Here is a 108,891-nt window from a genome sequence, read left to right as displayed (position 1 = left end):
GTAAAGTCCTGCGGGACCCCGGGACCGGGTGGTCCAGGCGGTGCCCTCGCACCCCTACACTGCTCGGAACGCATCGGTTTACCGAACCGATACGTTGTGGAGTCCCGTCGGTGACCGGATCTCGGTGCGGTCGCCTGCCACGGGGCTCCCGACCCTGGAGTCGGCTGCCCGGGCCCGCCGGTCCGGGAGCACAGCCCGCACCCGCTCGTGGAGGTGACGTATCGGCCGGAACGGCGGCTGTATGATGCCGCCTCAAGCAGGTTGACGGACTCCCCCGGGTGGCGGTCGGCCCGCTCAGCGCCCGCGGAACCGTATCCCCGGCCGCCGGCAGGTCCGTGCCCCACGGGCTCGCGGACCACCACGCCAAGCCCCGGTCCGTCTCCAGGGGATGACAAGGTCTCTCGCAAGAATGGTGCTGAAACCGCCGTGATGCAGCCGTGATCCACTTTGACAACGTCAGCAAGGTCTACAAGAGCCAGGGCAACCGGCCGGCCCTCCAGCACGTGAACGTCGCCATCGAGAAGGGCGAGTTCCTGTTCCTGGTGGGCCCCTCGGGCTCCGGCAAGTCGACCTTCCTGCGCCTCATCCTCAAGGAAGAGCGTCCTTCCCAGGGTCACGTGCACGTGGCGGGCAAGGACCTGAGCCGCATCAGCAACTGGAAGGTGCCGCACCTGCGCCGCCGCATCGGCTGCGTGTTCCAGGACTTCCGGCTGCTGCCCAACAAGAACGTCTTCGAGAACGTGGCGTTCGCGCTGGAAGTGATCGGCAAGCCCCGCCGCTTCATCCACAAGGTCGTGCCCGAGGTCATCGACCTGGTCGGCCTGGAGGGCAAGGGCAACCGGATGCCCGACGAGCTGTCCGGCGGTGAGCAGCAGCGCGTCGCGATCGCGCGCGCCTTCGTCAACCGCCCCATGATCCTGCTGGCCGACGAGCCGACCGGGAACATCGACCCGGCGACCTCGATCGGCATCATGAAGGTGCTGGACCGCATCAACCGGACCGGCACCACCGTCGTCATGGCCACCCACGACGCCGCGATCGTCGACGCGTTCCGCAAGCGCGTCGTCGAGCTGGAGGACGGCCGCGTCGTCCGCGACCAGTCGCGCGGTGTGTACGGCCAGGCGTACTGACCCGCTCACGGCCCGCGCCGCGGGCCGTCACCTGAACGGGCGTCCCCGGGCGTCCACCTCGGACGTTCCGGTCGTTCCCGCCGCAGGCTGCTGAACCGGCGGGACCGGCCGGCACGTACGACATTCCGTTGTAAACCAGTCCGATGACATAGCCTGCACCGGACTCAGGCTCCCTCGGGGCACAGGCGATCAAGGACAGCGAGGCATGCGCGTACAGTTCGTTCTCCAGGAGATCTGGATCGGTCTCCGCCGGAACCTCACGATGACGATCTCCCTCATCATCACCGTCGCCATCGCCATGGCGCTGCTCGGCACCGGCCTGCTCGTCCAGGGCCAGGCCAAGGCCTCCAAGAACTACTGGACCGACAAGATCGAGGTCTCGGTCTTCCTGTGCACCAAGTCCAGCTCCAACCCGGTCTGCAACAAGCAGGACGCCAAGCCGGAGGAGAAGGCGGCGCTCAAGGCCCAGCTGGACAAGATGCCGCAGGTCGCCCATGTCGAGTACGAGAACAAGGAGCAGGCGTACGCGCGCTTCAAGCAGCGCTTCGCCAACTCCCCGGGCTTCGTCAACAGCACCCGGCCCGGCGACATCCCCGACTCCTACCGGATCCGGCTGAAGAACCCGCAGGAGTACAAGGAGGTCGTGGGGGGGCTGCTCGGCAAGACCGGCGTGGACCAGGTGGTCAACGAGCAGGAGATCCTGAAGAAGTTCTTCGGGATCCTCGGCGCCCTGCAGAACGCGGCGCTGCTGATCGCGGTGTTCCAGCTGATCGCGGCGGTGCTGCTGGTCGGCAACACGGTGCGGCTGTCGGCGTTCAACCGGCGCCGTGAGACCGGCATCATGCGGCTGGTCGGCGCGTCCAACACCTACATCCAGATGCCGTTCATCCTGGAGGGCGCCGTCGCCGGCCTGATCGGCGGCCTGCTGGCCTCGGTGCTGCTGATCTTCAGCAAGGTGCTGCTGATCGACCGGCTGGCCGGCAACCTGCAGTTCGCCAGCAAGCTCGGCTGGGGCATGGTGTTCGCGGTGATGGTGCTGTCGATCTGCTTCGGCGTGCTGGTCTGCGCCATCTCCTCCTTCCTCACCCTGCGGCGCTACCTGCGCATCTGACGGGGAACGCCCCGGTGCCACGGGCCTGAAACCGGCCGGCCGTCCTGCAGCCTGGACGCCGGCCGGTTCGGCGTTCCCGCTTCGATCCCCGCGTGCCGCGGCCGCGCGATGATCGTAGGATCGCCTACCTAGGGGGAAGGCATCGGCGCGGGAACCGTTCCGACCGTCCGCCACGCTGCCGGAGAAGGACCGAGGCTGATCACGTTGTCACGTGAGACAGGGCGCAAGCTGATCGCTCAGCACAAGCGCGCCCGATACGACTATGAAATCAAGGAGACCTGGGAAGCGGGCATGGTGCTGATGGGCACCGAGGTCAAGGCGCTGCGCGCCGGCCGCGCCTCGCTGGCCGACGGCTACGCCCACGTCATGGACGGCGAGGTGTGGCTGGAGCATGTGCACATCCCCGAGTACGTGCAGGGCACCTGGACCAACCACGCGCCGCGGCGGCGCCGCAAGCTCCTGCTGAACAAGCGCGAGATCAACAAGATCATCGCCGGCACGTCCGAGCCGGGCTGGACCCTGGTGCCGCTGTCGCTGTACTTCAAGGACGGGAAGGCCAAGGTCGAGATCGGCCTGGCCCGTGGTAAGAAGTCCTACGACAAGCGCCAGGCGATCGCCAAGCGCGAGGCGGACCGGGAGATGCAGAAAGCGGCGGCGGCCCGGTTCAGGAGACGGTGAAGGGTGCCGATGAACAGCCGATCCCGAGGGCGTGACAGCGCCCGCACGCCGTTTCGCCGGGTGATCTCGGTGGCCGCCGTCGGGACCCTCGTCGCGAGCCTGACCAGCGGCTGCTTCGCCGAGCCCTCGGTGATGCCGACCGTGCGCGACTTCCTCATCGCCTGGCAGGTCGGCAACTACAAGGCCGCCGCCAAGCTCACCACCGGCGCCGACCGGGCGGCCGTGGAGAACACCCTCGGCCAGGTGCGCGGGCAGCTGGACGCCGCGTCGCTGAAGCTCGCCCTCGGCACGCCGACGCAGAACGACTCCGACGCCAACGTGCCCGCCGCGATCGTCAAGAACGGCGACCAGGCCGACGCGCGCTTCTCCGTCAAGATCGACCTCGGTGAGAACGGCGAGCCCTGGTCCTACACCAGCCTGATGCACCTCAAGCGGGTCGGCGACGACTGGAAGGTCGTCTGGAGCCCCTCGATCATCAACCCCAGCCTGAAGCCCGGCCAGCGCCTCGCGGTGCTGACCGAGGTCCCCGAGCGGGCCCCCATCCTGGACTCCACCGCCCGCTCCCTGCAGCTGAAGGTCAAGGTCGGCGTCGCCGGGGTCTACCCCGAGAAGCTGCGCGACCCCCAGCGCGTCATGGACCAGCTCGCCAAGGCCGTCGCGCAGGACGGCGGGCGCAAGCTCGACGTCGAGCGCCTCATCGGCCGGATCCGCTCGGCGCCGCCGCAGCGCTTCCTGCCGCTGCTCACCCTGCAGCGGCAGGCCGACGCCGCGCTGCTGGCCCGGCTGGCGCGCATCGACGGGCTGTTCCTGCAGTTCGGCGAGGCCCCGATCGCCGCGAAGCTGGCCCCCGAGCTGATCGGCAACCTCGGCCCCGCCACCGACGACACCCTCCAGCAGGTCGGCGCCCCCTACCAGCCCGGCGACACCATCGGCGTGAACGGCCTGCAGCTGGTGCTGCAGCGGCGCCTGGCCGGCACCCCGACGGTGCAGGTCGTCGCGCAGGACCCCTCCGGCCGCGACACCAAGGAGCTGCGCTCCTGGCCCGGCAGCCCGCCCCAGGAGGTCCGCACCACGCTGAACGGCAAGTACCAGCCGCGCGCCGACCGCGCCCTCGCCGGCCTGAAGTCCCCGGCGTCGCTGATCGCGCTCAACCCCTCCACCGGCGACGTGCTGGCCAACGCCAACCACCTGACCAACGGCGCGAACCTGGCCATGCAGGGCCACTACCCGCCCGGCCTCACCTTCGGCCTGGTCTCCGCGCAGACGCTGCTGCTGGCCGGCGCGGCCCGCAACACCAGGATCGACTGCCCCGGGACGGCCACCGTCGGCGACCGCACCTTCACCAACCGGGCCGCCGGCGCCACCACGCTGGAGTACCTCTTCGCCCGCAACTGCACCACCACCCTCGCCGAGCTGAGCAAACAGGTCGACACCAAGACGCTGATGGCGGCCGTCGACCGGTTCGGCATCGGCAAGAACTGGGGCATGACCGCCCCGGTGTTCACCGGCAGCGTCCCGGCGCCGGCCAACGAGGGGGACAAGGCCGCCACCTTCGTCGGGCAGGGCCGGGTGCGGGTCAGCCCGCTGAACATGGCGCTCGTCGCCGCGGCCGTCCAGAACGGCAGCTGGAAACCCCCCTACGTGCTGACGGTCCCGCGCAGCACCGAGACCCCGCTGCCGGTCTTCATGGACCAGGTCGCGACCTCCGAGATGCAGAAGCTGGCCCGCCGCTCGATCGCCAGCGGCGCCACCGCCGCCAACATCGGCCAGGGCGCCAACGCCGTCAACGGCGTGGTCGCCTCGGTCGACTACGACGAGGGCGGCGTGACCAAGACCGTCACCTGGTTCGTCGGCTACCGCGCCGACATCGCGTTCGCCATCGCCGTCGAGGGCAAGGCCAATCTGGCCAAGCTCGCCGCCCGGTTCCTGACCGGCACCGCCCCCGCCCGCTGAGCCTTGACGGGCTCTTTGCCCAAGATCGGCAACCTGGACGGGGTCCGGCGGCGTCTTCCCGGGTGACTGGGACACCGCTTCGGGGGGTTGCGGCCCCAGTCGACCGTGATGAGACCAGAGCCTCGTCTCGGGGGAGGCTCTGCCGTCCGGACCGGCCCTGACCCTGCCGGTCGGCCCCGGTGGCCCGCGTCGAGCACGCGGCCCACCGGGGCGTCACTTTTTCCGCCCCCCGGGAATCCCCGTTGGCATCCCGCGCGTTATCCATGTAGCGTCATGCTGCGGACGCCCCGGCGTCCGGCTTGACAACTCAACATGGGGGTGACCGGCTTCGACTTCGGTAGGTCGAGCCAGGGGAAGCGGGTCGAGGGTGGTCGTCATGACCTCGTAAATCCTGTGACGGCGAACAAAAACTGCCAACAAGAAGCAGTCCGAGTTCGCTCTCGCCGCCTGAGGCGAGTAGCGACTCTGTCAGCCCGGGTGAGTCTCCGCCCCGGGGTCTGGCATCGTAAGGAGACTCCACCTGCAGATTCGGTCGCGGGACCTGTAGGAACACCCAACAGCGACTGAGCCCGTCGGCGACACGCCTGCGTGAGCGCCGGGGCCGAGAAAACGACTAGCAGGATGCACCCGGAGAAGCCCTGACTCATCACCGAAGGACGCGGGTTCGATTCCCGCCACCTCCACTCGTCGCGGGGAGCGGTGTGCTCACGGAAAGCGTGAGCCGCCGCTCCCTCGTCGTTTCACCCAGGGGGGCGACCCCCTGGAACCTCCGGCGTGGGGGCTCCGCCCCCACGCCCCCGTCTTGTGCTGTGGTGCGTGCTCACGCAGCGGTGGGGCTCCTGGCCGCACGGACCTGGTCCGTGCGGCTTTTTCGTGCCCAGGGCGGTTGGCGTTGTGATCTGCTCGAGGCGAGGATGAACAGATGGAGAGACCGGCAAGATCACGTATCTTCCTGATGGGTTCTCCGGCAACGGGCGAGGAGGCACCGGGTCCGTCCATCGCCTCGCGCCTGTCCCTGCCGAAGGTCTCGCTGCGCGACACCCTTCGCGTCAATGTGCATGGCGATACCGAGTTCGGTCGGCAGGCCAAGGCCTGCATGGACCGCGGTGTCTTCTTCCCCGATGAGCTGATCATCGCGATGATGCACGAGCGGCTCTCTCAGGACGGCGCCCGTGACGGGTTCCTGTTGGACGGGTTCCCGTGGACGGTGCCCCAGGCCCAAGCGCTGAAGGAGTTTCTCGCTGCGGAGTTCGACGCCGGGCTGGACTTGGTCCTGCAGCCGGTGGTGGACCATGAGGAGATCGTCCGGCGGCTGTCGGGCCGGCGCATCTGCGACAAGTGCGGGTGCGTCTGGCACGTCGGCTTCGACGACATACAGGACGGCGCCTGCGGCAACTGCGGCGGTGACCTGATCCAGCGCGACGACGACAGGGAAGAGGTCGTCCGGCAGCGCCTCCAGGCACACCAGGAGCGATCCGCTGCGCTGGTGCGATTCTACGCAGAGGATGGCATCGTGCTCGGCTTCGACGCGATGGGGCCGGTCGAGGAGGTCACCGAACGGGCGCTCCATGCGATCCATGCAGGTCAGCTGCCTGATACGAGCTCAGCAAATGCCTGATGGGCCGCGCCGACCGCGTCTACCGTTGTGAGGAGCAGGGCTGACCGGCGACCGGCGACCGGGCTGCCTTAGAACTCGGCCCACACCACCTTGGCGGTTTCGGCCGGGTAGTGGTTCCAGCGTCGGGCGTACGCCTCCACCAGGAGCAGGCCCCGCCCGCCGGTGGCGCTCGGGTCGGCCGCCTGCCGGACGGGCGGGTTGGGGTCCTGGTCGTAGACCTCGATGTAGGCGTGGGGCGGCGTCCAGCGGATGCGCATGCGCACCGTGGGCCCCTTGGCCTTGATGGCGTTGGTGACGATCTCGCTGGCCACGAGCCGAGCGTCTTCGATCAACGCCTCGTCGAGCGACCAGTGGCGGAACCACTCCACCACGAGGCGGCGGGCCAGCTGCACGGCCGTGGGGTCGGAGATCAGGGAGAACTCGACGCTGTGGCAGGACTGCGGGGGAGAGAACACAGACATGGCGGTCTTCTTCTGACGTTTTCGTCTGACCACGGACGGCGCGGAGTCTGTGGCACGCTGTGACAAGCCCAAGCATGAACCTTAGAGGGGTGAAGATGCAAGGCCTTGCATCTTCATGGTCTTGCATACTTGCCTGAGGAGGTTCTCCGCCGTGCCTGCTCGTACTCCACCGACGGTGAGACTGCGCCGCCTGGCTTCCCGTCTGTTCAAGCTTCGGGAGGCCCAAGGGCTGAGCCGCGAAGATGTCGCCGAGCGGACCGGTATCAATCCGGCGACGCTCTACCGCATCGAGAAGGCCCGGGGCAGGCCCCAGGCTCGGACGCTGCAAGCCCTGCTCGCCCTGTACGAGGTGGAGCCCGCCGAGCGCGTTCAGCTCCTTCAGCTTCTCAAGGACGCCGGTCGGCGGGGCTGGCTCCAGGCGTACGAGAACGAGCTCCCGGAGGAGTACAGCGCCTACATCGAGTTCGAGGATCAAGCGCGGGAGGTCTGGAACTACGAGTCCCTCTACATCCCTGGCCTCCTGCAGACCGAGGAGTACGCCCGGGCCGTCATCCCTGGCGGCATGCCTGCTCTTTCCCCGGACGAGGTGGAGCAGCGGGTGGCCGTGCGCATGGAGCGTCAAGGGGTCTTGCGCCGTCCCTCGCCCTTGCATTTGTGGGCCATCTGCGACGAAGCCGCGCTGCACCGGGTCGTCGGTGGGGTCCAGGTGACGCGGGAGCAGCTCCTTCATCTTGTGGAGATGGCGAAGCTGCCCAACGTCACGCTTCAGGTCATCCCGTTCGACGCGGGTGCGCACCCTGGGATGCCCGGATCGTTCGTCGTGATGAACTTCCCGGCCGATCCCAGCGTGGTGTACATCGACAGCATGGCGGGAGACCTCTTCCTCGAAGAAGAGGCCGAAGTGCGCCGGTACAGTGGCATATACGAGCACCTTCGCGCCGTCGCGCTGAGTCCTGCCGTGTCAGTGGACCTGGTCCGGTGTCGGGCAGAGGCATGTGAATGAGGGGAGGGACGGGTGGACCTGTCCCGGCTGGAGTGGCGCAAGAGCAGTCGTTCCAGCAGCAACGGCCAGTGCGTCGAGTGCGCTGAAGCAACCCACTTCGTGGCTGTTCGTGACTCCAAGGACCCCGATGAGGCCGTCCTTGTCGTAGGCCGTGCCGCTTGGCGCGCTTTCCTCGGCCAGATCAAGGCCGGAAGTCACGCCTTCTGAGGCTTTCCTGATCGTTGACCGCTGACCGGGCGGCCTGGGTCCGGGGTTGGGTCTGGAGGCCCTGGGGCGGGGGCGGGGTGTGGATGATCATGTCCGGGAACTATGCCAGTGATTCCTGGAAGGTTTCCGGATGTGGTCCGATCGCGGTGAAGGCGCAGTCTCGTATGTCGCGGTGATCCTGCTGCTGGGCGGGGTGATGGGGGCCGTCCTCACCGGTGGGGTGGGGGAGAAGGTCGCGGCCGCGTGCGAGTCGGCGATCTGCCGTGTCGCCGGCGGCGACTGCCGGACCATGGGCCTCGGGGAGCACGGGAAGGGCGGCGCGCGGCAGGGCGTCGCGGACCATGATGGCGGCAAGGCGCAGGTCCGGCCGCTCGTCTCCGTGCCGCAGCAGGATCTGCCGCCGATCTCCCGGCCGGCCTGCCCCGATCCGAAGGTGCCCTGGGTCGACACGCTGCACGCCCACAACGACTACCAGAACGGCGATCCGCTCGATGACGCGCTCGAGGAGGGCGCGACGAGCGTGGAGGCCGACGTGTGGCTGGAGGACGGCAAGCTGATCCTCAAGCACGACAAAGACGATCTGAACCTGCCCAACGCCACGCTGCTGCAGGAGTACCTGCGGCCGCTCACCGAGCGGGCCGCCAAGAACGGTGGCCAGATCTACCCCGGGCGCGGCGAGAAGTTCGAGCTCTTCATCGAGGTCAAAGGTGGTGGTGGCGACGCGTACGAGCAGATCGTCAAGGACATCGCCGGGCCACCGCCGCTGACGGGTGACGTGCGGGTCGTCCTGCCGGTCCCGCCGAACTACGACCCGGCCACCAACAAGGTCGGGAACACTTCGCTGCCCGCCAATGTCTCCTTCTCGGTCGGGCTGGGGGACAAGTGCGTCATCCCGACGTGGCTCGATCCGAAGGACCCCGCCAACGACCCGCGCAGCCCCGAGTACAGGCCGGACGAGCAGCATTACGACCAGCGGCTCGCCTCGAAGGTGACCGTGCTGAACGGCGAGTTCGCCAAGTGCGTGGACGTCGACAAGAAGCGCAAGCTCAACATCAGCCCGCAGGAGCACCGGGTGTTCAACGAGCTGGTCGGGCGGGCGCACTCCCAGGGCCGCAAGGTCCGCATCTGGGGCGCGCCCGACGGCAACTGGCGGTACGCCGGCAGCCGCGGGCGCGGAAAGTTCTATCCCTGCCCCACACTGCCCGGTCACCAGAAGTGCGAGGGCGCCCTCCAGCGGAACTGGTGGCAGGCCGTCGACGAGGCCGGGGCCGACTACTACGTCACCGACCACCTGGGCACCGGCGCCAAGTGGATCCGCAAGAACTGCGGCCGGTTCGTCAAGCGCTGAGAGCGGCGGCGAAGAGGGTGCGGAGGGCCTGGACGATGTCCTCCATCGGGTCGGCGTACTCCTCCAGGGACCAGCGGACGGCGGCGCCGATGACGGCGCCGAGGATGGCGGTGGCCAGCAGGTCGCGGCGGACGCCGGGCGGGTCCCAACCGGCCAGCAGGGCCGCGATCGTGTCGCCCCAGGCCAGGCTCGTGCGCTGGTAGGCGGCGTCCACGGCCGGGCTGACGCCGAGGATCTCCACGAACAGCAGGCGGGCCAGGCGGTGGTCGGCCTGCAGGGCGCTGAAGAGCTCGGTGAGGGCCGTTCGGATGATGTCGTGCGGGTCGGGGCCTGCGGAGGCCACGGCTGTTTCTACGGTCTTGCGTAGCTTTTCGTCGGTGTGGGCGTAGACGGCCAGCAGCAGGTCCTCGCTGCTGGAGAAGGACTCGTAGAAGTAGCGTTTGGTGAGCTCGGCCCGCGCGCACACGGATTCGACCGTGGCGGTGCGGTAGCCGGTCGTGCCGAAGATCTCCATGCCGGCCTCGATGAGCCGGTGGCGTCTCTCCTGGCGGCGGGCTTCGGCGCTCACCCCGCGGTAGGTGCGCTGGACGGTTTCCACCTGCCGATATTGACACGGGGGCGGGGCGCGCCCAAACTGACACCGCTTGGTTCTGAAACAGTTTGGTTCCTGAAAGGGGCGCGCCGTGCGCGAGTTGGCTGGGAAGATCGTGGCGATCACGGGCGCGGCGTCGGGCATCGGTGCCGCGACCGCCGTGGAGCTGGCCGAGCGGGGCTGCGACCTGGCCCTGTCCGACATCAACGACGAGGGCCTCCAGCAGACCGCGCGGCGCGCCGAGAAGCACGGCGTGAAGGTCAGCACCCACGTGGTCGACACCGGGGACCGGGACGCCGTCTACGCGTTCGCCGACGCCGTCGTGGCCGAGCACGGGGCCGTCCACATGATCATCAACAACGCCGGGGTGGCCCTCACCGCGGACGTGGAGATCATGAGCGACGAGAACCTGGAGTGGCTCTTCGACATCAACTTCTGGGGTGTGGTGCACGGGACCCGGGCGTTCCTGCCGCACCTCAAGCGGGCCGGCGGGGGGCACATCGTCAATGTGTCCAGTGTCTTCGGGTTCATCGGGGTGCCCAGCCAGTCGGCCTACTGCGCGGCCAAGTTCGCCGTGCGGGGGTTCACCGAGTCGCTCGGGCAGGAGCTCGACATCGCCGGCGGGAAGATCAAGGTGACGTCGGTGCACCCCGGCGGCATCCGCACCAACATCGCCAAGGCGGCCCGGTTCGAGGGCACCGTGGCGTCCAAGGGCGGCTCGCAGCGCGGTGCGGCGTCGCTCTTCAGCAAGGTGGCGCGGACGACGCCGGAGAAGGCCGCGAAGATCATCGTGGCGGGCATCGTGGCCGACAAGCGCAAGGTCCGGATCGGGGGGGACGCCGTCGCGATCGACCTCATGCAGCGGGTCGCCCCGCTCGGCTACCAGCGCGGCATGGTGCGCCTGGCCAAGCTCGGCCGGCTGCTGTCGCGCGGCTGAGTCAGGCGCGGGCGTAGCGGGACGGCGGGGTGCCCACCGTGGCGGTGAAGTCGCGGCTGAGGTGGGCCTGGTCGGCGTAGCCGAGATCGGCGGCGAGCGCCGGCCAGTCGACCGGCGTGCCCGCGTCGGCACGGGCCGCGGCCTCGTGCAGGCGGGCCCGGCGCAGCACCCACTTTGGGCTCACCCCGACGTACTCGCTGAACAGGCGCTGCAGCGTGCGCACCGAGACGCCGGCGTCGGCCGCCGCCTCGTCCACCCGGGTGAGGGAGGGCGTCGCGGTGATCCGCTCGATGACCTCCGCCACGTCCTCGGCCAGCGGGTCCGGGCGCGGTGGGAGCAGGGGCGCCAGGAAGGCGTCGGCCAGGGCGGCCATCGCGGGGCCGTCCGGTGTGGTGAGTATCCGGCCGTTCAGTTCTTCGATCTCCGGGCCGAAGAGGTCGGTGGCCGGGACGCGGCGGTCGGTGAGGGTGGAGACCGGGCCCCGGGACAGCGGGTGGAATCCGCCCGGGCGGAACTTCACGCCCAGGACCTGGCCCGTGCCCTCCAGGCGGCGGACGAACAGGCCCCGGTCCACCCCGTAGACCAGCGGGGCTGGGCGCTCGAAGACCAGGTGGACGCTCGGATGCGCCAGCACCTTGGTCTCGTAGGGCTCCTGCAGCTTCCAGCGGACGTGCCAGTGGAACTCGACGAACGGGGCCGTTCCGGGGGCGGGCTCGTACCGGTCCAGGTCGACGATGGTGGCGTGCTCACCTGGGTAGAGGACTCCGCGCGCGAAATCGGTCATAGCGCCAGGGTAGTGGCGTGTTTCTTCAAGAGCCCGGGTGTCGTTCGATCGTAAGTTCGAGTCATGAGAGAACACGACCACATGACCGAGTTCGCCGCCGAGTGCGCCCGCATCGCGCGGGGCGTCCCGGCCGGCCCGCTGGAGGGGCCGAGCCCCTGCGGCGACTTCGACGCCCGGACCCTCGTCAACCACTGGGTCCTGTTCACCTCGCACGGCCTGGAGCGGCGGGCCAGGAGGGAGACGCTGCCCGAGGAGATGATGGAGCACGATTTCACCGCTGAACCCGACTGGGCCGAGCGCTACGCCGAGCAGCTCGACCGGGCCGTCAAGGCGTGGGGCGACCCGGCGGCCTGGGAGGGCGAGATCGACCTCGGGTCCATGTCCGTCCCGGCGTCCGGCATCGCCGGCATGGTCGTCCTGGAGATGGGCCTGCACGGGTGGGACGTCGCCACGATGACCGGCCAGGAGTTCACCGTCTCGGACGAGGCCGCGCGGTACCTGCTCGGGCTGGTCGAGGAGAACGCCGAGATGTACCGCCAGTTCGACGGGTTCGCCGAGCCGGCGCAGGTGGACGAGGGCGCGGACGCGTTCCGGCGGGCGGTCGCGCTCTCCGGCCGCGACCCGAGATGATCATGTTGGGCCTTCCGGTGTGACGCGGATCTCCGCCAGGCTGTCGGCATGGACGACGACGTCAGGATCGCGGTGGTGACCGGAGCGACTTCGGGGATCGGGAAGGAGATCGCCCGGGCGCTCGCCCGGGAGGGTTTCCGGGTCGGCATCGTCGGCCGCAACGAGGTCCGCGCCGCGGCCGCCGCCGCCGACCTGGCCGCGAGCGCGCCGGGCGCGCGGATCGACTCCTTCCTGGCCGACCTGTCGATCCGCGCCGAGGTCCGGCGCCTGGCCGGGCGGCTGTGCGAGCGCTACCCGCGGCTGGACGTCCTGGTCAACAACGCGGGCGTGCACACGCTGCGGGCCAAGGTCAGCGTCGACGGCTTCGACCGGATGGTCGCCACCAACCACCTCGGCCCGTTCCTGCTGACCAACCTGCTGCTGGACCGGCTGCGCGGGTCGGCGCCCGCGCGGGTGGTCATGGTGGCGTCCGAGGCGCACCGGCAGGCCGGCCTGAAGGACGTCGCGAACCTCGCCGAGCCCGGCGCCTACGGCCCGGCCGGCTCGTTCCGCGTGTACGCGCGGACCAAGCTGCTGAACATCCTGTTCACCCAGGAGCTCGCCGAGCGGCTGCGGGGGACGGGCGTCACGGTCAACGCGGTGTGCCCGGGCATGGTCGCGACGGGCCTGGCCCGGGAGATCCCCGGCTCGCGGCGGTTCGGCCCGGTGCTGGCCCGCACGCCCGTCCTGCGCACCCCCGAGCAGGGCGCGCGGATGGCGGTGCGGCTGGCCGTCGACCCGGCGTTCGCCGAGCGGTCCGGCGGCTTCTACAGCTCCACGCCGGGCGCCGGGCTGCTGCCGGCGTCCCGGGCGACCGGGGACGCGGAGCTGCGCCGGGCGGTATGGGAGCGTTCGGCCCAGCTGACCGGTCTTCCGGCCCGATAGTTTTGGGACGTGAGCGATCCGTATCAGCCGTACCCCCCGCGTCCGCCGCAGCCGGGCCCGTATCAGCAGCAGCCTCCGTTCCAGCAGCGGCCGGGCTCCTTCCAGCAGCCGCCGCCTCCCCCTGAGAAGCGGTCGGCGGTCAAGGACCTGTTCTCCGGGGTCGGCTACCTGCTGCGCGGGCTCGGCTGGATCGCGCGTCACCCCGCGCAGTGGCTGTTCGGGCTGATCCCGGCCGTCATCGTGCTGATCGGGTACGCGCTGGCGCTCGGCGCGCTGGCGTGGAACCTGGACGGCCTGGCCGGCTGGGTGACGCCGTTCGCCGACGGCTGGTCCGACGGCGCGCGCCAGACCGTCCGGGTGGTCGCCGGGATCGCGATCTTCGGCGCGTCCGCGTTCGTCGCGGTGCTGACCTTCACCGCGCTGACGCTGCTGGTCGGCGACCCGTTCTACGAGAGCATCGCGGTGAAGGTGGAGGAGTCGCAGGGCGGCGCCCCGCCCGAGCCCGACGTCCCGCTGCTGGTCCAGATCGGGCGGGCGGTCAAGGACGCGCTGCTGCTCGGCGTCATCGCGGTCGCGTTCGCGCTGGTGTTCTTCGCCTGCGGTTTCCTGCCGGTGGTGGGACAGACGGTGGTGCCGGTGATCGCGGCGTGCGTGTCGGGCTACTTCCTGGCGGGGGAATTGACGGCGGTGGCGCTGGAACGGCGCGGTCTGCTGCGCAAGGACCGGTTCGCGCTGATGAAACGGCACCGCGCGCTGGTGGTGGGTTTCGGTGCCGCGACATTTGTGGTCTTCCTCATTCCGCTCGGGGCGGTGCTGGCGATGCCGGGGGCCGTGGCGGGCGCCACCTTGCTGGCCCGGGAGCGGCTGGCGGTCAATCCGCTGGTCACGGGGGATGACCAGGCTCTTCACGGCTATCACCGATGAGATAGAAAGATGTGTCCTGAGCGTGATTAGCGGACCGGCGTTAATGGCGATCTTGGCGTAACGTGTCCCGCATGTCCGATCAGGGGGAGCGCGGAGCGCGCTGGACCGAGATGAGCGAGCCCGTCGAAAACGGCGACGCGCCCGCCGGCCCGCCGGCGCCGGCGCCGGCGCACGACGTGTGGGGCAAGGTCGAGGCGCCCGCACAGCACATCGAGCCGAAGACGGTGCCCGAGGCGCAGCCGATCGTCCGGCCCGAACCCGCCCCGGCGGCCGAGCCGCCGCGGGTGGAGTTCGAGGCCGCGCCCGTGCCCGAGCCCGAGCCGCGGGTGCGGACCGGGCCGCTGCCTGCCGTCGAGGACGAGGCCTGGTCCGCGCCCGCCGACGAGTCCGACGTGAAGGTCGCGCCGGTGCCCGCCGGGCAGCAGCCGGAGGCACCCGCCTGGGAGGGGTCGCTGTTCGAGGGCGGCGCCCGCGAGCCCGAGGCCGACCCCCGCTACGTGGCGCCGACCAGCGACCACGGCCCCGGCAAGTCGGGCAAGCCGAGCAGCGGCAACTGGCAGATGCCCGACTGGATGGCCGACGAGGGCGCCGCCGACGCCAAGCTCGGCACGCAGGACCCGCTGGACGACGGCGACGGCAGGAACCGCGTCGTGCTGTTCGGCGGCGTCGGCCTGCTGGTGGTGGCGGTGGCCGCGGCCGGCGGCGTCTACCTGCTGAAGGGCCGGGGCGACTCGGGCGCGTCCGAGGGCAAGGCGCACCGCCCGGCGAGCGCGGTCAAGCCGCCGCCGCCCCCGCAGGTGGAGCCGCCGGCGGACAAGCCGCTGCGGCGCTTCCCCGGCAAGCCGGCCAAGGTGCTCGGCATGGTCAAGGACGCGCACAGCGGGCTGGCCTACCCGCGCCTGGCGGCGCCGTGGGTGACGCCGACCAAGAAGAACAAGCTCGGCATCTCGGGCTGGTCCGGCCAGCAGATCCTGGTGACCGAGAAGAAGGCCGGGCAGATGTGGTACGGCCAGCTGCTCACCGGCACGCTCATCCCGACGCTGCAGGGCGCCTACAAGGGGCCGGACAGCGTCAAGAACGTCGCCGCGCTGGCCGCCAAGGGCCTGGAGGAGCGGTACTACGGGTTCGCCCACAAGACGGCCCCGCTGGCCTCGCAGGAGCTGACGGTCGACGGCCACAAGGGCTGGCTGGTCGCCTCCTACCTGACCTACAAGCGCCCGCCGTTCAAGGCGACCGGCGAGATCGTCGCCACCGCCGTGATCGACACCGGGAAGCAGGCCCCGGCGGTGGTCTTCGCCTCGATGCCGAACACCCACCGGGCCAAGTGGCCGGACGTCAACGAGTTCATCGGCAAGATGAAGGTCGCGTCCTAGGCGACAGAATCCGGTTCTAATAAGCTGTGACTTACCCCTGGGAGAGGTGTGAGTCATGGCGATCGGGTTGACCGAGGAGCACCGGGAGCTGGCGGCGTCGGTGCGCGGCCTGGCCGCGCGGCACGGCGACGCGGCGGAGCTGCGGGCGGCGATCGCCGGCCTGCACCTGCCCGAGGAGCACGGCGGGCAGGGCCACGGGCTGCTGGAGCAGGCCGTGGCGCTGGAGGAGCTGGGGCGCGCGCTCGTCCCCGGCGGCTACGCCCCGACCGTGCTGGCGTCCGCGGCGATCGCGGCGGGCGGATCGGACAAGCTGCGCGCCGCGCTGCTGCCCGCCCTCGCCGGCGGGACGCGCACGGCGGCCGTCGGGCTCGGCGGTGAGCCCGTGCTCGGCGCGCCCCTGGCCGACCTGTTCGTGCTGCCGGCGGGGGACGGCCGCTGGGGCGTCCTGGACGCGGCGGACGTCGAGATCGGGGAGCTGGAGCCGCTCGACCTGACCCGCCCCGTCGGCTCGGTCACCGTCCACGGCCCGATCCCCGAGGACCGCCTCCTGGACGCCGACGTGCGGGCCCTCGCGGTCGTCCTGCTCGGCGCCGAGGCGTGCGGCGTCGCGGGCCGCGCGCTGGACGACGCCGTCGCCTACGCCAAGCTGCGCGAGCAGTTCGGGCGCCCGATCGGCCAGTTCCAGGGCGTCAAGCACAAGTGCGCCCGGATGCTCATCGCCGTCGAGCGCGCCCGCGCCGCCGTCTGGGACGCCGCCCGCTCCCTGGACCCCTACGCCGTCGGCGTCGCGGCCGTCCTCGCCGCCGACGCGGCCGTCCAGTGCGCCGAGGGCAACATCCAGGTGCACGGCGGCGTCGGCTACACCTACGAGCACACCGCGCACCTGGTCTACCGGCGCGCCCTCACCCTGCGCGCGCTGCTCGGCCGCGCCTCGGCGGCGCGTGCCGAGGTCGCCGCGCTCGCCGTCGCCGGGGTCCGCCGCGCCATGGACATCGAGCTGCCCGCGGACGCCGGGCCGCTGCGCGAGGAGATCCGCTCCCGGGTGGCCGGGCTGGCCGCGATGGACCTGCCGGCGCAGCGCGCCGCGATGGCCGCCGAGGGCTGGGTGACGCCGCACCTGCCGAAGCCGTGGGGGCGCGACGCCGGGCCGCTGGAGCAGGTCGTCATCCAGCAGGAGCTGAAGGCCGGCGGGGTCCGGCCCGTCCCGCTGATGATCGCCGCGTGGGTCGTCCCGTCCCTGGTCCAGTACGGCACGCCCGGGCAGCAGGAGCGGTTCCTGCCGCCGACGCTGCGCGGGGAGATCATCTGGTGCCAGCTGTTCTCCGAGCCCGGCGCCGGCTCGGACCTGGCCGGTCTCACCACCCGCGCCGAGCGCGCGGAGGGCGGCTGGACGATCACCGGCCAGAAGATCTGGACCTCCCTCGCCCGCGACGCGCAGTGGGGCATCTGCATCGCCCGCACCGACCCGGACCGGCCCAAGCACGACGGCATCACCTACTTCCTCGTCGACATGACGTCACCGGGCATCGAGATCCGCCCGCTGCGCGAGTGCACCGGCGACGCGGTGTTCAACGAGGTCTTCCTGGACGGGGTGTTCGTCCCCGACGAGCTGGTCGTCGGCCCCGTCAACGAGGGCTGGCGGGTCGCCCGCAACACCCTGGCCAACGAGCGCGTCGGCCTGACCGGCTCGTTCCAGCTGGGCGGCGACCTGCCGAAACTGGTGCGGCTGGCGGCCGAGCTGGACCTGGCGGGCGACCCGGTCGTGCGCGACGAGATCGGCCGCCTCGCCTGCGACGAGCACGCCTTCGCGCTCCTCGGCCTGCGCGCCACCCTCAAGCAGCTGTCGGGCACCGACCCGGGCGCGACGGCCAACGTCCGCAAGCTGGTCGCGATGGAGCACGGCCAGCAGGTCACCGAGTACGGGTTCACCCTGCTCGGCGCCGAGGGCGCCCTCACCGGCGGCTGGAAGTCCGGCCTGCGGCGCCGCTGGACCCGCTACCTGCTGGCCTCCCGCGCGATGTCCATCGGCGGCGGCACCACCGAGGTCAACCTGAACGTCATCGGCGAACGCCTCCTCGGCCTCCCCCGAGACCCCGATCCCCGCCGCCCCTGAACGCCCCGGCCGCGCGGTGCGCGGCCGGGGCGGCCCCCGTCGGGCGGTCGGTCAGGGGGTGTAGCGGGCGAGGACGGTGCCGGCGGGCGCCATGTTCTTCAGGTACTCGGTCTCGGTCCAGAACGACCGGGTGCCGGGAACCCGGGTGATCTTGTCCATCCAGGCGAGCCACTTGAACGGAGAGCCGGCCAGCTTGGGGAGCCTGACCTTCGTCCACTTCCCGTCGCGGTAGTGGAACAGGTCGTTCGACACGGCGTAGACGCCCCCGGAGCCGTCCTCCTCGATGTCGCTCAGCGCACCGATCCGCCGGTCCAGCGGCACGTTGCGCCACTTGCCGCCGGACCAGCGCAGCAGGAAGGGATCCGCGCCGGACGAGGCGTCCCCGTACGCCCACGCGGACTTGGCTGTTCCCTGGACGTCGTTGAGCTGCACGCGCCGGCTCGTCGGCGCGTGCAGCGTCGTCTTCCGCCACGCACGGCCGTCCCAGTGCAGCGCGGCGGGCCTGCGCCCGCTGCTTCCGACCGCCCAGACGTCGTCGCTCTTCGCCACGAAGACGGCCGTCGGGTTCAGCGCCAGCCGCTGGGCGCGCCAGGACCGGCCGTCGAAGTGCCGGGCGACGCCGTCGGAGACGGCCCACACGTCGGTCTTGGAGACAACGCCGAGCACGGGCACCTCACCGGACCATGAGCGGACCGTCCACTTCGTGCCGTCCCAGTGCGCGACCAGGGCGGCGTTCTTGACGGAGAAGCCGGAGATCCAGATGTCGTCGGCCCGCTTGACGACGAGCCCTTCGATCATCTGGGGGTACAGCTCCCGGGGCGTCTTCAGCACCGTCCACTTCGTGCCGTTCCAGTGCCGCAGCGGGGCGGTCTTCTCGCTGCTGAACACGCCGCCGGCGGTCCAGACGTCCGTGGGGCCGGTGGTGGCGAAGCTCGTGAAGAAGCCGTGCTTGACCTGGCTCTGGAATTTCCAGGACGGCTTTGGGGCGGCATGCGCCGGAGCGACCATGCCCGCCAGCATCGTCGCGGTTCCTGCTACGACAGCGGTGAGTCTCTTCATATCGGCTCCTCGGTCAGGCCTGGTAGCGGGAGAGCAGCGTGCCGCTGCTGTCGCCCTTGGCGAAAAGGTGAATGGTCCACAAGGACCTGGTGCCGGGGATGTGCTCCAGGTCGTAGAGCTGCGTCAGCCGGTAGCCGGAGACCTTCGGGTCCTTGATGAAGGTCCAGCGCCCCTCGCGGTAGTGGGCGAGCCCCTTCGGGGTCGCCGCGTAAACGCCGCCGGAACCGTCCGGGGCTATGCCGGTGACACCGAAGACGGCGCGGTCGGTGACGCGCTGCCACTTCTTCCCGTCCCAGTGCAGCGCCATCGGGCGCTCGTCGTTGCGCTGTGCCCCGACCGCCCAGGCGTCGCGCGCGGAGGTCTTGTCCGAGCCGTGGACGACGGACCCGCGCGGGAGCCGGACGGTTCGCCACGCGTGCCCATTGAAATGCCGCGCCCGGTCGCCGTCGAAGGCCCACACGCTGGATCCGGAAAGCGGAAGCAGGCTGCTGATCCAGGCCGACTTCAGTTCCGAAACGCTCCATTTCCTGCCGTCCCAGTGGCCGGCCAGGCTTTTCTTTCCGGCATGGACGCCGAGCCAGGCGTTGTCCCGGGACAGCGCCCGCAGGGCGGTCGGAGGGGCGGCCGCCAGGGCCTTGGGAAGCCGCACGGGCTTCCAGGACCGGCCGTCCCAGTGCCGCAGGGGGAGGTTCGGCCCGAGGGCCGCCTCGCCCGTCGCCCAGGCGTCGTCGCGCGGTCGCCGAGATCAGGCCGGCGTAGCGGCCCGGGAACGCCTGGGCGGGCGTCCACGAGGCGGCGGCGCCGGCCTGGGCCGGGACGGCGATCAGCACGGTCGCGGTGCCGGCCGGCAGCGCGAGCGTCCTTCTGGCCATTCGCATGGCGATTCCTTTCGGGGGGAATGCGGCGAGCTTAAAGAGAGCGCCCCGATCTTGGAATTCACAAACGTCATGGCGCGTCAATGACATTTGTCACGGGAATGTCCGGATGTGGTCATTTCCTTTTGCGGCATTAATGCGGGCTGTTTTATGGGACGCCGCCCGCGCCGAGCGGGCGCCCGCCGCCACGGCGGGTCATATGCTGCTGTGCGCCGTGCGTGGCGCAACGCATGGGCGGGCACCGACGGGTGGGAGCGCAGATGAGCATCGCGGACAAGGCGCCGCCGGTCGGTGTGACGCCGGACCACGCCGGGCAGCCCGTGCCCGGCCTGCGGGACTTCTACGACCGCCCGGCGACGCCGGTGCGGTCGGGGCGCCCGCTCACCGGCCGCCTGCTGCGCCTGCTGGAGCCGATCCTGCGCGAGGCCGGCCGCCCGCTGGTGGTGGCCGACCTCGGCTGCGGGGACGGCCACACCGCGCGGATGATCCGGGAGCTGGCCACCGGCCTGGACCCGCGGCACCGGGTGCTCGGCATGGACTGGGCCGAGGCCCCGCTGCAGAGCGCCCGGGGGGAAGGCCTGACGCTCGTCCGCGGCTCACTGGAGCGGGCGGTGCTGCCGTTCGCCGACCAGAGCCTGGACGTGGTGGTGCTGACCGAGGTCATCGAGCACCTGCTGGACACCGACCACGCGGTGGCCGAGATCCATCGCGTGCTGCGGCCGGGCGGCCATCTGCTGCTGACCACGCCGAACCTGGCCGCCTGGTTCAACCGCGCGCTGCTGCTGGCCGGGGTCCAGCCGGTGTTCTCCGAGGTCGGGATGCGGCGGGTGTACGGCCGCCCGGGGCACGAGGTGGCGGGCCATCTGCACCTGTTCACCCGGCGGGCCCTGGTCGGGCTGCTGGACGCGGCCGGTTACGCCGACACGAGGGTGAGCGGCGCCTGCTACCACGACGTCCCGCGCGTGCTGCGCGGTGTCGACCGGATCGTCCGGCGGCTGCTGCCCGGCTGGGCCGCGATCCTGGTGGTGCACGCGCGGCGGCGGCAGTGAACCGGCTGCGGCATCTGCCCGGCCTGGCCGGAGCGGCGCTGGGCCTGCTGGTCCTCGGCCCGGCCCTGCTGCCCGGGTTCGTGCTGACCTACGACATGGTCTTCGTGCCGGACCCGGTGCTGGCCCCGGCCACCTTCGGTCTCGGCGCCGGGTTCCCGCGCCAGGTGCCGAGCGACGCGGTGGTGGCGCTGGCCTCGGCGGTCGCGCCGGCCTGGCTGGTGCAGAAGGCGCTCCTGCTGGCGGTCTTCGTGATCGGCGGGGCCGGCGCGGCGCGGCTCGTCCCCTCGCGGCAGCCGATGCCCCGCCTCGCCGCGGCCGTCTTCTACGTGTGGAACCCCTACATCGCCGAGCGGCTGCTGCTCGGGCACTGGGCCCTGCTGCTCGGCTACGCGGGCCTGCCCTGGGTGGTGCGCGCGACGCTGAAGGCGGCCGAACCGCACGGGACCCGGCGGCTGGTGCGGGCGCTGATCCCGGCGGCGATCGGCGGCTTCGCGGCCATGGGGCTGTCGGCGCTGGTGGCCGCTGCTGCTTTGGCGGTCTCCGGCGACCGGCGCCGGGCCGCCCTGCGGGTCGTGCCGGTCTTCGCGGCGCTGGCGCTCCCCTTCGTCGTCCCGGCGCTGCTGTTCGCCGGCGGGCGCGGCGGGGCGACCGATCCCGCCGGCGTGGACCTGTTCGCGGCGCGCGCGGACGGCCCCTTCGGCGCGTTCGGCAGCCTGCTGTCACTCGGCGGCATCTGGAACGGCGAGGTCGTGCCGCCGGGTTACGGGACGTGGTTCGGCGCCACCGGCCTGCTGCTCCTCTCGCTGACCTCGATGGCGGCGTTCGCGGTGGCGGCGCGCCGCGCGGACGGCTCGCTGCGGGCCCTCGCCGTCGCCGCCGTGGCCGGCCTGCTGATCGCCTCGCTCGGCGTCACCGCGCCGGGCCGGGACCTGCTGCGCGGCCTGGTCGGGCTGTGGCCGGGCTTCGGGGCGCTGCGCGACGGGCAGGTCTACATCGCCCCGCTGGCGCTGCTGCAGGCGGTCGGCTGGGGCTGCCTGGTCGGCTTTTTGGCCGGCGCGCGCGCCGACGCCGGCCGGCTCGCCCTCGGCGCGGTGGTGCTGGTCGTGCCGATCGCGCTGTCGGCCGGTCTCGCCTGGGGGATCGGCGGCCGCCTGGACGCCGTCTCCTACCCCCGGGGCTGGGCCGAGGCGCGGGACGTCATGCGCCGCGACGACGTCGCCGGCAGGGTGCTGTCGCTGCCGTGGGGCTCGCACCGGCGCTTCCCCTGGAACGGCGGGCGCGCCTCCTTCGACCCGCTGCCGCTCATGGTGGACCGGCCGGTGGTCTGGAACGACGGGCTCCGGGTGATCGTCGGCGGCCGGGAGGTCGCGCTGGCCCAGGAGAACCCGGCGGCCCGCGCCGCGGACGCCGCGCTGCGCTCGGGGGCGCCCCTGGCGGGCTGGCTCCGCGACCACGGCTACCGCTATGTCGTGGTGGCCGCGACCAGCGCGGACGACCCGGCGATCGAACCCCGCCTCGCCGGCCTCGCCAAGGTGGCCGGCACCCCGGAGCTGACGCTCTGGCGGGTGGACGGCCCCAAGGGAACGGAGACGTCCCCGGGGACCACGGGACCGGCGGTGCCGATGGTCGCACTTGGCGACCTGATCGCCGTGATGCTAGTAATCTGGGCACTCGTCACTTACGTTGCAGGTCGGCTGGAATCGCCTCATCCCCCGGGAGGAAACACCGATGCGCATCCTCATCGCCGTGATCGTCGGAGTACTGGTCGCGATCACCGCGTCCGTGACGGTGGTCAACGCGGCTGAGTCCCGCCCGAACGAGGTCATCAAGCCGCTGTACAACTACGGATCCCGCTGATCGAGCACGCGGTGGGCGACCCGCGCGCCCGCCAGGACAGGGCCGTGCAGGACACCCGGGTCCGGCTGGCGCCGGCCGGGGACCCCGGGGACGGGGCGGGCGAGGGCCCGCGCCTGGACGGCCTGCGCATCGCCATGATCAACTGGCGTGAGCCGGGGCAGCGCGAGGCCGGCGGCGCCGAGGAGTACGCCTGGCGGATGAGCCGCGAGCTCGCCGCGCGCGGCGCCGCGGTCTCCTTCATCACCAGCCGGGAGCCGCAGCAGCGCCGGGCCGAGCACCGTGACGGCCTGCGCGTCCGCCGCATGGGCGGGACCTACTCGCGCTACCCGCTGGTCCTGCTCTACCTGGTCGCCCGGCGGCTGCTCGGCCGCCGCCCCTTCCACGTCGTCATCGACTCGATGAACGGCATCCCGTTCTTCTCCCCGCTGGCACTGCCGCGGCGGACCCATGTCTTCTGCCTCGTGCACCACGTGCACGAGCAGCAGTTCTCGGTCTACCTGCCCGGCTGGCTGGCCGCGTTCGGCAGGTTCCTGGAGCGCCGCGTGGCGTCGCGGATCTACCGCCGGCACGCCGCGGTGGCGGTGTCGCCCTCCACCGCCGCCACCATGCGCGACCGGCTCGGCTGGCGCGGGCCGATCTTCGTGGTGCCGAACGGCACCCCGGCCGTCGGCGACCGCGGTGACCGCGCCCCGGACGGCGACCCCGCGCTGATCAGCGTCGGGCGGCTCGTCGCGCACAAGCGGATGGACCGGGTCGTCGAGCTCACCGGGGAGCTGGCCCCGCGCTGGCCGGGCCTGCGGACCCACATCGTCGGGCGCGGCGTCGAGCACGACCGGCTCGCCGCCGCCGCGGCCGAGCGCGGCCTGGCCGACCGGGTCGAGCTGCACGGCTACGTGTCCGGGGCCGACCGGAACGCGCTGCTGGCCGGCGCCACGCTGAACGTCACCGCCTCCCGCTTCGAGGGCTGGGGGCTGACGGTGCTGGAGGCCGCCGCCCTCGGCGTCCCCACCGTGGCCTGCGACGTCGACGGGCTGAAGGACGCCGTCCGCGAGGGGGAGACCGGCTGGCTGGCCGCGAGCCCCGCCGAGCTGGCCGCCGTCACCGAGGCGGCGCTGAAGGAGCTGTCGGACCCGCTGCGCCGCGCCGAGATCAGCGCCGCCTGCGTCCGCTGGGCGTCCCGCTTCACCTGGGCCGACAGCGGCGCCCGGATGGCCCGGCTGATCGTCGCCGAGCGGGCCGCGCCGCCCCGCCGCCGCGCCGGGGGCCGCGCCTACGTCGCCGAGCTCGGCGACGGCCGCGCCGTGCTGGACGAGGACACCGACCCCGGGCGGCTGCACCGCTCGGTCACGCGTATCTTCGATGGTCACGGGGGTGAAGTGACCATCCGGCCCGCCACCGCCCTGGAGGTGCTGACCGGCCGAGCGGAGACCAGCCGATGAAGGACGAGCACGCCCCCGCCCGCCCGCAGTGGTGGCGCGGCGAGGGGGCCGCGGTCGCCGCGTGCTGCCTGGCGCTGACGGTGCTGGCGTTCGTCACCGCGCCCGGCCGGATCCTGTCCGACACCAAGCTGGACATGCCGGTCAACCCCGGCGGCTTCCTGGCCCGCGCGGTGCACCTGTGGGACCCGAGCGCGCACTTCGGGCAGCTGCAGAACCAGGCGTACGGCTACCTGTTCCCGATGGGCCCGTTCTACTGGCTCGGCCACGCGGTCGGCCTGCCCGCGTGGATCACCCAGCGGCTGTGGCTCTCGCTGGTGCTGTGCGCGGCGTTCGCCGGCCTGGCCCGGCTGGCCCGCGCGATGGGCGTCGGCGGGCCGCGCTCGCGGCTGCTCGGCGCGCTGGTGTACGCGCTCGCCCCGCGCGCCCAGGAGCTGGTGGGGATCAACTCCTCGGAGTTCCTGCCCGCCGCGGTGCTGCCGTGGATCATGCTGCCGCTGGTGCGCGGCGCGAACGAGGGCTCGCCGCGCCGGGCCGCCGCGCTGTCCGCGCTCGCCGCGGTGGCGTGCGGCGGCATCAACGGCGGCGCGGAGCTGTCGGTGCTGGTCGTCCCGCTGCTCTACCTGCTCACCCGGCCGGGCGGCCCGCGCAAGCGGCGGCTGCTCGCCTGGTGGCTGCCGTGCATGGGCGCGGCGGTCTTCTGGTGGTTCGTCCCGCTGCTGTTCATGGGGTCGCTGACGTTCCCCTTCATCGACTACGTCGAGAACGCCGCGACGACCACCGGCACCACCTCGCTGCTGGAGATCCTGCGCGGCACCTCCAACTGGGTCGGCCACCTCACCGTCAACGGCGCGTCCTGGTGGCCCGCCGGGCACGCCCTGTCGACGGCCGCCTGGCTGGTCGCGGTGACCGCGCTGGTCGCCGGGCTCGGCGCGGCCGGCCTCTGCCTGCCGGGCCTGCGCGAGCGCCGGTTCCTGCTGATCAGCCTGCTGGCCGGCGTGGCGATCGTCTCGACCGGGCACGCGGGCCAGCTGGAGAACCCGCTGGCGGGCGGGATGCGGACGCTGCTGGACTCCACGCTCGTCGCCTTCCGCAACATCCACAAGTTCGACGCGCTGGTGCGGCTGCCCCTCGCCTTCGGCATGGCGCACCTGGTGACGGTCTGGGCCCGGCGCGGCCCGGCGGCCGCCCGCCGCCCCGGACGGCTCGCGATCGCGCTGCCCCTCCTGGCCGTCGCGGCGGTCGCCCTGTCGGTCCTGCCGGCGGTGCGGCCCGGCTTCGCCGCCCAGGGCACCTTCACCGCCCTGCCGGCGCACTGGCGGCAGGCCGCGGCCTGGCTGGACCGCAACGCCGGCGACAACACCACCCTCGTCGTCCCCGGCGCCCGCTTCGGCGAGTACCAGTGGGGCCGCTCGATGGACGAGCCGCTGCAGCCGCTGCTGGCGAGCAAGTGGGCGGCCCGGCAGGTCGTCCCCGGCGGGTCGGCGGGCCTGGCCCGGCTGATGGAGGCGATCGACGACCGGTTCGCCACCGGGCGCGGCTCGGCGGGCCTCGCCACCGTGCTGGCCCGGATGGGCGTGCGCTACCTGCTCGTCCGCAACGACCTCGACCGCGCGGCGGCGGAGGGCGCCTGGCCCGCGCGGGTGCACGAGGCGCTGCAGGACATGCCGGGCGTGCGGCGGGTGGCCGAGTTCGGCGGCCACGCGGGCTTCCCCCTGAACGCCGACGCGACCACCGCCATCGACCAGCCCTACCGGCAGGTGGAGATCTACGAGGTGCCCGACGTCGGCGCGGGCGTCTCGCTGCTGTCCGAGCGGCGGCCCCTGCGCGTGTTCGGCGGCCCCGAGTCGATGATCGACCTCGCCGACCAGGGGCTGCTGGACGCCCGCCGGCCGGTGTTCTTCAACGACGACCCGGCGCCGTCGCGCGACGCCGAGGTCGTCGTCACCGACAGCCTGCGCCGCCGCGACGTCAACTTCTCCGACCTGCGCGGCGGCGCGTCGCCGACGTTCGCCGAGGGCGACCGCCCGAGCAGCCGCTCCAAGGTCAAGGACTACCTGGACCCCGCCTGGCAGCCCTACGCCTCGACCGCGCGGATCACCGGCCTGGCCTCGGTGACCGCGTCCTCGGCCGCCTCCGATGCGGTGGCGCTGCCCGGCGGCACCGCCGCCGACCTGCCGTTCGCCGCGGTGGACGGCGACCCCGGCACGCAGTGGAAGTCCGCCGGGCTGCGCGGCCCGGTCGGCGAGTGGCTGCGGCTCGGCTTCGCCCGCCCGCTCGACCCGGGGCGGCTGAGGGTCACCTTCGGCAACGGGGCGCTGCTCGGCCCGCCGGTCACCGAGGTCGCCGTCGAGACGGCCGCCGGCACGCTGCGCCAGAACGTGCAGCCGACCGGCGCGCCGCAGACGCTGCGCGTCCCGCCGGGCCGCACGGACTGGCTCCGGCTGCGCGTCACCGGCGTCGCCGGCGGCGCGGGGGACGGCATGGGCAACCAGGTCGCGATCTCCGAGCTGTCGGTGCCGGGCATGCCCGCCGCCGGGCGGACCATCGTCGCCTCGCCCGGCCGCCGGGACGCCGGGCCCGCCACCGTGCTGCTGTCGGGGCAGAGCGGCACGACCGCGCCGTGCATGCGCGGCTCGCGCACCTGGGCCTGCTCGCCCTACCTGGCGGCGCGCGGGGAGGACCGGAGCGACTTCGACCGGACCTTCACCCTGCCCGCCGCCGAGAACGTCCGCCTGTCGGGCACCGCGGTGCTCACCGACCAGGCGACCGTCGACCGCTACACCTCCTTCGGCAAGGTCCGGACGGCGGGCTCGGCCCCCTACGTCCAGCATCCGGCGGTGTCGGCCCGCTCGGCGTTCGACGGCGACCCGGCCACGACCTGGCTGTCGGCCGCCGGGGACACCGCCCCGTGGCTGTCGATCGACTTCGGCCGCACGGTCCGGCTGTCGAAGCTGACCTTCCGCTACCCGCAGGAGACCGGGCCCGCGCCGAACCTGCAGGTCACGGTGTCGGGCGCGGACGGCGACCGCAGCGGCGTCGTCGGCCCCGACGGGGTCTTTCGCTTCGCGCCGATGACCACCGGGCGGCTGACGATCCGGTTCGCGGTGCAGCGCGGCCCGGTGCAGATCACCGACATCGCGGTGCCCGGCGTCCGCCCGCTCGGGCCGCCGCCCGCGCTGCGGATCCGCACGATGTGCGGCGCGGGCCCGAGCGTCGTCCTCGGCGACGGCCGCCGGGTGCTGACCCGGCTGTCCGGCGGCACGGTCGCCGACCTGCTGCGCGGCGCGCCGGTGCCCTACGAGGCGTGCCGGACGGTGCCGCTCCCGGCGGGCGCGCAGCGGGTCCGGGTCGGCCGCGACGACCCGTTCCGCATCACCTCGATGATGCTGCGGCCGCGCGGGCTGCGGCCCGCGCAGGTGCCCGGCGCCGGCGACCTGGCCGCCACCCGGTGGACGCCCGAGCAGCGCACCGTGCGCGTCGACACCGGTGCGGCGGCGCTGCTGACCGTCAACGAGAACCTCAACCCCGGCTGGCACGCCACCGCCGGCGGGGCGGAGCTGCGCGCGCTGCGCGTGGACGGCTGGCGGCAGGCGTGGATCGTCCCGGCCGGCACCCAGGGCACGGTGGAGCTGCGGTACACGCCGGACCGCTGGTACCGGCTGGTGCTCGTCGCCGGCCTGCTGCTGATCGTCGTGCTGGTGCTGCTCGCGGCGTCACCGGGCAGCGGCGCGGTACGGGACGGCGGTCCGGGGCGCGGGGCCCCGGCCTGGACACGCTGGCTGCTGCCGCTGTTCGCCGGTTTCTGGGTGGCGGGCCCGGCGGGACTGCTCGTCATCGGCGGCGTTTGCGGCGTGGCCTATTACCGGGCGCGCCGCCAAGACCAGGATCCGTACCGTCCGCCGGCCCGGCCGGTGTGGGCGGTGCTGCCGGCCGTCGCGGCGGCGTTCTCCTCGATCGCGGCGTCCACGGTCCTCAGCGGGCAGGGCACGCTGACGGACCTGCTCGCCGACGCCGTCCCGCAGGCGTGCTGCCTGCTGCTGCTGGCCCGGCTGAGCTGGGAGCTGGTCAAGCCGGAACCCAGGGTCGCCGGGGGAGGGCCGGTGCGGTTCGCCGACCTGGAGGCCGACGAGATCAGGTTGCGGTTCCAGAGCCCGACCCGGCCGGCCGGGCACTGACCCCGGACTTGCGCAGCACCAGGACCAGGTTCCAGGTGACGACCTCGCGGAGGCCGGGCACGCGGATCACGGTCTTCGCCCAGCGCGGGTGGTAGCGGGGGAACGCCTCCACCACCTCGGCGTCCGAGGCCGTGCGGGCCCAGCGCAGCGCCGCCGACACCGACACCGGGAACAGGCTCCGCGCGAAGTGGTTCTTGGGCGGCCTGCCGTTCTTGCGCTCGTAGCGGCGGGCCGCGTGCGCGCCGCCGAGGTAGTGCCAGGGAGCCGTCTCGTGCCCGCCCCACGGGGACAGCCAGTTGGTGAACGACAGATAGATCAGCCCGCCCGGCCGGGTGACCCGGACCATCTCCTCGGCCATCCGCCACGGATCGGGCACGTGCTCCAGCACGTTGGAGGAGAAGCAGACGTCGACGCCGCCGTCGGCGAAGGGCAGCGCCAGCGCACTGCCGAGGACGCTGTGCGCGGGCGGGTCGCCGTGCGCGGTCATCTCGCCCGCGTCGCAGTCGACCGCCACGCAGCGGGCGCCCGCCGCGTTCAGCGCCCGGGTGAAGAAGCCCGAGCCGCTGCCCACGTCCAGGACCGTCGCGCCCTTGAGATCGGTGTAGCCGCCGAGCTGCGCCACCGTGTCCTGGGCGAGCAGCCCGTAGAAGTAGGCCGGATCGGTCTGCTCCTTGCGGAACGCGCTGAACAGCCGGACCGAACGGGCCAGCGTCGCGCGGTGCGGTCCGGTTCCCATGAGAGGCGAGCCTAGTGCCCCCGGGCCGGTCGCCGGTCAGGCTACTCAACGGCTTCCTAGGGTCCGGTAGTGTGACGCGGGCGTGTCGCACACGGCTTCCCGGCCTGCGGCGGAGCAGCGTCCCTCGGAGGTGTTCATGCGGCGGGTGGCCGGACTGATCCTGATCGCCCTCGGCGCCTTCGGCCTGGCCATGGCACCGCTGTTCCGCTTCTACGTGGCCGAGCGCGTGGTGGCCGCCCCCCTGGACCACTACCAGCTGACCCGGCTGGAGGCGTCCGGCGCCAGCTACTTCGACACCGCCACTTTGAAGACCCGCAACAACGTCACGCTGCTGGCCACCAACATCATCCGCGGTGACGTGCGGGCCAACAACGGCAACAACGACATCGCGGTCTGGGACACCTCCACCAACATCTTCGACAAGGCCGCCCCCAGCAAGGCGATCTCGATCCAGGCCCAGCGGGTCGCCTTCGACCGGCGCACCGCCGAGCTCGTCAACTGCTGCGGGGCCAACGCCGACGGCGACACCTCGGTCAGGATGTCGGGGTACGCGCTGCTGTTCCCGATCGCGCACGTGGAGAAGCGGGACTACTCCTTCTTCGACATGACCACCAAGCGGCCGATCCCGATGCGCTTCGACACCGAGGAGACGGTGCACGGCCTGAAGGCCTACCGGTTCGTCCAGCAGGTCCCGCTGACCAGGGTCGAGGCGGTGAAGGACAAGCTGCCCGCCAAGATGCTGGGCATCAAGGGCGACGTCCCGCCGCAGAAGGTGGACCGCTACTTCGAGGCCACCGTGACGATCTGGGTCGACCCGCGCACCGGCATCCCGGTCAAGCACCGGCAGATGATCCACAGCATGGTGCGCACCCCCGACGGCGTCGGCCGGCTGGACGTCGCGCGGGCGGACCTGGTGTCGGTGGACAAGGACCAGCAGGCACTGGTGGCGCTGTCCGACGACAGCGCCTTCAAGATCGGCCTGGTCCGGAAGACGCTGCCGGTCGGCGGGCTGATCGGCGGGTCGGTCCTGCTGCTGCTGGGCGCCGCCACCGGCCTGATCGGCGCCGCCCGCAAGCCGGCGCCGCCCGCCCCGCCGCGCCGCTCGGACGGCAGGTTCGGCGAGGCCGCGGATGCGCCGCCCCGGGCCGGCCGGCACTGAGAACGGCCCCGCGGCGCCGCGCCGCGGGACCGCACCGCCTCAGAAGAGCTTCTTGTAGCCCGACGGCCCGCAGTTGCGGAACACGTCGACCCACTTCTTCGCCTTCTTGTCGTAGTAGAACTTGCCGATGAGGCATTCCTTGACGTACAGGTGCTTCACCGGTCCGCTGAACGGCTGCCCCTTGACCTTGACGGGCATGGTGAGCGCGGCCGGGAACCGCTGGTTCACCACGCCGTGCCGGAAGGCCCGGGGGCTGTAGTAGCCGGAGTAGTTCGCCTTGCCGCGCCGGTCGGTCACCTTGAAGACGATGGCGGCGTAGCCCTTGCCCGTGCAGCGGTCGGTGACCCAGGTGGAGATCTTCACCTTGCCGCCGCCGCGCGTGTAGGTGCCCTTGCCCGCGACGCAGGAGAGGTTGTTGCCGGTCTTCCAGCCGGTGGCGGCGTCGGCGGGCGCGGTGGCGAGCAGTGGCGCGGAGGCGACGCCGAGCGCGACGGCGACTCCCAGGATTCTGCGCATCGTTCTCCTTGTTCGGAAGGAACGGACGGTGCGGGGCGCAGCAAGATCACCACTGGGAACGTTCCGCTGTCAAGCCGTTCGCGGTGGTGCTACGTGTTCTAGTCCGGAGCGCTCCATGCCCCGGGGTGGCGGATGAATTGCAACTAGAACCTGTTGCAGTTTTGAAGTCGTGCGCCTAGGGTCGAGGGCGTGCGGACACGAGTCACCGAACTATTCGGCATCGAGTACCCGATCTTCGCGTTCAGTCACTGCCGCGACGTGGTCGCGGCGGTGAGCCGCGCCGGCGGCATGGGCGTCCTCGGCGCCCTGTACTTCACCCCCGAGGAGCTCGAGCTCGAGCTCAAGTGGATCGACGAGCACGTGGGCGGCAGACCCTACGGCGTGGACGTGGTGATGCCCGCCAGGTACGAGGGCGCCGACGCCGGCGACGCCGAGGAGCTGCTCGGCCGGCTGCAGGGGATGATCCCGGCCGAGCACCGCCGGTTCCTGGACGAGCTGCTCGCCGAGCACGGCGTCGAGCCGTCCACCGAGACCGCGAACCGGACCCTGCTCGGCTGGACCGACCAGACCGCCCGCCCCCAGGTCGAGGTGGCGCTGAAGCACCCGATCGCGCTGCTGGCCAACGCGCTCGGCCCGCCCCCCGCCGACGTCGTCGAGCTGGCCCACCGGCACGGCGTCAAGGTCGCGGGCCTGGCCTCCAACGCCCGGCACGCGCGCAAGCAGGTCGAGGTCGGCGTGGACATCATCGTCGCGCAGGGCACCGAGGCGGGCGGTCACACCGGCGACGTGTCGACCATGGTGCTGATCCCCGAGGTGGTGGACGCGGTCGGCGCGGACACCATCGTCCTCGCCGCCGGCGGCATCGGCCGCGGCCGGCAGATGGCGGCGGGCCTCGCGCTCGGCGCCGAGGGCGTGTGGACCGGCTCGATCTGGCTGACGGTGGACGAGGCCGACACCCCTGAGCGCGCGCTGCCCAAGCTGCTGAGCGCCACCTCCCGCGACACCGTCCGCTCCCGGGCCTGGACGGGCAAGCCGGCCCGCTTCCTCAAGACGGCCTGGACCGAGGCGTGGGAGAGCGAGAAGTCCCCCGGCTACCTGCCGATGCCGATGCAGTTCATGCTGGTCGCCGACGCGCTGCCGCGCATCGCCCGCTCCGGCGACGGCGAGCTGGTCACCTTCCCGGTCGGCCAGATCGTCGGCTCGATGAACCAGGTCAGGCCCGCCGCCCAGGTCGTCTACGACCTGATCGAGGAGTACGTCGGGGCCATCGAGCGCCTGAACGCGATCACCGAGGGCTAGGAGAGCCGCATCCAGCCGGTCAGCCGGGCCTCCTTGACGGCGACCTGGACGCTCTGGAAATCACCGGGGTCCAGGTCGCCGGGCCGGTGCCGCAGGACGGTGTCGTACACGAACGCCGAGGCGATGAAGCCGAGGTCGGCGCCGGTCTCGGCGAGCCGCTCCTTCAGCACCGGCGCCTCCAGCAGCCGCGCCGTCTGGATGATCGACTCGCCGGAGACCCCTTCGGCGTCGCGCAGCACCGGGCCGACGTCCAGCGCCGCGCGCAGCTGCATCCGGGTGCCGGTGCCGGCCCGCCGGTTGTGCCGCGCCAGTCCCGCCGCGAGCCGCGCCAGGAAGGGGTCCACCACGGCGCGGGTCGGGATGCCGGGCGGGACCACGACCAGGGCCCCGTCGCCCCGGTCCTCGTGGTAGCAGGCCGCCCAGTCCAGGCCGGACTCCCGGCAGGCGGTGCGGATCACCTCGTACATCGCGGCGCGCAGCTCCTCCCGGTCCCGGTCGTCGCGGGCACGGGCGCCGAACGCGGCGATGTCGGTGTAGAGGATCGAGCAGTTGCGCCCCGTCCACGGTTCGGCGGCCGGCCGCTGCTGCTGCTGGCGCAGCAGGACGAGCGGCCGCGCGAACGCCGCCGCGTCGCTCTCCTTGAGCGCCTGGACCTGCGTGACCGACGTCGCGAGCTCGCAGCCCCGGCTCGTCAGCCGCATCTGGTTGAGCGTGAAGACCACCACCGGCATCGCGATCACGAACAGGACCGTGAGCACGAACGCCCCCGCGAGGCCGAGCAGGACCCCGGCCGCGGTCAGCGTCCCGGCGAGCACCAGCAGCGGCCAGAACGGCCGCCGCCGTGGCGCTCCCGGAAGCCGTGGCGCTTCCGGGAGCGGGACGGGCCCGGACGGGGGGACGTCCAGCCGCCCGCCCGGCTCCCTGAGTTCGATGGTCATGATCTCCGGTCCCCTTCCCCGTGCCCGTCCTCCCGGCCGCCCGGCGCCAGCATGAGCCGGTGGAGGATGACGCCGTTGAACACCACGCACGCCGTCGCCAGCGTCGCCACCAGCCAGGCCGGGCCGTCCGCCGTCATCACCAGGCCGATCATCACGGCGTCGCTCCCGGTCCAGGCGAGCGAGGCCAGCATGGCCGTGCGGGCCCGCCCGCCCGGCCCGTCCGCGGGACCGCTGGATTCGGCGCTCACCCCGTGCTCGCCGAAGTTGGCCGCGATCCGGATCCGTTCGATGCGGACCTCGGCGCGCTCGGTCGGCTCGTCGATCTCTGCCATCGGACCGGCCACCTCCTCCGGGAGTGCCCTGAATTCCCAGAGTACGAGGCGATGCGAGTCATGTACAGACTTCGTCATCATGAACGCTGCATGAAGGGGGTCCGATGATGTGAGTCACATTCGCCTAGGCGGTCGAGTTTCCGTGCCGTAATGTGGGGGAACGAATCAAACACCGTGCATATGGAACGCGTATCAGTGCCTGGGGGGCCGCGCCGTGGGACGGGCCCGCCCGCCTGAGGCGGCGGTTCCGTGCCAGACAAGGAGAGCGCACATGACGAAGCCCGGAGCGCTTCCGGATGAGCGCGTCGAGAACCCGCCCAAGCCCAGGGACGCGGGTGGCCGGTCGGGCGGCGCACGGATCACCGTCAACCTCACCGCGAAGGCGAACGCGGCGCTGACCGAGGCGGCCGACAAGAGCGGTGACATCAAGACCGACGTGGTCAACCGCGCGCTGATCATCTACGCCTATCTGGAGGAGATCCAGCGCACCGGCGGCAAGGTGATGATCCAACGCGCCGGCGAGGACGTCCCCGAGGTCATCCACTTCGTCTGACCCGCCGGAGCGGCCGGGGCACGGAACCGGTCAGCCGTCGCCGGCCCGGCCCGGGGGCTCTCCGGCGATGGCCTGCCGGGGCACGTCGCCGATGTTGTAGTGCAGCCGGTTGCGGTCGGCGGGCCAGACGGTGACCGTCAGCCGGCAGGGCTCGCCGTGCTGGTCGTAGGCGGTGCGGCAGGTGTCGAACACCGCGACGGCGCCGCGCTCGGGCAGCCTGAAGAACGCCCGCTCGTGCTCGTCGGGCGGCCGGCAGGTGATCGAGTCGCGGTAGCCGGCCTGGCGCCGTCCGATCGTCTCGGCGAGGTAGCGGACCACCCCGATCTCGATGTCGGCCGCCAGCAGCAGCCCGTCCGCGCCTTCCTCGACGAACCTCCACGGGTAGTAGGAGGTCTGCAGCGACCAGGGCTCGCCGTCGATCAGGCGCTGCTGGTGCCGGAGGACGAGCCGACCGCCCTCCTCCACCCCCAGTTGCCGGGCCAGCTGGGCTGACGCCTTCTGGATCTCCACCCGCGGTTCGCTGTCCTGTGGAACGCGCCCCTGGAGCTGCGCCTCCACCTGGAAGTCGTCACCCTCGCCGCCGTGGCCGGACAGGGTGACGTGGAAGGGATCGCCCCGGAGCAGCACGAACGTGCCGCGTCCCGGCTCGGCCTGCACGATCCGCTGGTCCGAGAGCCACTTGATCGCGTCCCGCACCGTGTTGCGGGACGCGTTGTACTGGTTCTGAAGGGCGGGCTCGGTCGGCAGCTTGGGCCGCGGATCCGCCCTGGCCGGCCCGGGGACGGAGCCGGAATCGAACTCGCCCTCTTTGATCCTGCGGTGCAGGTCGTCGGCGATCCGCCGCCAGGCGGGCTGCTCGGGCACGTGGCGTCATCTCCTTCGGGGGACCGGCTGAAGCGGCCGGAACGCCCAAACGCATCCACCAGTAGAGACGTACGCCTGTTGGTACAGGTTCCTGGGCGGGCTCAGTCGGGGAGGCGGTCGACGCGGCCGAGGGTGATCACTTCGTCCTCGATCCGGTACATCACGCGGTAGCGGCCGATCCGCAGGCGGTAGTCGCCGTCGCGGCCGTAGGGGAGCGCTTCGGGCGGGGTGGGGTCGTCGGCCAGGCGCGCCAGTGCCGCGGTGACCGCGTGCACTCCCTCCTGGTCGGACAGGGCGCGGCGCAGGGTCTGCGTCGTGAGGAGCGACCAGCGGACCTTCACCGGACCCGGCCGAACAGTTCGGCCATGGCCTCCTCGTGGGACAGTTCCCCGGGGCGGCCGGCGGCGATCCATTCGTCCAGTTCGCGGGAGGCGCGGACGGCCATGGCCGTTTCCAGGGCCTCCGCCGAGGCGTGCCGGCGGAGGGCGCTGAGCAGCCGGAAGTCCTCCATGGAGATGACCACGGCGGTCTGGTCGCCCAGGTGGATGGTGTCGTGGGCGATGTCATCGTCGGGTGGCGGGGTCACCGTGCCGAGGGTACGCGGGTCAGCGGCCCTCGAAGTTGGGCGGGCGCTTCTCCTTGAAGGCGCGGGAGCCCTCCTTGGCGTCGGCCGAGCCGATCACCGGCCAGCCGATCTCGTCGGAGATCTTGAGGGCCTCTTCTTCGGCGAGGTGCTCGGTCTCGCGGTAGGTGCGCAGGATGGCCTGGACGGCCAGGGGACCGCAGGCGGCGATCTGGTCGGCCAGCCCGCGGGCGGCGGCGAGGGCCTGGCCGGGCGGGACGATCTTGTTGATCAGGCCCATGTCCAGTGCCTCGGCCGGGGTGACCGAGCGGGCCGTCAGCAGGATGTCCATCGCCGCCGCGTAGCCGATCTGGCGGGGCAGCCGGATCGCGCAGCCGCCCATCGGGAACAGGCCGCGCTTCGCCTCGTACAGGCCGAGGGTGGCGTCCTCGGCGACGACGCGCAGGTCGGTGCCGACGAGCAGTTCGGTCCCGCCGGCCACGGCGTACCCCTCGATCGCGGCGATGAGGGGCTTGGTCGGCCGGCCCTCGCGCAGCAGCCCCTTCCAGTGGAAGTTCGGGATGTGCCTCATCCGCTCCTGGACGGCCGGGTCGGACGGCGGCGTGCCCATCGCCTTCAGGTCGGCGCCCGCGCAGAACTGGCCGTCCGCGCCGGTGAGGATGCCGACCCGCACCTCGGGGGTGTCGGACATGTAGGCCCAGGCGTCGGCGAGGCCGACGAGCATCGCCGAGCTGAGCGCGTTGCGGGCGGCGGGACGGTTCATCGTCACGATCACCACGTGGCCGTCCCGCTCGACGGTGCAGTGCTCGGTGCTGATCGGCAGCCGTTCCGCCATGGTTCCTCCAGTCGTAGAAACAGGAACGGATTCTAGTCAAGGCCGGGCCTGGCCAACAGGGCTTGCCGGAGAAAACGAGAACGTGATCTACTTTCACCGCCGGGCATCGCCGTGTGACGGTGCTCACCTGCCGATCATGAGGGAGGTCCGATGGGCTCCTTGGGCTTTTGGCGGCTGGCGCAGGCCGACCCCGAGTGGGTGGCCGCCGTCGACCCGGACGGGACCGAGTACGCCGCCGGCGATCTGCTCGCCCGCGCGAACCGGCTCGTGCACGGGCTGCGCGCACTCGGCCTGGAGAAGGGCGACGGCGTCTGCGGGCTCGTCCCGAACGGCGTCGAGGGCCTGGTGCTGTACCTGGCCGCGCTGCAGGCCGGCTGGTACTACACGCCGATCAACTGGCATCTGACGGGTCCGGAGATCGGCTACATCGTGGCCGACAGCGAGGCCAAGGCGTTCTTCGTGCACGAGCGGTACGCCGCCGAGGGCGCGCGGGCGGCCGAGGAGAGCGGCATCGAGGCGCACCGCCGGTTCGGCTTCGGCGAGGTGCCGGGCTTCCGCCCCTACGGCGAGCTGGTCGACGGCCGGTCCGACGCGCTGCCGGACGACCGCAGCAACGGCGCCACCATGCACTACACCTCCGGCACCACCGGGCGGCCGAAGGGCGTCAAGCGCCGATTGGCCGGGATCGACCCCGACGACAGCGCCGAGCTGATGACGTTCCTGCTCTCCATGTTCGGCATCCAGCCGGGACGCCCCGCCGGGCGCGAGCCGCAGGCGCACCTGATCACCTCGCCGAACTACCACACGGCGGTCACCCAGTTCGGCGGCACCGCGCTGCAGATGGGCCACACGCTGGTCTACGTCGACCGGTGGGACGCCGAGGAGACGCTGCGGCTGATCCAGGACCACAAGATCACCAACACGCACATGGTGCCGACGCACTTCAAGCGGCTGCTCGGCCTGCCCGACGACGTCAAGAAGCGCTACGACGTCGGCTCGATGAAGTGGGCCATCCACGCCGCCGCGCCCTGCCCGGTGCCGATCAAGCAGCGGATGCTCGACTGGTGGGGCGACTGCATCTGGGAGTACTACGCGGCCACCGAGGGCGGCGGGACGATCGCGAGCCCGCAGGAGTGGCGCGCCCATCCCGGCACGGTCGGCAAGGCGTGGCCGATCAGCGAGCTGCTGATCGTCGACGACGACGGCGACGAGGTCCCCGCGGGCGCCCCCGGCACGATCTACATGAAGATGGCCGGCAGCGAGTTCGAGTACAAGGGCGACCGCGACAAGACCGACAAGAACCGGCTGAAGGGCTACTTCACCGTCGGCGACATCGGCTACCTGACCGGCGACGGCTTCCTGTTCCTGTCCGACCGCAAGGCCGACATGATCATCTCGGGCGGCGCGAACATCTACCCCGCCGAGATCGAGAACGAGATCACCCTGCACCCCAAGGTCGCCGACGTGGCCGTGTTCGGCATCCCCGACGAGGAGTGGGGCGAGCAGATCAAGGCCGTCGTCGAGCCCGCCGAGGGCGTGCCGCCCGGCCCGGAGCTGGCCGCGGAGATCCTGGCGTCGCTGGAGGGCCGGCTCGCCCGGATGAAGTGGCCGAAGACGATCGACTTCATCGAGACCATGCCGCGCGAGCCGAACGGCAAGCTCCTCAAACGCAAGCTGCGCGATCCCTACTGGAAGGACCGCGACAGTGCCATCTGATCCCAACCACGTCCTGGAGTTCCCCGGCGGTTACACCCGCTCGGTCGGCCCGGTCATCGGCCGCTTCCTCAGCGAACTGCGCGACGCCAACCTGGTCGGCGTCCGCACCCGCGCCGGCAAGGTCCTGTTCCCGCCGCTGGAGTACGACCCCGACACCGGCGACGCCGTCACCGAGGAGTTCGTCCCGGTCGGCCCGGCCGGCACGGTGACGACGTGGTCGTGGGTGGCCCGGCCGCGCCGCGAGCACCCCCTGGACCGCCCGTTCGCGTGGGCGCTGATCCGCCCGGACGGCGCCGACACCGCCCTGCTGCACGCCCTGGACCTCGGCGTCTTCGAGGAGGGCGCCGCGCCGCCGCGCTTCCTGAAGACCGGCATGCGGGTCCGCCCGAAGTGGCGCGCCGACCGGACGGGCGCGATCGGCGACATCGCCTGCTTCCAGCCCGAGGTCACGATGATCAACGCGCCGGGCCGGCTGGAGTACCGCCTGAAGGGCGGCCGGGCGCTGGACCGGTTCCTGGAGGGCATCTCCGAGGGCAGGATCCTCGGCCACCGCTGCGACGTGTGCGAGCAGGTCATCGTCCCGATGAAGGGCCTCTGCCCGCGCGACGGCGTCCCGACGACCGAGGAGGTCGAGCTCCCGCACACCGGCACCGTCACCACGTTCGCGGTGAACAACCTGCCCGACCCGCGCGCCCCCGAGGTGCCGTTCGTGTCGGCCTACATCCTCCTGGACGGCGCGGGCCTGACGATGCTCTCCCTCGTCGCGGGCATCCCCGCCGACCAGGTGCGGATGGGCATGCGCGTCAAGGCGGCGTGGAAACCGCGCGAGGAGTGGGGCCGCACCATGGCCAACATCCGCTGGTTCGAGCCCATCGACGAGCCCGATGTCCCCTTCGACGCGATCAAGGACTACCTGTGAGACCTATAGCGGTCGTCGCGTTCGTGCAGACGCGGCACACCGGCGAAGACCAGGGCCTGTCGGAGACCGAGCTGCTCGCCCCCGTCATCACCGAGATCAAGGAGCGGACCGGCCAGAAGCGGTTCGGCTTCACCTGCTCGGGCTCCAACGACTACCTCGCCGGCGCGCCGTTCGCGTTCGTGTCGGCGCTGGACGCGGTCGGCGCCTGGCCGCCGATCTCGGAGAGCCACGTCGAGATGGACGCGGCCTGGGCGCTGTACGAGGCGTGGGTGAAGCTGCAGCACGGCGAGGTCGACACCGCGCTGGTCTACGGCTTCGGCAAGACCTCGCAGGGCGACCTGCCCGCGATCGCCACCCGGCAGCTCGATCCCTACTACCTGGCGCCGCTCGGGGTGGACGGCGACTCGCTCGCCGCGCTGCAGGCCCGCGCGTACCTGGAGCGGTCGGGCGCCAAGGAGGACGACCTGCGCGCGGTCGTCGCCCGGTCGCGCGAGGCGGGCCGCGCCAACCCGTTCGCGCTCGACCTGCCCGACCCCGGCGACGACGGCTACGGCGTCGCGCCGCTGCGCCCGCACGACGTCGCGCCCGTCACCGACGGCGCCGCCGCGATCGTCCTGGCGGCCGGCGACAAAGCCCGTGAGCTGTGCGAACGCCCCGCGTGGATCACCGGGATCGACCACCGCAGCGAGGCGCACTCGCCCGGCGTCCGCGACCTGTCCCGCTCCGAGGCCGCGCGGATCGCCGGTGCGAAGAGCGGCGCGCAGGGCATCGAGGTCGCCGAGCTGCACGCCCGCTACAGCCACGAGGAGCTGATCCTGCGCGAGGCGCTCGGGCTCGGCGACGGCGTGCTGGTGAACCCCTCCGGCGGGCCGCTCGCCGCCGACCCGGTGATGGCGACGGGCCTGATCCGCATCGGCGAGGCCGCCGCCCGCGTCCACGACGGCTCGGCGGCGCGGGTGCTCGGCCACGCCGCGTCCGGTCCGTGCCTGCAGCAGAACCTCGTCTGCGTCCTCTCGGGAGAGAGCAATGGGTAATCCGTGCGCGATCATCGCCAACCCAATGGGCTCGGGGGCAAACGGTCGCATGAACCTGGAGCGTCACCATGGGTAACCCGTGCGCGATCATCGGCGTGGGGCAAACGGTCTACAAGACCAAACGGCTCGACGTCTCCATGGCCGGCCTGCTCCGCGAGGCCGCCGTCAAGGCGCTGCAGGACGCCGGGCTGACCTGGGCCGACATCGACGCCGTCGTCATCGGCAAGGCGCCCGACCTGTTCGAGGGCGTGATGATGCCCGAGGCGTACCTGGCCGACGCGCTCGGCGCGACCGGCAAGCCGATCATGCGGGTGCACACCGCCGGGTCGGTCGGCGGGTCGACCGCGATCGTGGCGGCGGGCCTGGTGCAGAGCGGCGTGCACGAGCGGGTCCTCACGGTCGCGTGGGAGAAGCAGTCGGAGTCGAACGCCACGTGGGCGCTGACGGTGAACACGCCGTTCTCCACGTCGCTGGTCGTCGGCGCGGGCGGCTACTTCGCGCCGCACATCCGCGCGTACATGCGCAGGTCGGGCGCCCCGGGCCACATCGGCACACTGGTCGCGGTCAAGGACCGGCAGAACGCGCTGAAGAACCCCTACGCGCACCTGAGGATCCCCGGCATCTCGCGCGAGATGGTCGAGTCCACGCCGATGCTCTGGGAGCCGATCCGCTACCTGGAGACCTGCCCGTCCTCGGACGGCGCGTGCGCGATGGTGCTGGCGTCGGAGAAGGCCGCCAAGCAGGCGCCGAACAAGCCCGCCTGGGTGCACGGCACCGCGATGCGCTCCGAGCCGATCTTCTTCGCGGGCCGCGACACCGTGAACCCGCAGGGCGGCAAGGACGCCGCGGCCGAGGTGTACCGGCAGGCCGGCATCGCCGACCCGCGCCGCGAGCTGGACTGCGCCGAGGTGTACGTCCCCTTCTCCTGGTACGAGCCGATGTGGCTGGAGAACCTGGGGTTCTGCGGCGAGGGCGAGGGCTGGAAGCTCACCGAGGCGGGCGCGACCGCGCTGGACGGCGACATCCCCTGGAACGCCTCGGGCGGCGTGCTGTCGTCCAACCCGATCGGCGCCTCGGGGATGATCCGCTTCGCCGAGGCGGCGCTGCAGGTCCGCGGCATGGCCGGGGAGCACCAGGTGGACGGCGCGCGCCGCGCCCTCGGGCACGCCTACGGAGGCGGCGCCCAGTTCTTCGCCATGTGGATCGTCGGCAGCGACAAACCCTAGGGAGCCTGCGATGGAGTTCCACCACGCCGACCTGTTCGAGGGCATCGCGGACGCGATCGGGGACCGCCTCGCCCTGGTGTGCGGGGACGTCCGGCTCACCTACGCCGAACTGGACGCGCACGCCAACCGCCTCGCCCACCACCTCGCCGCCGCCGGGGTGGAGCCCGGGCAGCACGTGGCGGTGCAGCTCTACAACGGCGTGGAGTACGCCGCGACGGTGCTGGCCGCGCTGAAGATCCGCGCGGTGCCGATCAACGTGAACTACCGGTACGTGCAGAACGAGCTGCGCTACCTCTACAACGACTCCGACAGCGTCGCGCTCGTGTACGACGTGGAGTTCGAGGAGCGCGTCGCGGCCGTCGTCGCGGAGGCGCCGAAGCTGCGGCACCTGGTGGCGGTCGGCGGCGAGCCCGCGCTGAAGGGCGCCGTCGCCTACGCGGACGCCCTCCGCGACCAGCCGGCGACCCGCGGCTTCCCCGCCCGCTCCCCGCAGGACCTCTACATCATCTACACCGGCGGCACGACCGGCATGCCGAAGGGCGTGATGTGGGAGGCCGCGCAGATCATCTTCGCGTTCTGGAACCCCACGATGCCGCGCCCCGAGCGGCCCGGGGACCTGGTGGAGCAGGCCCGCGCGGCCGGGCCGCTGACCATGATGCCGGTGGCGCCGCTCATGCACGGCGCCGCCCAGGTCGCCACGTTCATCGCGTGGTGGATGGGCGCGACCGTCGTCTACACCCGCCGCTTCGACGCCGCCGAGGTGTGGCGCACCATCGAGCGCGAGAAGGTCAACTCGCTCACCATCACCGGTGACGCGATGGCGATCCCGATGGCCGAGGAGCTGGCGCGCGGCGGCTACGACACCTCGTCGCTGTTCGCCTTCGTCTCCACCGGCGCGATCTTCACCGGCTCGGTCCGCGAGCGCATCCAGAAGCTGCTGCCGGACACGATGGTGCTGGACCGGTTCGGCTCCACCGAGTCGGGCTCGACCGCCGAGGCCGTCTCGGGCTCGTCGCCGGAGAAGGGGCTGCGGTTCGCGCCGGACGTCACCGGCGTGACCGTCCTCGACGACGCGCTGCGCCCCGTCCCGCCGGGCTCGGGCGTCATCGGCCAGGTGGCGCGCAGCGGCCACATCGCGAACGGCTACTACAACGACCCGGACAAGACCGCCCGCACCTTCCCGGTCGTGGACGGCCGCCGCTGGCTGCTCACCGGCGACATCGCCACGGTGGAGGCCGACGGGTCGATCGCCGTCTTCGGGCGGGGCTCGCAGGCCATCAACACCGGCGGCGAGAAGGTCTTCCCCGAGGAGGTCGAGGCCGTCCTGAAGGGCCATCCGGCGGTGTACGACGCGGTCGTCACCGGCGTCCCCGACGAGCGGTGGGGCAACCGCGTCGCCGCCGTCGTCCAGCCGGTCGCGGGGCAGGACCCGGCCCCGGCCGACCTGGACGCGCACTGCCGCAAGGAGCTGTCGGGCTACAAGGTGCCGCGCGTCTACGCGTTCGTGGCGGAGATGAAGCGCTCGCCCGCAGGCAAGGCCGACTACCGCTGGGCCAAGCAGATCGCACAGGAGGCGTGAATCCCGGGTATGCAAAGGCCCCAGCATCCTCGTGAGATGTGGGGCCGCGGCAGGTCCGTTGTTAGCGGTCCTAACAAAAACCATCTTACGGTCCCGCCGGAGTGATCGGGACGGGCCCGGCCGCCGATCGGCTAGCGTGTCTCTTGTTCAGAGACATCCGAGGAGGCGACGTGCCGGGCCCCGAGCGTGCGGAGATGGTCGAGGAACTGCGGTCGGCCCTGCAGCGCAGCACGATGTTCACCGTGCTGCTGCACCACGCGACCGCGGCCAAGGCGGGCCTGAACGTCACCGACGCGCAGTGCATCAACGCGCTGTCGCTGGACGGCCCGCAGACGCCCGGCCGGCTCGCCCAGCTCATGGGGATCACCACCGGCGGCGCGATCACCGCGGTGATCGACCGGCTGGAGAAGGCCGGCTACGTCCGGCGCAGCCCCGACCCCGACGACCGGCGGCGTGTGATCATCGAGGTGGTGCCCGAGGCGCTGGCCCGGTTCGGCGCCTACTTCGAGCCGATCGGGCACAGCTTCGCCGAGATCGTCGGCGGCTACGACGACGAGCGGCTCGGCTTCCTGCTGGACTGGCTGCGCGACAACAACGCGCGGATGCCGGGGGTCATCGAGGAGGTCCGCCGGCTTCCGTAGTGAGGCGGCCGCGCAGCAGGTCCATCAGGGTGGCGTGCACGTCGGACATCGGCCGGTCGGGCTGCAGCGCCCGCCAGTCGAGCGCGACGGTGAGGACCATGCCGAACACCGCCGAGGCGGCGGTGGCCACGTCCAGGTCGGCGCGCAGCGTCCCGGCGTCCACGGCGGCACGCAGCACGTCCGCCAGCACCGCGATGGCGCGCTCGCGGATGAGCCGGGCGGCGCGCTGCCAGTCGCCGCCCGAGCGCCAGGTCTCGGCGATCAGCAGCCGGGCGAACGGCTCGTGCGCGCCGATGAACGCCAGCTCGGCGCCGACGACGGCCTCCAGCGCCGCCAGCGGCTCCAGCCCATCGGCCGCCTCGCGCAGGGTGACCGCGAACCGGTCCACCCCGTACTCCAGCAGCGCCGCGAACATCGCGGCCTTGCTGCCGAAGTTGTAGTAGACGGTGCCCTTGGCGACCCCGGCCCGCTCGGCGATCTGGTCGACGGTGGTGGCGGCGAAGCCGCGCTCGGCGATCAGCTCGATCGCCGCGGCGAACAGCCGTTCCCGGGTGGCGCTGCGGCCCACGTGCGCACTCCTCAGAGCTTCAGGACGGGGTGCAGCCGCTTCATCGTCCACACCCGGTTGTGCCGGACCGCGAGGGCGGTGAGCGCGAGACCGCCCGCCAGGAACGCCGCCAGCACCGCACCACCCTGCCACACCGGGGCCAGGTCGCCGCCGCTGATGAGCCGCCGCACCGCGTCCACCACCCACGACATGGGGAGGAACGGCCGGATCGCGCCGAAGAATCCGGGACTGGTCTCGATCGGGTAGGTGCCGGCGGCGGAGGTGAGCTGCAGCATCAGCAGCGCCAGCGCCAGGATGCGGCCGACCGGCCCGAACCGCGCGTTCACCCACTGGATGATCGCCAGGTAGGCGGCGCTGGCCAGGATGAGGAACGCGATGAGGCCGGGCCAGTGCCGCGCCTCCAGCCCGAGCCCGAAGTGCAGCACCGCGAGCACCACCAGGACCTGCCCGGCGCCGACGGCGAGCGCGGGCAGCCAGCCGGCGAGCGCGACCCGCCAGCCGGGCGCGTTCGCGCCGACCGCGCGCGGGTTCAGCGGCCGCAGCATCATGTAGATGACCATCCCGCCGACCCAGAGGGCGAGCGGCACGAAGAACGGCGCGAAGCCGGTGCCGTAGTTGGGCGCCTTGTTGGCGGTGGCGCTGGCCAGCCGGACGGGGCTGCTCATCATGTCGGCCCGGTCGGCGCGCTCGCCGTTGCTGTAGTCGGGCACCTTCTTGGCGCCGTTGTCCAGGCCGGTGGCGAGCTTGCCGCTGCCGTCGCTGATCTGCAGCAGCGCCGTCTGCAGGGTGACGGCGCCGTCGGACAGCTTGCCGAGCCCGGCGGTGACCTGCGACGAGCCGTCCAGCAGTTTGCCGGTGCCGCCGGTGAGCTGGGCCATTCCACCGGAGATCTTCTTGGCGCCCGCGTTCAGCTGGTCGACCTTGCCCCGCGCCTGCTCGATCTTGGCGGCGAGGCCCGGCGCGTCCTTGGCGATCTTGCGGGCGGCCCGCTCGACGTCGCGCGCGTCGGCGGCGAGCTTCTTCAGCTCGCCGGTGTGGCTCTGGATGTAGGCGTTCACCTGCCGCGCGACGGCCACGACCTGCGCCGCCGCCCGGTTCAGGTCGGCTCGCACCTCCGCCGGGATCTCCGGGTGCAGGGCGAGCTGGGTCTTCAGCCGCGCCTGCGCGGCCTCGGCGCGCTGCAGCGCCTCGCGGGTCTGCGCGGGCAGCGTGCCTGCGCCGTCGGCGAGGCCGTCGGCGCCGCGCGCGACGAGCAGCGCGGCCTGCCGGATCTCGGGCGCGTGCTCGCGCAGCAGCGGCACGACGGTGTCAGCGCTGCGGTCCACGACGGTGGTGAGCTGCTGGACGCCCGACGACAGCTGCCTGCTGCCGTCGGCGAGCAGCCCGGCCTTCTCCTGCAGCGTGCCGAGGCCGCTGGTCAGCTGCGCGCTGCCCGAGTGCGCCTTGTCCAGGCCGCCCGCCAGCTTGCCCGCGCCGTCGTGCGCCTGGTCGGAGCCGCTGGCGAGCTTGTCCGCGCCCTTGGCGGCCTTGTCCAGCTCGCCGTGCAGCTGCCCGAAGGAGATGAAGATCTGGTCGAAGTAGCCGCGCACGGCCTTGCCGCCCGCCGCCGCGCTGATCTCCTTGAACGCCTGCTGGGCGAGGGTGCCGATGACGTAGTTATTGGAGTCGTCCATCTGGAGCCGCAGCCCGGCGGGGGCGGGCCTGCCGTCGCCGGATGCCGAGGCGATGCGGGCACTGAAGTCCGCCGGGATCGTGAGCGCCATGTAGTAGCGGCCCTCGCGCACGCCGTCGCGGGCGGTCGCGGCGTCGACGGTGCGCCAGTCGAAGATCTTGCGCCGCTTCAGCTCGTCGGCCAGGTCCTTGCCGGCCTCGACGGTCTTGCCGCCGGCCTTGGCGGGCTGATCCTCCACCACCAGCGCGACCGGGACGTGGCTGAGCCGGGCATAGGGGTCCCAGAAGGACCAAAGGTAGAGGCCGGCGTAGAGCAGCGGCAGCAGCACCAGCCCGGCGAGCGCGATCCTGGTCAGCCGGTGCCGCTGGAAACGGCGCAGCTCCAGCCCGCCGGCGGCGAGCGCGGGGAGTCTCATCGGGGGGTCCTCTCACGGACGGCGGTGCGGGGGTCGGGCACCCGGACGATCTGGGCGAGACCCTCGGCGGGCGCGGGGTCGTGGCAGGTCGCGACGACCGTCACGCCCGTCCCGGCGATCTCGTGCAGCCGCCGCCACAGGTCGCGCTGCAGGTCGAGCGGCAGGCCCTCGTCGACGTCGTCGAGCAGCAGCACGCCGGGCTCGCCGACCAGGGCGAGGGCGGCGCCGAGCAGTTGCGCCTCGTCAGGGGCCAGGTCCTCGGCGAGCGTCTTCGGGTCGAGGTCCAGGCCGACGCGCTCCAGCGCCCGGCGGATCCGCGCGGACCGGTGCCGCCACCGCCCGAACACGCCTTCGTGCAGGTCCAGCGCCTCGCTGACGTGCTCGCGCACCGACAGTGCGGGGTCGAGGTCGGTGACGCCGGGGATCAGGCCGAGGCCGGTCATGCGCTGGACGGCGCGCAGGTCGCGCGGGACGCGGCGGTCGCCGACCTCCACCACGCCCTCGGTCGGGCGCATCCGGCCGCCGAGGGTGAGGAGCAGCGCGGTCCGGCCCGAGCCGGCGATGCCGCTGAGGGCGGCGAGGCCGCCCGCCGGGACGGTGAGGTCCACGTCGCGGTAGACCCAGCCGCGCGCGCCGCGCAGCGACAGGTCCGTGGTTTCGACGGGCAGCGCCCGGGAAGCGTGACCGGGCGCGGGCGGCACGATCCCCCCGGTCGTGCCACCCGCCCCCGGTGTCCGGGTGACGGTCTCGTTCGCGTCCGGTTCGGCTGTGCTCACGGCGCTCCTCCGGCGGACGTCTTTGAACTGACCGGTCAGTACAAAAATAACCCCGCACGGGCGCGCTCATGCCGCCCGGCGCGGTGACGTCGCCCACAGGGCCGCCCGCCAGGGAGACCGCGGCTATTGGACACCGCGTCTGCTCTGCCAGACTGGCGGCATGACCGACTCGTCCCGCTCGGCCCGCCGGCTGGCCGCCGCCATGGGCACCATGGGCGCGCTGCACTTCCTCGCACCCCGCCCGTTCGACGCTCTCATCCCCGCCAGGCTGCCCGGCCGTGCCCGCACCTGGACCTACCTGAGCGGGGCCGCCGAACTGGCCTGCGCCGCCGCCGTCGCCGTCCCGGCCACCCGCGGCAAGGGCGCCCTCGCCACCGCCGGGCTCATGGCCGCGGTCTTCCCGGCCAACATCAAGATGGCCCGCGACTGGCGCAAGCGCGCGCTGCCGCTGCGCGCCGCCGCCTACGGCCGGCTGCCGCTGCAGGCCCCGATGATCGCCTACGCGCTCAAGGTCGCCCGCGACGCCCGCTGAGCCCGGACACGCAGGAGGGCGGCCCGCCGGCTCGGCGGACCGCCCTTCCCTGTGTCGCACGGTGTACTAGCGCTTGGCCGTCCAGAGGCCGTGCTTGGCGGCACGGGCCTTGGCGGCGGCCCGCGACTTGGCGGTGGACTTGACCGCCAGCCGGTACTTGGCCGAGGTCTGCCCGAGTTGGTCGTAGGTCATGTAGGTGGCGTACTGGGTGAAGATCGCGGTGTTGTGGCCGGCGGCCGAGGGCAGGCCGGCGCGGAAGTCGGCGATCGGGTTGAGCAGGCCGAAAGGACCGCAGCCGGTCGACTTCGGCACGGCGAAGGCGTTGTCGACGACGGTGGCCTTCAGCACCGGCGGCTCGGACGAGATCACCTCGGGCGGGGAGCCGGCGATCGGGGTGTTGGGCGGCGGCGGGTTGGTCGGGTTGAACTGGAGCCTCAGTGTGATCGGGGTGGCCTTGCTGCCGATGTAGCAGGTGTCGCCGAGCAGCGGGTTGATGGCCTTGATCCGTATGTGCATGATCATGGCGAGTTCGCCGGGGGCCTCGGAGCCGACCTGGATCGGTGCGGTCAGCTCGGGCTGCGCGCTGATCTGCAGCAGCGGGATGAAGTCGGTGCCGGGGATGCCGAGCACACCGCCGGCCACCCGGATCGGCGCGGCGCGGAGCGGGCCCATGATGAGCGACTCCTCGGCGGTCTCGGGGTTGAAGCCGGTGGTGTAGGTGAGCTTGATCGGCTGGTCGATCGCCTGGTCGATCTTGCCGACCGTGAGCCGGCCGCCGGAGATGACGGCGGCGGTGCACGTCCAGAACGCGGGGATCGCGTCGGGCGGCAGTTCACTCGCCTTCGGGCAGTCGGTCGTGTCCAGGCCGGGGGGCAGCGGGTCCTCGTCCGCGGCGGCGGTGCCGACCGGTCCGGCGACCGCGAGGGCGGCCAGCGCGGCGCCGGTGAGCGCCGCGGCCGTGCGGCGCCTGGGGAGTGCTCTCATCTGTGCTCCATCGGTTGGGGATCTGTGCCGATCCCAGGGCGGAGACCATGGAAGCCGGAAGGCGGCCCGCCTCTGTGGCGGGCCGCCTTCGATGGCGCGGTGCCGCCGGTCAGCGCTTGACCGCCCAGGGGCCGTGCGTGGCGAGCCAGGTCTTGGCCTTCGCCTTGGCGGTCTTCGTGGCGGTGGACTTGGCCTGCAGCCGGTACTTGGCCGAGGTCTGCTGGATGTCGGTGTAGGTCTTCACCAGGGCGTACTGGGTGAAGATCGCGGTGTTGTGGCCGGCGGCCGAGGGCAGGCCGGCGCGGAAGTCGGCGATCGGGTTGAGCAGGCCGAAGGGGCCGCAGCCGTTGGACTTGGGCACGGCGAACTCGTTGTCGACCATGGTGGCCTTGAGGACCGGGGGGTCGAACGACACCATCTCCGGCGCCTCGCCCTCGATCGGGGTGTTCGGCGGCGGCGGGTTGGTCGCCGAGATGCCGAGCCGCAGGGTGATCGGGTCGTCCTTGCTGCCGATGTAGCACTTGTCGCCGAGCAGCGGGTTGATGACCTTGATCCGCATGCGCAGGACCAGCGATCCCCGCTCGGGGTAGGGGGCCAGCTCGACCGGCGCGGTCAGCTCCGGCTGCGCGCTGATCTGCAGCAGCGGGATGAAGTCGGTGCCGGGGATGCCGAGCACGCCGCCGGGCACGCGGAGGGGGGCGCTGCGCAGGGTGCCTCCCGTCACGCCCTCGATACCGGTGACGGGATCGAACCCGTTGGCGTAGGTGAGCTTGATCGGCTGGTCGAGCACCTGGTCGATCTTGCCGAGCGTGAGCCGGCCGCCGGAGATGACCGCGGCGGTGCACTGCCAGAACGCCGGGTCGGCGCCCGCGGGCAGCGTCGGGCAGTCGGTCGTGTCCAGGCCGGGGGGCAGCGGGTCCTCGTCCGCGGCGGCGGTGCCGACCGGTCCGGCGACCGCGAGGGCGGCCAGCGCGGCGCCGGTGAGCGCCGCGGCCGTGCGGCGCCTGGGGAGTGCTCTCATCTGTGCTCCATCGGTTGGGCGGTCCGCGCCGGCCGCGATGGCAGGGCGGTCGGCGCGGACCAGCCGGCGCCACCTCGGCGCCGGACGCATGCGTGTGTCAGCTGGGCATCTGGTCGTAGGTCTTGTACGAGATGTACTGGTTGAAGATCGCGGTGTTGTAGCCGGCCGCGGCGGGCACCCCGGCGTACAGGTTCACCGTGGCGTTCATCAGGCCGAGGTCCAGGCCGCAGTTGTCGGCGCCGGGCACGGCGAAGGCGTTGTCGACGACGGTCGCCTTCATCACCGGCGGGTCGAACGTCACCTGCTCGGGCGGGGAGCCGGAGATCGGGGTGTTGGGGGGCGGCGGGCTGGTCGTGCCGATGCCGAGGTCCAGCTTGATCGGCCGGGTGTTCGAGCCGATGGTGCAGTAGGAGCCGAGCATCGGGTTCTGCACGCTCACCTTGAGGCTGAGCTGGAGCTTGCCGTTGGCCAGCCCGAAGCCGCCCACGTACTTGGGCTGGGCGTAGACGGCGGTGACGAACGGGTCGCCGAAGATGCCCTTCTTCACCAGCATCCGGCCGGCCTTGAAGCTGCCGAACACCGCGCCCTCCACACCCGTCACCGGGTCGAAGCCGTTGGCGTAGGTGATCGTGATGGGCGAGGTGATCGCCTGGTCCAGCTTGCCGAGCTTCATGGTGCCGCTGGTGGTGACCGCCACGTTGCACTGCCAGAACGCCGGGTCGGCGCCTGCGGGCAGCTTCGGGCAGTCGGCGAAGCTGAAGGTGGGCACGCTGTCGGCCAGAGCCGCCGGGGCGGCGGCGACGCTCAGCGCGGTACCGCCGAGGGTCAGGGCGGCGGCGCCGGCCGAGAGCCGGCGACCGAGGGTTCTTCTCATGGCTGCTCCATGGGGGTAGGAGGGGGCCGGGCCGCCGCACGGCGTGGCGGCCCGCTGTCAGGGAGGGAGGGGGTCAGGGATCGAGGATCAGATCGCTGCCGCTCGGCATCGCCAGGAGCTGGAACCTGGCGCTGATCGCAGTGCTGGGCGGGCACAGGGTGCTGCTCCCGATCCGCTGCAGGGACTGGGCGGTGAGCCTGCCCTGCGCGTGGGTGTTGCTCGGCACCGGTTTGTTGGGGTTGGCGGGGTTGAACAGGTCCATCGTGATCGGCGTCGTGCCGAGGAGGCCGTAGTCGCAGGTCAATGAGGGGATGCCCCAGGCGGGCAACGACATGACCAGCCGGAGGTCCACCGTGGTGCTCGGCGCGAAGACGGTCAGCTTGCCGTCGCGGCCGCCGACCACCGGGGCGTAGTCGACCTGCATGCCGCTGTAGGGCAGGTTCAGGGCGGTGACGGTGGTCGTGCCGCCCCGGTTGTTGGTGCAGCCGGTGATGGACACGCTCGTGAACTGCCCGCCGGTGCCGTTGCTGTTGACGGTCGCGTCGAGCTGGCCGGAGGTGCAGGTGCTGATCACAGGAGAGGCGCTGTTCCCGGCCAGCGTGATGTTGCCGAGGTTGTTCGCGCGGACGGCGCCGGAGTAGGGGTCCTGGATGCGGATGGTGGTGGCCAGCGCGGGGCCGGCGGCGGCCAGTACCAGCGCGGCGGCGCCGACGGTGGCCGTGGTGATTCTGCCGGGCTTGTTCACGCCGTGTCCCTTCCTCGGGTGAAGACGACGCCGGGCCGCACCGGTTTCCAGGGCTGGTCCGGATGCGAAGGCGCTCCGCCGGGGTGGAGGTCGAAGCGCCTTCGCGGGGTCGGAGTGGGAGGCGGGCCGCCGCATGCGCGGCGGCCCGCCGGTCAGGGGTGGAGGGTCAGGGTCAGGAGGTGACGGCCAGGTCGGCGCCGCCCGGCTGCGACAGGATCTGGAACTTGCCGGTGGCCGCGGCGCTGCTCGGGCAGCGGACGTCGGCGGTGGTCCGCTGGAGCGACTGGCCGGTGAGCGTGCCCTGCGCGTGGGTGTTGCTCGGCACGGGCTTGTTGGCGTTGTTGTAGTTGAACAGGTCGATCGTGAGCGGGGTCGAGCTGGTGAGGCTGTAGTTGCAGGTCAGGGACGAGATGCCCCAGGCCGGCAGCGACATGACCGCCTGCACGTTGACCGTGGTGTTCGGCGCGAAGATGGTGAGCTTGCCGTCGCGGCCGCCGGCCACCGGGGCGTAGTCGACCTGTGCGCCGGTGTAGGGCAGGTTCAGGGCGGTGATGGTGGTCGTGCCGCCTCGGTTGTTGGTGCAGCCGGTGATGGACACGCCGGTGAGGACCCCGCCGGTGCCGTTGCTGTTGACGGTCGCGTCGAGCTGGCTGGCGGTGCAGGTGTTGGTCACCAGGCCGAGCGAGCCGGAGCCGGACAGCGTGACGTTGCCGATGTTGTTGGCCCGGATGGCACCGGAGTAGGGGTTGACCGGGTTGCGGATGGTGGTGGCCATGGCGCCGCCGGCGGTGGCCACGATCAGCGCCGTGGTCCCGATGGTGGTGAGGGAGAGCCTGCCGAGCTTCTTCATGATGCCTCTTTCGGGGTGGAGGAGACATTTCCGCCGAGGTGTCTCACCGGTTCGCTGGGCCCTTGCGAATGGCGTCCCGCGGCACTCCGGACAGAACCATGAATGTCAGCGTTTATCAACAGGTGCTACTCGCTGGTAGGGCGGTTCTTGAGTTTTGGTGACCAAATTTCGGTCCGCCAGGTTGTCCGAATCTGAGCACGAAACCCGTGTGATCCCGGTCACGCCGCGTGGTCGCCGGGGGTGGCGCCGCAGCGTGAGTGTGTCCCACCTCACGTCAGTGGCCACTGACTGCGTGGTCATTCCGGACAGGTTCCCCGGTGTCCGGATCCGGCCAGCGGCTCGGGCGGCGTTTTCGCGTCTCGGGCTTCAACTGGCCGAACGCGTCCGCCGGACGCCCGTGACAGGGGGTGACCACCCTCTCAGAAGGGGGTGACCGCCTGCTCATAAAGGGGCGCCCTTTTTTGGGTAGCGGGGAGAACGGCGTCCGGCGCGCGGTGGCGTGCCGTCGTTCCGCCACGCCACGGGCGAGGCGCTGGAAGCCTTGCCCGCCAAGGCTTCACGTCACTTGGGCGGTGGCGCGCCCGGGCCCCAGCGCTGCGGATCGGGTACCGCGAAAGCGCTCAGCAGGCCCTGCAGAAGGCCGGGCAGTTCCGCCGCCGCGCCGCGCCTGATGCGCGAGTAGGCGACCTGGTGGATGCCGCCGACGATCGATTCGCCCATCAGGTCCGGGTCGGGATAATGCGGGTACAGCTCCCGCACATCGTCGGCGATGACCTGTGCGAACGCGGCCAGCGCGGCGTCGCGGGCGCCCGCCGCGGCGGGCCCGGCGGCCAGCGCCTCCACGATGCAGGTGCGCGCCGCCTGCGGGTCGTCGGCCAGGAATTGCAGGAACGCGCCGAGCCCGGCGCGCAGCCGCGCCGGTGCGTCCTGCAGATCCCGGACGGCCGCCAGCACCTTTTCCATCAGCTGGCTGATGAGCAGATCGTAGGCCTGCCCGAAAGCGTCCTCTTTGTTCTTGAAATGCACATAGAAAGTGGCCCGGGAAACGCCCGCGACGGCGATGATGGAATCGACGGTCAATCCCTGGTAGCCCGCTGTGCCGGCCACCTCGATGACGGCCGCCAGAATGCGCGACACCTGGTGGCCGGCGACGAAGTCGCGTGACAGCCGGTGCCGCCCGGACGGCAGCCGCCCCAGGTCGCCGTTGCCCGTGCCGTGCCGTCCGTCCATGACCGCCCCCGTACGCGTATGGCCTCGTGCAGATCGTCCCACGCGCGGGCGGGCCGGTCAGCGGCCTTCAGGTGAGGGGACGTGCGCTTCGCGGCCAGTCCGTGATGCCCGAAGGCCCGGTCCCGCCCTGTACAACGGCGGGACCGGGCCTGGAGTTCACCGGACGGAGGATCAGGACGGGCAGGTGTCGCGGTACTCCTGGATCGTGCTGCTCGGGAACTTGGGCGCCGGGCAGAGGAACTGCGAGTAGCGGGTGTCGTCGTCGACGAAGCGCTTCAGCCAGGAGATCGCGTACTTGGCGATCGTGGTGTTCGGGGAGTTGAAGGACCCGACGTGCCCGGCGTTCTCCAGCTCCAGGTAGGCCTTCTCCGGCACCTTGGTCAGGCTCTGGTAGAACGGCCTGGCGTTGCTGGCGACCGGGGCGATGAAGTCGTTGTCCGCGCCGAAGATCATCGTGGGGACGGTGCTCTGCTCCAGCCCGCCGCCGACGTACCAGGGCGCCAGCGGCACCACGGCCTTCAGCGAGGGCCGCTTGACCGCCGCCGACAGCGCGCCGCCGCCGCCCATCGAGTGCCCCATCGCGGCGAGCCGGTTCGGGTCGATCCGGTCCTTGACCTTGCTCTTGGCGGTCAGGTAGTCCAGCGCGGCGAGCAGTTGGTCGGCCCGGCCGTCGGGGGCGTCGAAGTAGGAGAAGGTCTCCAGGGTCATCACGACGAAGCCCTGGGAGGCCAGCCGCGGCCCGTACCAGTCGATCCAGGACTTGGGGCTGACGAAGCCGGGGCTGATCGCGACCGCGCCGAACGTGCCCTCGGCGGTCGAGGTCGGGTAGTAGATCGTCCCGCTGTTGAAGCCGGTGCCGCTGCCCGCGGGCACCTCGATCCGGTCGATGGCGAACGGGCCCTTGGCGGCGGTGACGCTCGCCTCGGTCGGCGCGGGCCCGCGCTCGAAGCCGGCGGCGTGCGCCGGGGCGGTGGGCAGGACGCCGACGGCGCCGGCGGCGAGCACGGCGGCGGCGAGCGTCCTGAGGGTCGTTCTGGGCACCTGGGGGTCCTCTCGCAGGGGTGAGTGCGAGAAGTATTCGATGTCCGGTCCACTAAAGCTTCGGACCCCGCGACAAATCCCGGACGGCTTTTTGCGTGCATGCGATGGCCCGCCGGGCGGCGGGCGTCAGCGGACCGCGATGACGGCCGATCCGTGCCCGAACAGCCCCTGGTTGACGGCGATGCCGGTCCGCGCCCCCTCGACCTGCCGCCCCTCGGCCCGCCCGCGCAGCTGCCAGGCCAGCTCGCACACCTGCGCGATGGCCTGGGCCGGGATCGCCTCGCCGAACGAGGCGAGGCCGCCGCTCGGATTCACCGGCACCCGGCCGCCGATCGCGGTGGCGCCCGAGCGCAGCAGCGCCTCGGCGCCGCCCGGTTCGCACAGGCCGATGTCCTCGTACCAGTCCAGCTCCAGCGCGGTGGACAGGTCGTAGACCTCGGCCAGCGACAGGTCGCCGGGGCCGATCCCGGCCTCCTCGTAGGCGGCGTGCGCGATCGCGGACCGGAACGGCCGCTCGGGCGGCGCGACGGTCATGGCCGAGTCCGTCGCGAAGTCGGGCAGGTCCAGCACCGTCTTGGGGAACGTCGGCGTCACCGTGGACAGCGCCGCGATCCGCACCGGGTCGGCGATGCCGTGCGCCCGCGCGAACTCCATCGACGTCAGCACCAGGGCCGCGCCGCCGTCGCTGGTGGCGCAGATGTCCAGCAGCCGCAGCGGGTCGGCGACGACGGCCGACGCGCGCACGTCCTCGGCCGTCACCTCCTTGCGGTAGCGGGCGTTGGGGTTGGCCAGGCCGTGCCGGGCGTTCTTGACCTTGACGGCGGCGAAGTCATCGGTGGTCGCGCCGTGCACGGCCATCCGGCGCCGCGCGGCGAGCGCGAAGTAGATCGGGTTGGTCGCGCCGAGCAGCCGGAAGCGCAGCCAGTCGGGGTCGTCGGGCCGGTCGCCGCCGACCGGCTTGAAGAACCCCTTCGGTGCCGCGTCCGCGCCGACGACGAGCGCCACATCGCACAAACCGGCGAGGATCCGCGCGCGCGCATGGTCGATGGCCTGCGCGCCCGACGCGCACGCGGCGTAGCAGCTGGAGACCCGCGCGCCCGACCAGCCGAGCGCCTGGGCGAACGTGGCGCCCGCGATGAACCCCGGATAGCCGTTGCGGATGGTGTCGGCGCCCGCGACGTACTGCACGTCGCCCCAGGCGAGACCCGCGTCGGCGAGCGCCTGCCGGGCCGCGGCCAGCCCGTACTCGACGAAGTTGCGCCCCCACTTGCCCCACGGATGCATGCCCGCCCCGAGGACGGCGATGTCCCTATTCACTGACGGGCCTCCACATCCACACGGTGTACTCGGCCTCGTCGTCCTCGTAGAGGACGCCCTCGGTCAGCTCGACCGCCATGCCGACCGCCAGGTCGTCCACGCCGATGCCGGGCACGACCTGGCCGAGCACCACGATCCGCTCCTCCGCCAGCTCGACCGCCGCGATCGTGTACGGGCGGAACGGTTCGGGGGAGACGTACGGCGGGGGCGGTTTGTAGCGGGCGTCGGCGTAGGACCAGACGCGCCCGCGCGGCGAGAACGCGTACTCGGCCAGCTCCGAGCCGTCCTTCGGGCCGGTGCAGCCGGGGTTGCGGCAGGCCAGCTCGTTGCGGGGGAAGTAGGGGGTGCCGCAGGACGCGCAGCGGGTGCCGAGCAGCCGTACCGTCCCGTCGCCCGTGCTGGAATCCGCAGTGGTGAACCAGCCGTCGATCGCCGGCCGCCGTTCCTTGGTCGCACTCACCCGCGCAGCTTACCAACCAAGCGCCCGCTCAAATCAAGGGCGACCCAGGCCGCGATCCCGTACAGCGCGAGCACGTACAGGCCCGTCCCGGTCCAGTGCGCCCGCTCGTAGGCCAGGCCGCCCGCCGTCCCGCCGACGCTGCTGCCCAGGTAGTAGGCGAACAGGTACAGCGCCGACGCCTGCGCGCGGGCGTGCCCGGCGCGCAGCCCGACCCAGCCGCTGGCCACCGCGTGCGCGGCGAAGAACCCGCAGGTGAACACCAGCAGGCCGAGCGCGACCAGCGGCAGCGACGGCGGCAGGGTGAGCAGCACCCCGGCCATCGCCAGGCCGGTGGCGCCGAGCAGCACCGGGCGGCGGCCGAGCCGGTCGGTGAGCGTCCCGGCGCGGGCCGAGGCGGCCGAGCCGGCCAGGTTCACCACCGCGATCAGCCCGGCGACCGACTGCGGCAGGTGGAACGGCGCCTCCAGCAGCCGGTAGGTGAGGAAGTTGAAGACGGTCACGAACCCCGCCATCGCCACCAGCGCGACCAGGTAGAGGCGGCGCAGGCCCGGGTCGGCGAGGTGGGCCAGCAGCGGCCGGTGGTCCACCCGGGCCGGCCGGAAGCGGCGCGACGGCGGCAGCAGCGCCCAGAACGCGAGCGTGAACCCCAGCGCCACGAGCGCGGTGACGCCGAGCGCCCAGCGCCACCCCGCGACGTCGCTCACCACCGCGGGCACCAGCCGCCCGAGGACGCCGCCGATGCCCGTCCCGGCGACGTAGCGGCCCATCGCGCCGCCGAGCGACCCGGGATGCACCTCCTCGGCCAGGTAGGCCATCGCGACGGCCGGCACCCCGGCGAGCGCGAACCCCTGCACCGCCCGCACGGCGGCGAGCGCGGCGAACGTGGTGCACAGCGGGATCGCCAGCCCGACCAGCGCGGACGCCACCGACGACACGATCATCACCCGGGTCCGCCCGAACCGCTCGGACAAGGTGCTGACCGGGACCACCGCGAGCGCGACCGCGCCGGTGGCGAGCGACACCAGCAGGCTGGCGGTGGCCGGCGCCACCCCGAACGCGCCCGACAGTTCCGGCAGCAGCGCCTGGGTGCAGTACAGCGACATGAAGGTGGTGAGCCCGGCGGCGAACAGCGCCAGGTTGACGCGGCGCAGGCCGGGCGAGCCGAGGCGGTGGCTGCCGACCTCGGGCACCGGGGGTGAGATCGTCATGGCGTCCAGGGTCGCCCGCGCGCAGTGATGCGTCCAATGAAGGTTCCATCGGTAACCGATGCGCGATATGCATGATTCGCGGTATGCATGGGGCATGGATCTGACCGCGGTGCGCTGGTTCCTGACGGTCGCCGAGCTCGGCCACGTCACGGGCGCCGCCGCCGAGCTGCGGGTGTCGCAGCCGGGCCTGTCGCGGGCGATCGCCCGGCTGGAGGCCGACCTCGGGCAGCCGCTGCTCGACCGGGTCGGCCGGGGCGTGCGGCTCAGCCCGTACGGGGAGCTGTTCGCCGAGCACGCCCGCCGCCTGGTCGCCGAGGAGCAGGCCGCGCGGCGCGCCCTCGCCCAGGCCGCCGACCCCGCGCGCGGCGAGGTGTCGCTGGCGTTCCTGCACACCCAGGGCCCCTCGTTCGTGCCCGACCTGATCCGCCGGTTCCGCCGCGAGCGGCCGGGCGTGCGGTTCCGGCTGGCGCAGGACCGGGCCGGGCGGGTCGGCGCGGCCGTCCGCGACGGCCGGGCCGACCTCGGCATCACCAGCCCCCGCCCCGACGACCCGGCGCTGGAGTGGGCGCCGCTGGTCACCGAGCGGCTGCAGCTGGTGGTGGCCGCCGACCACCGGCTCGCGCGGCGGCGGCGGGTCCGGCTCGCCGACGTCGCGGGCGAGCCGTTCGTGGCGTTCCGCCGCGACGCCGGGCTGCGCCGGATCTTCGACGAGCTGTTCGCCGCCGCCGGGATCCGCCCCGAGATCGCGTTCGAGGGGGAGGAGACCGCGACGGTGCGGGGCCTGGTCGCCGCCGGGCTCGGCGTGGCGGTCGTCGCGCCGCCGCCGCCGGGGGAAGAGGAGATGCACGGGGTACGGCATCTGACGCTGGCCGAGCCCGCCGCGGTCCGCACCATCGGCCTGACCTGGGCGGCGGCGCGGACCCGGCCCCCGGCGGCGGAGGAGTTCCGCCGGTTCGTGCTCGCCGACACCAACTAACTGACTCGTCAGTCACTTCGGTACAGTGCTACCGAGCCGGATTCTGCTTTATCGAGGAGCTGAACGATGCGGACAGGACTGCAGGGGAAGACCGCTCTGGTGACGGGCGCGTCCCGGGGGATCGGCAAGGCGATCGCGGCGGCCCTGGCCGCCGAGGGCGCCAACGTCGTGCTCTCCTCGCGCAAGCAGGACTCCCTCGACGCCGTCGCCGAGGAGCTGCGCGCCGCCTACCCCGAGGTCGGCTTCCTGCCGAAGGCCGCGCACGTCGGCGACGCCGACCAGGCCGCGGCGTGCGTGGACGCCGCCGTCGCCGAGTTCGGCGGCATCGACGTGCTGGTCAACAACGCCGGCACCAGCCCCCACTTCGGCCCGATGGTCGACATCAGCCCCGCCGCCGCCGACAAGACCGTCCAGGTCAACCAGTTCGCGGTGGTGCAGTGGACCCAGCTGGCCTGGCGCGCCTCGCTGCAGCAGCGCGGCGGCTCGATCGTCAACATCGCCTCGGTCGGCGGCCTGGTCACCGAGCACGGCATCGGCTACTACAACGCCACCAAGGCCGCCGTCATCCACATCTCCCGCCAGCTGGCGCTGGAGCTGGCGCCCAAGGTGCGCGTCAACTGCATCGCGCCCGGCCTGGTGAAGACGGCCCTGGCGCGCGCGCTGTGGGAGGAGAACGAGGCCGCGATCAGCAAGGTGCTGCCGCTCGGCCGCCTCGGCGAGCCCGAGGACATCGCCAACGCCGCGGTCTTCCTCGCCGGGGACGCATCGTCCTGGATGACGGGGCAGACCATGGTGGTGGACGGCGGTTCGATCATCCGACCCGCCATCGCCTGAGCCCGAGAGAGAAGAGACCTCCATGTCGCGCTGGGGACTGACCGTTCCGCTCACCGGCCTCCCGCTGGCCGAGCACCGAGAGATCATCGAGAGCCTACCGGGCCTCGGCTACACCGATGCCTGGTCGGCCGAGACCAACGGCACCGACGCCTTCACCCCGCTCGCCCTGGCCTCGCAGTGGGCCCCGCAGCTGCGCCTCGGCACCGCCATCGTGCCGGTCTACACGCGCGGCCCGGCGCTGCTGGCCCAGCAGGCCGCCACGCTCGCCGACCTGGCGCCCGGCCGCTTCACGCTCGGCATCGGCACCTCCTCCGACACGATCGTGGAGCGCTGGAACGGCCTGGCGTTCGACGAGCCGTACAAGCGCACCCGCGACACGCTGCGCTTCCTGCGCCGCGCCCTCGCGGGGGAGAAGGTCAAGGAGGAGTACGACACCTTCGCGGTCAAGGGCTTCAAGCTGGAGACGGCCCCCGCGTCGCCGCCGCCGGTCGTCTTGGCCGCGCTGCGCCCCGGCATGCTGCGCCTGGCCGCCCGCGAGGCCGACGGCGCCATCACCAACTGGCTGGCGCCGAAGGACGTGCCGACCGTGCGCGGCGAGCTCGGCGACGACCCCGAGCTGATCGCCCGGCTGTTCGTCTGCCCGACCGCCGACGCCGCGGAGGCGCGCGCGATCGGCCGCTGGATGATCGCCGCCTACATGACGGTGCCGGTCTACCGGGCGTTCCACGAGTGGCTCGGCCGCGGCGAGGCGCTGCGCCCGATGAACGAGGCGTGGGCCGCCGGCGACCGCAAGAAGGCGCTGGAGGTCATCCCCGACGAGGTCGTCGACGACCTGATCGTGCACGGCTCCCCGGACGCCTGCCGGGCCCGGATCCGCGAGTACGTGGACCAGGGGCTCACCACTCCGGTGCTGGCGATCGTCCCCTCCGGGGGCCTGTCGCACGCCGAGGCGGTCAGGGTCCTCTCGCCCAGCGCTGGTTGATCTTCAGCCTTCCTTCACCAGGAACTCACCCGGCACCCGTAGCGTTTTAGCGAAGACGAAACGGGGACTGGACATGACGTTGCTGGGCTGGCCGCTGCTGGCGTTGCTCGTGGTGCTGGCGGTCGCCGCCCCGGTCGGCTGCCTGTTCGCCTGGAACCGGCTGCCGGGGCCGCGGGCGGCGCAGGGCGCGGGCCGGCTCGGGCTGCTGCTGACCTGCCAGGCCACCGCGCTGCTGATGGTCGGCGTCCTCATCAACCACCATCTGCACCTGTACGCCTCCTGGGACGACCTGTTCGGCACCGAGCAGGCCGACGGCGACATCCACGCGGCCGGGGCGGCCCCGCAACCGGACGGGGCCGGCCCGGTCGGCAGGCCGCAGAGCCTCTCGCCGTTCCACTTCGACGGCCGCAGCCGCACCTTCGTCGCCCGCGTCCAGGGCCAGGAGTCGGGCATCCGCGCCGAGGTGCGCGTGTGGCTGCCCAAGCAGTACGACGACCCCGCCTACGCGGGCAAGCGCTTCCCGGTCGTCGAGCTGTTCCCGGGCTTCCCCGGCTCGTCGTGGACCTGGTTCGGCGCGATGCGCGGCGCCGACCTGCTGCGCACCGCGATGCGCAACGGCCAGGCCAAGCCCTACATCCTGGTCGCGCCGACGATCACCGTGCAGCCGGGCCGCGACACCGAGTGCGCCGACGTCCCCGGCGGGCCGAAGGTCGCCACCTGGCTGGTCGCCGACGTCCGGCGCATCGTCACCGAGCACTTCCGCGCGCTGCCCGAGGCCGCGTCCTGGGGGACGATGGGCTACTCCACCGGTGGGTTCTGCGCGGCCAAGCTCGCCCTGCAGTACCCCAACCGGTTCCGGGCGGCCGTAAGCCTGGCCGGGTACTTCCGCCCGACCTCGCCGGACCTGACCCGCGCGCCCGCGCTCGCCCGCGCCAACAGCCCGCTGGACCTGCTGGCCGCGCACCCGCCCGTCGACCTGCTGCTGGCCGGCAGCCGCGAGGACCCCGGCACGGTCCCCGCCATCGACGAGATGATCCGCAGGTCGCGGCCGCCGACACGCTCGTTCACCTACATCGTGCTGACCGGCGGGCACAACGTCCGGGTATGGCAGGAGATGCTGCCGAAGGCCTACGAATGGCTGAGCAAACGCGTCGACGGACCGGCCTGAGCACGGGGTTTACCGCCGGGCAGCGCGGGGAGGGCTGGACGGGTCCGTGTCCGAAAACCGGCAAGACCCGACCACGAGGAGCTGATCATGCTCACGCTGACCAGCGGTGCCGTTCAGGTCATCCGAACCGTGACCGCAGACCCCGAACTGCCGCCCGACACCGGCATCCGCATCGAATCCGGGCTGAACGGCTCCGACGCGCTGCGCCTGTCGGTGGCGCCCGCGCCCGAGGCGGGGGACCAGGTCGTCGAGGAGGAGGGCGCCCGGGTCTACCTGGAGCCCGGCGTCGCGACGATGCTGGACGACAAGACCCTCGACGCGCAGGTCGACCCGCAGGGCGACGTGGCGTTCACCATCGCCGAGGGCGAACTCTGACGTAGCAGCGCCGAGGGCGCCGGTCCGCTGCGGACCGGCGCCCTCGCCATGTTCAGCGGGCGGCCAGCACGAGCACCGCCAGGGCCACCGCGAAGGCGACCGTCGTCAGCACCAGGAAGGCCGCGACGACCGCGCAGGCCAGGCCGCGCGGCTGGTCGCGCCAGGTCCCGTAGCGGTCGCGCACCTGCCGGTCCAGCTCCTCCCGCGACGGCGGCTCCTCGGTCGTCACGGCGCCCAGTCTGGCACGTCACCGGCGCCGCCCCCGGCGGAACGATCGCATCCAGGACACGTCCTCGCCGCTGTGCCCGACCGATCCCCGCGCCCAGACGCGCACGTCGCGGCGGGCCTCGCGTATCCGCGCCGCCGCGTCGGCGTCGACGTGGTTGCGGTGCCCCCGCCGGCGCGCGCGCCAGTCGGCGAGGGCGCCGTAGAGGAGCAGGACGGCGACGAACCCGGCCGGGACGAGCCACCACATGGGCCGATCATCCGCCGGAACCGCCCGCAGGACCAGGGGATCTGGCGATCAAAGAAAATCTCCAATGGCCGAAGTAGAAATCCCCGGACGGCCCTGGTAGTGTTCCAGGTGTCGCGAGAGAAGAGAACATCTTCGAGACGGGGCAGATGACGAACTGCCCGTGATGTTACGAAGCAGTGCAGGACGCTGGACCTGAGGCCAGGCACGGAAGGGGCTTCAGCGACCGGCAGGCGGCGGTCGGCTCGCCGGGGCCAGGAAGTGGCAAGGGGCTCCGCCGGGGGACGCGCCGCCCCGCAGATGAGAAGAAGAAGTCGAGGAAAGGGGGAAGGGTTACACGACGTCGGATCGCCCGTCACAGGCTGAGTTCCGCCGGACGGGTACCGCGGTTCCATCACGAGAGAGGTGGTCTTCGGTCACACATATGCGATCCCCGCGTCCCCCGTCGAAGGGTGACGGCAGACGCGGCCAGACACACCGGCGAACGTGCCGGTGACAGTGAAACCCAAACCCTGGGCCCCGGTGCTACGGCACCGGGGCCCTCGTGCCGTGGAAAAAGGTGCAATGGACCCAGCCAGTAGCGACACCGGCGGCGCGAGCACGCAGCCGGGCAGCAAGTTCGACGACGACGATTACCCCGCCTACACCATGGGCCGCGCCGCCGAGATGACCGGCACCACGCCGGCGTTCCTGCGGGCCCTGGACGAGGCGAAGCTGTTCACCGCGCAACGCTCGGCCGGTGGCCACCGCCGCTACTCCCGCTACCAGCTGCGACTGGCGGTCCGCGCCCGCGAACTCGTCGACCAGGGCACGTCCCTGGAGGCGGCCTGCCGCATCATCATCCTGGAAGACCAGCTCGAAGAGGCCCTGCGGATCAACGCGCAGCTCCGTGCCGCCGCCGAGTGACCGCCCTTCGGCGCCGTCCCCGCCAACGCCGAACGCCACGCCCCGCCGCTCTCGCGGCGGGGCGTTCCCGTGTCCGGAGGCGGCCCTCAATAGTGGAACGGAGCATTCCATTCTGCTAGAATGGGGGCATCACGAAGACCCCGAAAGCGAAGGCGGCACCCCGATGAGCATCCGTCCGTTCCGCATCGACGTCCCCGCCGCCGACCTCGACGACCTGCGCGACCGCCTCCGCCGCACCCGCTGGGGCGCGCAGATCCCCGGCCAGGGCTGGACCCGCGGCGTCCCCGCCGACTACCTGCGCGACCTGGCCGCCTACTGGGCCGACGGCTACGACTGGCGCAAGGCCGAGGCCGAGCTGAACGCCCTGCCGCAGTTCGTCACCGACATCGACGGGCAGCGGATCCACTTCGCGCACGTGCGGTCGGCCGACCCCGACGCGACGCCGCTGCTGCTCGTCCACGACTGGCCCGCCTCATTCGCCGCCTTCGCCAAGGTGGTCGAGCCGCTGGCGGACGCCTTCCACCTGGTGATCACCGACACCCCCGGCGTCGCCTACTCCGGCCCGCTGACCGCGCCCGGCTGGACCACCGGCCGGATCGCCGGCGCGTTCACCGAGCTGATGGCCCGGCTCGGCTACGACCGCTACGGCGTCCAGGGCAACGGCGGCGGCGCCTGGATCGCCGCCGAGATGGGCCGCCGGGCGCCCGAGCAGGTGATCGGCGTCCACCTCAACGGCCTGATCACCTTCCCGTCCGACGACCCGGCCGACTTCGCCGGCCTCACCGAGGCCGAGCAGCAGCGGCTGGCCCGCCTGCAGGAGTTCCGCGACGACAAGATGGGCTTCAACCACATCCAGTCCACCCGCCCCGACACCCTGGCCCACGCGCTGCACGACTCGCCGGCCGGGCAGCTCGCCTGGATCGTGGAGAAGTTCAAGGAGTGGACCGACGCGGCCGCCGAGCTGCCCGAGGACGCGGTGGACCGCGACCAGCTGCTGACCAACGTCAGCCTCTACTGGTTCACCGGCACCGCCGGGTCCTCGGCGCAGCTCTACTACGAGATGGCCCACGACCCGACGGCGTTCGCGCCCAAGCCCCGGGGGACCGTCCCGACGGGCGTCATCGCGACGGCGACCACCGACGTCGCCATCCGGCGCTTCGCCGACCGCGACCACAACGTCGTCCACTGGACCGAGACCGAGCGCGGCGGCAACTTCCTGGCCATGGAGCAGCCCCAGGTGCTCGCCGACGACATCCGCGCGTTCTTCGGCACCCTGGCCTGACCCGGCCCTCTTACACCGGCCGCGCCGGGTGGAGCTCCGGCTCTCCGGCCGGCCGGTACACGTGCACGCCGACGCCCCTTGCGTCGGTGTGGGAGCTGACGACCTCCAGGGCGGCGGCGGGCCCCTCGTCCGGGAACAGCCGCATGCCCTGCCCGAGAAGCACCGGAACGACCAGCAGCGTCAGCTCGTCGACGAGGCCGGCGGCGAGCAGCGAGCGGATCAGGGCCGCGCTCCCGTGCACCTGGATCTCGCCCGCTGACGATTCCTTCAGTTCCCTGACCGCCGCGGTCGCGTCCCCGGCCAGCAGCGTGACGGGCCCCCACGACGGTCGCTCCAGGCTGTTGGACGCGACGTACTTCTGCGCCCCGTTGAGCGCGACCCCGATGGGGTGCGCCTGCATCTCCGGCCGGGTGCCCCAGGTGTCGGCGAACATCTCGTACGTGCGCCGCCCGAACAGGAACGCGTCCGCCCGCTGATAGGTCTCGGTGATCATCTCGCCGGTGTCGTCGGCGAACGCCCCGAGCGCCCAGCCGTCCCGCGTGAACCCGCCGGCCAGCTCCTCGGGAGTCGCGTGACCGTTGCCCTGCATCACACCGTCCACGGTGATCTGCGTCATCGTCGTCAGTCTCATGCGTCCCATCGTGGGAGTGCCGGGGGTCCCGTGGCAATCATGTGTGCCGAAACGGCACGGCAGAGGCCGGGCATGGGGAACGAGCCGGCTGCGGCCGGCCCCCGGCTGCCGCTCGACGACCTCGTCGGCGCACCCGCCCTCGGAGACCCCCGGATCCACCCGCGTCCGGGACGGCGTCGTCACGATGCCGCTGCCCGGCGGTTCCGGGACGTGGGAGGCCTTCAAACAGGTGCATCCGCCGGCGCCGGGGAAGCCGATCAGGCAGTGGGGCCACCCGGGACGGGACTGGATCTACGTGATCGCCGGACGGATGCGGCTCCTCATCGGCGCGGACGAGCTGACCGTCGCCGGCGAGGCCGTCGAGTTCGACACGCGCGTGCCGCACGGCTTCGGCAACCCCGGGCCCGGGGTCCTCGAAGTGCTGTGCATGTTCAACCCCGACGGAGTGAAGCCGCACAGCCGGGCGGTCGGGAAGGGGGAGGCGCCGGACGGCGCCGGCTGAACGTCCGGCCGCGAGCCGTCGCACCCGCTCACCAGGCCCGCACGAGCGGGGCGGCTCGGCGGGACGCCGACGCCCCGCCAGGAACGCCCTCGCCTCTCCGTTCGCACTGCTCGGCGATGTGGGCAGGCCCGTGCGCGGCTCGGTCAGAAATCGAGGAGCGCGGCGGGGGAGAAGGAGACCTCGAACGGCTTGTCGGCCTCGATCACCGCGCGCAGTTCCGTGCCTGCCGCCACGACCGGCCTCGCGGAGTAGCCGCCTCCCTCTAGCACCAGTATCTGGACGCGCGGCTCGGGCTGGTGTTCCACGATCCAGTACTGCGGGATGCCGAGCGTCGCGTATTCGCCGACCTTCCGAAGCCGGTCGGTGCGCTCGCTGCTGCTTCCCGGGGAGACGACCTCGGCGGCCAGCAGCACCTCCCCGCCCGGGATCACCTTGGGGGACTCGTCGATGATCACAGCCCGCGCTACCTCGCGGGGGATGACGAGGACATCGGGTTTGCGGATCCCGGTGGGAGTGGTGATCTCCCAGTCGCCTCCGTCGCACACGATCACTGCGGCCTCGGCCTCGACGGCTGCCACCTCGATCAACCACCCGTCCTCGAGTTCGAAGCCCTTGCCGTCCTCGGGGAGATCGTGAAGATCCAGAACGGTGTACGGTCCGAAACCGGTCTCATGGGCCGGAACGCGTCCGCTCAGCATGGCGCGGTGCCCGGACGGCCGCTCTGGGGCAGGACGGCGTATACGCACTTGCCGCCTCCTGCAAGCAGGTCGACGCCGAAACGGCGGACCATCAGCTCCACCATCGCCAGCCCCCGGCCGGACTCGCTGGCGAGGTCGAACGGCTGGACGACCGGAAGTTCGTCGCTGTGGTCCCACACCTCGATGACCGGTCCCACGTCGGAAACGTAGGCGCGAGCCAAAATGCTTTGGCCGGGCACGCTTGCGTGACGATAAGCGTTTGTCGTCAATTCCGTTGCCACCACCCGGGCGACTTCGGTCAGCTCCTCCCCGTAACCCTGGTACCTGCACCAGAGGGCCACCAGATCGCGAACCTTCTTCGCGGATTCGGGCACAGAATCGATCATGAGTTCCACCGACTCCCCGAGCGGGAAGTTTTGAGTCGGCTCATTTCCTGTGATCATGGAGAATCACCTTCGATCGCGTTTCCGCCACTAGCCGAATCATCTGCGATGTGGCACGCTGTGTAACGCAATGCTCACAGTCTCGACCGAAGTCGGGCCGGAAAGGGCCGGCGCTGGCCATCGCTGGCCGAGCACTGGTCATCGCCGGCCATGAGCGAAGGGACCTGGTCATGCCTCAGCAGCCGAGCGAACTGCGTCCGTGGGAATCCCCCGAAGCCCTCTTTGGAAGCGAGTTGCGCCATTACCGCGACGCCGCCGGGATGACCTGTGTCCAACTTGCCAATCTCATCCCGTTTTCCAAGAGTGCCATCAGTTCGTGCGAAAGGGGCGAAACGCGCTGCGGCCGCGCCCTGGCGCTGGAGGCCGACCGGGTCCTGGAGACGCACGGCATCCTGACCCGTCTGTGGGACAAGATGTTCAAGGGGCCGGGCGGTGTTCCGACGTGGTTCTTCGACTGGTACATGCACGAGAAGGAGTACGTCACCATCCGCGGCTACGAGCCGCTCGTCATCCCCGGCCTGCTGCAGACGCCGGCGTATGTCAGAGCGCTCTTGGAGGACGACGAGAAGCGCATCGAAACGCGACTGGAACGGCAGGCCATCCTGTCGCGCGACGATCCACCGCCGCCGACCTTGATGTGCGTCATCGACGAATCGGTCCTCTACCGGAAGATCGGTGGCCCGGAGGTGATGCGTGAGCAGTTGGAGCACCTGATCGCGATGTCGTCCCCGCGGTTCAGGATCCAGATCGTGCCAAGCATCCAGCATGGCGGCCTTTCCGGCCCGTTCGGGCTGGGTACACTCCCGGACGGGAAGGTAATCGCATACAGGGACGGCGTGCTCCGAGGTGAGACCACGGCGGCCGGAGAGGACACCTCCAGCCTCTCGGAGATGTTCAGCCAGATCCAGTCGCACGCGTACCCCATGGACCAGTCGGCGGCCCTGATAAGGAAAGTGGCAGACAGCAAATGGACTTGAGCAACGTCACCTGGCGCAAGGCGTCCCGCAGTGGGGACAACGGCGGCAACTGCATCGAAGTCGCGGCCGTCCCCAGCACCGTCGCCATCCGCGACAGCAAGGACCCCGAGGGCCCCAAGCTTCTGGTGGCCCCCCAGGACTTCCAGCGCTTCGCCAACGCCATCAAGGGCCTCTAGTTCGTTCCTACGTCGGTAGGTGAGAGATGGATCTGACCAACGTCACCTGGCGCAAGGCGTCCCGCAGCGTGGACAACGGCGGCAACTGCATCGAAGTCGCGGCCGTCCCCAGCACCGTCGCCATCCGCGACAGCAAGGACCCCGAGGGCCCCAAGCTCCTGGTGCCCTCCCAGGACTTCCAGCGCCTCGCCCACACCCTCAAGAGCCGCGAATAGTCCCGTCCCAGTGGAAGGGACGGATGCGGCCGGGCCGGCAGGTGCCGGTGGTGCGGAACTCCACGTCGCTGGGCGTCTTCCTCGAGCCGGCGGGTCGCGGCGTCACCGCGGACGCGGCCGCGGCGCGCCGGGTGCTCGAGGTGGGCAAGCCGACGCGGGACGTGCTCACGCTCGCGGACAAGGTGATCGAACGGGGCGAGTTGGAGGACCGGCTCGTCGGCCTGTGGCAGGAGTTCCGGCGAGGCGAGGCCGAGCCGGCGGACTTCCAGGCCCGGTCGGCGCAGATCGTCCAAGCCCTGGAGAAGTGGCCGGCTCTTCCCGAGGGCCCGCGAGAGGACCCCGCAAGCCGGCTCCGCCTTCCGAGCACGCCGGCGACCGCCCGAGAGCACGCCGCAGCGGACCAGCGGGACGCCGGCCGCCCTCAGCAGTCCGTTCGCCGGCACGTGCAGCAGAACGCCGTCCGCTCGGCGGTCCTCGCTGACGTCGGCCCACATCCGCCGCAGCGCCGTTCCCGCCCACCGGCCGGGCGGCCGGCCGATCTTCGAGAACGACGTGCGCCGGGCACCCGAGGAGCGCCTCGGCCTCTCCCCGGCAGCAGGCCGGTGCCCCTTCTCCAGGGCCGCCCGCCCCGATGTTCAGTCGCGGCGAGGGCGGGCCGGGCGTGCGGCCGGCCGGAGCGCGCCCATGGCGAGCAGCGCGGCCGTTGCCGCCAGGCAGAGCCAGGCGAACAGGTCGCCGAGGCGGGTGTAGGGCGTCGTGCCGCCGTGCGTGGGGACGTCGGCCACCATGGTCTGCCGGCCGGCGGTGAAGTAGTCGGCGGTGGCCAGCACGCGGCCCCGGCCGTCGAAGGCGGCCGAGAAGCCCTCGGAGTCCTGGCGCACCAGCGCGTAGCCGTTCTCCACGGCCCGCAGCCCCGCCTTGGCGGTGTGGGGGCGGCCGTACTCGCGCCAGTCGTGCGAGGGCACCAGCATGATGTCGGCTCGCACCCGCATCATGTCGGGGAAGTCGGCGTCGTAGCAGATGACGTTGGCGATCCTGCCGTACGGGGTGGCGACGACGGGGACCTTTCCGTCGCCGGGCGGGTAGCTTTCGGAGCCGGGGATCGGGTGGGCCTTCTGGTAGGTCCACAGCACCGCGCCGTCGGGGCCGATGAAGAGCGTCTCGTTGCGGCCGGGGCCGGTCGCGTCGAACACCCTGACGCCGATCTCCAGGTAGATCCGGGAACGGCGGGCCTGCTCGCGCGCCGCCTGAACGACGGCCCGTTCGCGGGCCGCCCGGGTCTTCACCGCCGTCTCCGGCCAGACCACGATCTTCGCTCCGGCGGCGGCCTCCCGGCGGGTGGTGGCCAGCAGGTCGTCCAGCACCGCGGCGAGCGCGGGATCGACGGCGGAGGTGAGGGCGCCCTCCTCGCGGTCGAGCGCCGTCCGCTGCGCCTCCACCAGCGCGCGGGCGGGGCTCACTCCGGCGATCCGCACCGTCGCGCCGGAGCCGGGGAACCAGGCCGGCCGCGCCCCGCCGGCGGCCACGACGGCCGCCAGCACCGCCCCGCACACCAGGCCGTTCCGGACCGCACACCGCGACGGTGCGGCCAAGATCCGGTTCACCGCGGCGGCCGCCCACCCGATCAGGAACGCGATGCCGTACGGGCCGGTGACCGCGCCGACCTGGAGCAACGGGAGGGCGTCGTGCTGGGTGACCGCCAGCGAGCCGAACGCGGTGCCGAACGGCGACACCAGCGTGATCAGGAACTCGGCCCCGGCGAAGGCCGCCGGGAAGAGCAGCCCCGCCGCCCACGGCCGCAGCCGGCCGGCCATGAGGCGGTCCAGCAGGAACGGCACGGTCTGCACCACGCCCAACGCCGCGCCACCGCCCAGCATCACCGCCCCGAACCCCATATCCGACTCCAGGAGCCAGAACGCGGCGGCGGCGACGTGCGCCAGCCAGATCCACAACGCCCCCGGCCAGACCCGGCTCGTGCGGGAGAAACGCAGCAGCAGCACCGGGAAGACCCAGGCCGCCAGGGCGACGTCCCACCGCCCGCCGACCGCGAACGCCAGCGCCACGGTTCCGGCGAGCAGCACCGCGTACCGGCGGCCACCACCGGAAGTACGAGCCTCGCGCTCGTTCCCCACGGCCTGGCGCCGACGGCGGGGCGGGGGAGCCTCGTCCGGGCTCTGACGGGGATGTTCCGGCGTTGTGCCGTCTTCGACAGGAGCAGAGATCATGTCCGAAACGCTAGGTGAGCGCCTGTTCACGTGTCGTCATCCCAGCAGGTGAGCTTTTCTGGGGCCGCGCACCTTTCGATGCGCGCCTTCCGGACGATCCCCGCCCCGCGGGCCGTCACATAGCCTCTCGGCCTGTGACGATCTCTTCGGTGGCAGGGCGGGCACGGGCCCGCGCCGCGTCCCTGCCGCGGACGACGGACGCGGCGTTCGTCGCGCTCACCGTGTTCGACGTGGTGACGCTGGCCGCGCACCGGCCCGCGCCGGGCGTGCTGGGCCTGGCGCTGTGGGGCGCGCAGACCGCGCCGCTGCTGCGGCGGCGGCGGTGGCCGCTCGGGACGCTGGCGGCGATGACCGCCGCGTTCGTCGCGTTCACGGTGCTCGACCCGGTGCCGGGCAAGACCCCCGGCCCCTACTTCCTGGTCCTCGGCGTCTACGCGGCCGCCCGGCACGCCCCGACTGCCGCGAGCCTGCCCGGCGCGGTCCTGGCGCTGGTCACGGCCGCCGCGACCGACCTGGCGTGCGGCCGGTCGCCGATACCGCGCCCGGACTCGCTGCAACCGGTCACCGCGACCACCTACCTCGTGTTCCTGTCGGTGGCCTACGCGCTCGGCCACGCGCTGCGGCGCATCGACCTGGACGCCCGCAGGCTGCGCGAGGCCAACGAGCGGCTGCGCGTGGAACGCGAGCGCAACGCCCGCCAGGCCGTGCTCACCGAACGCGCCCGCATCGCCCGTGACCTGCACGACGTCGTCGCCCACCACGTCAGCGCCATCGCCGTGCAGGCCCGTTCCACCGAGGACGCCCTGCCCGGCGACCCCGCGCTCGGCCGTCAGGGGGCGGCCCGGATCGCCGAGACCGCCGACACCGCGCTGGTCGAGATGCGCCGCATCCTGGGGCTGCTCGGCGGCACCGCCGGTGCCCAGCCGTCGCTGGGCGGCCTGGACCGGCTCATCGAGACGGCCGAGGCCGCGGGCTGCCGGGTGCGTGCCGACGTCGCCGCCGAGGCCGCCGCGCTGCCGCCGCCCGTTCAGGTCACGGCCTACCGCATCGTGCAGGAGGCGCTGACCAACGTCCGCAAGCACGCCGGGCCCGCCGACGTCCGGATCACGCTGCGCCTGACGGGCGGCGGCCTGGTCGTCGAGGTCGGCAACGGGCCGCCGCCCGGCCCGCCGGCCGTTCCGGGGTCCGGGTACGGGCTGGTCGGCCTGCGGGAACGCGTCGCGGCGTTCGGCGGGAGCCTGCACGCCGGTCCGGACCCGGCGGGCGGCTGGCTGGTGCGCGCGGAGCTGCCGCTGGAGGGCGTGCGATGACGATCCGGGTGCTTCTCGTGGACGACCAGGAGATGGTCCGGGCGGCGCTGCGCAGCGTCATCGACCGCCGGGACGGGCTGGCGGTGGTCGGCGAGGCCGCCGACGGGGGAGGGGCCGTGGCGGAGGCGGCGCGGCTGCGCCCCGACGTGGTGGTCATGGACGTGCGGATGCCGGGGGTGAACGGCGTCGAGGCGACCCGCCGGCTCCTGGCGGGGTGGCCGCCGGAGGGGCCGCCGCCACCGCGCGTGCTGGTGCTCACCACGTTCGACCTGGACGAGTACGTGCACGCGGCCCTGCGCGCCGGAGCCAGCGGCTTCCTGCTGAAGAACAGCCCCGTCGACCAGCTCGAACACGCCATCCGGGTCGTCGCCGGCGGCGAGGCCATGCTCGCGCCGAGCGTCACGCACCGGCTGCTGAAGGCCTTCACCGCGACGCCCGGCGCGTTCGCGCCGCCACCGGGACCCGCCGGGAGGCTCGACCGGCTCACCGACCGCGAACGGGAGGTCCTCGCCCTGGTCGCGCGGGGTCTGTCGAACCTCCAGATCGCCGAGGCCCTGGGCCTGACCGAGACGACCGTCAAGAGCCGCGTCAACCGCGTCCTCACCCGCCTCGACCTGGCGAACCGCGTCCAGGCGGCCCTCCTGGCCCACGAGGAGGGCCTGGTCTGACGCGAGTGCGCGCTGTCAGCGGGCGGCGGCGACGCCGGCCCGCCCGGCGCTCACTACTTGACGCTGTCCGTCCAGTACTTGATAGTGGGCGTCAAGTAGTGAGGAGGTCGGCCATGAGCGAGGAGCTTCCGTCCTGGGGCGAGCTGGTCTCACAGCTGGTCGGGCTGGTGGAGTCGCGCCTGATGGACCCCCTGGAGATCCTGCTGGAGTCGGGCTCGGACCTGGCGCGGGTGCGCCGCCGGGTGGTGGAGAAGGCCGGCACCTGGGCGCACGCGCTGCTCGGCGAGGACGAGATGCTCGCCCGGCAGACCGCGATCCGCCTGGTGATCACGCTCTACTCCGGCGAACCGGGCTTCGACCAGGCTCCGGGCTGGTGGCAGACCCCGTTCGGGCGGGTCATGGTCCGCAGGGTCGGCCATCCCATGGCCGATTCGGTCTCCTACGCCGTGGCGGGGGCGATGCTCGGCATCACCCGCCAGGGCGTCCACGACCTGGTGGTCAGGGGAAAGCTCGACCGGCACGAGGACGGGGGCGTGACGACCGCCTCGGTGCAGCGACGCATCACTTCATCCGTCACGCGCGACACCCGTCCGCGGGCACGACGAGAAGAAGAGGCTGAAAAATGAGTCAGGAGAACAAGCCCGCCGCCGCCGCGGGCCGGGTCCAGACGGACGCTGGCCTTGGCGTCAACCGGCTCGGATACGGCGCGATGCAGCTTCCCGGCCCGATGATCTGGGGCCCGCCCGCCGACAAGGACGCCGCGCTGGCGGTGCTGCGCCGCGCGGTGGAACTGGGCGTCGACCACATCGACACCAGCGACGCCTACGGCCCGCACGTCGCCAACGAGCTCATCCGCGAGGCCCTGCACCCCTACCCCGAGGGCCTGGTGATCGCCACCAAGGTCGGCGTGGTCCGCGACGAGTACAAGACCTTCAATGCCGAGACCACCCCCGAGGCCCTGCGCGACCAGGTCGAGGCGAACCTGGCGACCCTCGGCCGGGCCCGGCTCGACCTGGTGTACCTGAGGGTCGGCGGCGACGGCATGCTGTTCCCCGCCGAGACCCCCTTCGAGGAGTCCTTCGGCTCGCTCGCCCGGCTCAGAGAGCGGGGCCTGATTCGCAACCTGGGGCTGAGCGGTGTCACGGTGGAGCAACTGGAGCAGGCCCGCGAGATCGCTCCGGTGGCGTTCGTGCAGAACCGCTTCCACTTGCTGGACCGGGGCGCGCTCGACGTGCTGCGCTACTGCGAGGACCACGGCATCGCGTTCGTGCCCTATTTCCCGCTCGCGTCGGGCCTGCTGAACCCCGGCATCGACAAGTCCCGGCTCCCTCCGGGGATGGGGCTCAAGGACGACCAGGAGAGGACGCTCGACGAGATCGCCGCGCGGCACGGCGCGACCCGGTCGCAGGTCGCCCTGGCGTGGCTGCTGGCCGTGTCGCCGTCGACCCTGCTGATCCCCGGGACCAGGTCGGTCGCTCACCTGGAGGAGAACATCGGCGCCGGGACGCTCCGCCTCACCGACGCCGACATCGCCGAACTGGACAAGTTCGCCGCCTGACCGTGCCCCCTGCGGGCGGTCCCACGGGGGCCCGCCCGCAGGCCGCGCGTACCAGAGCCGATCGGAAAGGCCCGGCGGCGCTCCGGGCGTGTCAGGGGTGTCCGGCCGGCGAGCCTGCTGCTGCGCGACGACCTTCTGGGCGGTGGCGGCCCAGCCTGCGCAGGGACAGGCCCCAGCCGATCGCCCAGAGCGACCCCAGGAACAGGTGCCAGACCCTGAACGGCGTCGGGATCTTCTGGAGCGCCAGGGCCTCGCGCACGGCCGTCCGGGAGTACAACGAGAAGTCGATCATCTCGCCGGTCTCGAACAGCCGGGGCGCGAACCCCATCAGCCCGAGGCCGCCACGGATCAGCAGCAGGACGCCCGCCAGCCGTGCCCACCCGAGCAGCACCCGCCGCCTCTCCGGGCCGACGCGCCCCAGGGCGAGCGGCAGCAGGCACAGCAGCGCCGACACCAGGGCCCCGGCCAGGAAGATCCCGCGCAGCGCCGTGTCGTCCGGGGACTGCTCCAGGACCGTGAACCAGCGCAGGGCCGTGCCGCCCGACCCCCAGTAGGCCAGGACCACCGCGGACGCCCCGGCCATCGCCGACGCCGCGGTACCGGCCCGCAGGCCCCCACTCACCATCGGACCAGGGCGAACCCGGCGGTGGGGCCCGACTTGCAGAGAGGCTTGTTGCCGGTCTTCCTCGTCACGACCCCCATGAGGTCGTCTCGGCCGCCTCGGCGACGACGCGCACCGAGGTCCTGACCACGCCATGGGCGGCCGGCGCGCTGCACGCGTCCGGCACGGCACCGCCCCCGGTCCGCCCCGGACGCCGCCGCGGCGCCGGCCGGGGCGGGGTCAGCGGGTAGCGGCGACCTTGGCGGCCACGGCGCGCATGACAGTGAGGGTCTCGGCTTCCCCGAGGTCGCTGTAGAGGGTGGTCTTGACGATGACGACGCGGTACTTGGTGAAGACGTACACGATCTGGCCGAAGGCGCCGCCGTTGAAGAAACCGTACTCACCGTCGGAAACGTAGCCGATCCTGTAGTGCCTGTCGGCCGGGTTCGCGGCGGTGGCGGTGGTGAGCCAGGAGGCGGGCAGGACCTCGCGGCCGTTCGCACGGCGGTGCTCGAGCATCAGCCGCCCATAGCGCGCCCGGGCGTAGTAGCAGCAGTAGCCGAAGGCGTTCGGCCGCAAGGAGCGGACGCCACTCGCGCCGCCCGAACCCGAAACGGTTCCCGAACGCGTCGGCTGATTTCCGCGGCGCCCGCCTGACGCCGGGCTGACGGAATCGTCATTGGGCCTTTAGTTGGGCCCCCGGACCTATGTTCGCTCGTTCGTCGGTTGTTTTCATTATCTGTTTCGACGTGTTCGATGACCGTGGGGTGGACGGATGCTCAGGCGGCTGGGGGACCGGGGCGAGGGCTCACTGTCGTATCTGACGGTGATCCTGCTGATCGGCGCGATAACGGCCGCCGTCACGGTGGTGGCCATTCCCGACAAGATCGTTGCGGGGATCAAGGCCGGTGTCTGCCAGGTCGCCGGCGGCAAGGACTGCGGAGGCGAGAAGGGGAAGCCGGCCGCGGTCCCCTCCTCGGGACCGGTGCAGCCGTCCGGCAGTCCGTCGGTCGCGCCGGCGGCGCCCAAGCAAGAGACGCCTGCGCAGCGCGAGCTGCGGGAGGCGCAGGCGGCGGCGGTCAAGGCCGGTCAGGACGCGCGGGGCGTGGAGAGCGAGTGGAACGACTTCAGCATCCTGAAGGAGATCGCCAAGCTGGGGCTGGACTTCATCGCCGGCGACATCATCAACTGCATCAAGAAGCCCAAGCTCAGCGACTGCCTGTGGGCGCTGCTGGACGTGATCCCGTGGACCAAGGTCGGCAAGGTCCTGCGCAAGATTCCCAAGGTCGCCAAGCTCATCGACCGTTTCCTGGATCTCAAGCGCCGGCTGGAGAAGGCCCGCGAGGCCAAGCAGGCCGCCCGCAAGCGCCTCGTCGACGCCCTTGGGGCCTGCACGATCGGCAAGAAGCCGAACAGTTTCGTGCCGGGGACGCCGGTGCTCATGGCCGACGGAACACGAAGGCCCATCGAGCGCGTCCGTCGCGGCGAGCTGGTGTGGGCCACCGACCCGCAGACCGGCCGCAGCGGGCCGAGGGCGGTCACCGAGCTGCGCGGGGACACCGCCCGCAAGCGGCTCGTCGATCTGGTCGTCGACCCGGACGGCGTCATCGGCGGACCCACCTCGGTCATCACCTCGACGGCGGAGCATCCGTACTGGCTTTCCGCCTCGCACGCCTGGGTCGACGCCGGGTCCCTGGTCTTCGGCGACGAGCTGACCACCCCCGACGGACGCTCGGCGATGGTGGTCGGCACGCACGAGCGCGTGCGCGTTCAGCGAGTCCACAACTTCACCATCGCCGGCCTGCACACCTACTATGTGCTCGCAGGCTCCACCCCGCTTCTGGTCCACAATGACGGCGGTGATGACGAGCCGTGCGACGCCGCCTGGCAGGGCGCGCTGCATCTGCAGGACGAGATCGCCCGGGGGAACGGCAACCACGCCATTCCCGGAATCGACATGGACGACGTGGACGACGTCGCCAAATACCTTGACGATGTCATGAAGACCAAGGGGTACGAACTCAAGGACGGGGGCACTGCCTGGTATGACCCGGATAAGGGATACTTCGTCCTGAAGAAGAATGAATACTCGGGCACCGGCAGGCAGATGACTCCTCAGGAGTGGCAGATCTACCTCCAGAAGAATAAAAAGTGACGGTACATGGTTGAAGTCAGTTCGTCCGGCGATGCCTTCCGGCTCGACCTGTCCGAAGGAGAGCTCGACCTCGTCCTCTCCTCGCTCCTGAACACGATGACGGGGAGCTCCGACGAGGAACTGAGCATGTTCGTCGGCTGGACGCGCGACGAGATCGGCGCCTTCCTGCACGCGGTCCTCGATCGCCGGGACGCCCTGGCCGAAGCCCGGCGGCTGGCTGCGCTGGAGGAGGACGGAAAGCTCGCCTCGGCCCGTTCGGAAGTCGGCCGGCTGCGGACCGAAGGCGTGTCCGCGCTCGTCGCCGCCTTCTCGGCGATCGCGTCCCGGCGCGGCGAGGCGCTGCAGGAGCAGGACGGCGAGTCCGCGGCCCTGCTCGGCGTGCAACTGGAGGAGATCGCGGCCGCCCTGGGCGGGCGCCGGGATCTCCTCCTGCCCCTCCTGGGCGCGGCGGACCCGGGCGTACGTCTCGCCGCCGCCATGGCGCTGACCGGCGACCACCCTGAGGCGGCGGTTCCCGTACTTCAGGAACTGGCCGCCTTGCCGCCGATGACGGCCGACTTCATCACCCAGGCCGCGGCCAGGCTCCTTCGCGCCCGCAAGGCCGAAGACCCCGGCCAAGGTTGAAACGCCTCGGGAAAGCGCGCTGAGGAGAACATCGCCGAACTGGACAAGCTCGCCGCCTGACCCCGTCCCCACGGGCGGCGCCCCACGGGCGTCAGGGACGGCCGGCCGGTGAGCCCTGCTGCTGCTCGACGATCTCCCGGGCGGTGGCGGTCCCCGAGCGGACCGCGCCCTCCATGTAGCCGTTCCACTCCACGGCGTACTCGGTGCCCGCCCAGTGGACGCGGCCGACGGGGGGCCGCAGCGCGTCGCCGTAGCCGGTCCACACCCCCGGGGCGAAGTGGGCGCCGTAGCATCCGCGGGTGTACTCCTCGGCGCTCCAGTCCTTCTCGACGTAGGCGGTGGGACGAGCCGCCCGCGGGCCGAAGAACCGCACGAAGGAGTCGATGACCGTCCGGCGGCGCTCTTCCTCGGGAAGCCGCTGCCAGCGCCGCGCCTCGCCGCCTTCGACGAAACCGAGCAGGACGCCGATCCCGCCCCCGGGCGGGGAGACGTCGAAGGTGACCTTCACCGGCCCGATGTCGGCGGCGACCTGCCCGTTGAGCCCCTGCTCGCGCCAGAACGGCGCCGGGTAGGACGCGAAGGTCTTGACCACGGTCCCGGCCGGAAGCTTCTGGGTGAGCTGGTCGCGCCAGGCCGGAAGGGGCGGATCGTAGCGCAGGCGCCCGGCGAGCACCGGCGGCAGAGCCACCACGACGCGGTCGGCGGCGAAGACCTCACCGGCCCGCGTGGCGACGGTGACGCCGGCGTCGTCCTGCGTGATCTCGGTGACCGGGGCCGAGAGCCGCACGTCGAGGCCGGCGGCGAGCCGTTCGGCGACGAGGACGGAGCCGCCGGCGACCCGGTCCTGCTGGGCGCCGCGGTCGACGGCCAGGAGCGTTTCGAGGTCGGTGTTGCTGACCGCGTAGAACAGCGCGTGCAGCAGGGACAGGTCGCCGGCGTCGGCGGAGAAGACCGCCTCGGCCGCGATGCGGAAGTAGGCGCGCCCGCTCGGGGTGCGCAGGTTGCGCCGGATCCACGTCTCGAAGGTCTGGCCGTCGAGCAGGCGCGCCTTCGGGTGCGTCCACGGCCGGGCGGCGTCGACGCCGCGGGCGAGCCGGCCGAAGCGGGCCATGCCCTGGGCCAGGTCGGCGAGCGCGACCGGGTTCAGCCGCGGGACGGCGCCCTTGCCGCCGTCGAGGAGGACGCGCCGGCCGCCGAGCCGGACGAGCATCTTGCCCTCGTCGTTCCAGGTGCGGAAGGTCTCCAGCCCCAGCTCGCCGACCAGCCCGTGCATCCGGGAGTGCCCCTCGCCGATCCAGGTCCCGCCGAGCTCGATCGGATGGCCCTCGATCTCGCCGCCCTCCACCCGGCCGCCGACCCGGCCCCGGGCCTCCAGGACGACGACCTCGGCCCCGGCCCGCTGAAGCTCCCGCGCGGCGGACAGGCCCGCCAGTCCCGCGCCGACGACCACTGCCTTCATGGGCTTCACTTCCTCGCTGCCACAGAGTCGGTCATCTGACCGAATTGGCGCCAGCGTACGGCCGCTCCCCGTCGCGGGCAAGGGGGCGCGGCGTCCGGGCTCAGCGGGGCCGTACGCCGGCCAGGCCGATCGCCATGTCCGCCAGCGCCGCCACCGCCTCCCGCGCCCGCGCGTCGTCGGGGTCGGAGACGTACTGCAGGATCAGGCCGTCGACCCCTGCGACGATCATGCGCGCGAGCCGGTCGAACGGCACCGAGGTCACCTCTCCCGCGCTCTGCGCCGCCTGACGGCACCAGCCCGCCACGACGTCGGCGTACCGCTGGTACTGCCGCCGCGCCAGCTCCTCGCTGCCGGGCGTGCGCAGCGCGTACAGGGTGAGCTCGTACTGCAGCAGCTGCAGCTCCCGCCCGCCTTCGACGAGCGCGCCCCAGAAGGCCTCCAGGCCCTGGCGGATCGCGTGCTCGAGCCCCCGGTCGACCTCGGCGGAACCGGCCAGCACCTCGGCGATCTCGTCGACGACGTCCTCGATCACCGCGCGGAGCAGCTCCGCCTTGGACGGGAAGACGTACTGCATCGTCGCGAGCGGCACCCCGGCCTCGGCGGCGACGACGCGCACCGAGGTCTTGGCCACGCCGTGGGCGGCCAGCGCGCTGCGCGCGGCCGCGATGAACTGCGGCCGCCGCACCGCGGCCTCGATGTACGGCACCTTGAGCCCCCTCGGTCGGCCGATCGAAATCCTGCCACACCCCCTAGGGCGCCATGCCCGATCATGGTCTGGTGGAGGTGCTCGCGCGGGCGGTGGAGCGGCTCGGTTCGGCGGAGATGGACGTCCGGCTGGACGACCGGCTGGTGCTCGCAACGGACCCCGCCCCCGGCCGAAGGCGGGGCCCCAGGCCGGCGTGCAGGCCACGCTCACCGCGCTGGGTCGCATGCCGCGCCGCCTCGACCTCAGCGACCTCGATCTCGGACGGGCGCGTCTCGGCGGCCTGATCCTGCGCGGGGCGGACCTGAGCGGCGCGGACCTGGCCGGCGCCAGGCTGACCGGCGCCCGCCTGGACGAGGTGGACCTGACCGGCGCCGACCTGGCCGGCGCGGACCTGCGGGGCACGGTGATGACCGGCGTCCGCGGCCTGACACTCGACGACGCCCGGCTGACGGCATGGACGGACGAGCACACGCGGATCAACGAGAACACTCAGGGCGGAGCCTGACAGGCGGCGGCCAAGTGATCTTGGAAGGCGGCGTGACGGAACCGGTCGACCGTGCGCGGCAGGCCGAGCCGAATCGCCGCTGGAACCGCTGGGCCATCCTTACTTTCCTCTGGGGAAAGAGAGTGCTACTTTCTTCACAGGAAACTAAGTTGATGGCAGGAGCACCCGTGTACGTTGACGAAGCACAGCAGGCATTGCGTCAGATCCACGACCACGGCCGGTACGCGGCACTCCAGACCCGCCCACCGTGGTGGGCGCCGGCCGGCCGGGCCGGGCTCATCCTCGCCATGGCCGTCCTCGGCGATCTGGACCCCGACGGCGCCGGAGTCGCCTGGGCCGCCGCGCCGATGGTGTACATCGTCTTGCTGACAGGGTTGGAGGAGGCGACCGACCGGCACCTGGGCATCCGGCTGCGCCGCACCGCCCGCACGAGCCTGCTGCGCTTCGCCGAAGTCGCGCTCATGCTCACGGTCCTCTTCCTGGGCGCCTGGGGAATGAGGGCGCTGGACGTTCCCCTGCCCGCGACGCTCGCCGGCCTGGTCCTAGCCGCGCTGACGCTGGCGCTGGCCAAGCCGATGCACCGAGCCCGCATCGCGACCCTGCGCCTATGACCGGCGCACACTTCGACGAGTTCATCCACGTCCCGGCCCGCCTCTCCCTCCTGGCCCTGCTCGCACCGGCCGAATGGGTGGAATTTCGCGTACTGCGCGACCGGCTGGAAACCAGCGACTCGGCGCTGTCCAAACAGATCAGCGCCCTGCACGACGCCGGATACGTGGACGTGCGCAAGGAACGTCTCCACGGCCGGCGCAGCACCCGGGTCCACCTCACGCCGCACGGCCGCGCCGCCTTCCAGGCCCACGCGCTGGCACTGGAACAGATCGTCGCCGCCGCCCGCACCGAACCCGAACACTGACCTCCACCACACCTATCGCCACGGCCGGTCACGACACGACAAGCCACCAGGCCCCGTAGCATGACCGGCCGTTCGGTCGCCGCTCACGTCCCGAGACGGTCTTCCTCGACGACGCCGACGTCGCCGTCGAGGCGGCCCGGCATCCACGCGGTGCGGTACCGGGACAACGCCCAGGCGATACCCGAAATCAGGGCCCTGCTGACGACGACCTGACCAGCGTCAGAGGCCGTCACCGAAGCTTCTATGACTGCTGAGCGTCTTCCGCGGGGTGGTGATGGCCTTGGCCCATGAGCGCGGGCACGACCTGCTCGGCGAAGGCCCGGACCTGGGCGGGGTCGTCGAAGTCCCACACCGCCGTCGCCGAGAGGCCGGTCGACACGATCAGGCGGATGATCGCCTCGGCCGCGACCGCCGCCCGGTCCGGGGCGAGGGCGGCGCGCCGCTCCAGGTAGGCGGCCAGGGCCTCCACCATGACCTTCAGGAACGGGCCCGCGTCGCCGACGAGGAACGTCGAGACCAGGTGCGGCTCGTGGGACAGGAACCTGTTGATCAGCGGGTTGCGGCGCAGCTCGGTGACCACGTGCACGAAGGTGCCGGTGACCGCCTCCTGGACGGGCCGGTGCGGGTCGTCGGCGGCGAGCAGGTCGTCCGTGAGGCGGCGGGCTTCACGGACGATGATCGCCTGCACGATCTCGTCGCGGCCGGCGAACTGCCGGTACAGCCATGCCCGCGAGAGGCCGGCGCCGGCCGCGATCTCCCGCATGGTGGTCGCGCTGATCCCTTGGGCGGCGAACAGCGCCGTCGCCACGTCCAGGATCCGGTCGCGGACGGTTCGGCGCTGCGGCTCGGGAGGAACGTCCTCGACGGGCAGCCCCAGAGCCTCCAGCAGCGTCCGCTCCATGGTCTTTCGGCCGTCTGCTCCCTCCGTCGGTGCCATGGGCGCGAGCCTAGCCCGCATGGACCGCGTCCTGAGGGCGCAGGACCTGCGGGGCCGCCTTCACCAGGGCGAGCGAGCCGGACAGGCGTCGCCGCTGCCGGTCGGCGATCTGCAGGTCGGTGCCCAGAGCGCCGCGCTTGCGCCGCTGTTCGCGCGCCCGCACCAGCGGCCGCAGCGCCCGGATCGCCAGGTGAGCGTCCCGTGCGGGGGACGCGTCGAGGATGGACCGTTTGACGACGGCATGGCTGGCGCCCCAGACGACCGCGGAGACCGGCGGGCGCAGGATCGGCCCGAACAGCGGCCACAAGGCCCGGGGCAGGCTGCGTTCGGCGCGCACCCCGCCTCGTTTCAGTGCCCCTACCAGCACCTCGGAGTCCGCGTCCGGCGGCGCGAAGATCATGCTCGCAGTGCGCGAGAGCAGGCCCGCCAGCTCCATCGACGTCGGGAGCAGGTCGTCCGGCACGCCCATCAGGTACCCGGTCCACTGCCAGAACCGGCGGACCGCCTCGGTCTCCTCCTCGGTGACCTCGACGCCCACCAGGTCGTAGAACGCCAGCGGCATCAGCAGGAAGGCCAGGTTCGTCAGTGCCATCCCGCTGGCGTGGATCGGCTCGCCCCAGGCGACCGTGTCCCACGTCCCTGAGCGACGCAGATGCCTGCGCACCATCGCGTGCACGAGCCGGACCCGGACGGTCGCGTCGAACCCGGCCCCGCCCGGGCCGGCCGCCCCGGGCTCCGACACCGCCAGCACCCAGCGGGCGGTCTCCTCGTACCGGCGCGCCGCCATCGCGACCGACCGGCCGTTGAACGCCTGCGGCTTGTTGAGGTCGCCGAACTCCATGCCGGACATCAGCGATCCGTTCATGCCGATCACCACGCCCGGCGCGAACCGCCACCATATGGCCGCCCCGCGCGCGATCTGCCCGGCGTCGTACCAGTCCGGGGGAGTCATCAGGGGTGCCAGCAGCGCCTCCAGCGAAGGCGGAGCCCCGCGCACGGCCGCCGTGCGTTCCCGCAGCGCCCGGTCCAGCGCCCGCCAGCCTTCGCCGCCGGCCATGGCGGCGAAATCGTCGGCGACGGCGTCGACAACGTCGTCGGTCCGGAACATCCCGGCATGGAACGCCTCGACCACCTCCGCAGGCAGCGCCCCCTTGGCAGCGGCGACCCGCCCGGCCCGGCCGGGCTCGAAGGGCCGCTCCTGAATCGCATCACCAGCACGCATGGAGACCCTCCCGAGTAGACATCCTTGCTGTGAGTGTCTAGTGCGGCGTTCCCGCAAGGACGAGGGAACGGATGGCTGCTCCCGGGCTACCGTTGCTGCGCATGACGCATGCGGAGATCGAGATCACCGCAGGGTTGGTACGTGACCTCCTGCGCGAGCAGCACCCCGATCTGGCCGATCTGCCGGTGCGGCTCGGCGCGCGTGGCTGGGACAACCAGCTGTGGCGGCTCGGCGACGACCTCGCCGTCCGGTTGCCCTGGCAGGGGCGGGCGGCGGACGCGCTGTTGCGCAATGAGCACACCTGGCTGCCCGTCCTCGCTCCGCGCCTTCCGCTGCCGGTGCCCGTGCCGCAGCGTCTCGGCGAGCCGTCCGCCCGGTTTCCGCGCCCCTGGATCGTCACCACCTGGGTGCCGGGCGAACCCGCCGACCGTGCGCCCATCACACGTGGCGCGCAGGCGGCCACCTCTCTGGCCGCCTTCCTGACGGCCCTCCACCGGCCCGCCCCCGAACAGGTGACCATCGGCCGGGATCGCGGCGGGCCGCTGGCCGACTACTCCGAGGGCTTCGCCAGGCTGCTCGCCGCGGCCACCGAGCTGGGGCTCGTCCCCGACCCGGACGCCGTCCGCGCGGTCTGGGACGACGCCGTCGCCGCGCCCGTCTGGACAGGCCCGCCCCTGTGGCTGCACGGCGACCTGCACCCCGCCAACGTCCTCACCTCGGACGGCGCCCTCTGCGGCGTGGTCGACTTCGGCGACCTGTGCGCCGGCGATCCGGCCTGGGACCTCGCCGCCGCCTGGAGCCTGCTGCCCGACGGCGCCGCCGACCGTCTCCACGCCGCCTACCGGCCGTCCCCGGATGCCGCCACTTTGCGCCGCGCCCGCGGCTGCGCGGTGGGACGCGCCCTCAGCGGCATCCTCATCGGAGACGCCGGCGTCCACGGCCGCCCCGGCGGCAAACCCACCTGGGGCCCGCCCGCCCATGCCGCCCTGCGACGCCTCACCACCGCCCGGAGATAGGGGCGGCGGTGACGAACGCGCGGGCGGTTCTGTGGCCCCCGCTCATTGACGAACGTCATTATCCAGATAATGCTGCACTCCAGATATTGTCGATATCTGGAGTGGTGATGCGTCCTCTGCTCGTTCGCTGGGGGTCGGCCCTCGCGCTGGCCTGCTGCCTGTCGTTGTTCCTGGTCCAAGGGGGTGCGAGCGCGGCGCCCGCCGAGGTGGCGGCGGGTTCGGTCCCGCCGGGGCGGGATCCCTTCTATACGCCGCCGTCGCCGTTGCCCCCGGGCCGGCCGGGGGACGTCATCCGGTCGCGGCCGTCGGTGTTCACCCTCGACGCGATCAGCAAGGCGCCGGTCGTCGGCGTCAGTTCCTGGCAGGTGCTCTACCGGTCGGAGTCGGCGACGGGGGAGCCGATCGCGGTGTCGGGGACCGTGCTGGTCCCGACGAAGCCGTGGGCGGGGCCCGGGCCGCGGCCGCTGGTGACCTACGCCGTCGGCACGCGGGGGCTGGGCGACAAGTGCGCCCCGTCGTACTCGCTCACGCAGGGCCTGGACTACGAGGAGCTGTTCATCCTCGACGCGGTGAACAAGGGCTGGGCGGTGGCGATCACCGACATGCAGGGGCTCGGCACCCCCGGGCGGCACACCTACGTGGTCGGCCGCTCGCAGGGCCGGTCGGTGCTGAACATCGCGCGGGCGGCGCAGCGGCTGCCAGGGACGGGGCTGCGGCCGGACGGGCCGGTGGGGATCTGGGGCTACTCCGAGGGCGGCAACTCCGCGGGCTGGGCGGCCGAAATCGCCGCCACCTACGCGCCGGAGCTGCAGGTCAAGGGAGCGGTCGCGGGCGGCATCCCGGGCAAGCTGCGCGGGCTGCTCGCGCACGAGGGCGGCCCGTTCGTGGGCCTGCTGTTCATGGCGGCGGTCGGATTCGACGCCGCCTACCCCGAGCTCGACCTGAACGGCTACCTCAACGACAAGGGTCGCGCGCTGCTGGCCTCGGCCGGCGACTCGTGTCTCGCCTCCTTCGACGTGGCCTCCCTGGTGGGTGATACCGCTTTCCGCCGCATCTCCGACTTCACCACCCGCAACCCCCTGGACGACCCGCGGTGGATCGCCCGGCTGGACGCCAACGACCTGGGCACGGTCGCGCCCAGCGCGCCGGTCCTCCAGGCCCACGCCCTGTTCGATGAGGCCGTCTTCTTCGGGCAGGCCGACGAGGTCCACAAGGACTGGTGCAGGCGCGGCGCGAACCTGACCTGGCAGGTCTACGCGGTCGCCGAGCACATCATGGGCGCGCTGTTCGCCGAGCCGGCCTCGGTGGCGTTCCTGAACGACCGTTTCAACGGCAGGCCGGTCAAGGGCAACTGCGCCTGATCCACCGGCAGGGAAGGGCGGGCACCGTGGGCGTCCGCCCTTCCGTCATTCGGCCGGGAGGAGCATCGTCTCCAGGAAGTCGGAGAACGGCTTGGCCGTGACGGTCGGGTCGATGACGCGGCGGACGGCCAGCCCGAAGACGAAGTTGAGGACGGCCTCGGCGCACAGCCTGTGCGTCAGGCCGGGGGGCAGGGCGGGGAGGTGCTTCTCGATGGCCGCGGTGAGCCAGTCGATCGCCGATCGGTGCCGCCCGGTCTCGGCGGTGAGGAGCCCGGTGTCGGATTTGGCGTCGAGCGCGAACTCCAGCTCCAGGCGCGGCAATCCGGAGGCGAGGGTCTCCTCTGCCCAGGCCCTGAGCGCGCGCAGGCTGCGCCCGGCGGGGAACTCGGCCAGGAGCGGGGACAGGCGGGCGATGTTGCGCTCCTGGATGCGGCGGACGACCAGCAGCGCGATCTCGGGCTTGCCGGTGAAGTTGGAGTAGACCGCCCCGGTGGACAGCCCCGCCTCGTCGGCGATCTTGCTGATCGACGCGGACTGGTACCCCTCGCGCAGGAACAGCCGCTCCGCCGCGTTCAGGAGCTCCTCGCGGTTGCGGGCTTGGGTCTCGGAGCGCGTCAGGCGGGCCATGACAGGGATCCTAGCATTGACAGAACGGCCTTATTTGGATATCAATAGAACTCAAATAACGTGATTATTTGGAGTGCGGATGCGGCGTCGTGTGCTGGACGCGCTGGTCAACCCGTCGTGGACGGTGGCCGACGCGGCGTTGGAGAACGCGGTGCGCGGCCGGACCGTCCTGGTGACCGGGGCGTCGTTCGGCCTCGGCGAGGCGACCGCGCGCGGCCTGGCGCGGGCCGGGGCGCGGGTGCTGCTCGTGGCGCGGTCGGCGGGCAAGCTGGCGGAGGTGGCGGACGAGATCCGCCGCGACGGCGGAGAAGCCCACGCCTACCCGGCCGACCTGTCCGACCCGGACGCGGTCGCCGCGCTGGTGGACAAGCTGCTGGCCGAGCATGGCCGGATCGATGTGCTGGTCAGCAACGCGGGCAAGTCGATGCGCCGGTCGGTGGCGCTGCAGACCGACCGGTTCTCCGACTTCACCCGCACGATCGGCGTCAACTACCTCGGGCCGGTGCGCCTGGTGATCGCGCTGCTGCCGTCGATGCGCGAGCACGGCGGCCACATCGTGAACGTCTCGACGGCCGGGGTGCGGATCTTTCCCGGCCCGCGATGGGGCGCCTACCAGGCGTCCAAGGGCGCGTTCGACATCTGGCTGCGCAGCATCACCCCGGAGATCCGGCGCGACGGCGTCGCCGTCACCACGCTGTACATGGGACTGATCTACACGCGGATGAGCGCCCCGACACCGGTCATGCGGCGCCTGCCGGGCCTGGCGCCCGAGCAGGCGGCGGGCCTGGTGTACCGGGCCGTCATCGACCGGCCCCGGGCGATCAGCCCGTGGTGGGCGGGCCCGGCCGAGCTGCTCACGCTGATGACCAGGGGAGTACAGGCGCCGTTCCTGTCGCAGGTCTACCGGTTCTCCCGCGACACCCCCAGTGCCCTGGCGTTCACCGGGGCGACGCCGGAGCGCCGCGTGGGCGGCGGGCAGGCCGCCCAGGTGGCGCGGCTGCTCCGCACCGGCGCACCGGTGCTGCGGCGGGCGGGCGTGGTGGCGCCGCTGTCCCTGGGAACGCTGCGCGGGATGGCACGCGCGTTCCAGGAGAACGGCGTCTCGCTCGCCACGCTGGCGGGGATCGCGGCGGCGCGCTGGCCCGGCCGCGTCGCGGTCGCCGACGAGCGGGGAAGGCTGACCTACCGGGAGCTGGACGACCGGGTGCGGTGCCTCGCGGGTGGGCTGTCGCGCCGGCACGCGATCGGCCCCGGACGCACGGTCGCGGTGCTGTGCCGCAACCACCGCGGCTTCGTGGAGGCGTCGCTCGCCGCCTCCGCCCTCGGCGCCGATCTGCTGCCGCTCAACACCGAGTTCCCGGGGCCGCAGCTGGCGCAGACGCTGGACCGGCACCCACCCGCGATGATCGTCGCCGATGAGGAGTTCCGTCCCGTCCTGGCCGACGCGGGGTATGCCGGACCGCTCGTCCTCGCCTGGGAGGGCGACGGCCCGTCCCCGGCGAAGGAGCAGACCCTGGACGCGCTGATCGCGCAGGACCTGCCCGCACCCCCGCGCCCCGAGAAGCCCGGCCGGGTCGTCATCCTCAGCTCCGGCACCACCGGCGCGCCCAAGGGCATCGGCCGGACACCGTCACCGGCCGGGCTCATCGGCCCCCTGATCAGCGCGGTCGACCGGCTGGGACTGCGGTCGGGCGACCCGTTCCTCATCGCGCCCCCGCTCTTCCACGGGTTCGGGCTGATCTACCTCGCGCTCGCCCTCTTCCTCGGCTCGCCCGCGGTGCTGCGGCGCAGGTTCGACGCCGGCGACGCGCTGCGCGTCATCGAGGAGGAGAAGGTGGCGGCCCTGGCCGCCGTCCCGGTCATGCTGCAGCGGATCATGGACCTGCCGCAGGACGAGCGGTCCGCCCGCGACACCTCCTCGCTGCGCGCCGTGCTGACCGGCGGAGCCCCGGTCAGGCCCGCCACCGTCACCGCGTTCCTGGACGCCTTCGGGCCGGTGCTCGCCAACGGGTACGGCTCCTCCGAGGTCGGCATCGCCACCATCGCGGGCCCCGCCGACCTGCGCGCGGCCCCCGGCACCGTCGGCCGCCCGGTGCTCGGCGTCCCGGTGCGGATCCTGGACCACCGCGGCCGGCCCGTCCCGGCCGGCACGACCGGGCGGATCTTCGTCGGCGGCGCCATGGCCGCCACGGACCGCGCCGGTTCGGCCGCCCGCGCCGACGGGCTCGTCGACAGCGGGGACCTCGGCCACCTGGACGAGACCGGGCTGCTGTTCATCGACGGACGCTCCGACGACATGATCGTCTCCGGCGGCGAGAACGTCTTCCCGCAGGAGGTGGAGGACCTGCTCGCCGCCCACCCGGCCGTGGCCGACGCCGCCGTCCTCGGCGTCCCCGACCCCGACTTCGGGCAGCGGCTCATCGCCTTCGTCGTCCCCGCCGCGACCGCCGGCACCGCCGGGCTGGACGAGACGCTCAAAGGGCACGTGAAGAAGCGGCTCGCCCGCTACAAGGCACCGCGCGAGGTGCACCTGGTGGCCGAGATCCCCCGCACCCCCACCGGCAAGATCCTGCGCCGGACCCTGAAGGAAGGCCTCACCGTATGAGATATCGGCCCATCACGCTTCCCGGCGCCGTCACCGTGATCACCGGGGGCGCCCAGGGGATCGGACGCGAGACCGCCCGGGCGTTCGCCGCGCGGGGCGCGGTCGTGTGCATCGGCGACCTCGACCAGGAGAAGGCCGAACGCACCGCGGCCGAACTCGGCGACCGGGTGCGGGCGTTCGGCGTCGACGTCACCGACCGCGCCTCCTACGCCGCGTTCCTGGACGCGGTCACCGAGCAGGCCGGGCCGGTGGACATCCTGGTCAACAACGCCGGAGTGATGCCGCTCGGCCCGTTCCTAGAGGAACCCGACGCGGTGTCGGCGACCACGATGAAGGTCAACGTCGACGGCCTCATCCACGGCATGCGGCTCGTCCTGCCCGGGATGGTCGCCCGGCGGCACGGCCACGTCGCCAACGTCGCCTCCCTGGCCGGGAAGATCCCGATCGCCGGGATGGCCGTCTACAACGCCAGCAAGTACGCCGCCGTCGGCCTCACCGCGTCGGTCCGCGAGGAGATGAGGCCGCACGGGGTCAGCGTCAGCGCGATCCTGCCGAGCGCGGTCCGCACCCGGCTCACCGAGGGCATCCGGCTCGGCCACGGCCTGCCCACCGTCGACCCCGACCGGATCGCCGACGCCGTCGTCCGCAGCTGCCGCACCCGGCGCGCGGAATACGCCGTGCCCGGCTGGCTCGGCCTCGCCCAGCCGCTTCTCGGGATCACCCCCGAACCCGCCGTCCAGGCGGTCAAACGCCTCATCGGCGGCGACCGCGCCTACCGCGCCTCCTTCGGCACGCGCGGCGAGCACGACCGGCACCTCATCGAGCAGGCCAGGAGACACGCATGAGCCCCGACCATGAGATCGCCATCGTGGGGGCCGGTTTCTCCGGGCTGTGCGTCGGGATCCAGCTTCGGCGGCGCGGCATCGACGACTTCGTCATCCTCGACGCGGCGCCCGGCGTCGGCGGGGTGTGGCGGCACAACACCTATCCCGGCGTGGCCGTCGACATCCCCTCGGCCACCACGCCCTCGCCACCGCCCTCGCCGCCGCCCGGCACGACCTTCCCGGCCCCGCGGCGATCGCGGTGCTCTCACCCTGGCTCGACCTCGCCTGCACCCGCAGCCGCCACCACCCGAACGCCGCCACCGACCCCTACCTGCCCGTCGGCAATCTCGCCGCCATCGCCGCCCTCCTCACCCCCACCGGGAGGCCACCCGCCTCGGTCCTGGACGCCGACCTGTCCGCCCTGCCGCCCGTCCTGATCCACGCCGGCACCGAAGAGGTCCTGCGCGGCGACGCCGAGGACCTCGTGCGCCGCCTCCACCAGGCCGCGGTCCCCGCCCGCCTGAAGCTCTGGGACGGCCAGATGCACGTCTTCCAGGCCTTCGCCGACCTCGGCGCGTTCCTCCACGCCGCCCTCACCACCACCGAAGTGCCCTCTCAGTGGATTCTGCGGACGTCAGCACTGGCCGGGGGCCTGGGCGGCGAGCCGAGGACTGTCAGGGGCGGTCGCTAGCCTGCTCGTCGTTCGAGAACGTTCGGGGAGTGGCGTTGGGGACGTGGGATGAGGGGCCGTTCGGAAACGACCGGGCCGCCGATTTCGCCGCTGCGGCTTCTGGCGGTCCAGGCACTCGACCGGGTGACCGGTGAGAACTCGGAGTCGGCGGAACTGTGGGACGAGGACGACGGCGGGCCGTGGCGTGAGCAGTTCCGCCAATTGAGAGAAGCCCTGTCAGCGGGCTCCTTTTAGCTCGGTGCCGACCAGACCGCGGGGCACTGGCTAGGAGACAGGGTGACGCTCTCCCAGCAGTTCTGTGAGACGGGGGAGCTTTGCGCGGCGCTGCTCGATGTCGTCGTAGTCCCAGCGCTCGTCCGTGGGGGAGGCATTGCAGATGCGCTGCAGACCTCGCGCTTCGAGGGCATGCTCCAGCCCTTCCTCCTCTCCGGTGGCGCGCTCATAGGCGTACAGCGCGATGTAGTTCATGCTTTCCCAGTCCGGCCATTCGTCATCGGTCCACTCTGATGTCGGGCGGCCGGCGAGGCGGCGGACCTCGTGGGTCTCGGCGAGGGCGTCGGGGCGGGCGGCCACGCGTTCGAAGGTGTCGCGGCCGAGGCCGACGAGCCAGGGCTGGAAGTACCAGAAGCCGTCGTCGGAGCACCAGCCCTGCATGATGTTCCAGGCGGCACCCCACATGAGCCGGGTGTCGACCCGCTTGCGCTGGGCCGCAAGGTGCAGTTCGAACTCGACGATCTCGGACGCCGGGCGGTGAGCGAGATGGGCGGTAAGCCATTCGGCGCGCTGCGCCTGGCCGTTGCTCTCAGTTGCGGACCGGTGAATGAGCGTCCAGAAGTCCTCGAGTGTCACGGCGGCAACGTACCGCTCCGCCGGTGAGGGCGGCAGTCCGCGACACCGTGACAGCCCGCATGGCGTATCCCCGCCGAGCCCGCCACCGTGGCCTCGCCCCCGATCAGCCCGCCGTCACGGCCACCGCGCTGGAATGGCCACAGACCCGCGACGGCTTCCTGGACCCGACCGCACCGGCATGCCCCCATCGGCCCTGGCACCGATCTCGGCGTTCAGGTCCCCGGCCATGTCAGACGCCGACGGTGAGCGGGACGAGCAGGAGAACGGCGGGCAGGATGATCGCGGCGCCCAGCGACCAGCCGAGCGTCCAGCGGAACACCCGGCGCTGGTCCTTCTCCTCGGTGTTGGCCAGGACCAGGCCGCCGCCGAGGTGCAGCGGACTGATCGCGACGGCGCCGATGGTGCCGCAGACGGCGATGAGCAGGGCGGTGAACCCGGCCGGCCCGTGGTGCGGCATCGCGGCGACGACGAGCGGGACGACGACGCTGAGCACCGCGACCGTCGACGACTCGATGGTGGCGAAGAACGAGGCGAGGTAGGAGATCGCCAGGATCGCCAGGAGCGTGTTGTCGATGCCGCCGAGATGTCCGGCGATGGTGGTGAGGGTGCCGATGCGCTCGAGGTCGGCCACGTACACCAGCACGCCCGCGATGATCAGGACGACGCCCCACGGAAGCTCGCCGACGACCTTCCTGGTGTCGGGCCTGAAGACCAGGTGCAGGACGAGGCCGACCGCCAGGGCGAGGAACGCGACGTTGACGCCGAGTGCGAGCGCGCCGACGAGGAAGACGCCGAGGCCGATGAGGGAGCCGATCTCGTACCGGCTCATCGGGGCGGCGCCGCGCAGCTCGGGGACCTCGGTGCGGGGCCCGGCGGCGGAGCCGGCGGCGTGCTTCGTGCGGATCAGCTTCATGCCGCCGAGCGCGAAGAAGGCGACGATCGTGACGGCGGTCTTCAGCCCGGCCAGCCCCAGGAACAGCCCTGCCGGCGAGTAGTCCACGTGCTGCCTGGTGCTGAGCGTCTCGACGATCTTGGCCCAGGGCGCCAGCGGCGAGAAGCCGCCCACGCCCGCGCCGCTGCAGGCGACCAGGGCTATGAGCACCGGGTCGATGCCGCGGCTGCGGGCCAGCCGCATGGAGACCGGCAGCACGATGGCGACGGTGGCGCTGGGCAGGGTGCCGATGGCGCTGAGCACGGCGCCGATGAGGAACATCCCCCACGGCAGCAGCCAGTCGCGCCCGCCCGAGGCCCGGACGACGGCGTGCACCACCCGGTCGACCGCGCCGCTGCGCTGGGCGTGGCCGAACATGTACATCACGCCGATGATCAGGACGACGATGTCGGCGGGGAAGCCGGCGAGCACCTCCTGCTTGGGGATGCCGCCGATGCCGGCCAGCAGGAACGCGGCGGGCAGCGCGGCGAGCCCGACGTTGACGTCGCGCCAGATGGCCAGGACGAAGACCGCCACGAGGAGGGCGATCGACAGCCATTCGAGTGTGCTCATCTCAGTCTCCAATGCCGAGCCCGGCGAGGACCTCGCCGGTGTGCCCGCCGAGGGCGGGCGCGGGCCTGCGGAAGGTGTCCTCCAGGCCGTGGCCGAAGCGGCCGGGGAAGCGGATCGCGGGCCCGGCGTACGGGCCGCCCTGCCCGAAGCCGGTGAGCGAGCGGCGCACGATCACGAGGGCGGCCTCGCGCAGCCGCGCGAGGCCGAGCACGCGAAGCCCGGTCAGGCATGACCAGCCGACCACGGCGCCTCCGTTTCTGAACAAAGTGTTCATTTACCGTCGAAGTGGCCAGTAATCTACGTCACGTTCGATGGCATGCCAAGAGGGGCGTCCGGTGAAAAGGAGGAGAACCGGCGGCGAGCCCGGTGGCGGGGGACGCCGCCCGGGGAAGGCCGGGCGCGGGGAGGGTCAGGCGGAGGGGTCGAAGCCGCTGGCCCAGTAGCGGCCGTGGATCGCCAGGTCCAGCAGCATTCGCGCGACCTCCTCGGCCGGCAGCGGCGGGGTCTCGTGCTCGACCCACCACTGCAGGACGGAGATCTGCTCGCCGACCCAGGCGCGGGCGAGCAGCTCGGGGTTCATCCGGGGCTCGACGCCGTTGCGTTCCGCGCGGGTGCGGAACACCTCGAGCGCGGTCCGCGCCCACTCCTGGGTGAACATCCGCAGCGGCTTACCGTCCCCTTCGCCGCGGAGGATGATCCGGTAGAGGTCGCGCTGCTCCCGGGCGTGCCGGAACATCTCCAGGACCGGCTTGCCGGTGAAGCCGGCGGAGGTCTCGGGCACCAGCGGCCGCAGCCGCTCGGCGAGCTCGGCGAGCAGTTCGCCGGTCACCCGGGTGAACAGGTCGTCCTTGTCGCGGCAGTGGCTGTAGAAGGTCGCGCGCGCGACGTCGGCGCGCTCGGTGATGTCCTCCACGGTGATCGCGGCGTAACCGCGCTCGAGGACCAGCTCCACCAGGGCGTCGCTCAGCGACCTCCGCGTGCGCCGCGTGCGCCTGTCCTCAGCCATGGGATCAGTGTAGAGGCGCCTTGACAGGTTCTCAGTTAATGAACATTCTGTCTGAAATCATTCATGATGTTCAGTCATCAGCCTCGGAGGTGGTCGATGAACCTGGGTGCCTACCTCACCCGCAGCGCCCGGTACTGGCCGGACGAGCGCGCCGTCGTCTGCGCGGACCGGGCCTGGACGTTCCGGGAGCTGGAGGACGAGGCCGACCGGCTGGCCGCCGCGCTGGCCGCGCGCGGACTGCGTCCCGGCGACGCCGTCGCGAGCCTCGCCTGGAACCGCGGCGAGCTCGTCGTGGTCGAGTTCGCGCTCTACAAGGCCGGGCTGATGCGGGCCCCGATCAACGCGCGCCTCGGCCGCGCCGAGATCGAGCACATCCTCGGCTACGCGCCCGTACGGGCCCTGGTCTTCGACGCCGCGCACGGCGCGGACGCGCTCGCCGCGCACAGGGCGGCCGGAACGGACTGCCTGCCCGTCGTCCTCGACGGTGCGGCGGGCTTCCCCGGCGCCCTGCCGTACCCGGACCTGCTCGCCGAGGGCGCCGCGGCCGTCGCCGCCGAAGGGCCCGTGCGCGTCGAGGTCGGCGAGGACGACGCGTGCGTCCTGAACTTCACCTCCGGCTCGACCGGCAGGCTCAAGGCCGCCACCCAGACCTTCGGCAACCGCCTGGCCAACATGCGCAAGCAGCTCATGAGCGACGAGTCGCGCCCGCGTCCCGGCCAGGGCTACCTGGCCTGCGGCCCGATCACCCACGCCGCCGGGATGAACCTGCTCGCCGGCGTCTTCGGCGGGGCCACCGCGCACATCCTGCCCGCCTGGAGCGTCGAGTCGTTCCTGGACACCGTCGAGCGCGAGCGCGTCAACGCCACCTTCATGGTCCCGATCATGCTGACCCAGGTGCTGGCCCACCCCGGGCTCGCCGGCCGCGACCTGTCCAGCCTCACCAGCCTGCGGGTCGGCGGCGCGCCGATCTCGCCGCAGCGGCTGAAGGACGCCGTAGCCGCGTTCGGCCCGATCATCGCGCAGGGCTACGGGCTCGGCGAGACCACCAGCGTCGTGCTCGGCCTGAGCAGCGCCGAGATCGCCGACGCGGTGGCCGGCGACCCCGAGCTGCTGAGGTCGTGCGGGCGCGCCGCCTACGACACCGAGGTCTGCATCGTCGACGAGGCCGGCCGCGAGGTGCCGCCGCGCGAGGTCGGCGAGCTGGTCTTCCGCGGCCCGGACTGCGTGCGCGAGTACTGGCGCGAGCCGGACCTGTCGGCCGAGACGTTCCGGGACGGCTGGGTGCACTCCGGCGACCTGGCCTGGATGCGCGAGGACGGCTACGTCTTCATCGTCGACCGCAAGAAGGACATGATCATCTCGGGTGGCTTCAACATCTACAGCACCGAGGTCGAGATCGCCCTCTACGAGCACCCGGCCGTCGCCGAGGCGTGCGTGGTCGGGGTCCCCGACGAGCAGTGGGGCGAGGCGGTCAAGGCCGTCGTGGTCCGCAAGGACGGCGCCGCCGTCACCGCGGACGAACTGACCGCCTTCTGCGCCGACCGGCTCGACCGCTTCAAAAAGCCCCGCTCGGTCGACTTCGTCCCCGAGCTCCCCGCCAACCGCAACGGCAAGATCGACCGCAAGGCGGTGCGCGAGCGGTACTGGGCCGGCGCCGACCGCCGCGTGAACTGAACGCGGACCGGCCCGGCCCGGCTTCACCGAACGCCACCAGCCTCACCAGGAGACCTGCACATGCCCTTTTCCCTGCGGCCGTCCTATGGCGACGACCCCCGCCTCGACTCCCTCGTGACCGAACTGCGCGGCTACCTCGACGGCGAGCTCGCCGACTACGAGCGCGAACGCGGCCTCACCCGGCAGTCCCGCCTGACCCGCTCCGACCTGGAACCGGTCTGGCGGCGCAGCCGCGAGCTGGGCTTCTACGGCATCCACCTTCCCGAGCGATACGGCGGCCAGGGCCTCACCGGCACCCGGCTCGGCGTGCTCAAGGAGGAGATCGCCGCGAGCGGCCGCATCCTCGGCGGCAGCGTGCTCGGCGAGATGGGCGGCCCGCTGCGCGCGGGCGACATCTTCGCGCACGCCACCGAGCACCAGCTGCAGAAGTACTTCATGCCGGTCGTGCGCGGCGAGCGCGCCTGCTGCTTCTCGCTCACCGAGCCGGACGCCGGGTCCGACGTCATGGCCATGCGCACCGTCGCCGTGCCCGACGGCGACGGCTACCGCCTCACCGGCCACAAGGTCTTCAGCACCGCCGGCCCGTTCGCCGACTTCGCGCTCGTCATCGCCCGGATGGACGGCACCGAACGCTCCTTCTCGGCGTTCCTGGTCGACCTCGACAGCCCCGGCTGCCGCGTCGAGGAGGGCGCCGTCCCGATGTCGGGCGAGCACATCGAGAGCGACATCGTCCTCGACGACTGCCCCGTCCCGGCCGCCAACCTCCTCGGCCCGGAGGGGGAGGGACTGCGCATCGGTCTCGGCCGGGTGACCACCAACCGCCTCCTGCACTGCCCGTCCGTGCTCGGCATGGCCCGGCGCGCCATCGACCTGTCGCTGCAGCGCGCCAAGACCCGCGTCGTCCAGGGCCGGCCGCTGATGGAGCTCCAGGCCATCCAGCACAAGCTCGCCGACATGGCCACCGAGTTCTACGCCGCGCGCTCCATGACTTACGCGGCCCTCGCCGACCTCGACGCCGGGACGCGCCCGCGCCTGGAGGCGTTCATGTGCAAGCTCTTCGTCGCCGAGGCGGCGTTCCGCATCCTGGACGAGGCCGTGCAGATCCACGGCAAGGAAGGCATGGTCCAGGGCAACGAGGTCGAGTACCTCTTCCGCAAGGTGCGCATGTTCCGGGTCCTCACCGGCACATCGGAGATCCAGCGCAACGGCATCGCCAAGGGCCTCGCCATGCTCTGAACCGGGGCCCGGCCGACGCAGGGCCCGCCGGGACGATCCGGGCCACCTCGGCGAAGGTGAGTTCGGCGCCCGCGTGGTGCAGCAGGTGGCGCGCGGTGGCGCCGCCCTGCTGCCCGGTGGCGCCGATGACCAGGGCGGTGCTCATGGCGTCACCACCGGGGTGGTCTGGGCCAGCGCGATCCGCCAGGTGCCGGCGTCCTTGACCAGCACGAACGTCAGTGCGCCGGTGCGGCCGTCGTGGACGTGCTTGAGCAGGTCGGCCACCGCCACGTCCGGGCGCAGGAAGGTGACGCGCAGCAGTTCGTTGGTGGTCGTCACGTCCTTCAGCGGGGTGCGCAGCGCCTCGGTCATCACCTTCTCGACCTGGTCGCGGCCGTGCAGCCGGATCCCGGTGAAGTTGACCAGGGACACCTCCTCGGTCAGCAGCCCGGTGAATCCGGCGACGTCGCCCTGCAGCCTCTCGGCGTCGCGGACGATCTGCTCGATCGCTTCGATCTCGGGGTTCACGGCACTCTCCTCAGCTAACGGAGCGATTCGCTCCGGTTTGAGAGTATGCCGGAGCGATCCACTCCGCAACTGGTAGGCTCCGTGCCGATGTCCACCCGCAGAGACCGCGCCGAGCGCAACGACCGCGCGCTGCTCCAGGCCGCCCGCGACGTGCTCGCCGAGGACGGCGCGCACGCCTCCGTCGCCGCCATCGCGGCCCGGGCCGGCGTCGGCATCGGCAGCCTCTACCGCCGCTACAAGACGAAGGAGGAGCTGTTCCAGCGGCTCAGCCTGATGTCGCTCGACCAGTGGAACGAGGCGGCCGAGCGGGGCCTGGCCGACCCGGACCCGTGGGCTGGGCTGGCCGGGTTCGTCCGCGGCTGCGCCGAGTTCGGGCAGGGCTCGCTGGCGCCCGTCGCCGGCACCATCGAGGTGACCGCGGAGATGAGCGCCAAGGCGACCCGCGGCGACGGGCTGCTCGGCGAGCTGGTGCGGCGGGCGCACGAGGCCGGCGTCCTGCGCGCCGACGTGACCGCGGTCGACATCTCCCTGCTCATCGAGCAGCTCGGCCGCTCCCCGGTGGTCGACCAGCTGCGCAAGCAGGGCCGCGACGACCTGCTCCCCGCCGCCGCCGGGGCCCGCCGCCGGCTGATCGCGATGGCGCTCGACGGGCTGCGGCCCGGGCACGGTCCGCTGCCCGGCCCGCCGCCCGGCATGGAGCTCTTTACCGGCCGCTGGGCGAACCGAGCTTGACCTTGACACGGTGACAAGGGCTTCACTGTGGCCATGTCGGAACAGAACACGACGCGGATTCAGCAGGGGCTGGAGCACAGCGATTCGTCGGTGCGGCTGCGGGCGGCGATGGCGGCCGGCACGGCCCCTGCCCCGGGGCTCGTCGGCACGCTGATCGAGCGGTGCGCGGTCGAGCCCGACTTCTTCGTCCGCGACATGCTCACCTGGGCGCTCACCCGCCACCCGGCGGCGCTGACGGTCCCCGGGCTCGTCGCCGAACTGCGTGCGGAGCGCGCGCAGGCGCGCAGCCAGGCGCTGCACACACTGTCCAAGATCGGCGACCGGCGGGCGTGGCCGGCGATCACGCCGGAGCTGCTGGCCGACGCCGACGACGAGGTGGCGCGGAGCGCGTGGCGGGCGGCCGTCGTCCTCGTGCCCGAAGGCGGGGAGCCCGCGCTGGCCGCGGCGCTGGCGGCGCAGCTCGGGCGCGGCGGGCGGGCGACGCGGCTGAGCCTCAGCCAGGCGCTGATCGCGCTCGGCGAGGCGGGCGCGCCGGTCCTGCGCGCCGCGGCGACCGGCCCCGACCCGCGCGTGCGCCGGCACGCGATCGCCACCGAGCGGCTGGCGTGCGACCCCGAGGCCGGGTTCGAGGCCGCGATCGAGGAGGCCAAGCGCCTTGTCGCCCTCGGCCAGGAAGGTTAGGCGGTGCTGATCGGCGACGTGGCGCGGCGGTCCGGCGTCAGCGCCCGCATGCTCAGGCACTACGAGTCGCTCGGCCTGGTGCGGCCGACGGGCCGCACCGGCGCCGGCTACCGCGAGTACTCCGGCGCGGACATCCGGCGGATCTTCCACATCGAGAGCCTGCGCTCGCTGGGGCTGTCGCTGCGCGAGGTCGGGCGCGCCCTGGACGACCCCGGCTTCACGCCCGCGGCCCTCGTCGACGACCTCATCCGCCGGACGCGGGAGCGCATCGCGGCCGAGACGGAGCTGCTCACCCGGCTGCGCCGGATCGACGCTACCGAGCCCGCGGGCTGGGAGGACGTCCTGCAGATCGTCGCGCTCCTCCAGGCGCTGGGGTCGGAGAGCGCCGGCAAACGCCAGCGCGGGGCGCTGTCCTCGGCCGAGGAGGTCCCGGTGGAGGCCCTGGTGGAGGCGGCGCTGAGCGAGACGGACCCGAACGTCGCCGGAGCCCTGCGCTGGGCCCTGGCGCGCTCGGGCGACGGCGGGCTGGCGCTGCTGGCGGAGGGCCTCGGCTCGCCGGTGGCCGAGGTGCGCGAACGCGCCGTCCAGGCCATCGCCGAGATCCCGGGCGGCGCGGCGACCGCGCTGCTGCGGGACGCCCTCGCCGACTCCGACGTCGCGGTCCGCAGGCACGCGGCGCCGGCGCTCGGGGCACGCGGCGCGGCCGACGCGGTCCCGGCGCTCACCGACATGATCGTCGAGGGCGCGAACGACGCCGATGCGGCCGACGCGCTGAGCGCGCTGGCCGGCGATCCCGCGCTGGCGGACCGGATCGCCGCCGGGCTCGCCGACCGCCTCGCCGCCGCCGGCCCGCCCGCACGCCGGCGGCTGACCCAGGCGCTCGCGGACATCCCGGGAAGCACGGCGACCCGCGCCCTCACCGGCCTGACACAGGACGAGGACCGCGCCGTCGCGCTCACCGCGACCTACGTGCTCAAGCTGCGCGACGCGCGATAAGGGACCGTGCGGGTCAGGCGGCCGCCCACAGGCGGAGCTTGTCGGGGTTCAGCACCGCCCAGATGTGCGTGATCCCCTCGTCGGTGACCTCGAACGCCATCACCGACACCGGGACGCCGTTCTGCCGGGCCACCAGGCCGGGACGGCCGTTGACCGTGCACTCCGAGATCGTCACGCCGGACGCCGCGGCCGCCCGGTCGGCGAAGAAACGCGCCACCGGGTCCGCGCCCTCGACCGGCTGCAGGGCGGCGCTGACGAACCCGCCGCCGTCGCCGGTCGCGACGACGCCGGGGGCGAGGAGGCCGATGAGGGCGCCGATGTCCCCGGCCTGCCAGGCCCGCCTGAAGTCCCGGACGACGTCCGCGTGCCGCGCTGCCGGGGCGGCGGGGGCCCGCCCGGCGCGGACACGGCGGCGGGCCGAGGCGGCCAGTTGGCGGCAGGCCGCCGGGGTGCGGCCGACGATCTCGGCGATCTCGGCGAAGGGGTAGCGGAAGACGTCGTGCAGGACGAACGCGACCCGCTCGGCCGGGGTCATCGCCTCCAGCACGACGAGGAAGGCCATGCTGACCGACTCGTCCAGGGTGACCCGGTCCGCCGGGTCACCGGACCGGTCGGGCAGCGGCTCGGGGATCCATTCGCCCACGTAGCGCTCCCGCCGGGCCCGCGCCGAGCCGAGCACGTCCAGGCAGATGCGGCCGGCGACCCGCGTCAGCCAGCCGCCGACCGACTCGACCGCCTCCCGCCGCTCCGGGGACATGGCGTACCAGCGGACATAGGTCTCCTGCACCACGTCCTCGGCCTCGGCCAGGGAGCCGAGGAGCCGGTAGGCCAGGTTGATCAGCTGCCGCCGCTCGCTCATGATCGCGCTCAGGCCCGGATCGGTCATGTCGGCTCCCTCGGTCGCTCCGCCTTCACCGCTACGACGAGACGGCGCCCCCGGATGTGAGGCCTCACATCGCGCGGGGCCGCGTCGTCGTACCCGGCAGGACCCGCGACGGAAGGACCCCGGCATGCAGCCAGTCAACCTCTCGATCATCTACTACAGCGCCACCGGCACCGTGCACGCCCTGGCGCAGGCCGCCGCCGAGGGCGCGGAGAAGGCCGGCGCGCGCGTGCGGCTGCGCAGGGTCGCCGAGCAGGCCCCGCGCGAGGCGATCGACGCCAACCCCGCCTGGGCGCGGCACCTGCAGGACACCGCCGGCGTCGCCGTGGCGGGTCACGACGACCTGGTGTGGGCCGACGCGGTGCTGTTCGGCACCCCCACCCGCTTCGGCAACCCGGCCAGCCAGCTCCGGGCGTTCGTCGAGACGACCGGCGCCCTCTGGTACCAGGGCGGGCTCGCCGGCAAGGTGTACTCGGCCTTCACCGCCTCCAACACCGCCCACGGCGGGCAGGAGAGCACCCTCCTGGCGCTGGCCAACACCTTCTACCACTGGGGCGGGATCATCGTGCCGCCCGGCTACACCGACCCCGTCCAGTTCCAGGCGGGCAACCCCTACGGCGCCTCCCACACGGCCGGCGACGGCCCGCCCGGCGAGGTGGCCCTGGCGGCGGCCCGGCACCAGGCCCGCCGCGTCGCCGGGACCGCCGCCCTGCTCAAGGCCGGCCGCGCCGCCTGACGGTCAGGCGAAGGTGATGGGCGTGCCGGGCGGCAGGTCGCGCACCTGGTCGTGGATCTGCCCGGCGATGTTCAGCCCGGTGGCGAAGTCGATCACGCCCAGGTTGTCCGGGTCGAGTTCGCCGCCGAGGACCGGCGGGTGGGTGAAGTCGTAGACCTCCCCGTCCGCCGGCACCAGGCCGCGCTCCCAGGCCGCCCGCGCCAGGCCGGCCAGCAGGTAGTGCTCCTGGCCGTCCGCGGTGTTCAGCGCCGCCTCCACCTCCTCGGTGCTCTGCCACGGCCTGGTGAGCTCGCCCTGCAGCGTGTCGAGCCACCAGAGGCCGTCCGCCGCCCGCAGGAGGACGTCCCCGAACACCGAGGCGAACACGGGCGCCTTGCCGTCCAGCCCGATCCAGCCCCAGGACTCCAGACCCGCGGCGAACTGCTCCGGGGCGAAGTATTTGATCAGCTCCATCCCGGTATCCAAGCGCATGCCCTCACCGCCGGGACAGGGCGGCGAGGGCCTCGCCGGTGAAGGTGTCCGCGGCGGCCAGTTCGGCGGGCGGGCCCTGGAAGACCACGCGCCCGCCGTCGTCGCCGGCGCCGGGGCCGATGTCGATGACATGGTCGGCGTGCGCGACGACCCGCAGGTCGTGCTCGACCACGACGAGGGTGGCGCCGTCGTCGACCAGCTCGTCGAACAGGGCGAGCAGCCGGTCCACGTCGGAGCCGTGCAGCCCGGTGGTGGGCTCGTCCAGGACGATGCGCTGCCCGTGCCCCCGGCCCACGTCCCCCAGGTGCCGGGCCAGCAGCAGGCGCTGCTTCTCGCCGCCGGACAGGGTGTCCAGAGGCTGCCCGACGGCCAGGTAGCCGAGGCCGACGCGCCGCATCCAGCCGAGCCGCGCGACGATGTCGGCGTGGCCGGCGAACAGCTCGGCGAGCGCGCCCGGGGACGCGGCCAGGACGTCGGCGATGGACGCGCCGCCGACGCGCACCGCCAGCGCCCGCGGGTTGAAGCGGGCCCCCTCGCACTCCTCGCAGGGGGTGGCGACGTCGTCGAGGAACGCCAGGTCGGTGGTGATGAAGCCGCGCCCCTTGCACACCGGGCACGCGCCCTTGGAGTTGAAGCTGAACCAGGCGGGCGCGAGCCCGGACGCGGCGGCGAAGACCTGGCGCACCCGTTCGGCGAGGCCGAGCTGGCTGAGCGGCGTGGACCGCCCGCCGCCGCGCAGCGCCTCCTGCCCGACCACGGTGAAGCCGGGGTGCTGCCGGGGCAGCTCCCCGGTGATCAGCGAGCTCTTGCCCGACCCGGCCACGCCGGTCACGGCGGTGAGCCGCTCCAGCGGGACGGCCACGTCGATGCCGCGCAGATTGTGCTCGCGCGCGTCGCGGATCATGACGTGGCCGCGGTCGGGGCGGATCGCGGTGCGCGGTGTCACCGGTTCGCGCAGCGCGCGCGCCGTCGGCCCGCCGGTCTGCAGCAGCCCGTCGGGCGTCCCTTCGTACAGGATCCGGCCGCCGTCCTCGCCGGCGCCCGGCCCGAGGTCGACGACGTGGTCGGCGAGCATGACGACCTGCGGATGGTGCTCCACCACCAGCACGGTGTTGGCGGCGGCGCGCAGCCGCAGCAGCAGCTCGGTCAGCCGCCGCACGTCGTGCGGGTGCAGGCCGCTGCTGGGCTCGTCGAAGACGTAGGTCACCGAGCTCAGCGGGCTGCCCAGATAGCGGATGATCTTGACGCGCTGCGCCTCGCCGCCCGACAGCGTCGAGGACACCCGGTCCAGGGACAGGTAGCCGAGCCCGACCGACCGCAGCGCCTCCAGCCGCCGGCGCGCCTCGGCCAGGGCGGGCGCCACCCGCGGCTCGCGCAGGCCGGCGACGACGTCGTGGAGCCGGTCCACCGGCAGCGCGGTCCAGTCGGCGATCGAGCGGCCGTCGATCAGGCTCGCCAGCGCGGCCTCGTTCAGCCGCCGGCCCCGGCAGCGGGGGCAGCGCTGGGCGGTGACCACCCGGTGCAGCGCCTGCTCGGTCTCCTTGGACATGGACGTGGGCGGCCTGCGGATGAACGCGTCGCGCATGCGCGTGACGACCCCGTCGAACCGGGCCGTCCTGGGGAAGCGCGGGTCGGGGTCGGGCGGCTTCATCCCCTCGGCGTACAGGAAGTCGTGCATCTCCTGCGCGGTGTAGTCGCGCAGCGGCTTGGCGCGGTCGAACAGCCCGCTGTAGGCGAACCGCTTCCAGCGGTAGGTGCCCGGCCGGAACACCGGGAACAGCACCGGGCCCTCGTCGATCGACTTGTCCAGGTCCAGCATGGCGTCGACGTCGACGTCCTGGACGACGCCGAGCCCCTCGCACCGGGGGCACATGCCGCTCGGGTCGTTGAAGGAGTAGGCGGGGGAGTGGCCGGCCGACGGCTCGCCCACCCGGGAGAAGACCAGCCGCAGCAGCGGGGCGATGTCGGTGGCCGTCGCGACCGTGGAGCGCGCGTTCCCGGCGAAGCGCCGCTGGTCGATCAGGACCGTGAACGTCAGGCCGTCGATCGTCTGCACGTCCGGCCGGTGCGCGTGCGGCAGCCGGTTGCGCACGAACGCCGGATAGGAGTCGTTGACCAGCCGCTGCGCCTCGGCCGCGACCGTGTCCAGTGCCAGCGACGACTTCCCCGACCCCGACACGCCGGTGAAGACCGTCAGCGCCCCCTTGGGGATCCGCACGCTGACCTCGCGCAGGTTGTTGGTCGCGGCCTTGCCGACGGTGATCCAGTGGCCGCGGCCGGTACCGGCGTCCCGGGAGTCCTCCATGGCGGCGTGCCTACCCCCGAAGTGATCAAGGCGAACACCGGGGGAGAGAGCCCTTGACGCGCGAAGGTCCGCGACACCGCGGGGCTGCCGCCCCGCCGCGTCGCGGACCTCCGGTCCCGCTTCCGGCTACGCCGCCTTGCGGGGCGGGACCTCCTCCATCAGCAGGTCGGGCCCCATGATGTAGCGGTAGGCCTTGCGCAGCAGCCAGCGCAGCAGCTGGTAGCCGATGAGGAAGAGACCGAGCAGGGGCAGGATCAGCAGGGTGATCTGCAGCCCCGAGGCGACCAGCTGCAGCAGGCTCGCGCCCCCGGCGGCCGCCGCCGCCAGCGACCGGACCATCATCCAGTCGGCCCGGACCAGGTCGGGCACCCGCAGCAGCACCATCGACAGCTGGAACGCCAGCGCCGGGACGATCAGCAGCACCCAGACCGACACCACCAGCTGCGGCCACCGCTTGAGGGCCTTCAGCCGGTCGTCGGCGGGGCGGCGCAGCAGCGTGCGGCGCAGGATCGGCCCGATGTACTTGAACAGGTCCGGGATGCCGACCAGGTCGGAGATGATGTAGTACCCGTCGAACCGCAGCGTGGGCATCAGCTGCTGGAAGATCTCCAGGTTGACGTACAGGATGGCCACCAGCAGCGGCTGGAAGCCGGTCTGCATGTAGATCAGCGTCAGCGCGATGACGAAGATGCAGTTGAAGTAGACGCCGCCGAGGTCGGCGCGGATGCGCCCCTTGCGGTCCAGCCGGTAGGACTCGGTGATGTCGGTGTAGAACGCCGGCCAGACGAGGTAGATGCCGCAGCCCATCACGCCCGGCCGTACCCCGCTGTAGCGGCATGCGGTGGCGTGGCCGATCTCGTGGAAGACGCACGAGACGACCGACAGGCCGATCACCAGCAGGATGCTCAGCGGCAGCAGGATGACGCGGTGCAGCGCGTCGCCCAGCGACTGGGTGGTGGCCAGCCAGTACTCGCTGACCAGGAAGCCGGCCATGAAGACCGCGATCGCCAGCGGCCGGAAGCACCAGGAGAACAGGCCGCCGAGGAACCAGGTGCCCGCCGCGGGCAGCAGGGCCAGCTTGAACTTCAGGCCGAGGAAGGTGTCGGCCTTGCCGAGCACGGGCTCGGCGCCGTTGCTGAAGGTGGTGACGCCGAGCGGCGCCAGCTTGCGGTCGACCAGGAAGACCAGCTGCTCGGCGGTGAGACGGGAACCGGCCTCCCGGCTCACCGCGTCCGCCGCCTCGGCCAGCGCCGCCTCGGCGTCGGGGGCGTCGGCCAGGTGGCGGTGGTCGTGCAGCGTCTTGGCGACGACGTAGAGCAGCGGGGGCAGCCGGACCAGCTGGTGGTTCCCCAGCTGGACCAGGTGGGGAGGCTCGCGGTAGCCGGAGTTCTTGAACTCGCCGACCAGTTCCGCCCCCTGCGACAGGGTGGGGAAGACGAGGGCCGGCTGCTGCTCGGCGTCGGCGGGCGTCGCTTGCACGCTCATGAGGGATCTCCGGGGAAACGGGTCGAAGCCGCGCCACGGGCGGGTGCCGGTGGAGCGGCTTCCGGACAGGACTTCCGGGTCAGCGTGCGGCGACGACCGCGGGGACGCAGGTCATCGTGGTACGCGCACCCTGAGCCAGCAGCCCCGTCGACAGCAGGCCCGACGTGCCTTCCTCGTAGGTCGACTGGCATGCGTAGAAGACTTGGACGTCACGCTTGGGGCCGCTCGGTGACGGGACGAGCGACATCAGCGTGCGCTCGGGCAGGAGCTCCCCGGCCATCCGGTCGAGCTCCTCGTCGGAGAATTCTTCGTTGTTCTCGGGGACGTTCATTTCCTGCTCTCGCGCATGAGGAGAAGGAGACCGGGAGGGCCGGGGCGACCCGACCCTCCCGGCGGGAGCACCACGTTCGCGCTTAAGCGATCAGGCTCAGTGACCCGAGACCGCGGTACCCGGCGCGCAGGTGAACGACGTGGCGTGGTGCTGGGCGTGCAGGCCGACCAGCTGCAGCAGGCCGTCGTCGGGGCGGGTGATGTCGCTCTGGCAGGCGTTGGACACGATCGTGGTGCCCGGGCTGCCGCCCCAGTGGCCGCCGCCGCCGGCGTTGTTGTTGTTGTAGGAGTCGCCGTCGCCGCCGCCCATCAGGGTGGACAGCACGGCGCGCTCCGGCAGGACCTCGCCGGCGAGGAGGTCGAGCTCGGCGTTGCTGAAAGCCTTCATGTGTGTTCCTCTTTCCTGTTCACCGGATCTCTCGTGCAGAGACCCGGATGCCCCATCACGCTTGTAAGCGCGACCACAGGATGTATATCAGCAACCACAATGCGTGGCGAAGCCTTCGCGGATTTTCCCGACCGGCCCGATGGAAAGAATCATGAAGGAGTGGGCCGATGTATCTACCCCGCCTTTAGGATCTCTTTGGTCTCGGTCGGTGATCGCGGATGTAATGGACCGGGTATGCGTCATTCGCGGCCGCGAGAAAGGGCAGGTCACCGGCGTCCGGCGCGATCATCGGGCGGGCGCGGCGGCGCGGGCGGCACGCGTATGGATCATGGAGCCAACACCGGAGTTTTACCCGCCGGAACGGCCTTGATCAGCGAAGATCGCCGTCCGTGACGGTGTGATCTTGGTCCGCCGCGGCGGTCGGCATCATGATCATTTTCTGGTGGCGGCACGGTTGGGCCGGCTCGCCGGCGGGCACGGGAAAGCGGGGGCGTGCGGAATGGGTGCGCGGGGTATAAACCCATTTTTCGGGCGTATGGCCCGATCGCGGCGTCGGCGAAGGCGGGCATTTCCAGCCTGTGCCGGAAAGCGGGCTTCGGCGGCCATGGCCGCCATTGCGGGGCATCGCCGTCCTGTCGGGCGGCATTGCGGAACGCGTGACGTGAAATTTGCTCGCTATTTCCGTGCCGAGGCGCCGGGCGGCCATTGTCCGCGGCCGCCTGCGGTGCGGCCCCGCCCGCCTGATTGCTCCGGTCAGTCGGTGCGCGCGGTCGCGTCGGGGTGGGCCGCGTCCCGGATGACGCGCAGCCCGGCGACGAGGGCGTCCAGTTGCTCGGGGGTCAGCAGGCCGGTGAACCAGCGCTCGATGGCGGCGAGGTAGCCGGGCATGACCTGCCCGATGCGCTCGGCGCCCTCGGGGGTGAGGGCGGCGTAGGTGCTGCGCCGGTCCCCGGGGCTGGACTCGCGGCGGACCAGGCCGGCCTTGGCCAGCCGGTCGACGAGCCGGGTGACGCCGCTGGTGGACAGCGCGGTCTGGGCCGCCAGGTCGCTCATCCGCAGCCGCCGCCCGGGGGAGCGGGCGAGCCGCAGCAGGGCGTTCAGGTCCAGCCCGGACAGGCCCGCCGCGCGCCAGGCGGGGTCCAGCTTGGCGACCAGCCCCTGATGGGCCTCGAAGAGCAACCCCATCGTGGTGAGGCGGGGGTCGTCGAACGGCTCGGTGGTGTCCACGGGGCGAGCCTACCAAGATGCTTGACGGGCGGATAGTTGACACGAGGAACAGTTGCCGATAATCATTTGCTCAAGCAATCTTCCTCACGGCAACAAATAGGAGATCCCCCATGTACGCCATCACCCAGGACGCGTTCGGCGGCCCCGAGGCCCTGTACCGCACCGAGACCGGGCGCCCGGTGCCCGGCCCCGGCGAGGTGCTGGTCCAGGTGCGCGCGGCGGGCGTGAACCCGGTCGACGCGGCCGTCCGCGCCGGGTTCTTCCCGGCCTTCCCCGAGCCGCCGGCCGTGCTCGGCTGGGACGTCGCCGGCGTCGTCGTCGAACTCGGCCCGGACGTCACCCGCTTCGCCGTCGGCGACGAGGTGTTCGGCATGCCGCGCTTCCCCGGCGCCGCCGGGGCCTACGCGGAGTACCTGACCGCCCCCGCCGGGGAGCTCGCGCGCAAGCCCGCCGCGCTGACGATGGCCGAGGCCGGCGGGCTGCCGCTCGCCGGGCTGACCGCCTGGCAGGGCCTGGTGGAGATCGCCCGGGTCGAGGCCGGGCAGCGGGTGCTCGTCCACGCCGCCGCCGGCGGGGTGGGGCACCTCGCCGTGCAGATCGCCAAGGCGCGCGGCGCGCACGTCGTCGCCACGGCGCGGGCCGCCGCCCACGCGTTCGTCGTCTCGCTCGGCGCGGACGAGGTCGTCGACTACACCGCGGCCGACTTCGCCGCCGCGACCGGCCCGGTGGACGTGGTGCTCGACCTGGTCGGCGGCGAGTACGCGCCGCGCTCGCTGGCCCTGCTGCGGCCCGGCGGCCTGCTGGTCACCACCGTCGGCCACAATCCCGGACTGACCGCGGACGAGGCCGAGCGGCACGGCGTGCGGTTCGCGACGGTGTTCGTCAAGCCGTCCGGCGCGGCCCTGGCCGGCCTCGCGGAGCTGGCCGAGGCGGGCGGGCTGCGCGTGCACGTGGAGCGGGAACTGCCCCTCGCCGACGCCGCCGAGGCGCACCGGCTGGCCGCCAAGGGCGGCGCCCGCGGCAAGACCGTCCTCGTCCCCTGAGGGACGGGTGCCCCGGGCCGCCCGCGACGGGGGACGGCGGGCGGCCCGGTGATCGCTACGTTAGGGACGGGGCGTCCCGGGCGGTAAGAGGCGCGGGTCCCGCGCCTACCGGGGCCGTTCGTCCCGGGCGTCAGGCCGGGAACGAGGGGTGCGGGCCGAGCGCCCAGTACTCGAACAGGCCGTGGCCCGTGCCCCCGGCGTACTCGAAGCGGGCGACCGAGTCGACCATGCCCCACATGCGCGCGGCGTCCTCGGGGTCGCGGGTGTCGTAGCCGACGCCCTGCACCTTCAGCTCCGGCCCCTGGTACATGCCGTGCTTCCAGTCGGGCTCCAGGCCGTAGCCGGTGCCGACCATCAGGTGGACCGGCAGGAGCGGCGTCACCCGCACCTCGAACGGCTCGCCGCCCGGCGGCGCGAACCCGATCGCCGCGGTGACGACCTCGCGGGTGCCCTCGCGGTAGACGGGCCGGTAGTCGGGGCGGCCGAGGTACTCGGGCTCGGCGTCGCCGGGCCGGACCCGCACCGCCTCCTCCAGGACGCGCCGCCCCTTCTCGTCCTCCTGCACGATGCAGAGGATCGCGTGGTCCTCGAACTGCATCGGCGCGTACATCCAGTAGAAGCAGCCGGCGTTCTTGACCTGGATGCCGGGCGGCTCGGGCTCGCCGACGGGCCGGATGCCCCACGAGCGGTCGCGCGAACCCCACCAGTGGTCGGGGGTGACCTCGATGCGCTCGCCGTCGAGGGTGATGTGGCCGGTCCAGCGGCCGGTCTGGGCGAGGCGGCGCGAGTCGAACACCACCCGCTCCTGCCAGCGCAGGTAGTGCGGCGGTTCGAGCTGGGCGGGGATCGTGCCCTCCCAGGCCAGGTCGAACGACAGGCCGTGCTCGTTGTCGTCGAGGCGCACGCGCAGCCGCTTCAGGCCCTCCAGCACGGTGACGCGGAACGGCCCGACACCGGTGTCCATGCGGTCGGCGCCGAGCTCGCGCGACGCCCGCACCACCCGGTGCAGCGGCCCCCGCCGGATCACCGCGAACGCGTCGGTGACGCCGAGGTTGGGGTACTGGCCGAGGCCGACGAGCAGCATCAGGTCGTCGCCGCAGGGGTGCACGTTGAAGTAGTAGCGGTCGTAGAAGTTGCGGTCGGAGGTCGCGACGTGCCGCATCACCTCCGGGGCCTGGTGGATCGGGTAGTCGTCCAGCGGCGACAGCGTCACGGCGTTCCTCCGAGGATGCGGTCCAGCAGGCGGGTGCAGTTGTTGTCGTAGGGGAACGCGTCGCCGGCCTCGATCCAGCCGAAGTCGATCATCGCCTGCCCGATCCGGGCCATGA

The 108,891-nt window shown here is 72.4% G+C and carries 115 protein-coding genes, 1 other RNA gene and 1 pseudogene (1 of these 117 only partly in view); 63 read left to right on the top strand and 54 right to left on the bottom strand.

What is annotated here, in order from left to right:
* Positions 1 to 437: 437 nt before the first annotated feature.
* The 6 genes from ftsE (at position 438) to ACRB68_RS25745 (ending at position 6,490) form a co-directional block, all read left to right on the top strand.
* On the top strand, positions 438 to 1,130 hold the full coding sequence (gene ftsE / locus ACRB68_RS25770; protein ID WP_328594766.1) for a cell division ATP-binding protein FtsE: 693 nt from the start codon (positions 438 to 440) through the stop codon (positions 1,128 to 1,130).
* Between the two features lie 205 nt (positions 1,131 to 1,335).
* Positions 1,336 to 2,241, top strand: a complete 906-nt coding sequence (gene ftsX / locus ACRB68_RS25765; RefSeq protein ID WP_153536670.1) for a permease-like cell division protein FtsX — start codon at positions 1,336 to 1,338, stop codon at positions 2,239 to 2,241.
* A gap of 204 nt (positions 2,242 to 2,445) precedes the next feature.
* Positions 2,446 to 2,919, top strand: a complete 474-nt coding sequence (gene smpB / locus ACRB68_RS25760; protein ID WP_153536667.1) for an SsrA-binding protein SmpB — start codon at positions 2,446 to 2,448, stop codon at positions 2,917 to 2,919.
* Positions 2,920 to 2,988: 69 nt separating this feature from the next.
* Positions 2,989 to 4,872, top strand: coding sequence for a penicillin-binding transpeptidase domain-containing protein (locus ACRB68_RS25755; RefSeq protein ID WP_328594765.1), 1,884 nt, complete (start codon positions 2,989 to 2,991; stop codon positions 4,870 to 4,872).
* A gap of 314 nt (positions 4,873 to 5,186) precedes the next feature.
* Positions 5,187 to 5,558: a transfer-messenger RNA gene (gene ssrA / locus ACRB68_RS25750) on the top strand.
* Between the two features lie 236 nt (positions 5,559 to 5,794).
* The gene (locus ACRB68_RS25745) at positions 5,795 to 6,490 is read left to right on the top strand and encodes an adenylate kinase family protein (RefSeq protein ID WP_328594764.1); all 696 of its coding nucleotides are present in this window, start codon (positions 5,795 to 5,797) and stop codon (positions 6,488 to 6,490) included.
* 68 nt (positions 6,491 to 6,558) lie between these two features.
* Here the strand turns inward: ACRB68_RS25745 and ACRB68_RS25740 are convergent, their stop codons facing one another.
* The gene (locus ACRB68_RS25740) at positions 6,559 to 6,951 is read right to left on the bottom strand and encodes an ATP-binding protein (RefSeq protein WP_153536663.1); all 393 of its coding nucleotides are present in this window, start codon (positions 6,949 to 6,951) and stop codon (positions 6,559 to 6,561) included.
* 175 nt (positions 6,952 to 7,126) lie between these two features.
* Between ACRB68_RS25740 and ACRB68_RS25735 the strand changes: the two genes are divergently transcribed.
* The 3 genes from ACRB68_RS25735 (at position 7,127) to ACRB68_RS25725 (ending at position 9,509) form a co-directional block, all read left to right on the top strand.
* A complete protein-coding gene (locus ACRB68_RS25735; protein WP_328594763.1) occupies positions 7,127 to 7,954 on the top strand; it encodes a helix-turn-helix domain-containing protein in 828 nt (275 codons plus the stop codon).
* 12 nt (positions 7,955 to 7,966) lie between these two features.
* On the top strand, positions 7,967 to 8,161 hold the full coding sequence (locus tag ACRB68_RS25730; RefSeq protein ID WP_328594762.1) for a DUF397 domain-containing protein: 195 nt from the start codon (positions 7,967 to 7,969) through the stop codon (positions 8,159 to 8,161).
* 172 nt (positions 8,162 to 8,333) lie between these two features.
* Positions 8,334 to 9,509 carry a PI-PLC domain-containing protein gene (locus ACRB68_RS25725; protein ID WP_153536659.1) on the top strand — a complete coding sequence of 392 codons (1,176 nt, stop codon included), beginning with the start codon at positions 8,334 to 8,336 and terminating at the stop codon, positions 9,507 to 9,509.
* Here ACRB68_RS25725 and ACRB68_RS25720 read toward each other — a convergent pair.
* On the bottom strand, positions 9,499 to 10,107 hold the full coding sequence (locus tag ACRB68_RS25720) for a TetR/AcrR family transcriptional regulator (RefSeq protein ID WP_194293444.1): 609 nt from the start codon (positions 10,105 to 10,107) through the stop codon (positions 9,499 to 9,501). The two genes, ACRB68_RS25725 and ACRB68_RS25720, sit on opposite strands and share 11 nt — an antisense overlap.
* Positions 10,108 to 10,192: 85 nt before the next feature.
* Between ACRB68_RS25720 and ACRB68_RS25715 the strand changes: the two genes are divergently transcribed.
* Positions 10,193 to 11,038 carry an SDR family NAD(P)-dependent oxidoreductase gene (locus ACRB68_RS25715; RefSeq protein WP_328594761.1) on the top strand — a complete coding sequence of 282 codons (846 nt, stop codon included), beginning with the start codon at positions 10,193 to 10,195 and terminating at the stop codon, positions 11,036 to 11,038.
* A gap of 1 nt (position 11,039) precedes the next feature.
* Here ACRB68_RS25715 and ACRB68_RS25710 read toward each other — a convergent pair whose 3' ends face one another.
* Complete coding sequence (locus tag ACRB68_RS25710) at positions 11,040 to 11,822, bottom strand: helix-turn-helix domain-containing protein (protein ID WP_153536655.1); 783 nt, start codon at positions 11,820 to 11,822, stop codon at positions 11,040 to 11,042.
* Between the two features lie 63 nt (positions 11,823 to 11,885).
* Here ACRB68_RS25710 and ACRB68_RS25705 point away from each other — a divergent pair, with 63 nt between their 5' ends.
* From ACRB68_RS25705 to ACRB68_RS25685, 5 genes are all read left to right on the top strand, one after another.
* Positions 11,886 to 12,452: a TIGR03086 family metal-binding protein gene (locus tag ACRB68_RS25705; protein WP_153536653.1), complete on the top strand. Its 567-nt coding sequence runs from the start codon at positions 11,886 to 11,888 to the stop codon at positions 12,450 to 12,452.
* 48 nt (positions 12,453 to 12,500) lie between these two features.
* Positions 12,501 to 13,376, top strand: coding sequence for an SDR family NAD(P)-dependent oxidoreductase (locus ACRB68_RS25700; RefSeq protein WP_153536651.1), 876 nt, complete (start codon positions 12,501 to 12,503; stop codon positions 13,374 to 13,376).
* Positions 13,377 to 13,385: 9 nt separating this feature from the next.
* Positions 13,386 to 14,300 carry an EI24 domain-containing protein gene (locus ACRB68_RS25695; RefSeq protein ID WP_328594760.1) on the top strand — a complete coding sequence of 305 codons (915 nt, stop codon included), beginning with the start codon at positions 13,386 to 13,388 and terminating at the stop codon, positions 14,298 to 14,300.
* Positions 14,301 to 14,371: 71 nt separating this feature from the next.
* The gene (locus ACRB68_RS25690; RefSeq protein ID WP_153536649.1) at positions 14,372 to 15,673 is read left to right on the top strand and encodes a hypothetical protein; all 1,302 of its coding nucleotides are present in this window, start codon (positions 14,372 to 14,374) and stop codon (positions 15,671 to 15,673) included.
* Between the two features lie 55 nt (positions 15,674 to 15,728).
* Complete coding sequence (locus tag ACRB68_RS25685; protein ID WP_153536647.1) at positions 15,729 to 17,786, top strand: acyl-CoA dehydrogenase; 2,058 nt, start codon at positions 15,729 to 15,731, stop codon at positions 17,784 to 17,786.
* Positions 17,787 to 17,837: 51 nt separating this feature from the next.
* Here ACRB68_RS25685 and ACRB68_RS25680 read toward each other — a convergent pair whose 3' ends face one another.
* On the bottom strand, positions 17,838 to 18,845 hold the full coding sequence (locus ACRB68_RS25680; RefSeq protein ID WP_153536645.1) for a hypothetical protein: 1,008 nt from the start codon (positions 18,843 to 18,845) through the stop codon (positions 17,838 to 17,840).
* Between the two features lie 13 nt (positions 18,846 to 18,858).
* Positions 18,859 to 19,494: a hypothetical protein gene (locus ACRB68_RS25675; protein ID WP_153536643.1), complete on the bottom strand. Its 636-nt coding sequence runs from the start codon at positions 19,492 to 19,494 to the stop codon at positions 18,859 to 18,861.
* A gap of 486 nt (positions 19,495 to 19,980) precedes the next feature.
* Here ACRB68_RS25675 and ACRB68_RS25670 point away from each other — a divergent pair, with 486 nt between their 5' ends.
* The 4 genes from ACRB68_RS25670 (at position 19,981) to ACRB68_RS25655 (ending at position 28,240) form a co-directional block, all read left to right on the top strand.
* A complete protein-coding gene (locus ACRB68_RS25670) occupies positions 19,981 to 20,769 on the top strand; it encodes a class I SAM-dependent methyltransferase (RefSeq protein ID WP_194293443.1) in 789 nt (262 codons plus the stop codon).
* On the top strand, positions 20,766 to 22,574 hold the full coding sequence (locus tag ACRB68_RS25665) for a hypothetical protein (RefSeq protein ID WP_153536639.1): 1,809 nt from the start codon (positions 20,766 to 20,768) through the stop codon (positions 22,572 to 22,574). The genes ACRB68_RS25670 and ACRB68_RS25665 overlap by 4 nt, the downstream gene beginning before the upstream one ends.
* 63 nt (positions 22,575 to 22,637) lie before the next feature.
* Complete coding sequence (locus ACRB68_RS25660) at positions 22,638 to 24,065, top strand: glycosyltransferase family 4 protein (protein WP_328594759.1); 1,428 nt, start codon at positions 22,638 to 22,640, stop codon at positions 24,063 to 24,065.
* Positions 24,062 to 28,240, top strand: coding sequence for an alpha-(1->3)-arabinofuranosyltransferase (locus ACRB68_RS25655; protein WP_153536637.1), 4,179 nt, complete (start codon positions 24,062 to 24,064; stop codon positions 28,238 to 28,240). Before ACRB68_RS25660 ends, ACRB68_RS25655 begins: the two co-directional genes overlap by 4 nt.
* On the opposite strand, the gene ACRB68_RS25650 is transcribed toward ACRB68_RS25655, so the two are convergent.
* A complete protein-coding gene (locus ACRB68_RS25650) occupies positions 28,197 to 28,976 on the bottom strand; it encodes a class I SAM-dependent methyltransferase (RefSeq protein ID WP_153536635.1) in 780 nt (259 codons plus the stop codon). The two genes, ACRB68_RS25655 and ACRB68_RS25650, sit on opposite strands and share 44 nt — an antisense overlap.
* A 136-nt stretch (positions 28,977 to 29,112) precedes the next feature.
* Here ACRB68_RS25650 and ACRB68_RS25645 point away from each other — a divergent pair, with 136 nt between their 5' ends.
* Entirely contained in the window at positions 29,113 to 30,135 is a 1,023-nt protein-coding gene (locus ACRB68_RS25645) for a DUF3068 domain-containing protein (RefSeq protein WP_153536633.1), read from the top strand.
* Between the two features lie 39 nt (positions 30,136 to 30,174).
* Here the strand turns inward: ACRB68_RS25645 and ACRB68_RS25640 are convergent, their stop codons facing one another.
* Positions 30,175 to 30,651 carry a hypothetical protein gene (locus ACRB68_RS25640; RefSeq protein WP_153536631.1) on the bottom strand — a complete coding sequence of 159 codons (477 nt, stop codon included), beginning with the start codon at positions 30,649 to 30,651 and terminating at the stop codon, positions 30,175 to 30,177.
* Between the two features lie 189 nt (positions 30,652 to 30,840).
* On the opposite strand from ACRB68_RS25640, the gene ACRB68_RS25635 reads away from it, so the two are divergent.
* Positions 30,841 to 31,950: an NAD(P)H-dependent flavin oxidoreductase gene (locus ACRB68_RS25635; RefSeq protein ID WP_328594758.1), complete on the top strand. Its 1,110-nt coding sequence runs from the start codon at positions 30,841 to 30,843 to the stop codon at positions 31,948 to 31,950.
* On the opposite strand, the gene ACRB68_RS25630 is transcribed toward ACRB68_RS25635, so the two are convergent.
* Positions 31,947 to 32,888 carry a hypothetical protein gene (locus ACRB68_RS25630; RefSeq protein ID WP_153536629.1) on the bottom strand — a complete coding sequence of 314 codons (942 nt, stop codon included), beginning with the start codon at positions 32,886 to 32,888 and terminating at the stop codon, positions 31,947 to 31,949. The two genes, ACRB68_RS25635 and ACRB68_RS25630, sit on opposite strands and share 4 nt — an antisense overlap.
* Positions 32,885 to 33,220, bottom strand: coding sequence for a hypothetical protein (locus ACRB68_RS25625; RefSeq protein ID WP_153536627.1), 336 nt, complete (start codon positions 33,218 to 33,220; stop codon positions 32,885 to 32,887). The genes ACRB68_RS25630 and ACRB68_RS25625 overlap by 4 nt, the downstream gene beginning before the upstream one ends.
* A gap of 271 nt (positions 33,221 to 33,491) precedes the next feature.
* Here ACRB68_RS25625 and ACRB68_RS25620 point away from each other — a divergent pair, with 271 nt between their 5' ends.
* Positions 33,492 to 33,773, top strand: a complete 282-nt coding sequence (locus ACRB68_RS25620) for a hypothetical protein (RefSeq protein WP_153536625.1) — start codon at positions 33,492 to 33,494, stop codon at positions 33,771 to 33,773.
* Positions 33,774 to 33,803: 30 nt separating this feature from the next.
* On the opposite strand, the gene ACRB68_RS25615 is transcribed toward ACRB68_RS25620, so the two are convergent.
* From ACRB68_RS25615 to ACRB68_RS25600, 4 genes are all read right to left on the bottom strand, one after another.
* Complete coding sequence (locus ACRB68_RS25615) at positions 33,804 to 34,637, bottom strand: GntR family transcriptional regulator (RefSeq protein WP_153536623.1); 834 nt, start codon at positions 34,635 to 34,637, stop codon at positions 33,804 to 33,806.
* Positions 34,638 to 34,738: 101 nt separating this feature from the next.
* A complete protein-coding gene (locus tag ACRB68_RS25610) occupies positions 34,739 to 34,978 on the bottom strand; it encodes a type II toxin-antitoxin system RelE family toxin (RefSeq protein ID WP_194293442.1) in 240 nt (79 codons plus the stop codon).
* The gene (locus ACRB68_RS25605; RefSeq protein ID WP_153536619.1) at positions 34,975 to 35,223 is read right to left on the bottom strand and encodes a hypothetical protein; all 249 of its coding nucleotides are present in this window, start codon (positions 35,221 to 35,223) and stop codon (positions 34,975 to 34,977) included. The genes ACRB68_RS25610 and ACRB68_RS25605 overlap by 4 nt, the downstream gene beginning before the upstream one ends.
* Before the next feature lie 19 nt (positions 35,224 to 35,242).
* Positions 35,243 to 36,055 carry a crotonase/enoyl-CoA hydratase family protein gene (locus ACRB68_RS25600; protein ID WP_153536617.1) on the bottom strand — a complete coding sequence of 271 codons (813 nt, stop codon included), beginning with the start codon at positions 36,053 to 36,055 and terminating at the stop codon, positions 35,243 to 35,245.
* A 150-nt stretch (positions 36,056 to 36,205) separates the two neighbouring features.
* Between ACRB68_RS25600 and ACRB68_RS25595 the strand changes: the two genes are divergently transcribed.
* The 6 genes from ACRB68_RS25595 (at position 36,206) to ACRB68_RS25570 (ending at position 43,170) form a co-directional block, all read left to right on the top strand.
* Positions 36,206 to 37,771: an acyl-CoA synthetase gene (locus ACRB68_RS25595; RefSeq protein WP_153536615.1), complete on the top strand. Its 1,566-nt coding sequence runs from the start codon at positions 36,206 to 36,208 to the stop codon at positions 37,769 to 37,771.
* Positions 37,761 to 38,690: a Zn-ribbon domain-containing OB-fold protein gene (locus tag ACRB68_RS25590; RefSeq protein ID WP_328594757.1), complete on the top strand. Its 930-nt coding sequence runs from the start codon at positions 37,761 to 37,763 to the stop codon at positions 38,688 to 38,690. Before ACRB68_RS25595 ends, ACRB68_RS25590 begins: the two co-directional genes overlap by 11 nt.
* Positions 38,687 to 39,724 (top strand): thiolase domain-containing protein, encoded by a 1,038-nt coding sequence (locus tag ACRB68_RS25585; protein WP_328594756.1) that lies wholly within the window; start codon positions 38,687 to 38,689, stop codon positions 39,722 to 39,724. Before ACRB68_RS25590 ends, ACRB68_RS25585 begins: the two co-directional genes overlap by 4 nt.
* Positions 39,725 to 39,792: 68 nt before the next feature.
* On the top strand, positions 39,793 to 40,950 hold the full coding sequence (locus ACRB68_RS25580) for a thiolase domain-containing protein (protein WP_153536613.1): 1,158 nt from the start codon (positions 39,793 to 39,795) through the stop codon (positions 40,948 to 40,950).
* Between the two features lie 10 nt (positions 40,951 to 40,960).
* Entirely contained in the window at positions 40,961 to 42,529 is a 1,569-nt protein-coding gene (locus tag ACRB68_RS25575; RefSeq protein ID WP_153536611.1) for an acyl-CoA synthetase, read from the top strand.
* A gap of 170 nt (positions 42,530 to 42,699) precedes the next feature.
* Positions 42,700 to 43,170 carry a MarR family winged helix-turn-helix transcriptional regulator gene (locus ACRB68_RS25570; RefSeq protein WP_207709820.1) on the top strand — a complete coding sequence of 157 codons (471 nt, stop codon included), beginning with the start codon at positions 42,700 to 42,702 and terminating at the stop codon, positions 43,168 to 43,170.
* On the opposite strand, the gene ACRB68_RS25565 is transcribed toward ACRB68_RS25570, so the two are convergent.
* From ACRB68_RS25565 to ACRB68_RS25555, 3 genes are read right to left on the bottom strand one after another with little or no spacing between them, the layout of a single operon-like run.
* The gene (locus ACRB68_RS25565) at positions 43,142 to 43,738 is read right to left on the bottom strand and encodes a TetR/AcrR family transcriptional regulator (protein WP_328594755.1); all 597 of its coding nucleotides are present in this window, start codon (positions 43,736 to 43,738) and stop codon (positions 43,142 to 43,144) included. The genes ACRB68_RS25570 and ACRB68_RS25565 overlap by 29 nt on opposite strands.
* Positions 43,739 to 43,749: 11 nt before the next feature.
* A complete protein-coding gene (locus ACRB68_RS25560; RefSeq protein WP_153536609.1) occupies positions 43,750 to 45,825 on the bottom strand; it encodes a YhgE/Pip family protein in 2,076 nt (691 codons plus the stop codon).
* On the bottom strand, positions 45,822 to 46,601 hold the full coding sequence (locus tag ACRB68_RS25555; RefSeq protein WP_328594754.1) for an ATP-binding cassette domain-containing protein: 780 nt from the start codon (positions 46,599 to 46,601) through the stop codon (positions 45,822 to 45,824). The genes ACRB68_RS25560 and ACRB68_RS25555 overlap by 4 nt, the downstream gene beginning before the upstream one ends.
* Before the next feature lie 160 nt (positions 46,602 to 46,761).
* On the opposite strand from ACRB68_RS25555, the gene ACRB68_RS25550 reads away from it, so the two are divergent.
* A complete protein-coding gene (locus tag ACRB68_RS25550; protein WP_153536607.1) occupies positions 46,762 to 47,133 on the top strand; it encodes a DoxX family protein in 372 nt (123 codons plus the stop codon).
* A gap of 66 nt (positions 47,134 to 47,199) precedes the next feature.
* On the opposite strand, the gene ACRB68_RS25545 is transcribed toward ACRB68_RS25550, so the two are convergent.
* The 10 genes from ACRB68_RS25545 to ACRB68_RS25500 form a co-directional block, all read right to left on the bottom strand.
* Positions 47,200 to 48,117: a hypothetical protein gene (locus tag ACRB68_RS25545; protein WP_153536605.1), complete on the bottom strand. Its 918-nt coding sequence runs from the start codon at positions 48,115 to 48,117 to the stop codon at positions 47,200 to 47,202.
* 109 nt (positions 48,118 to 48,226) lie between these two features.
* On the bottom strand, positions 48,227 to 49,138 hold the full coding sequence (locus ACRB68_RS25540; RefSeq protein ID WP_153536603.1) for a hypothetical protein: 912 nt from the start codon (positions 49,136 to 49,138) through the stop codon (positions 48,227 to 48,229).
* Between the two features lie 97 nt (positions 49,139 to 49,235).
* Positions 49,236 to 50,012 (bottom strand): hypothetical protein, encoded by a 777-nt coding sequence (locus ACRB68_RS25535; protein ID WP_153536601.1) that lies wholly within the window; start codon positions 50,010 to 50,012, stop codon positions 49,236 to 49,238.
* 73 nt (positions 50,013 to 50,085) lie between these two features.
* Positions 50,086 to 50,757 (bottom strand): hypothetical protein, encoded by a 672-nt coding sequence (locus ACRB68_RS25530; RefSeq protein ID WP_153536599.1) that lies wholly within the window; start codon positions 50,755 to 50,757, stop codon positions 50,086 to 50,088.
* Between the two features lie 172 nt (positions 50,758 to 50,929).
* Complete coding sequence (locus ACRB68_RS25525) at positions 50,930 to 51,607, bottom strand: hypothetical protein (protein ID WP_153536597.1); 678 nt, start codon at positions 51,605 to 51,607, stop codon at positions 50,930 to 50,932.
* A 561-nt stretch (positions 51,608 to 52,168) separates the two neighbouring features.
* Positions 52,169 to 52,837 (bottom strand): TetR/AcrR family transcriptional regulator, encoded by a 669-nt coding sequence (locus tag ACRB68_RS25520; RefSeq protein ID WP_153536595.1) that lies wholly within the window; start codon positions 52,835 to 52,837, stop codon positions 52,169 to 52,171.
* Positions 52,838 to 53,008: 171 nt separating this feature from the next.
* On the bottom strand, positions 53,009 to 53,878 hold the full coding sequence (locus tag ACRB68_RS25515; RefSeq protein WP_328594753.1) for an alpha/beta hydrolase family protein: 870 nt from the start codon (positions 53,876 to 53,878) through the stop codon (positions 53,009 to 53,011).
* Between the two features lie 126 nt (positions 53,879 to 54,004).
* Positions 54,005 to 55,162 carry a lipid-transfer protein gene (locus ACRB68_RS25510; RefSeq protein ID WP_153537790.1) on the bottom strand — a complete coding sequence of 386 codons (1,158 nt, stop codon included), beginning with the start codon at positions 55,160 to 55,162 and terminating at the stop codon, positions 54,005 to 54,007.
* Positions 55,163 to 55,187: 25 nt separating this feature from the next.
* Positions 55,188 to 55,655, bottom strand: a complete 468-nt coding sequence (locus tag ACRB68_RS25505) for a Zn-ribbon domain-containing OB-fold protein (RefSeq protein WP_328594752.1) — start codon at positions 55,653 to 55,655, stop codon at positions 55,188 to 55,190.
* Entirely contained in the window at positions 55,652 to 56,863 is a 1,212-nt protein-coding gene (locus tag ACRB68_RS25500; protein ID WP_153536591.1) for an MFS transporter, read from the bottom strand. Before ACRB68_RS25500 ends, ACRB68_RS25505 begins: the two co-directional genes overlap by 4 nt.
* A 94-nt stretch (positions 56,864 to 56,957) precedes the next feature.
* Between ACRB68_RS25500 and ACRB68_RS25495 the strand changes: the two genes are divergently transcribed.
* The 5 genes from ACRB68_RS25495 to ACRB68_RS25475 all read left to right on the top strand — a co-directional run bounded on the left by ACRB68_RS25495 (position 56,958) and on the right by ACRB68_RS25475 (position 61,198).
* Positions 56,958 to 57,839, top strand: coding sequence for a LysR family transcriptional regulator (locus ACRB68_RS25495; protein ID WP_153536589.1), 882 nt, complete (start codon positions 56,958 to 56,960; stop codon positions 57,837 to 57,839).
* Between the two features lie 66 nt (positions 57,840 to 57,905).
* Positions 57,906 to 58,673, top strand: coding sequence for an SDR family oxidoreductase (locus ACRB68_RS25490; protein ID WP_153536587.1), 768 nt, complete (start codon positions 57,906 to 57,908; stop codon positions 58,671 to 58,673).
* A 22-nt stretch (positions 58,674 to 58,695) separates the two neighbouring features.
* Entirely contained in the window at positions 58,696 to 59,655 is a 960-nt protein-coding gene (locus ACRB68_RS25485) for an LLM class F420-dependent oxidoreductase (RefSeq protein ID WP_153536585.1), read from the top strand.
* A 73-nt stretch (positions 59,656 to 59,728) separates the two neighbouring features.
* The gene (locus ACRB68_RS25480) at positions 59,729 to 60,823 is read left to right on the top strand and encodes an alpha/beta hydrolase (RefSeq protein WP_153536583.1); all 1,095 of its coding nucleotides are present in this window, start codon (positions 59,729 to 59,731) and stop codon (positions 60,821 to 60,823) included.
* An 87-nt stretch (positions 60,824 to 60,910) separates the two neighbouring features.
* On the top strand, positions 60,911 to 61,198 hold the full coding sequence (locus ACRB68_RS25475) for a Fe-S cluster assembly protein HesB (protein ID WP_153536581.1): 288 nt from the start codon (positions 60,911 to 60,913) through the stop codon (positions 61,196 to 61,198).
* Between the two features lie 52 nt (positions 61,199 to 61,250).
* Here ACRB68_RS25475 and ACRB68_RS25470 read toward each other — a convergent pair whose 3' ends face one another.
* Together ACRB68_RS25470 and ACRB68_RS25465 are read right to left on the bottom strand one after the other, a co-directional pair.
* The gene (locus ACRB68_RS25470; protein WP_153536579.1) at positions 61,251 to 61,427 is read right to left on the bottom strand and encodes a hypothetical protein; all 177 of its coding nucleotides are present in this window, start codon (positions 61,425 to 61,427) and stop codon (positions 61,251 to 61,253) included.
* 18 nt (positions 61,428 to 61,445) lie between these two features.
* Positions 61,446 to 61,673 carry a hypothetical protein gene (locus ACRB68_RS25465; protein ID WP_153536578.1) on the bottom strand — a complete coding sequence of 76 codons (228 nt, stop codon included), beginning with the start codon at positions 61,671 to 61,673 and terminating at the stop codon, positions 61,446 to 61,448.
* 561 nt (positions 61,674 to 62,234) lie between these two features.
* Between ACRB68_RS25465 and ACRB68_RS25460 the strand changes: the two genes are divergently transcribed.
* Positions 62,235 to 62,576: a MerR family transcriptional regulator gene (locus ACRB68_RS25460; RefSeq protein WP_153536576.1), complete on the top strand. Its 342-nt coding sequence runs from the start codon at positions 62,235 to 62,237 to the stop codon at positions 62,574 to 62,576.
* 163 nt (positions 62,577 to 62,739) lie between these two features.
* A complete protein-coding gene (locus ACRB68_RS25455) occupies positions 62,740 to 63,858 on the top strand; it encodes an epoxide hydrolase family protein (RefSeq protein ID WP_153536574.1) in 1,119 nt (372 codons plus the stop codon).
* A gap of 10 nt (positions 63,859 to 63,868) precedes the next feature.
* Here ACRB68_RS25455 and ACRB68_RS25450 read toward each other — a convergent pair whose 3' ends face one another.
* On the bottom strand, positions 63,869 to 64,489 hold the full coding sequence (locus tag ACRB68_RS25450) for a dihydrofolate reductase family protein (RefSeq protein ID WP_153536572.1): 621 nt from the start codon (positions 64,487 to 64,489) through the stop codon (positions 63,869 to 63,871).
* 43 nt (positions 64,490 to 64,532) lie between these two features.
* On the opposite strand from ACRB68_RS25450, the gene ACRB68_RS42140 reads away from it, so the two are divergent.
* Positions 64,533 to 64,991, top strand: a complete 459-nt coding sequence (locus ACRB68_RS42140) for a cupin domain-containing protein (protein ID WP_194293441.1) — start codon at positions 64,533 to 64,535, stop codon at positions 64,989 to 64,991.
* Between the two features lie 143 nt (positions 64,992 to 65,134).
* Here the strand turns inward: ACRB68_RS42140 and ACRB68_RS25440 are convergent, their stop codons facing one another.
* Together ACRB68_RS25440 and ACRB68_RS25435 are read right to left on the bottom strand one after the other, a co-directional pair.
* Entirely contained in the window at positions 65,135 to 65,689 is a 555-nt protein-coding gene (locus ACRB68_RS25440) for a Uma2 family endonuclease (RefSeq protein ID WP_153536568.1), read from the bottom strand.
* A complete protein-coding gene (locus tag ACRB68_RS25435; RefSeq protein WP_153536566.1) occupies positions 65,683 to 66,132 on the bottom strand; it encodes an ATP-binding protein in 450 nt (149 codons plus the stop codon). The genes ACRB68_RS25440 and ACRB68_RS25435 overlap by 7 nt, the downstream gene beginning before the upstream one ends.
* Before the next feature lie 170 nt (positions 66,133 to 66,302).
* Between ACRB68_RS25435 and ACRB68_RS25430 the strand changes: the two genes are divergently transcribed.
* From ACRB68_RS25430 to ACRB68_RS25420, 3 genes are read left to right on the top strand one after another with little or no spacing between them, the layout of a single operon-like run.
* Positions 66,303 to 67,109 carry a helix-turn-helix domain-containing protein gene (locus tag ACRB68_RS25430; RefSeq protein ID WP_153536564.1) on the top strand — a complete coding sequence of 269 codons (807 nt, stop codon included), beginning with the start codon at positions 66,303 to 66,305 and terminating at the stop codon, positions 67,107 to 67,109.
* Positions 67,100 to 67,285, top strand: a complete 186-nt coding sequence (locus ACRB68_RS25425; RefSeq protein WP_153536562.1) for a DUF397 domain-containing protein — start codon at positions 67,100 to 67,102, stop codon at positions 67,283 to 67,285. Before ACRB68_RS25430 ends, ACRB68_RS25425 begins: the two co-directional genes overlap by 10 nt.
* Before the next feature lie 26 nt (positions 67,286 to 67,311).
* A complete protein-coding gene (locus ACRB68_RS25420; protein WP_153536560.1) occupies positions 67,312 to 67,500 on the top strand; it encodes a DUF397 domain-containing protein in 189 nt (62 codons plus the stop codon).
* A gap of 635 nt (positions 67,501 to 68,135) precedes the next feature.
* On the opposite strand, the gene ACRB68_RS25415 is transcribed toward ACRB68_RS25420, so the two are convergent.
* Positions 68,136 to 69,632 (bottom strand): nitrilase-related carbon-nitrogen hydrolase, encoded by a 1,497-nt coding sequence (locus tag ACRB68_RS25415; protein WP_207709819.1) that lies wholly within the window; start codon positions 69,630 to 69,632, stop codon positions 68,136 to 68,138.
* Between the two features lie 227 nt (positions 69,633 to 69,859).
* Here ACRB68_RS25415 and ACRB68_RS25410 point away from each other — a divergent pair, with 227 nt between their 5' ends.
* From ACRB68_RS25410 to ACRB68_RS25395, 4 genes are all read left to right on the top strand, one after another.
* The gene (locus ACRB68_RS25410; RefSeq protein ID WP_207709818.1) at positions 69,860 to 71,035 is read left to right on the top strand and encodes a sensor histidine kinase; all 1,176 of its coding nucleotides are present in this window, start codon (positions 69,860 to 69,862) and stop codon (positions 71,033 to 71,035) included.
* Positions 71,032 to 71,703 (top strand): response regulator, encoded by a 672-nt coding sequence (locus ACRB68_RS25405; protein WP_153536556.1) that lies wholly within the window; start codon positions 71,032 to 71,034, stop codon positions 71,701 to 71,703. The genes ACRB68_RS25410 and ACRB68_RS25405 overlap by 4 nt, the downstream gene beginning before the upstream one ends.
* Positions 71,704 to 71,816: 113 nt before the next feature.
* Positions 71,817 to 72,329: a hypothetical protein gene (locus ACRB68_RS25400; RefSeq protein WP_153536554.1), complete on the top strand. Its 513-nt coding sequence runs from the start codon at positions 71,817 to 71,819 to the stop codon at positions 72,327 to 72,329.
* Entirely contained in the window at positions 72,326 to 73,261 is a 936-nt protein-coding gene (locus tag ACRB68_RS25395; RefSeq protein ID WP_153536552.1) for an aldo/keto reductase, read from the top strand. The genes ACRB68_RS25400 and ACRB68_RS25395 overlap by 4 nt, the downstream gene beginning before the upstream one ends.
* Before the next feature lie 91 nt (positions 73,262 to 73,352).
* On the opposite strand, the gene ACRB68_RS25390 is transcribed toward ACRB68_RS25395, so the two are convergent.
* Positions 73,353 to 73,886: a hypothetical protein gene (locus ACRB68_RS25390; protein WP_153536550.1), complete on the bottom strand. Its 534-nt coding sequence runs from the start codon at positions 73,884 to 73,886 to the stop codon at positions 73,353 to 73,355.
* 216 nt (positions 73,887 to 74,102) lie between these two features.
* On the bottom strand, positions 74,103 to 74,441 hold the full coding sequence (locus ACRB68_RS25385; protein ID WP_153536548.1) for a hypothetical protein: 339 nt from the start codon (positions 74,439 to 74,441) through the stop codon (positions 74,103 to 74,105).
* A gap of 196 nt (positions 74,442 to 74,637) precedes the next feature.
* On the opposite strand from ACRB68_RS25385, the gene ACRB68_RS25380 reads away from it, so the two are divergent.
* Both ACRB68_RS25380 and ACRB68_RS25375 read left to right on the top strand, forming a co-directional pair.
* The gene (locus tag ACRB68_RS25380) at positions 74,638 to 76,017 is read left to right on the top strand and encodes a polymorphic toxin-type HINT domain-containing protein (protein WP_153536546.1); all 1,380 of its coding nucleotides are present in this window, start codon (positions 74,638 to 74,640) and stop codon (positions 76,015 to 76,017) included.
* Positions 76,018 to 76,023: 6 nt separating this feature from the next.
* Positions 76,024 to 76,641, top strand: coding sequence for a hypothetical protein (locus tag ACRB68_RS25375; RefSeq protein WP_153536544.1), 618 nt, complete (start codon positions 76,024 to 76,026; stop codon positions 76,639 to 76,641).
* A gap of 91 nt (positions 76,642 to 76,732) precedes the next feature.
* Here ACRB68_RS25375 and ACRB68_RS25370 read toward each other — a convergent pair whose 3' ends face one another.
* Entirely contained in the window at positions 76,733 to 78,181 is a 1,449-nt protein-coding gene (locus ACRB68_RS25370) for a flavin monoamine oxidase family protein (RefSeq protein WP_268890446.1), read from the bottom strand.
* A 19-nt stretch (positions 78,182 to 78,200) separates the two neighbouring features.
* Complete coding sequence (locus tag ACRB68_RS25365) at positions 78,201 to 78,806, bottom strand: TetR/AcrR family transcriptional regulator (RefSeq protein ID WP_194293491.1); 606 nt, start codon at positions 78,804 to 78,806, stop codon at positions 78,201 to 78,203.
* Positions 78,807 to 79,029: 223 nt separating this feature from the next.
* On the opposite strand from ACRB68_RS25365, the gene ACRB68_RS41530 reads away from it, so the two are divergent.
* From ACRB68_RS41530 to ACRB68_RS25350, 3 genes are all read left to right on the top strand, one after another.
* Positions 79,030 to 79,311, top strand: coding sequence for a pentapeptide repeat-containing protein (locus ACRB68_RS41530; RefSeq protein WP_235959881.1), 282 nt, complete (start codon positions 79,030 to 79,032; stop codon positions 79,309 to 79,311).
* Positions 79,312 to 79,478: 167 nt separating this feature from the next.
* Positions 79,479 to 79,922, top strand: coding sequence for a hypothetical protein (locus ACRB68_RS25355; protein ID WP_153536538.1), 444 nt, complete (start codon positions 79,479 to 79,481; stop codon positions 79,920 to 79,922).
* Positions 79,919 to 80,227, top strand: a complete 309-nt coding sequence (locus tag ACRB68_RS25350; protein WP_153536536.1) for a transcriptional regulator — start codon at positions 79,919 to 79,921, stop codon at positions 80,225 to 80,227. The genes ACRB68_RS25355 and ACRB68_RS25350 overlap by 4 nt, the downstream gene beginning before the upstream one ends.
* 83 nt (positions 80,228 to 80,310) lie before the next feature.
* On the opposite strand, the gene ACRB68_RS25345 is transcribed toward ACRB68_RS25350, so the two are convergent.
* From ACRB68_RS25345 to ACRB68_RS25335, 3 genes are read right to left on the bottom strand one after another with little or no spacing between them, the layout of a single operon-like run.
* Positions 80,311 to 80,460, bottom strand: coding sequence for a hypothetical protein (locus ACRB68_RS25345; protein ID WP_153536534.1), 150 nt, complete (start codon positions 80,458 to 80,460; stop codon positions 80,311 to 80,313).
* Between the two features lie 8 nt (positions 80,461 to 80,468).
* Complete coding sequence (locus ACRB68_RS25340; RefSeq protein WP_194293440.1) at positions 80,469 to 81,164, bottom strand: TetR/AcrR family transcriptional regulator; 696 nt, start codon at positions 81,162 to 81,164, stop codon at positions 80,469 to 80,471.
* 10 nt (positions 81,165 to 81,174) lie between these two features.
* On the bottom strand, positions 81,175 to 82,386 hold the full coding sequence (locus ACRB68_RS25335) for an oxygenase MpaB family protein (RefSeq protein WP_153536530.1): 1,212 nt from the start codon (positions 82,384 to 82,386) through the stop codon (positions 81,175 to 81,177).
* Positions 82,387 to 82,487: 101 nt separating this feature from the next.
* Here ACRB68_RS25335 and ACRB68_RS25330 point away from each other — a divergent pair, with 101 nt between their 5' ends.
* Both ACRB68_RS25330 and ACRB68_RS25325 read left to right on the top strand, forming a co-directional pair.
* Positions 82,488 to 83,402 (top strand): aminoglycoside phosphotransferase family protein, encoded by a 915-nt coding sequence (locus ACRB68_RS25330; RefSeq protein WP_153536528.1) that lies wholly within the window; start codon positions 82,488 to 82,490, stop codon positions 83,400 to 83,402.
* 107 nt (positions 83,403 to 83,509) lie between these two features.
* Positions 83,510 to 84,763: a lipase family protein gene (locus ACRB68_RS25325; RefSeq protein WP_153536526.1), complete on the top strand. Its 1,254-nt coding sequence runs from the start codon at positions 83,510 to 83,512 to the stop codon at positions 84,761 to 84,763.
* A gap of 45 nt (positions 84,764 to 84,808) precedes the next feature.
* On the opposite strand, the gene ACRB68_RS25320 is transcribed toward ACRB68_RS25325, so the two are convergent.
* Positions 84,809 to 85,390 carry a TetR/AcrR family transcriptional regulator gene (locus ACRB68_RS25320; protein ID WP_153536524.1) on the bottom strand — a complete coding sequence of 194 codons (582 nt, stop codon included), beginning with the start codon at positions 85,388 to 85,390 and terminating at the stop codon, positions 84,809 to 84,811.
* A 79-nt stretch (positions 85,391 to 85,469) separates the two neighbouring features.
* Here ACRB68_RS25320 and ACRB68_RS25315 point away from each other — a divergent pair, with 79 nt between their 5' ends.
* The 5 genes and pseudogenes from ACRB68_RS25315 to ACRB68_RS42875 all read left to right on the top strand — a co-directional run bounded on the left by ACRB68_RS25315 (position 85,470) and on the right by ACRB68_RS42875 (position 89,744).
* Entirely contained in the window at positions 85,470 to 87,995 is a 2,526-nt protein-coding gene (locus ACRB68_RS25315) for an SDR family NAD(P)-dependent oxidoreductase (protein WP_153536522.1), read from the top strand.
* Positions 87,992 to 88,840 carry an SDR family oxidoreductase gene (locus ACRB68_RS25310; RefSeq protein WP_153536520.1) on the top strand — a complete coding sequence of 283 codons (849 nt, stop codon included), beginning with the start codon at positions 87,992 to 87,994 and terminating at the stop codon, positions 88,838 to 88,840. The genes ACRB68_RS25315 and ACRB68_RS25310 overlap by 4 nt, the downstream gene beginning before the upstream one ends.
* Positions 88,837 to 89,013: pseudogene (locus ACRB68_RS25305) on the top strand (NAD(P)-binding protein); the annotation flags it as partial. The gene ACRB68_RS25310 and the pseudogene ACRB68_RS25305, both read left to right, overlap by 4 nt.
* Positions 88,965 to 89,510 (top strand): alpha/beta hydrolase fold domain-containing protein, encoded by a 546-nt coding sequence (locus ACRB68_RS25300; RefSeq protein ID WP_153536518.1) that lies wholly within the window; start codon positions 88,965 to 88,967, stop codon positions 89,508 to 89,510. The pseudogene ACRB68_RS25305 and the gene ACRB68_RS25300, both read left to right, overlap by 49 nt.
* A 48-nt stretch (positions 89,511 to 89,558) precedes the next feature.
* The gene (locus ACRB68_RS42875) at positions 89,559 to 89,744 is read left to right on the top strand and encodes a DUF4259 domain-containing protein (RefSeq protein WP_153536516.1); all 186 of its coding nucleotides are present in this window, start codon (positions 89,559 to 89,561) and stop codon (positions 89,742 to 89,744) included.
* 30 nt (positions 89,745 to 89,774) lie between these two features.
* Here ACRB68_RS42875 and ACRB68_RS25290 read toward each other — a convergent pair whose 3' ends face one another.
* From ACRB68_RS25290 to ACRB68_RS25275, 4 genes are all read right to left on the bottom strand, one after another.
* Positions 89,775 to 90,359, bottom strand: a complete 585-nt coding sequence (locus tag ACRB68_RS25290) for a DUF4240 domain-containing protein (protein ID WP_194293439.1) — start codon at positions 90,357 to 90,359, stop codon at positions 89,775 to 89,777.
* Between the two features lie 229 nt (positions 90,360 to 90,588).
* Complete coding sequence (locus ACRB68_RS25285; protein ID WP_153536512.1) at positions 90,589 to 91,863, bottom strand: SLC13 family permease; 1,275 nt, start codon at positions 91,861 to 91,863, stop codon at positions 90,589 to 90,591.
* 1 nt (position 91,864) lies between these two features.
* Entirely contained in the window at positions 91,865 to 92,107 is a 243-nt protein-coding gene (locus tag ACRB68_RS25280) for a hypothetical protein (protein WP_153536510.1), read from the bottom strand.
* Between the two features lie 165 nt (positions 92,108 to 92,272).
* On the bottom strand, positions 92,273 to 92,869 hold the full coding sequence (locus ACRB68_RS25275) for a TetR/AcrR family transcriptional regulator (protein WP_153536508.1): 597 nt from the start codon (positions 92,867 to 92,869) through the stop codon (positions 92,273 to 92,275).
* A gap of 96 nt (positions 92,870 to 92,965) precedes the next feature.
* Between ACRB68_RS25275 and ACRB68_RS25270 the strand changes: the two genes are divergently transcribed.
* Both ACRB68_RS25270 and ACRB68_RS25265 read left to right on the top strand, forming a co-directional pair.
* Positions 92,966 to 94,543, top strand: a complete 1,578-nt coding sequence (locus ACRB68_RS25270; RefSeq protein ID WP_153536506.1) for an AMP-binding protein — start codon at positions 92,966 to 92,968, stop codon at positions 94,541 to 94,543.
* Positions 94,544 to 94,603: 60 nt separating this feature from the next.
* Complete coding sequence (locus ACRB68_RS25265; protein WP_153536504.1) at positions 94,604 to 95,779, top strand: acyl-CoA dehydrogenase family protein; 1,176 nt, start codon at positions 94,604 to 94,606, stop codon at positions 95,777 to 95,779.
* A 141-nt stretch (positions 95,780 to 95,920) separates the two neighbouring features.
* On the opposite strand, the gene ACRB68_RS25260 is transcribed toward ACRB68_RS25265, so the two are convergent.
* A complete protein-coding gene (locus tag ACRB68_RS25260; protein ID WP_194293438.1) occupies positions 95,921 to 96,286 on the bottom strand; it encodes an SgcJ/EcaC family oxidoreductase in 366 nt (121 codons plus the stop codon).
* A gap of 87 nt (positions 96,287 to 96,373) precedes the next feature.
* Here ACRB68_RS25260 and ACRB68_RS25255 point away from each other — a divergent pair, with 87 nt between their 5' ends.
* The 3 genes from ACRB68_RS25255 to ACRB68_RS25245 are packed head-to-tail and all read left to right on the top strand — an operon-like array spanning position 96,374 to position 98,695.
* Positions 96,374 to 97,018, top strand: a complete 645-nt coding sequence (locus tag ACRB68_RS25255; RefSeq protein WP_153536500.1) for a TetR/AcrR family transcriptional regulator — start codon at positions 96,374 to 96,376, stop codon at positions 97,016 to 97,018.
* 33 nt (positions 97,019 to 97,051) lie between these two features.
* Positions 97,052 to 97,699 carry a HEAT repeat domain-containing protein gene (locus tag ACRB68_RS25250; protein ID WP_153536498.1) on the top strand — a complete coding sequence of 216 codons (648 nt, stop codon included), beginning with the start codon at positions 97,052 to 97,054 and terminating at the stop codon, positions 97,697 to 97,699.
* 3 nt (positions 97,700 to 97,702) lie between these two features.
* A complete protein-coding gene (locus ACRB68_RS25245; protein WP_328594747.1) occupies positions 97,703 to 98,695 on the top strand; it encodes a HEAT repeat domain-containing protein in 993 nt (330 codons plus the stop codon).
* Positions 98,696 to 98,708: 13 nt separating this feature from the next.
* Here ACRB68_RS25245 and sigJ read toward each other — a convergent pair whose 3' ends face one another.
* Positions 98,709 to 99,581, bottom strand: a complete 873-nt coding sequence (gene sigJ, locus ACRB68_RS25240; protein WP_153536496.1) for an RNA polymerase sigma factor SigJ — start codon at positions 99,579 to 99,581, stop codon at positions 98,709 to 98,711.
* Between the two features lie 124 nt (positions 99,582 to 99,705).
* Between sigJ and wrbA the strand changes: the two genes are divergently transcribed.
* Positions 99,706 to 100,314, top strand: coding sequence for an NAD(P)H:quinone oxidoreductase (gene wrbA / locus ACRB68_RS25235; RefSeq protein ID WP_153536494.1), 609 nt, complete (start codon positions 99,706 to 99,708; stop codon positions 100,312 to 100,314).
* A gap of 3 nt (positions 100,315 to 100,317) precedes the next feature.
* On the opposite strand, the gene ACRB68_RS25230 is transcribed toward wrbA, so the two are convergent.
* From ACRB68_RS25230 to ACRB68_RS25205, 6 genes are all read right to left on the bottom strand, one after another.
* Positions 100,318 to 100,767 (bottom strand): T6SS immunity protein Tdi1 domain-containing protein, encoded by a 450-nt coding sequence (locus tag ACRB68_RS25230; RefSeq protein WP_153536492.1) that lies wholly within the window; start codon positions 100,765 to 100,767, stop codon positions 100,318 to 100,320.
* A gap of 22 nt (positions 100,768 to 100,789) precedes the next feature.
* Positions 100,790 to 103,090 carry an excinuclease ABC subunit UvrA gene (locus ACRB68_RS25225; RefSeq protein WP_153536490.1) on the bottom strand — a complete coding sequence of 767 codons (2,301 nt, stop codon included), beginning with the start codon at positions 103,088 to 103,090 and terminating at the stop codon, positions 100,790 to 100,792.
* A 126-nt stretch (positions 103,091 to 103,216) separates the two neighbouring features.
* Positions 103,217 to 104,575, bottom strand: a complete 1,359-nt coding sequence (locus ACRB68_RS25220) for a hypothetical protein (protein ID WP_194293437.1) — start codon at positions 104,573 to 104,575, stop codon at positions 103,217 to 103,219.
* 79 nt (positions 104,576 to 104,654) lie between these two features.
* Positions 104,655 to 104,906, bottom strand: a complete 252-nt coding sequence (locus ACRB68_RS25215; protein ID WP_153536489.1) for a hypothetical protein — start codon at positions 104,904 to 104,906, stop codon at positions 104,655 to 104,657.
* Between the two features lie 96 nt (positions 104,907 to 105,002).
* Positions 105,003 to 105,293, bottom strand: a complete 291-nt coding sequence (locus ACRB68_RS25210) for a hypothetical protein (RefSeq protein WP_153536487.1) — start codon at positions 105,291 to 105,293, stop codon at positions 105,003 to 105,005.
* 753 nt (positions 105,294 to 106,046) lie between these two features.
* Positions 106,047 to 106,520, bottom strand: a complete 474-nt coding sequence (locus ACRB68_RS25205) for a MarR family winged helix-turn-helix transcriptional regulator (RefSeq protein ID WP_328594746.1) — start codon at positions 106,518 to 106,520, stop codon at positions 106,047 to 106,049.
* A 110-nt stretch (positions 106,521 to 106,630) separates the two neighbouring features.
* Here ACRB68_RS25205 and ACRB68_RS25200 point away from each other — a divergent pair, with 110 nt between their 5' ends.
* Positions 106,631 to 107,563, top strand: coding sequence for an NADP-dependent oxidoreductase (locus tag ACRB68_RS25200; protein WP_153536485.1), 933 nt, complete (start codon positions 106,631 to 106,633; stop codon positions 107,561 to 107,563).
* Positions 107,564 to 107,693: 130 nt separating this feature from the next.
* On the opposite strand, the gene ACRB68_RS25195 is transcribed toward ACRB68_RS25200, so the two are convergent.
* Both ACRB68_RS25195 and ACRB68_RS25190 read right to left on the bottom strand, forming a co-directional pair.
* Positions 107,694 to 108,776, bottom strand: a complete 1,083-nt coding sequence (locus ACRB68_RS25195) for a hypothetical protein (protein ID WP_328594745.1) — start codon at positions 108,774 to 108,776, stop codon at positions 107,694 to 107,696.
* A protein-coding gene (locus ACRB68_RS25190; protein WP_153536483.1) for a phosphotransferase family protein crosses the window boundary here: on the bottom strand, positions 108,773 to 108,891 show its final stretch. 946 nt of this gene lie beyond the right edge of the window; 119 of the gene's 1,065 nt are visible here — the last part of the coding sequence; the start codon falls outside the window, past its right edge; its stop codon occupies positions 108,773 to 108,775. The genes ACRB68_RS25195 and ACRB68_RS25190 overlap by 4 nt, the downstream gene beginning before the upstream one ends.

It is taken from the genome of Actinomadura macrotermitis (assembly GCF_009604375.1).
Classification (GTDB): domain Bacteria; phylum Actinomycetota; class Actinomycetes; order Streptosporangiales; family Streptosporangiaceae; genus Spirillospora; species Spirillospora macrotermitis.
Note: the sequence above shows the minus strand (reverse complement) of the source record. Positions and strands in the feature narration are given on the sequence as shown.

Excerpts from the sequence above, each read along its gene's own strand:
- ACRB68_RS25425 (WP_153536562.1), top strand. The coding sequence starts at position 67,100 with ATGGACTTGAGCAACGTCACCTGGCGCAAGGCGTCCCGCAGTGGGGAC.
- ACRB68_RS25640 (WP_153536631.1), bottom strand. The coding sequence starts at position 30,651 with ATGCGCAGAATCCTGGGAGTCGCCGTCGCGCTCGGCGTCGCCTCCGCG.
- ACRB68_RS25560 (WP_153536609.1), bottom strand. The coding sequence starts at position 45,825 with ATGAGACTCCCCGCGCTCGCCGCCGGCGGGCTGGAGCTGCGCCGTTTC.
- ACRB68_RS25200 (WP_153536485.1), top strand. The coding sequence starts at position 106,631 with ATGTACGCCATCACCCAGGACGCGTTCGGCGGCCCCGAGGCCCTGTAC.
- ACRB68_RS25320 (WP_153536524.1), bottom strand. The coding sequence starts at position 85,390 with ATGGCCCGCCTGACGCGCTCCGAGACCCAAGCCCGCAACCGCGAGGAG.
- ACRB68_RS25230 (WP_153536492.1), bottom strand. The coding sequence starts at position 100,767 with ATGGAGCTGATCAAATACTTCGCCCCGGAGCAGTTCGCCGCGGGTCTG.
- ACRB68_RS25220 (WP_194293437.1), bottom strand. The coding sequence starts at position 104,575 with ATGAGCGTGCAAGCGACGCCCGCCGACGCCGAGCAGCAGCCGGCCCTC.
- ACRB68_RS25495 (WP_153536589.1), top strand. The coding sequence starts at position 56,958 with ATGGATCTGACCGCGGTGCGCTGGTTCCTGACGGTCGCCGAGCTCGGC.
- ACRB68_RS25500 (WP_153536591.1), bottom strand. The coding sequence starts at position 56,863 with ATGACGATCTCACCCCCGGTGCCCGAGGTCGGCAGCCACCGCCTCGGC.
- ACRB68_RS25275 (WP_153536508.1), bottom strand. The coding sequence starts at position 92,869 with ATGGCTGAGGACAGGCGCACGCGGCGCACGCGGAGGTCGCTGAGCGAC.
- ACRB68_RS25420 (WP_153536560.1), top strand. The coding sequence starts at position 67,312 with ATGGATCTGACCAACGTCACCTGGCGCAAGGCGTCCCGCAGCGTGGAC.
- ACRB68_RS25700 (WP_153536651.1), top strand. The coding sequence starts at position 12,501 with ATGGACGACGACGTCAGGATCGCGGTGGTGACCGGAGCGACTTCGGGG.
- ACRB68_RS25535 (WP_153536601.1), bottom strand. The coding sequence starts at position 50,012 with ATGAGAAGAACCCTCGGTCGCCGGCTCTCGGCCGGCGCCGCCGCCCTG.
- ACRB68_RS25600 (WP_153536617.1), bottom strand. The coding sequence starts at position 36,055 with ATGGCGGAACGGCTGCCGATCAGCACCGAGCACTGCACCGTCGAGCGG.
- ACRB68_RS25545 (WP_153536605.1), bottom strand. The coding sequence starts at position 48,117 with ATGAGAGCACTCCCCAGGCGCCGCACGGCCGCGGCGCTCACCGGCGCC.
- ACRB68_RS25435 (WP_153536566.1), bottom strand. The coding sequence starts at position 66,132 with ATGATCACAGGAAATGAGCCGACTCAAAACTTCCCGCTCGGGGAGTCG.
- ACRB68_RS25265 (WP_153536504.1), top strand. The coding sequence starts at position 94,604 with ATGCCCTTTTCCCTGCGGCCGTCCTATGGCGACGACCCCCGCCTCGAC.
- ACRB68_RS25225 (WP_153536490.1), bottom strand. The coding sequence starts at position 103,090 with ATGGAGGACTCCCGGGACGCCGGTACCGGCCGCGGCCACTGGATCACC.
- ACRB68_RS25285 (WP_153536512.1), bottom strand. The coding sequence starts at position 91,863 with ATGAGCACACTCGAATGGCTGTCGATCGCCCTCCTCGTGGCGGTCTTC.
- ACRB68_RS25480 (WP_153536583.1), top strand. The coding sequence starts at position 59,729 with ATGACGTTGCTGGGCTGGCCGCTGCTGGCGTTGCTCGTGGTGCTGGCG.
- ftsX (WP_153536670.1), top strand. The coding sequence starts at position 1,336 with ATGCGCGTACAGTTCGTTCTCCAGGAGATCTGGATCGGTCTCCGCCGG.
- ACRB68_RS25655 (WP_153536637.1), top strand. The coding sequence starts at position 24,062 with ATGAAGGACGAGCACGCCCCCGCCCGCCCGCAGTGGTGGCGCGGCGAG.
- ACRB68_RS25400 (WP_153536554.1), top strand. The coding sequence starts at position 71,817 with ATGAGCGAGGAGCTTCCGTCCTGGGGCGAGCTGGTCTCACAGCTGGTC.
- ACRB68_RS25340 (WP_194293440.1), bottom strand. The coding sequence starts at position 81,164 with ATGGCACCGACGGAGGGAGCAGACGGCCGAAAGACCATGGAGCGGACG.
- ACRB68_RS25210 (WP_153536487.1), bottom strand. The coding sequence starts at position 105,293 with ATGAAGGCTTTCAGCAACGCCGAGCTCGACCTCCTCGCCGGCGAGGTC.
- ACRB68_RS25215 (WP_153536489.1), bottom strand. The coding sequence starts at position 104,906 with ATGAACGTCCCCGAGAACAACGAAGAATTCTCCGACGAGGAGCTCGAC.
- ACRB68_RS25430 (WP_153536564.1), top strand. The coding sequence starts at position 66,303 with ATGCCTCAGCAGCCGAGCGAACTGCGTCCGTGGGAATCCCCCGAAGCC.
- ACRB68_RS25620 (WP_153536625.1), top strand. The coding sequence starts at position 33,492 with ATGACGAAGCCCGGAGCGCTTCCGGATGAGCGCGTCGAGAACCCGCCC.
- ACRB68_RS25575 (WP_153536611.1), top strand. The coding sequence starts at position 40,961 with ATGGAGTTCCACCACGCCGACCTGTTCGAGGGCATCGCGGACGCGATC.
- ACRB68_RS25745 (WP_328594764.1), top strand. The coding sequence starts at position 5,795 with ATGGAGAGACCGGCAAGATCACGTATCTTCCTGATGGGTTCTCCGGCA.
- ACRB68_RS25375 (WP_153536544.1), top strand. The coding sequence starts at position 76,024 with ATGGTTGAAGTCAGTTCGTCCGGCGATGCCTTCCGGCTCGACCTGTCC.
- ACRB68_RS25630 (WP_153536629.1), bottom strand. The coding sequence starts at position 32,888 with ATGACCATCGAACTCAGGGAGCCGGGCGGGCGGCTGGACGTCCCCCCG.
- ACRB68_RS25520 (WP_153536595.1), bottom strand. The coding sequence starts at position 52,837 with ATGGACGGACGGCACGGCACGGGCAACGGCGACCTGGGGCGGCTGCCG.
- ACRB68_RS25650 (WP_153536635.1), bottom strand. The coding sequence starts at position 28,976 with ATGGGAACCGGACCGCACCGCGCGACGCTGGCCCGTTCGGTCCGGCTG.
- ACRB68_RS25250 (WP_153536498.1), top strand. The coding sequence starts at position 97,052 with ATGTCGGAACAGAACACGACGCGGATTCAGCAGGGGCTGGAGCACAGC.
- ACRB68_RS25310 (WP_153536520.1), top strand. The coding sequence starts at position 87,992 with ATGAGATATCGGCCCATCACGCTTCCCGGCGCCGTCACCGTGATCACC.
- ACRB68_RS25625 (WP_153536627.1), bottom strand. The coding sequence starts at position 33,220 with ATGGCAGAGATCGACGAGCCGACCGAGCGCGCCGAGGTCCGCATCGAA.
- ACRB68_RS25380 (WP_153536546.1), top strand. The coding sequence starts at position 74,638 with ATGCTCAGGCGGCTGGGGGACCGGGGCGAGGGCTCACTGTCGTATCTG.
- ACRB68_RS25490 (WP_153536587.1), top strand. The coding sequence starts at position 57,906 with ATGCGGACAGGACTGCAGGGGAAGACCGCTCTGGTGACGGGCGCGTCC.
- ACRB68_RS25330 (WP_153536528.1), top strand. The coding sequence starts at position 82,488 with ATGACGCATGCGGAGATCGAGATCACCGCAGGGTTGGTACGTGACCTC.
- ACRB68_RS41530 (WP_235959881.1), top strand. The coding sequence starts at position 79,030 with ATGCCGCGCCGCCTCGACCTCAGCGACCTCGATCTCGGACGGGCGCGT.
- ACRB68_RS25440 (WP_153536568.1), bottom strand. The coding sequence starts at position 65,689 with ATGCTGAGCGGACGCGTTCCGGCCCATGAGACCGGTTTCGGACCGTAC.
- ACRB68_RS25525 (WP_153536597.1), bottom strand. The coding sequence starts at position 51,607 with ATGAAGAAGCTCGGCAGGCTCTCCCTCACCACCATCGGGACCACGGCG.
- ACRB68_RS25690 (WP_153536649.1), top strand. The coding sequence starts at position 14,372 with ATGTCCGATCAGGGGGAGCGCGGAGCGCGCTGGACCGAGATGAGCGAG.
- sigJ (WP_153536496.1), bottom strand. The coding sequence starts at position 99,581 with ATGACCGATCCGGGCCTGAGCGCGATCATGAGCGAGCGGCGGCAGCTG.
- ACRB68_RS25550 (WP_153536607.1), top strand. The coding sequence starts at position 46,762 with ATGACCGACTCGTCCCGCTCGGCCCGCCGGCTGGCCGCCGCCATGGGC.
- ACRB68_RS25580 (WP_153536613.1), top strand. The coding sequence starts at position 39,793 with ATGGGTAACCCGTGCGCGATCATCGGCGTGGGGCAAACGGTCTACAAG.
- ACRB68_RS25475 (WP_153536581.1), top strand. The coding sequence starts at position 60,911 with ATGCTCACGCTGACCAGCGGTGCCGTTCAGGTCATCCGAACCGTGACC.
- ACRB68_RS25270 (WP_153536506.1), top strand. The coding sequence starts at position 92,966 with ATGAACCTGGGTGCCTACCTCACCCGCAGCGCCCGGTACTGGCCGGAC.
- ACRB68_RS42875 (WP_153536516.1), top strand. The coding sequence starts at position 89,559 with ATGAGGGGCCGTTCGGAAACGACCGGGCCGCCGATTTCGCCGCTGCGG.
- ACRB68_RS25455 (WP_153536574.1), top strand. The coding sequence starts at position 62,740 with ATGAGCATCCGTCCGTTCCGCATCGACGTCCCCGCCGCCGACCTCGAC.
- ACRB68_RS25540 (WP_153536603.1), bottom strand. The coding sequence starts at position 49,138 with ATGAGAGCACTCCCCAGGCGCCGCACGGCCGCGGCGCTCACCGGCGCC.
- ACRB68_RS25350 (WP_153536536.1), top strand. The coding sequence starts at position 79,919 with ATGACCGGCGCACACTTCGACGAGTTCATCCACGTCCCGGCCCGCCTC.
- ACRB68_RS25315 (WP_153536522.1), top strand. The coding sequence starts at position 85,470 with ATGCGGCGTCGTGTGCTGGACGCGCTGGTCAACCCGTCGTGGACGGTG.
- ACRB68_RS25685 (WP_153536647.1), top strand. The coding sequence starts at position 15,729 with ATGGCGATCGGGTTGACCGAGGAGCACCGGGAGCTGGCGGCGTCGGTG.
- ACRB68_RS25465 (WP_153536578.1), bottom strand. The coding sequence starts at position 61,673 with ATGTGGTGGCTCGTCCCGGCCGGGTTCGTCGCCGTCCTGCTCCTCTAC.
- ACRB68_RS25450 (WP_153536572.1), bottom strand. The coding sequence starts at position 64,489 with ATGAGACTGACGACGATGACGCAGATCACCGTGGACGGTGTGATGCAG.
- ACRB68_RS25485 (WP_153536585.1), top strand. The coding sequence starts at position 58,696 with ATGTCGCGCTGGGGACTGACCGTTCCGCTCACCGGCCTCCCGCTGGCC.
- ACRB68_RS25680 (WP_153536645.1), bottom strand. The coding sequence starts at position 18,845 with ATGAAGAGACTCACCGCTGTCGTAGCAGGAACCGCGACGATGCTGGCG.
- ACRB68_RS25405 (WP_153536556.1), top strand. The coding sequence starts at position 71,032 with ATGACGATCCGGGTGCTTCTCGTGGACGACCAGGAGATGGTCCGGGCG.
- ACRB68_RS25595 (WP_153536615.1), top strand. The coding sequence starts at position 36,206 with ATGGGCTCCTTGGGCTTTTGGCGGCTGGCGCAGGCCGACCCCGAGTGG.
- ACRB68_RS25670 (WP_194293443.1), top strand. The coding sequence starts at position 19,981 with ATGAGCATCGCGGACAAGGCGCCGCCGGTCGGTGTGACGCCGGACCAC.
- ACRB68_RS25390 (WP_153536550.1), bottom strand. The coding sequence starts at position 73,886 with ATGGTGAGTGGGGGCCTGCGGGCCGGTACCGCGGCGTCGGCGATGGCC.
- ACRB68_RS25395 (WP_153536552.1), top strand. The coding sequence starts at position 72,326 with ATGAGTCAGGAGAACAAGCCCGCCGCCGCCGCGGGCCGGGTCCAGACG.
- ACRB68_RS25705 (WP_153536653.1), top strand. The coding sequence starts at position 11,886 with ATGAGAGAACACGACCACATGACCGAGTTCGCCGCCGAGTGCGCCCGC.
- ACRB68_RS25740 (WP_153536663.1), bottom strand. The coding sequence starts at position 6,951 with ATGTCTGTGTTCTCTCCCCCGCAGTCCTGCCACAGCGTCGAGTTCTCC.
- ACRB68_RS25335 (WP_153536530.1), bottom strand. The coding sequence starts at position 82,386 with ATGCGTGCTGGTGATGCGATTCAGGAGCGGCCCTTCGAGCCCGGCCGG.
- wrbA (WP_153536494.1), top strand. The coding sequence starts at position 99,706 with ATGCAGCCAGTCAACCTCTCGATCATCTACTACAGCGCCACCGGCACC.
- ACRB68_RS25255 (WP_153536500.1), top strand. The coding sequence starts at position 96,374 with ATGTCCACCCGCAGAGACCGCGCCGAGCGCAACGACCGCGCGCTGCTC.
- ACRB68_RS25710 (WP_153536655.1), bottom strand. The coding sequence starts at position 11,822 with ATGACCGATTTCGCGCGCGGAGTCCTCTACCCAGGTGAGCACGCCACC.
- ACRB68_RS25460 (WP_153536576.1), top strand. The coding sequence starts at position 62,235 with ATGGACCCAGCCAGTAGCGACACCGGCGGCGCGAGCACGCAGCCGGGC.
- ACRB68_RS25510 (WP_153537790.1), bottom strand. The coding sequence starts at position 55,162 with ATGCATCCGTGGGGCAAGTGGGGGCGCAACTTCGTCGAGTACGGGCTG.
- ACRB68_RS25325 (WP_153536526.1), top strand. The coding sequence starts at position 83,510 with ATGCGTCCTCTGCTCGTTCGCTGGGGGTCGGCCCTCGCGCTGGCCTGC.
- ACRB68_RS25645 (WP_153536633.1), top strand. The coding sequence starts at position 29,113 with ATGCGGCGGGTGGCCGGACTGATCCTGATCGCCCTCGGCGCCTTCGGC.